The 108,302-nt window shown below is 66.4% G+C and carries 118 protein-coding genes, 1 other RNA gene, 1 pseudogene and 2 riboswitches (2 of these 122 cut by a window edge); of the genes and pseudogenes, 53 read left to right on the top strand and 67 right to left on the bottom strand.

Annotation, left to right across the window (positions count from 1 at the left end):
- From AC0WR5_RS17805 to ectA, 4 genes are all read right to left on the bottom strand, one after another.
- Nucleotides 1-797, bottom strand: partial view of an aspartate kinase gene (locus tag AC0WR5_RS17805; protein ID WP_475865150.1) — the 5' portion only. It extends 664 nt beyond the left edge of the window; only the first 797 of its 1,461 coding nucleotides appear in the window; the start codon lies at nt 795-797; its stop codon lies off the left edge, out of view.
- Between the two features lie 107 nt (nt 798-904).
- On the bottom strand, nt 905-1,303 hold the full coding sequence (locus tag AC0WR5_RS17800; RefSeq protein ID WP_475865149.1) for an ectoine synthase: 399 nt from the start codon (nt 1,301-1,303) through the stop codon (nt 905-907).
- A gap of 6 nt (nt 1,304-1,309) precedes the next feature.
- Nucleotides 1,310-2,587: a diaminobutyrate--2-oxoglutarate transaminase gene (ectB, locus tag AC0WR5_RS17795; protein WP_475865148.1), complete on the bottom strand. Its 1,278-nt coding sequence runs from the start codon at nt 2,585-2,587 to the stop codon at nt 1,310-1,312.
- A gap of 66 nt (nt 2,588-2,653) precedes the next feature.
- Complete coding sequence (gene ectA, locus AC0WR5_RS17790) at nt 2,654-3,187, bottom strand: diaminobutyrate acetyltransferase (RefSeq protein ID WP_475865147.1); 534 nt, start codon at nt 3,185-3,187, stop codon at nt 2,654-2,656.
- Nucleotides 3,188-3,427: 240 nt separating this feature from the next.
- Here ectA and AC0WR5_RS17785 point away from each other — a divergent pair, with 240 nt between their 5' ends.
- Nucleotides 3,428-3,910: a MarR family winged helix-turn-helix transcriptional regulator gene (locus AC0WR5_RS17785; RefSeq protein WP_475865146.1), complete on the top strand. Its 483-nt coding sequence runs from the start codon at nt 3,428-3,430 to the stop codon at nt 3,908-3,910.
- A gap of 73 nt (nt 3,911-3,983) precedes the next feature.
- On the opposite strand, the gene AC0WR5_RS17780 is transcribed toward AC0WR5_RS17785, so the two are convergent.
- The 14 genes and pseudogenes from AC0WR5_RS17780 to ffh form a co-directional block, all read right to left on the bottom strand.
- Complete coding sequence (locus tag AC0WR5_RS17780; protein WP_475865145.1) at nt 3,984-4,496, bottom strand: acyloxyacyl hydrolase; 513 nt, start codon at nt 4,494-4,496, stop codon at nt 3,984-3,986.
- Between the two features lie 205 nt (nt 4,497-4,701).
- Nucleotides 4,702-4,923 carry a 50S ribosomal protein L31 gene (gene rpmE / locus AC0WR5_RS17775; RefSeq protein WP_475865144.1) on the bottom strand — a complete coding sequence of 74 codons (222 nt, stop codon included), beginning with the start codon at nt 4,921-4,923 and terminating at the stop codon, nt 4,702-4,704.
- 11 nt (nt 4,924-4,934) lie between these two features.
- Nucleotides 4,935-5,312: a 50S ribosomal protein L19 gene (gene rplS / locus AC0WR5_RS17770; protein ID WP_475865143.1), complete on the bottom strand. Its 378-nt coding sequence runs from the start codon at nt 5,310-5,312 to the stop codon at nt 4,935-4,937.
- A gap of 594 nt (nt 5,313-5,906) precedes the next feature.
- Nucleotides 5,907-6,683: pseudogene (gene trmD / locus AC0WR5_RS17765) on the bottom strand (tRNA (guanosine(37)-N1)-methyltransferase TrmD); the annotation flags it as partial.
- Nucleotides 6,684-6,715: 32 nt separating this feature from the next.
- Nucleotides 6,716-7,537: a hypothetical protein gene (locus AC0WR5_RS17760; protein WP_475865142.1), complete on the bottom strand. Its 822-nt coding sequence runs from the start codon at nt 7,535-7,537 to the stop codon at nt 6,716-6,718.
- 17 nt (nt 7,538-7,554) lie between these two features.
- Nucleotides 7,555-8,058 carry a ribosome maturation factor RimM gene (gene rimM, locus AC0WR5_RS17755; protein WP_475869059.1) on the bottom strand — a complete coding sequence of 168 codons (504 nt, stop codon included), beginning with the start codon at nt 8,056-8,058 and terminating at the stop codon, nt 7,555-7,557.
- 138 nt (nt 8,059-8,196) lie between these two features.
- Nucleotides 8,197-8,334 carry a hypothetical protein gene (locus AC0WR5_RS17750; RefSeq protein WP_475865141.1) on the bottom strand — a complete coding sequence of 46 codons (138 nt, stop codon included), beginning with the start codon at nt 8,332-8,334 and terminating at the stop codon, nt 8,197-8,199.
- 74 nt (nt 8,335-8,408) lie between these two features.
- On the bottom strand, nt 8,409-8,774 hold the full coding sequence (rpsP, locus tag AC0WR5_RS17745; RefSeq protein WP_475865140.1) for a 30S ribosomal protein S16: 366 nt from the start codon (nt 8,772-8,774) through the stop codon (nt 8,409-8,411).
- Nucleotides 8,775-8,858: 84 nt separating this feature from the next.
- The gene (locus AC0WR5_RS17740; RefSeq protein ID WP_475869058.1) at nt 8,859-9,158 is read right to left on the bottom strand and encodes a chorismate mutase; all 300 of its coding nucleotides are present in this window, start codon (nt 9,156-9,158) and stop codon (nt 8,859-8,861) included.
- 4 nt (nt 9,159-9,162) lie between these two features.
- Nucleotides 9,163-9,768, bottom strand: a complete 606-nt coding sequence (locus AC0WR5_RS17735) for a GNAT family N-acetyltransferase (protein WP_475869057.1) — start codon at nt 9,766-9,768, stop codon at nt 9,163-9,165.
- An 8-nt stretch (nt 9,769-9,776) separates the two neighbouring features.
- The gene (locus AC0WR5_RS17730) at nt 9,777-10,325 is read right to left on the bottom strand and encodes a GNAT family N-acetyltransferase (protein WP_475865139.1); all 549 of its coding nucleotides are present in this window, start codon (nt 10,323-10,325) and stop codon (nt 9,777-9,779) included.
- Nucleotides 10,322-10,873 carry a GNAT family N-acetyltransferase gene (locus AC0WR5_RS17725; RefSeq protein WP_475865138.1) on the bottom strand — a complete coding sequence of 184 codons (552 nt, stop codon included), beginning with the start codon at nt 10,871-10,873 and terminating at the stop codon, nt 10,322-10,324. The genes AC0WR5_RS17730 and AC0WR5_RS17725 overlap by 4 nt, the downstream gene beginning before the upstream one ends.
- Entirely contained in the window at nt 10,870-11,424 is a 555-nt protein-coding gene (locus tag AC0WR5_RS17720) for a GNAT family N-acetyltransferase (RefSeq protein WP_475865137.1), read from the bottom strand. The genes AC0WR5_RS17725 and AC0WR5_RS17720 overlap by 4 nt, the downstream gene beginning before the upstream one ends.
- Before the next feature lie 126 nt (nt 11,425-11,550).
- Entirely contained in the window at nt 11,551-13,059 is a 1,509-nt protein-coding gene (gene ffh, locus AC0WR5_RS17715) for a signal recognition particle protein (RefSeq protein WP_475865136.1), read from the bottom strand.
- A gap of 415 nt (nt 13,060-13,474) precedes the next feature.
- Here ffh and AC0WR5_RS17710 point away from each other — a divergent pair, with 415 nt between their 5' ends.
- Together AC0WR5_RS17710 and AC0WR5_RS17705 are read left to right on the top strand one after the other, a co-directional pair.
- Nucleotides 13,475-14,362: a LysR family transcriptional regulator gene (locus AC0WR5_RS17710; RefSeq protein ID WP_475865135.1), complete on the top strand. Its 888-nt coding sequence runs from the start codon at nt 13,475-13,477 to the stop codon at nt 14,360-14,362.
- Between the two features lie 62 nt (nt 14,363-14,424).
- On the top strand, nt 14,425-15,273 hold the full coding sequence (locus AC0WR5_RS17705; RefSeq protein WP_475869055.1) for a DMT family transporter: 849 nt from the start codon (nt 14,425-14,427) through the stop codon (nt 15,271-15,273).
- Here AC0WR5_RS17705 and AC0WR5_RS17700 read toward each other — a convergent pair.
- The gene (locus AC0WR5_RS17700; protein WP_475865134.1) at nt 15,270-15,626 is read right to left on the bottom strand and encodes an ArsR/SmtB family transcription factor; all 357 of its coding nucleotides are present in this window, start codon (nt 15,624-15,626) and stop codon (nt 15,270-15,272) included. The two genes, AC0WR5_RS17705 and AC0WR5_RS17700, sit on opposite strands and share 4 nt — an antisense overlap.
- A gap of 307 nt (nt 15,627-15,933) precedes the next feature.
- Between AC0WR5_RS17700 and AC0WR5_RS17695 the strand changes: the two genes are divergently transcribed.
- The 5 genes from AC0WR5_RS17695 (at nt 15,934) to AC0WR5_RS17675 (ending at nt 18,644) form a co-directional block, all read left to right on the top strand.
- Entirely contained in the window at nt 15,934-16,269 is a 336-nt protein-coding gene (locus tag AC0WR5_RS17695; protein WP_475865133.1) for an AtpZ/AtpI family protein, read from the top strand.
- A 109-nt stretch (nt 16,270-16,378) separates the two neighbouring features.
- On the top strand, nt 16,379-17,101 hold the full coding sequence (locus tag AC0WR5_RS17690; RefSeq protein WP_475869054.1) for a F0F1 ATP synthase subunit A: 723 nt from the start codon (nt 16,379-16,381) through the stop codon (nt 17,099-17,101).
- Between the two features lie 85 nt (nt 17,102-17,186).
- Nucleotides 17,187-17,423 (top strand): F0F1 ATP synthase subunit C, encoded by a 237-nt coding sequence (locus AC0WR5_RS17685; RefSeq protein ID WP_475865132.1) that lies wholly within the window; start codon nt 17,187-17,189, stop codon nt 17,421-17,423.
- A 91-nt stretch (nt 17,424-17,514) separates the two neighbouring features.
- A complete protein-coding gene (locus tag AC0WR5_RS17680) occupies nt 17,515-18,066 on the top strand; it encodes a F0F1 ATP synthase subunit B' (RefSeq protein WP_475865131.1) in 552 nt (183 codons plus the stop codon).
- A gap of 5 nt (nt 18,067-18,071) precedes the next feature.
- Nucleotides 18,072-18,644 carry a F0F1 ATP synthase subunit B gene (locus tag AC0WR5_RS17675; RefSeq protein ID WP_475865130.1) on the top strand — a complete coding sequence of 191 codons (573 nt, stop codon included), beginning with the start codon at nt 18,072-18,074 and terminating at the stop codon, nt 18,642-18,644.
- Between the two features lie 76 nt (nt 18,645-18,720).
- Here the strand turns inward: AC0WR5_RS17675 and AC0WR5_RS17670 are convergent, their stop codons facing one another.
- The 9 genes from AC0WR5_RS17670 to AC0WR5_RS17630 form a co-directional block, all read right to left on the bottom strand.
- Entirely contained in the window at nt 18,721-19,491 is a 771-nt protein-coding gene (locus AC0WR5_RS17670; protein ID WP_475865129.1) for a FadR/GntR family transcriptional regulator, read from the bottom strand.
- 76 nt (nt 19,492-19,567) lie between these two features.
- Entirely contained in the window at nt 19,568-20,176 is a 609-nt protein-coding gene (gene cobO, locus AC0WR5_RS17665; protein ID WP_475865128.1) for a cob(I)yrinic acid a,c-diamide adenosyltransferase, read from the bottom strand.
- A 17-nt stretch (nt 20,177-20,193) separates the two neighbouring features.
- Nucleotides 20,194-20,907 carry an LrgB family protein gene (locus AC0WR5_RS17660; RefSeq protein WP_475865127.1) on the bottom strand — a complete coding sequence of 238 codons (714 nt, stop codon included), beginning with the start codon at nt 20,905-20,907 and terminating at the stop codon, nt 20,194-20,196.
- Nucleotides 20,904-21,263, bottom strand: coding sequence for a CidA/LrgA family protein (locus AC0WR5_RS17655; RefSeq protein ID WP_475865126.1), 360 nt, complete (start codon nt 21,261-21,263; stop codon nt 20,904-20,906). Before AC0WR5_RS17655 ends, AC0WR5_RS17660 begins: the two co-directional genes overlap by 4 nt.
- Before the next feature lie 234 nt (nt 21,264-21,497).
- A complete protein-coding gene (locus AC0WR5_RS17650) occupies nt 21,498-21,959 on the bottom strand; it encodes a GNAT family N-acetyltransferase (RefSeq protein ID WP_475865125.1) in 462 nt (153 codons plus the stop codon).
- The gene (gene cobN / locus AC0WR5_RS17645; RefSeq protein ID WP_475865124.1) at nt 21,956-25,693 is read right to left on the bottom strand and encodes a cobaltochelatase subunit CobN; all 3,738 of its coding nucleotides are present in this window, start codon (nt 25,691-25,693) and stop codon (nt 21,956-21,958) included. The genes AC0WR5_RS17650 and cobN overlap by 4 nt, the downstream gene beginning before the upstream one ends.
- 109 nt (nt 25,694-25,802) lie before the next feature.
- Entirely contained in the window at nt 25,803-26,261 is a 459-nt protein-coding gene (locus tag AC0WR5_RS17640) for a GNAT family N-acetyltransferase (protein WP_475865123.1), read from the bottom strand.
- On the bottom strand, nt 26,258-27,331 hold the full coding sequence (gene cobW / locus AC0WR5_RS17635; RefSeq protein WP_475865122.1) for a cobalamin biosynthesis protein CobW: 1,074 nt from the start codon (nt 27,329-27,331) through the stop codon (nt 26,258-26,260). Before cobW ends, AC0WR5_RS17640 begins: the two co-directional genes overlap by 4 nt.
- An 86-nt stretch (nt 27,332-27,417) precedes the next feature.
- The gene (locus AC0WR5_RS17630; RefSeq protein WP_475865121.1) at nt 27,418-28,095 is read right to left on the bottom strand and encodes an energy-coupling factor ABC transporter permease; all 678 of its coding nucleotides are present in this window, start codon (nt 28,093-28,095) and stop codon (nt 27,418-27,420) included.
- A 38-nt stretch (nt 28,096-28,133) separates the two neighbouring features.
- Nucleotides 28,134-28,352, bottom strand: a riboswitch (cobalamin riboswitch).
- Between the two features lie 207 nt (nt 28,353-28,559).
- Here AC0WR5_RS17630 and AC0WR5_RS17625 point away from each other — a divergent pair.
- Nucleotides 28,560-32,015 carry a chromosome segregation SMC family protein gene (locus tag AC0WR5_RS17625; protein ID WP_475865120.1) on the top strand — a complete coding sequence of 1,152 codons (3,456 nt, stop codon included), beginning with the start codon at nt 28,560-28,562 and terminating at the stop codon, nt 32,013-32,015.
- Between the two features lie 275 nt (nt 32,016-32,290).
- On the opposite strand, the gene AC0WR5_RS17620 is transcribed toward AC0WR5_RS17625, so the two are convergent.
- From AC0WR5_RS17620 to AC0WR5_RS17605, 4 genes are all read right to left on the bottom strand, one after another.
- Complete coding sequence (locus tag AC0WR5_RS17620; RefSeq protein WP_475865119.1) at nt 32,291-33,466, bottom strand: lytic murein transglycosylase; 1,176 nt, start codon at nt 33,464-33,466, stop codon at nt 32,291-32,293.
- A 71-nt stretch (nt 33,467-33,537) separates the two neighbouring features.
- A complete protein-coding gene (gene cbiB, locus AC0WR5_RS17615; protein ID WP_475865118.1) occupies nt 33,538-34,458 on the bottom strand; it encodes an adenosylcobinamide-phosphate synthase CbiB in 921 nt (306 codons plus the stop codon).
- Nucleotides 34,455-35,423, bottom strand: coding sequence for a threonine-phosphate decarboxylase (locus AC0WR5_RS17610; protein WP_475865117.1), 969 nt, complete (start codon nt 35,421-35,423; stop codon nt 34,455-34,457). The genes cbiB and AC0WR5_RS17610 overlap by 4 nt, the downstream gene beginning before the upstream one ends.
- Nucleotides 35,420-35,806 (bottom strand): DUF1636 family protein, encoded by a 387-nt coding sequence (locus AC0WR5_RS17605; RefSeq protein ID WP_475865116.1) that lies wholly within the window; start codon nt 35,804-35,806, stop codon nt 35,420-35,422. The genes AC0WR5_RS17610 and AC0WR5_RS17605 overlap by 4 nt, the downstream gene beginning before the upstream one ends.
- A 206-nt stretch (nt 35,807-36,012) precedes the next feature.
- Between AC0WR5_RS17605 and AC0WR5_RS17600 the strand changes: the two genes are divergently transcribed.
- The gene (locus tag AC0WR5_RS17600) at nt 36,013-36,489 is read left to right on the top strand and encodes a hypothetical protein (RefSeq protein ID WP_475865115.1); all 477 of its coding nucleotides are present in this window, start codon (nt 36,013-36,015) and stop codon (nt 36,487-36,489) included.
- An 83-nt stretch (nt 36,490-36,572) separates the two neighbouring features.
- On the opposite strand, the gene AC0WR5_RS17595 is transcribed toward AC0WR5_RS17600, so the two are convergent.
- Nucleotides 36,573-37,559, bottom strand: coding sequence for a glutathione S-transferase family protein (locus AC0WR5_RS17595; protein WP_475865114.1), 987 nt, complete (start codon nt 37,557-37,559; stop codon nt 36,573-36,575).
- A gap of 452 nt (nt 37,560-38,011) precedes the next feature.
- On the opposite strand from AC0WR5_RS17595, the gene AC0WR5_RS17590 reads away from it, so the two are divergent.
- The 15 genes from AC0WR5_RS17590 (at nt 38,012) to AC0WR5_RS17520 (ending at nt 51,774) form a co-directional block, all read left to right on the top strand.
- Nucleotides 38,012-38,320, top strand: coding sequence for a DUF6732 family protein (locus AC0WR5_RS17590; protein ID WP_475865112.1), 309 nt, complete (start codon nt 38,012-38,014; stop codon nt 38,318-38,320).
- Between the two features lie 5 nt (nt 38,321-38,325).
- A complete protein-coding gene (locus tag AC0WR5_RS17585; RefSeq protein ID WP_475865110.1) occupies nt 38,326-39,483 on the top strand; it encodes a sirohydrochlorin chelatase in 1,158 nt (385 codons plus the stop codon).
- 91 nt (nt 39,484-39,574) lie between these two features.
- A complete protein-coding gene (locus AC0WR5_RS17580; RefSeq protein ID WP_475865108.1) occupies nt 39,575-40,216 on the top strand; it encodes a precorrin-8X methylmutase in 642 nt (213 codons plus the stop codon).
- Nucleotides 40,213-41,415: a precorrin-6y C5,15-methyltransferase (decarboxylating) subunit CbiE gene (gene cbiE / locus AC0WR5_RS17575; RefSeq protein WP_475865106.1), complete on the top strand. Its 1,203-nt coding sequence runs from the start codon at nt 40,213-40,215 to the stop codon at nt 41,413-41,415. The genes AC0WR5_RS17580 and cbiE overlap by 4 nt, the downstream gene beginning before the upstream one ends.
- Nucleotides 41,416-41,479: 64 nt before the next feature.
- A complete protein-coding gene (cobI, locus tag AC0WR5_RS17570; protein WP_475865104.1) occupies nt 41,480-42,184 on the top strand; it encodes a precorrin-2 C(20)-methyltransferase in 705 nt (234 codons plus the stop codon).
- Nucleotides 42,181-43,986, top strand: a complete 1,806-nt coding sequence (gene cobJ, locus AC0WR5_RS17565; RefSeq protein ID WP_475869053.1) for a precorrin-3B C(17)-methyltransferase — start codon at nt 42,181-42,183, stop codon at nt 43,984-43,986. Before cobI ends, cobJ begins: the two co-directional genes overlap by 4 nt.
- A 104-nt stretch (nt 43,987-44,090) precedes the next feature.
- Nucleotides 44,091-44,861: a precorrin-4 C(11)-methyltransferase gene (cobM, locus tag AC0WR5_RS17560; RefSeq protein ID WP_475865102.1), complete on the top strand. Its 771-nt coding sequence runs from the start codon at nt 44,091-44,093 to the stop codon at nt 44,859-44,861.
- 145 nt (nt 44,862-45,006) lie between these two features.
- On the top strand, nt 45,007-45,360 hold the full coding sequence (locus AC0WR5_RS17555) for a hypothetical protein (RefSeq protein WP_475865100.1): 354 nt from the start codon (nt 45,007-45,009) through the stop codon (nt 45,358-45,360).
- Nucleotides 45,361-45,600: 240 nt separating this feature from the next.
- A complete protein-coding gene (locus tag AC0WR5_RS17550; RefSeq protein WP_475865098.1) occupies nt 45,601-46,284 on the top strand; it encodes an adenylate kinase in 684 nt (227 codons plus the stop codon).
- A gap of 276 nt (nt 46,285-46,560) precedes the next feature.
- Nucleotides 46,561-47,601 (top strand): TRAP transporter substrate-binding protein, encoded by a 1,041-nt coding sequence (locus tag AC0WR5_RS17545; RefSeq protein WP_475865096.1) that lies wholly within the window; start codon nt 46,561-46,563, stop codon nt 47,599-47,601.
- 63 nt (nt 47,602-47,664) lie between these two features.
- A complete protein-coding gene (locus tag AC0WR5_RS17540; protein ID WP_475865094.1) occupies nt 47,665-48,249 on the top strand; it encodes a TRAP transporter small permease in 585 nt (194 codons plus the stop codon).
- Nucleotides 48,246-49,568: a TRAP transporter large permease gene (locus AC0WR5_RS17535; protein WP_475865092.1), complete on the top strand. Its 1,323-nt coding sequence runs from the start codon at nt 48,246-48,248 to the stop codon at nt 49,566-49,568. The genes AC0WR5_RS17540 and AC0WR5_RS17535 overlap by 4 nt, the downstream gene beginning before the upstream one ends.
- A 7-nt stretch (nt 49,569-49,575) precedes the next feature.
- The gene (locus tag AC0WR5_RS17530) at nt 49,576-50,133 is read left to right on the top strand and encodes a MarR family winged helix-turn-helix transcriptional regulator (protein ID WP_475865090.1); all 558 of its coding nucleotides are present in this window, start codon (nt 49,576-49,578) and stop codon (nt 50,131-50,133) included.
- 121 nt (nt 50,134-50,254) lie between these two features.
- Complete coding sequence (locus tag AC0WR5_RS17525; protein WP_475865088.1) at nt 50,255-50,470, top strand: DUF6653 family protein; 216 nt, start codon at nt 50,255-50,257, stop codon at nt 50,468-50,470.
- A gap of 89 nt (nt 50,471-50,559) precedes the next feature.
- Entirely contained in the window at nt 50,560-51,774 is a 1,215-nt protein-coding gene (locus AC0WR5_RS17520; RefSeq protein ID WP_475865086.1) for a benzoate/H(+) symporter BenE family transporter, read from the top strand.
- A 7-nt stretch (nt 51,775-51,781) separates the two neighbouring features.
- On the opposite strand, the gene AC0WR5_RS17515 is transcribed toward AC0WR5_RS17520, so the two are convergent.
- On the bottom strand, nt 51,782-52,336 hold the full coding sequence (locus AC0WR5_RS17515) for a hypothetical protein (protein WP_475865084.1): 555 nt from the start codon (nt 52,334-52,336) through the stop codon (nt 51,782-51,784).
- A gap of 147 nt (nt 52,337-52,483) precedes the next feature.
- Nucleotides 52,484-53,320 (bottom strand): 3-oxoadipate:acetyl-CoA acetyltransferase, encoded by an 837-nt coding sequence (locus tag AC0WR5_RS17510; RefSeq protein WP_475865082.1) that lies wholly within the window; start codon nt 53,318-53,320, stop codon nt 52,484-52,486.
- 95 nt (nt 53,321-53,415) lie between these two features.
- Between AC0WR5_RS17510 and AC0WR5_RS17505 the strand changes: the two genes are divergently transcribed.
- On the top strand, nt 53,416-53,916 hold the full coding sequence (locus AC0WR5_RS17505) for a GNAT family N-acetyltransferase (RefSeq protein WP_475865081.1): 501 nt from the start codon (nt 53,416-53,418) through the stop codon (nt 53,914-53,916).
- Between the two features lie 114 nt (nt 53,917-54,030).
- Nucleotides 54,031-54,609: a fasciclin domain-containing protein gene (locus AC0WR5_RS17500; RefSeq protein ID WP_475865079.1), complete on the top strand. Its 579-nt coding sequence runs from the start codon at nt 54,031-54,033 to the stop codon at nt 54,607-54,609.
- A gap of 118 nt (nt 54,610-54,727) precedes the next feature.
- Here AC0WR5_RS17500 and AC0WR5_RS17495 read toward each other — a convergent pair whose 3' ends face one another.
- From AC0WR5_RS17495 to AC0WR5_RS17480, 4 genes are all read right to left on the bottom strand, one after another.
- Complete coding sequence (locus tag AC0WR5_RS17495) at nt 54,728-55,138, bottom strand: SH3 domain-containing protein (protein WP_475865077.1); 411 nt, start codon at nt 55,136-55,138, stop codon at nt 54,728-54,730.
- Between the two features lie 126 nt (nt 55,139-55,264).
- Nucleotides 55,265-55,678, bottom strand: a complete 414-nt coding sequence (locus tag AC0WR5_RS17490; protein WP_475865075.1) for an SH3 domain-containing protein — start codon at nt 55,676-55,678, stop codon at nt 55,265-55,267.
- Between the two features lie 139 nt (nt 55,679-55,817).
- Nucleotides 55,818-56,909 (bottom strand): Hint domain-containing protein, encoded by a 1,092-nt coding sequence (locus AC0WR5_RS17485; RefSeq protein ID WP_475865073.1) that lies wholly within the window; start codon nt 56,907-56,909, stop codon nt 55,818-55,820.
- 238 nt (nt 56,910-57,147) lie between these two features.
- Nucleotides 57,148-58,836, bottom strand: coding sequence for an acyl-CoA dehydrogenase family protein (locus AC0WR5_RS17480; protein WP_475865072.1), 1,689 nt, complete (start codon nt 58,834-58,836; stop codon nt 57,148-57,150).
- Between the two features lie 148 nt (nt 58,837-58,984).
- On the opposite strand from AC0WR5_RS17480, the gene AC0WR5_RS17475 reads away from it, so the two are divergent.
- Both AC0WR5_RS17475 and AC0WR5_RS17470 read left to right on the top strand, forming a co-directional pair.
- Nucleotides 58,985-59,755 carry a sulfite exporter TauE/SafE family protein gene (locus tag AC0WR5_RS17475; protein WP_475865070.1) on the top strand — a complete coding sequence of 257 codons (771 nt, stop codon included), beginning with the start codon at nt 58,985-58,987 and terminating at the stop codon, nt 59,753-59,755.
- A gap of 78 nt (nt 59,756-59,833) precedes the next feature.
- The gene (locus tag AC0WR5_RS17470; protein WP_475865068.1) at nt 59,834-60,862 is read left to right on the top strand and encodes an LLM class flavin-dependent oxidoreductase; all 1,029 of its coding nucleotides are present in this window, start codon (nt 59,834-59,836) and stop codon (nt 60,860-60,862) included.
- 504 nt (nt 60,863-61,366) lie between these two features.
- On the opposite strand, the gene AC0WR5_RS17465 is transcribed toward AC0WR5_RS17470, so the two are convergent.
- Both AC0WR5_RS17465 and AC0WR5_RS17460 read right to left on the bottom strand, forming a co-directional pair.
- A complete protein-coding gene (locus tag AC0WR5_RS17465) occupies nt 61,367-61,999 on the bottom strand; it encodes a DUF3859 domain-containing protein (RefSeq protein WP_475865066.1) in 633 nt (210 codons plus the stop codon).
- Nucleotides 62,000-62,214: 215 nt separating this feature from the next.
- On the bottom strand, nt 62,215-63,813 hold the full coding sequence (locus AC0WR5_RS17460) for a phosphoenolpyruvate carboxykinase (protein WP_475865065.1): 1,599 nt from the start codon (nt 63,811-63,813) through the stop codon (nt 62,215-62,217).
- Nucleotides 63,814-64,165: 352 nt separating this feature from the next.
- Between AC0WR5_RS17460 and AC0WR5_RS17455 the strand changes: the two genes are divergently transcribed.
- From AC0WR5_RS17455 to AC0WR5_RS17425, 7 genes are all read left to right on the top strand, one after another.
- Nucleotides 64,166-64,870 (top strand): response regulator transcription factor, encoded by a 705-nt coding sequence (locus tag AC0WR5_RS17455; RefSeq protein ID WP_475865063.1) that lies wholly within the window; start codon nt 64,166-64,168, stop codon nt 64,868-64,870.
- A gap of 75 nt (nt 64,871-64,945) precedes the next feature.
- Nucleotides 64,946-66,541, top strand: a complete 1,596-nt coding sequence (locus AC0WR5_RS17450) for an ATP-binding protein (RefSeq protein ID WP_475865061.1) — start codon at nt 64,946-64,948, stop codon at nt 66,539-66,541.
- 12 nt (nt 66,542-66,553) lie between these two features.
- Entirely contained in the window at nt 66,554-66,982 is a 429-nt protein-coding gene (locus AC0WR5_RS17445; RefSeq protein WP_475865059.1) for an HPr kinase/phosphorylase, read from the top strand.
- Between the two features lie 42 nt (nt 66,983-67,024).
- A complete protein-coding gene (rapZ, locus tag AC0WR5_RS17440; RefSeq protein ID WP_475865058.1) occupies nt 67,025-67,927 on the top strand; it encodes an RNase adapter RapZ in 903 nt (300 codons plus the stop codon).
- Nucleotides 67,928-67,959: 32 nt separating this feature from the next.
- Entirely contained in the window at nt 67,960-68,352 is a 393-nt protein-coding gene (locus AC0WR5_RS17435; protein WP_475865056.1) for a PTS sugar transporter subunit IIA, read from the top strand.
- Between the two features lie 6 nt (nt 68,353-68,358).
- Nucleotides 68,359-68,637 carry an HPr family phosphocarrier protein gene (locus AC0WR5_RS17430; protein ID WP_475865054.1) on the top strand — a complete coding sequence of 93 codons (279 nt, stop codon included), beginning with the start codon at nt 68,359-68,361 and terminating at the stop codon, nt 68,635-68,637.
- Nucleotides 68,638-68,760: 123 nt separating this feature from the next.
- Nucleotides 68,761-69,585: a lysophospholipid acyltransferase family protein gene (locus AC0WR5_RS17425; RefSeq protein WP_475865052.1), complete on the top strand. Its 825-nt coding sequence runs from the start codon at nt 68,761-68,763 to the stop codon at nt 69,583-69,585.
- A 190-nt stretch (nt 69,586-69,775) separates the two neighbouring features.
- On the opposite strand, the gene AC0WR5_RS17420 is transcribed toward AC0WR5_RS17425, so the two are convergent.
- The 11 genes from AC0WR5_RS17420 to AC0WR5_RS17370 form a co-directional block, all read right to left on the bottom strand.
- Complete coding sequence (locus tag AC0WR5_RS17420) at nt 69,776-70,609, bottom strand: TIGR02186 family protein (RefSeq protein ID WP_475865050.1); 834 nt, start codon at nt 70,607-70,609, stop codon at nt 69,776-69,778.
- Complete coding sequence (locus AC0WR5_RS17415) at nt 70,606-71,526, bottom strand: sulfite exporter TauE/SafE family protein (protein ID WP_475865048.1); 921 nt, start codon at nt 71,524-71,526, stop codon at nt 70,606-70,608. The genes AC0WR5_RS17420 and AC0WR5_RS17415 overlap by 4 nt, the downstream gene beginning before the upstream one ends.
- 151 nt (nt 71,527-71,677) lie before the next feature.
- Nucleotides 71,678-72,640 (bottom strand): ABC transporter permease, encoded by a 963-nt coding sequence (locus tag AC0WR5_RS17410; protein ID WP_475865046.1) that lies wholly within the window; start codon nt 72,638-72,640, stop codon nt 71,678-71,680.
- Between the two features lies 1 nt (nt 72,641).
- Nucleotides 72,642-73,739, bottom strand: coding sequence for an ABC transporter permease (locus tag AC0WR5_RS17405; protein WP_475865044.1), 1,098 nt, complete (start codon nt 73,737-73,739; stop codon nt 72,642-72,644).
- The gene (locus AC0WR5_RS17400; protein WP_475865042.1) at nt 73,732-75,366 is read right to left on the bottom strand and encodes an ABC transporter ATP-binding protein; all 1,635 of its coding nucleotides are present in this window, start codon (nt 75,364-75,366) and stop codon (nt 73,732-73,734) included. The genes AC0WR5_RS17405 and AC0WR5_RS17400 overlap by 8 nt, the downstream gene beginning before the upstream one ends.
- A 95-nt stretch (nt 75,367-75,461) precedes the next feature.
- Nucleotides 75,462-76,469: a BMP family lipoprotein gene (locus AC0WR5_RS17395; RefSeq protein ID WP_475865040.1), complete on the bottom strand. Its 1,008-nt coding sequence runs from the start codon at nt 76,467-76,469 to the stop codon at nt 75,462-75,464.
- 157 nt (nt 76,470-76,626) lie between these two features.
- Nucleotides 76,627-77,052, bottom strand: coding sequence for a ribosomal protein S18-alanine N-acetyltransferase (gene rimI, locus AC0WR5_RS17390; RefSeq protein WP_475865038.1), 426 nt, complete (start codon nt 77,050-77,052; stop codon nt 76,627-76,629).
- Complete coding sequence (tsaB, locus tag AC0WR5_RS17385; protein ID WP_475865036.1) at nt 77,049-77,657, bottom strand: tRNA (adenosine(37)-N6)-threonylcarbamoyltransferase complex dimerization subunit type 1 TsaB; 609 nt, start codon at nt 77,655-77,657, stop codon at nt 77,049-77,051. Before tsaB ends, rimI begins: the two co-directional genes overlap by 4 nt.
- Nucleotides 77,650-78,117 (bottom strand): GFA family protein, encoded by a 468-nt coding sequence (locus AC0WR5_RS17380; protein WP_475865034.1) that lies wholly within the window; start codon nt 78,115-78,117, stop codon nt 77,650-77,652. The genes tsaB and AC0WR5_RS17380 overlap by 8 nt, the downstream gene beginning before the upstream one ends.
- Complete coding sequence (locus AC0WR5_RS17375; protein ID WP_475865032.1) at nt 78,107-78,670, bottom strand: NifU family protein; 564 nt, start codon at nt 78,668-78,670, stop codon at nt 78,107-78,109. The genes AC0WR5_RS17380 and AC0WR5_RS17375 overlap by 11 nt, the downstream gene beginning before the upstream one ends.
- 241 nt (nt 78,671-78,911) lie before the next feature.
- Nucleotides 78,912-79,367 carry a universal stress protein gene (locus AC0WR5_RS17370; protein WP_475865030.1) on the bottom strand — a complete coding sequence of 152 codons (456 nt, stop codon included), beginning with the start codon at nt 79,365-79,367 and terminating at the stop codon, nt 78,912-78,914.
- Between the two features lie 132 nt (nt 79,368-79,499).
- Here AC0WR5_RS17370 and rnpB point away from each other — a divergent pair.
- Nucleotides 79,500-79,932, top strand: an RNA gene (gene rnpB, locus AC0WR5_RS17365) — RNase P RNA component class A.
- A 27-nt stretch (nt 79,933-79,959) separates the two neighbouring features.
- On the opposite strand, the gene AC0WR5_RS17360 is transcribed toward rnpB, so the two are convergent.
- From AC0WR5_RS17360 to AC0WR5_RS17335, 6 genes are all read right to left on the bottom strand, one after another.
- A complete protein-coding gene (locus tag AC0WR5_RS17360) occupies nt 79,960-80,376 on the bottom strand; it encodes an SH3 domain-containing protein (RefSeq protein WP_475865028.1) in 417 nt (138 codons plus the stop codon).
- Nucleotides 80,377-80,454: 78 nt separating this feature from the next.
- Nucleotides 80,455-81,384 carry an alpha/beta fold hydrolase gene (locus AC0WR5_RS17355; RefSeq protein WP_475865027.1) on the bottom strand — a complete coding sequence of 310 codons (930 nt, stop codon included), beginning with the start codon at nt 81,382-81,384 and terminating at the stop codon, nt 80,455-80,457.
- A gap of 117 nt (nt 81,385-81,501) precedes the next feature.
- A complete protein-coding gene (locus AC0WR5_RS17350; RefSeq protein WP_475865025.1) occupies nt 81,502-82,968 on the bottom strand; it encodes an aldehyde dehydrogenase in 1,467 nt (488 codons plus the stop codon).
- A 9-nt stretch (nt 82,969-82,977) separates the two neighbouring features.
- On the bottom strand, nt 82,978-84,039 hold the full coding sequence (locus tag AC0WR5_RS17345) for an LLM class flavin-dependent oxidoreductase (RefSeq protein WP_475865023.1): 1,062 nt from the start codon (nt 84,037-84,039) through the stop codon (nt 82,978-82,980).
- 47 nt (nt 84,040-84,086) lie between these two features.
- Nucleotides 84,087-84,908 carry an alpha/beta fold hydrolase gene (locus AC0WR5_RS17340; RefSeq protein WP_475865021.1) on the bottom strand — a complete coding sequence of 274 codons (822 nt, stop codon included), beginning with the start codon at nt 84,906-84,908 and terminating at the stop codon, nt 84,087-84,089.
- The gene (locus tag AC0WR5_RS17335) at nt 84,880-85,482 is read right to left on the bottom strand and encodes an amino acid synthesis family protein (protein WP_475865020.1); all 603 of its coding nucleotides are present in this window, start codon (nt 85,480-85,482) and stop codon (nt 84,880-84,882) included. The genes AC0WR5_RS17340 and AC0WR5_RS17335 overlap by 29 nt, the downstream gene beginning before the upstream one ends.
- Nucleotides 85,483-85,580: 98 nt before the next feature.
- Between AC0WR5_RS17335 and AC0WR5_RS17330 the strand changes: the two genes are divergently transcribed.
- From AC0WR5_RS17330 to AC0WR5_RS17310, 5 genes are all read left to right on the top strand, one after another.
- Entirely contained in the window at nt 85,581-86,264 is a 684-nt protein-coding gene (locus AC0WR5_RS17330; protein WP_475865018.1) for a GntR family transcriptional regulator, read from the top strand.
- A complete protein-coding gene (locus AC0WR5_RS17325) occupies nt 86,261-86,554 on the top strand; it encodes a DUF1330 domain-containing protein (protein WP_475865016.1) in 294 nt (97 codons plus the stop codon). The genes AC0WR5_RS17330 and AC0WR5_RS17325 overlap by 4 nt, the downstream gene beginning before the upstream one ends.
- A 238-nt stretch (nt 86,555-86,792) precedes the next feature.
- On the top strand, nt 86,793-87,476 hold the full coding sequence (locus AC0WR5_RS17320; protein WP_475865014.1) for a PRC-barrel domain-containing protein: 684 nt from the start codon (nt 86,793-86,795) through the stop codon (nt 87,474-87,476).
- 180 nt (nt 87,477-87,656) lie between these two features.
- Nucleotides 87,657-87,824, top strand: a complete 168-nt coding sequence (rpmG, locus tag AC0WR5_RS17315) for a 50S ribosomal protein L33 (protein ID WP_007799108.1) — start codon at nt 87,657-87,659, stop codon at nt 87,822-87,824.
- 123 nt (nt 87,825-87,947) lie between these two features.
- Nucleotides 87,948-88,559, top strand: coding sequence for a GNAT family N-acetyltransferase (locus AC0WR5_RS17310; protein WP_475865011.1), 612 nt, complete (start codon nt 87,948-87,950; stop codon nt 88,557-88,559).
- 100 nt (nt 88,560-88,659) lie between these two features.
- On the opposite strand, the gene AC0WR5_RS17305 is transcribed toward AC0WR5_RS17310, so the two are convergent.
- Both AC0WR5_RS17305 and AC0WR5_RS17300 read right to left on the bottom strand, forming a co-directional pair.
- Nucleotides 88,660-89,400, bottom strand: coding sequence for a Bax inhibitor-1/YccA family protein (locus AC0WR5_RS17305; RefSeq protein ID WP_475865009.1), 741 nt, complete (start codon nt 89,398-89,400; stop codon nt 88,660-88,662).
- Nucleotides 89,401-89,800: 400 nt separating this feature from the next.
- Nucleotides 89,801-90,022: a DUF1127 domain-containing protein gene (locus tag AC0WR5_RS17300; RefSeq protein WP_475865007.1), complete on the bottom strand. Its 222-nt coding sequence runs from the start codon at nt 90,020-90,022 to the stop codon at nt 89,801-89,803.
- A 126-nt stretch (nt 90,023-90,148) separates the two neighbouring features.
- Here AC0WR5_RS17300 and AC0WR5_RS17295 point away from each other — a divergent pair, with 126 nt between their 5' ends.
- Entirely contained in the window at nt 90,149-91,042 is an 894-nt protein-coding gene (locus AC0WR5_RS17295; RefSeq protein ID WP_475865005.1) for a LysR family transcriptional regulator, read from the top strand.
- Between the two features lie 52 nt (nt 91,043-91,094).
- On the opposite strand, the gene AC0WR5_RS17290 is transcribed toward AC0WR5_RS17295, so the two are convergent.
- Entirely contained in the window at nt 91,095-92,051 is a 957-nt protein-coding gene (locus AC0WR5_RS17290; RefSeq protein ID WP_475865003.1) for an NADPH:quinone oxidoreductase family protein, read from the bottom strand.
- 348 nt (nt 92,052-92,399) lie between these two features.
- On the opposite strand from AC0WR5_RS17290, the gene AC0WR5_RS17285 reads away from it, so the two are divergent.
- The 4 genes from AC0WR5_RS17285 to AC0WR5_RS17270 all read left to right on the top strand — a co-directional run bounded on the left by AC0WR5_RS17285 (nt 92,400) and on the right by AC0WR5_RS17270 (nt 95,642).
- On the top strand, nt 92,400-92,768 hold the full coding sequence (locus AC0WR5_RS17285) for a helix-turn-helix domain-containing protein (protein WP_475865001.1): 369 nt from the start codon (nt 92,400-92,402) through the stop codon (nt 92,766-92,768).
- A 162-nt stretch (nt 92,769-92,930) separates the two neighbouring features.
- Entirely contained in the window at nt 92,931-93,728 is a 798-nt protein-coding gene (gene hisN / locus AC0WR5_RS17280; RefSeq protein WP_475865000.1) for a histidinol-phosphatase, read from the top strand.
- A gap of 7 nt (nt 93,729-93,735) precedes the next feature.
- Nucleotides 93,736-95,076: an 8-oxoguanine deaminase gene (locus AC0WR5_RS17275; protein WP_475864998.1), complete on the top strand. Its 1,341-nt coding sequence runs from the start codon at nt 93,736-93,738 to the stop codon at nt 95,074-95,076.
- 113 nt (nt 95,077-95,189) lie between these two features.
- A complete protein-coding gene (locus AC0WR5_RS17270) occupies nt 95,190-95,642 on the top strand; it encodes a CAP domain-containing protein (RefSeq protein ID WP_475864997.1) in 453 nt (150 codons plus the stop codon).
- A 6-nt stretch (nt 95,643-95,648) separates the two neighbouring features.
- Here AC0WR5_RS17270 and AC0WR5_RS17265 read toward each other — a convergent pair whose 3' ends face one another.
- Entirely contained in the window at nt 95,649-96,080 is a 432-nt protein-coding gene (locus tag AC0WR5_RS17265) for an ion channel (RefSeq protein WP_475864995.1), read from the bottom strand.
- 96 nt (nt 96,081-96,176) lie between these two features.
- On the bottom strand, nt 96,177-97,469 hold the full coding sequence (gene guaD, locus AC0WR5_RS17260; RefSeq protein WP_475864993.1) for a guanine deaminase: 1,293 nt from the start codon (nt 97,467-97,469) through the stop codon (nt 96,177-96,179).
- Nucleotides 97,470-97,601: 132 nt separating this feature from the next.
- On the opposite strand from guaD, the gene mgtE reads away from it, so the two are divergent.
- From mgtE to AC0WR5_RS17235, 5 genes are all read left to right on the top strand, one after another.
- On the top strand, nt 97,602-99,011 hold the full coding sequence (gene mgtE / locus AC0WR5_RS17255; protein WP_475864991.1) for a magnesium transporter: 1,410 nt from the start codon (nt 97,602-97,604) through the stop codon (nt 99,009-99,011).
- Nucleotides 99,008-99,580 carry a 5-formyltetrahydrofolate cyclo-ligase gene (locus AC0WR5_RS17250; RefSeq protein ID WP_475864989.1) on the top strand — a complete coding sequence of 191 codons (573 nt, stop codon included), beginning with the start codon at nt 99,008-99,010 and terminating at the stop codon, nt 99,578-99,580. Before mgtE ends, AC0WR5_RS17250 begins: the two co-directional genes overlap by 4 nt.
- Before the next feature lie 235 nt (nt 99,581-99,815).
- A complete protein-coding gene (gene gltX, locus AC0WR5_RS17245; RefSeq protein WP_475864987.1) occupies nt 99,816-101,141 on the top strand; it encodes a glutamate--tRNA ligase in 1,326 nt (441 codons plus the stop codon).
- 196 nt (nt 101,142-101,337) lie between these two features.
- On the top strand, nt 101,338-101,547 hold the full coding sequence (locus AC0WR5_RS17240; RefSeq protein WP_475864985.1) for a hypothetical protein: 210 nt from the start codon (nt 101,338-101,340) through the stop codon (nt 101,545-101,547).
- A 20-nt stretch (nt 101,548-101,567) separates the two neighbouring features.
- Nucleotides 101,568-102,575, top strand: coding sequence for a DUF6976 family protein (locus tag AC0WR5_RS17235; protein ID WP_475864983.1), 1,008 nt, complete (start codon nt 101,568-101,570; stop codon nt 102,573-102,575).
- 282 nt (nt 102,576-102,857) lie between these two features.
- Here the strand turns inward: AC0WR5_RS17235 and gcvP are convergent, their stop codons facing one another.
- From gcvP to AC0WR5_RS17215, 4 genes are all read right to left on the bottom strand, one after another.
- Nucleotides 102,858-105,707 carry an aminomethyl-transferring glycine dehydrogenase gene (gene gcvP, locus AC0WR5_RS17230; protein WP_475864981.1) on the bottom strand — a complete coding sequence of 950 codons (2,850 nt, stop codon included), beginning with the start codon at nt 105,705-105,707 and terminating at the stop codon, nt 102,858-102,860.
- 119 nt (nt 105,708-105,826) lie between these two features.
- Nucleotides 105,827-106,186, bottom strand: coding sequence for a glycine cleavage system protein GcvH (gcvH, locus tag AC0WR5_RS17225; protein ID WP_475864980.1), 360 nt, complete (start codon nt 106,184-106,186; stop codon nt 105,827-105,829).
- Between the two features lie 20 nt (nt 106,187-106,206).
- Nucleotides 106,207-107,337 (bottom strand): glycine cleavage system aminomethyltransferase GcvT, encoded by a 1,131-nt coding sequence (gene gcvT / locus AC0WR5_RS17220; protein WP_475864978.1) that lies wholly within the window; start codon nt 107,335-107,337, stop codon nt 106,207-106,209.
- Between the two features lie 146 nt (nt 107,338-107,483).
- Nucleotides 107,484-107,587, bottom strand: a riboswitch (glycine riboswitch).
- A gap of 59 nt (nt 107,588-107,646) precedes the next feature.
- A complete protein-coding gene (locus tag AC0WR5_RS17215) occupies nt 107,647-108,093 on the bottom strand; it encodes an RrF2 family transcriptional regulator (RefSeq protein ID WP_475864976.1) in 447 nt (148 codons plus the stop codon).
- 151 nt (nt 108,094-108,244) lie between these two features.
- Here AC0WR5_RS17215 and AC0WR5_RS17210 point away from each other — a divergent pair, with 151 nt between their 5' ends.
- Nucleotides 108,245-108,302 carry the 5' portion of a gamma-glutamylcyclotransferase family protein gene (locus tag AC0WR5_RS17210; protein WP_475864975.1) on the top strand. Its footprint extends 512 nt past the window's final position, so 58 of the gene's 570 nt are visible here — the first part of the coding sequence; its start codon is at nt 108,245-108,247; its stop codon lies beyond the right edge, outside the window.

Raw genomic sequence — 108,302 nt, 5'->3', positions numbered from 1 at the left:
GTGTGGCCCAGCTTGCGCACCGCATCCTCGCCCACCAGGTTCGGATCGGCGGAGGAGAGGTGGAACTCCTTGTGGATGATCGCCTCTGCGGCGCCGGTATAGGCCGCGATATTGGAGAAGGTGACCTCGGAATAGCCGCGGTCGAATTCCCGCATCAGACCCTCGGTGCATTGCGCATAGCCGGTGACGATGGGCAGCTCGGTCTCGAAATCGACCTGTTTCAGGCCGGCGGCGATACGCGCCTGCAGGTCCAGTTCGCTCTCGTCGCGCCAGCCGCTGAGATCGACGTAGCGGGCGTTGACGCCCGAACGCTGCAGCATCAGCGTGGTGACAAAGGCCGAATGGCTCTCGCCCAGGCCCGAGAGCAGCTCGCGGATGTCCATCATGTGATCCGAGAGGCGGAAGTGCCCGTAGGAGCAGAGCCGCTGGAGGTCGAAGAGGCAGGACCGCGCACCCTCGATCCGCTCGCGCACGAATTCATCGGCGGCAACGATATCGGCGGGGTGGTCCAGAACGGCACCATGGGCATCGCGCATGGCATCGGCCACCTGCGTCAGCGCATCGAGCCAGCCATGGGCGTTGTCATCGTTGGAAAACAGGCCATAGACACCCGGAGTGCCGGATTTCTTGTGTTCGAGCAGCAGGTTGGTGATGCCACCGAAGGCCGAGACGACGAAGACGCGGCCATAGAGATCGGCACCGGTGCGGTCGCCGATCAGCAGCTCGTCGCGCAGCTCGTGCACCTTGGACATCGAGGTGCCGCCGATCTTTTCAACGGTATGGTTCGGAAAGGTCACTGTCTGGTCTCCCGGCGCCTCTCTGGGTTTTACCGGGCTCCTCTGTTTGGTCGGGGGCGGGGGTATCCCGCGGGCGAAGGGCCGGCCTTTCGGCCGGCCGCAATGCCTCAGGCCAGTTCTTTGGCCGGCGCGTAGGAGCCGTCTTCGCGGTGCACCTCGGTGCCGGTGACGGGCGGGTTGAAGCAGCAGGCCATGACGAGTTCCTCGTCGGCGACCAGCGTGTGCTTGTCATGCTCGTTCAGCGCATACATGACGCCGGGCTTGATCTCGTGCGTCTCGCCGGTGGCAAGGTCGGTGATCCGGCCCTTGCCCTGCATGCAATAGACGCTCTCGAAGTGGTTCTTGTAGTGGAACGTGTGCTCCGAACCGGCCTCGAGGAAGGTGATGTGGAAGGAAAAGCCCATGCCGTCGTTGGCCAGCAGCATCCGGACCGAGGTCCACTTGGCATCCGAGGTCACACGGTCTTTTTCGTTTTTCACGATCTCGTTGAAATCACGTACAATCATTGTCTGTTACTCCGCAGCAATCTTCTGGGTTTCGGTCTGGGCGGCGACGGCATTGGCAAGGATCTGCAGACCCTTGCGGAAGGTCGCGGTGGGCGTCGTCAGCGGCGCCAGCACCTTGACCACCTCGTCGTCGGCACCCGATGTCTCGATGATCAGGCCGTTCTCGAAGGCCTCGTGGCAGATGGCGGAAGCCAGCTCTCCCGAGCCGACGTCGACGCCCTGCATCATGCCGCGGCCCTTGAGGCGGGCACCCGGCACCATCTTGGCGATCTCTTCCAGAGCCTCGGTCAGCAGCGCCGATTTCGTGGCGATCTCCTGCTGGAAGCTGTCGTCGCTCCAGAATTTCTCGATCGCGACGCGGGCCGTGACGAAGGCGTGGGTGTTGCCCCGGAAGGTGCCGTTGTGCTCGGCCGGCTTCCAGATGTCGTGCTCCGGCTTTACCAGCAGCGCCGCAAAGGGCAGACCCATGCCGGAGAGGCTCTTGGCCATCGGCACGAGGTCGGGCTGCACGTCCATCTCCTCGAAGGAGAAGAAGGTGCCGGTGCGGCCGATGCCGGCCTGGATGTCGTCGAGGATCAGCAGCGCGCCGTGTTTCTTGGCGAGCCTGGCGATGCCCTCGATCCATTCCTTCGAGGCGGCATTCAGGCCGCCTTCGCCCTGCACGGGTTCCAGCAGGAAGGCTGCCGGCGCGTCGATGCCGGAGCTGGGGTTTCCCAGCATCTGCTCGATGATGGCGAGCGTGTCGACACCTTCGCCGAAGGCACCTTCGTAGGGCATGCGCGTCACGCCATGCAGGTCCATGCCGCCGCCGGCGCGCTTGCCGGCATTGCCGGTCGCGGCCAGGGCACCCATGGTCATGCCGTGGAAGCCGTTGGTGAAGGCGATCACGTTGGTGCGGCCGGTGACCTTGCGGGCCAGTTTCAGCGCCGCCTCGACGGCATTGGTGCCGGTGGGGCCGACCATCATCACCTTGTGATCCATACCGCGCGGCTTGAGGATGTTGTCCTCGAAGCTCTTCAGGAAGGCAGCCTTGGTCTCGGTGTACATGTCGAGGCCATGGGCGATGCCATCGGCGCTGATATGCTCGATCAGCGCGGTCTTCATGTCGGGGTCATTGTGACCGTAGTTCAGCGAGGAGCACCCCGCCAGAAAGTCGATGTAGGTCCGGCCCTCGGCGTCGGTCATTTCCGAGCCGGAGGCGGAGGTGAAGACGGTGTCGAAGCTGCGGCAGTAGCTGCGCGCCTCGGATTCGCGTCGGTCGAATACGGTTTTGTCGGCTGACATGTCAGTCGTCATAACAGGGGTTTCCTTGGGTTTTTTCAGGGGGGGGAGGCGATCAGCGAAGGGCGATCAGGCGGCTTTGCGCACGCCCTCGCGCAGCTGGATCGTGACCATGTGCTCGGTCGCGTGGCGACCGCCGAAATGGTCGGACCGCGTGAAGTGCGGTTCGTGGCTCAGCGCGCCACCAAGGCGCCTGGCGAAGCGGCGGAAGAGCGCCCAGGAGGCCTCGTTGTCCGCCGTGATGGTGGTCTGCATGCGCGTGACCTCTTCCAGGCCGGAGCGATTGACCAGATGCGAGAGCATCTTGCCGCCCAGGCCCATGCCGCGCGCACGCGGAGAGACAGCCACCTGCCAGACGAAGATCGTGGAGGGATCGTCTGGCACCTGGTGCCCCGAGACCCAGCCGATCACGCCCTGCTCGTCATCCTCGGCCACCACGCAGGTGTCCTTGAAATGATCGCATTGCACGAGGTTGCAATACATCGAGTTCTCGTCGAGCGGTTTGCATTCGCGCACGAGCTGCCAGATGGCCTCGCCGTCTTCCGCCACGGGTTTGCGCAGCGTCAGGGTGTTCGGTTTCAATGTTCCACTTCCGTCAAGCATGGGTGTCCTGCACTCTGTTTGCTTCGTCTAACAAAGTAACTGCCAAAGTATTTATTTCAACCCATCAAAGCATAATTTGGCAAAAATTCAGGTTAGGAAGTATAATTCCCCTTGAAAATAAGAAATATAGCCCCTCATATTTAACCTATGCGAAGAGAAAACACTACAAGTAGGCAAACAATTGCCTTTCGCTCTCTGCAATGCGACGATACCGCCGGTTTTGACATGGGACGGATGGGAATGAACCGGACGGATGTGAGTCTGATTGCGCTGCGCAGGATCCTGCGGGCAACCGAGCTGTTCGGAAAGGAGCTGGCGCAGGCCGCGGGCCTGTCGCCGGTGCAGTTCCGCGTGATGCAGCTGGTGGCCGAGAAGGGGATGTCGACACCCAAGGCGATCTCTGTCCAGATGGGCGTGACCCAGGCGACGGTCACCGCGCTGCTGGACAAGCTGGAGCGCCAGGGCATGTTGACGCGCGAGCGCAGCCAGGTGGACCGCCGGCAGATGATCATCGCCGTGACGGACAAGGGCCGGCAGACCCTCGCGGATGCGCCCGACCCTCTGCAGCAGCGCTATGTCCGCAAGTTCGAGGCCCTGCCGGACTGGGAGCAGGCCCAGCTGATCGCCTCGCTCGAGCGCGTCGCGGCGATGCTCGACGCGGATGAGCTGGATGCCTCGCCGGTGCTCGACGTGGGCGATTTCAAGGATCGCCGTCCGGTCTGAGCTGGCCTCGATGTGACCAAACGCCAACGGGCGCCCGGAGAGGCGCCCGTTTTCATGTCTGCCCGGCCGAGGGTCAGTCGATCGGGAAGGAAATCTTGAACTGGATCGTCTCCAGCCCCGGGTTGGTGGAGGAGAGATCGGCGTTCGAGCGGTGGTCGTAGGTGACCCCGTAGCGGATGCCGTTGCGGGCCTCCCAGCCGATCTCGATGCCGGATCGGAACTCCAGCAGGGTGCCGATGTCCGGCCCGTCGCCCTGGGCGTAGAGGCCGGGCATCAGGTAGAGCTGCATGTAGGCCTGGTTGTAATGCCCCGTCCAGGCGGCGCCGGCACCGGCCCAGACGTCGCCGTCAGTGGTGGCGGAAAGACCCATGGTGGGCTGGAAGGGGCCGTACTTGAAGGGGACGTCATATCGGAAGAAGGCCTCCTCCGAGATATGCTCTTCCTGGAACATCACGTTGCCGTAGCTGAGGCCGACACGCGGCTCCATGCGCCGTTCGGCGAGGCAGCCCTCTTCGGGGCAATAGTTCAGGCCCATGTCCGAAAGGCCCGCGACGAGGAAGAGTACTGCTAGGGTGCCGTCCATCATTCTGCTCCTGTTTTTTCGCCTTCCTACAGGAGTTATCCGCGTCTGTCATGGCTCTCTGTACCGCCCGGTGCAGTCTGCCGGGGCTGTGGCCCCACGGACGCCACGGCGATGTGAACGCAAGCCCGGCAAGAGAGGCCCGCGAACGAAAAACGCCGCCCCCGAGGGAGCGGCGCTTCTTTCCGTCCGGAAAGGGCTGATCGGCAGATCAGAAGCCCAGGCCGGCGTACTTGTTCTTGAACTTGGAGACGCGACCGCCGGCATCCATCAGGCGCGACGAACCACCAGTCCATGCGGGGTGCACGGTCGGGTCGATGTCGAGCGACATGGTGTCGCCTTCCTTGCCCCAGGTCGAGCGCATCTTGAGGATCGTGCCATCGGTCATCTTGACGTCGATGAAGTGATAATCGGGGTGGGTATCCGCTTTCATGACGACGCTCCTTACGCTTGCGCTTTGGGTTTGTAGTTGCTGACTTCGGCGATACGTGCGGATTTGCCGCGACGCGAACGCAGGTAGTACAGCTTGGCGCGACGGACACGGCCGCGGCGCACGACTTCGATGGACTCGATGTTGGTCGAGTAGAGCGGGAACACACGTTCCACGCCTTCACCGAAGGAAATCTTGCGAACGGTGAACGAACCGGCAATGCCTGCGCCGTTCTTGCGGCTGATGCAAACGCCTTCGTACATCTGCACACGGGTGCGCGTGCCTTCGGTCACCTTGTAGCCGACGCGAACGGTGTCGCCGGCCTTGAAATCGGGGATGGTTTTCCCCAGCGAAGCGATTTGTTCCGCTTCCAGCTGTGCGATCAGATCCATCGCAATTCTCCATTTTGCCCGCGGTTGCCCCGCGAAGTTGGTTTCCGCCTCAGAACTCCGCGTCTTCATCGGGTCCCGCCCGTGCATCTCGTGGTGCACCGCAGCCCGCCGGAGGATCAGGTCGTCATTCGCTTGCAGGTTTTTCCGCCCGACCCTTGCCGAAGAAGGCGAGGCATGGACAAGAAAAACAAGTCCGGCTGGCCGATTCCGGCCCCGGACGCGCCGCAGATAGCCCATTTCGCCGCGTCGCACAACACCCATTTCCCTTTTACACAAGGGTTTCTGCGGGTCGCAGGGGGCACCGCCGTCCGGCTCTCTCATCTGGCCGGAAATATCCTCGGGGGTGAACGGGCCGCAGGCCCGGAGGGGGCAGATGGCCCCCTTGGCGTGCGCCGGTCGGGCTCAGCTCTCGCCGGCGAGCTGGAAGAGCCGGGCGGCGGCCTGCCAGGGATTGTCGGGCAGGCCGATCTCGGCACCGCGGCCCTCCAGCAGCTCGATCAGCGCCGGTGCGGCCCCCTCGGCCCCCTGCCTGCGCAGGAAGGCGGCAAGGGTGGCGGCGTCGCGCACCTCGGCCACGGCATCGTCGAGCAGGCCGGCGCGGTAGGCGGCCCAGAGATCCGGGCGGCGGGCGCGGGTGATCGCCTCGGACATGGCCCGGCGCCACCTGGCGATATTGCCGTGATGCCCGGACATCAGGATCTCCGGGATCTCGCGGCCCTGCCATTCGGCCGGGCGGGTGTACTGCGGATGCTCCAGCATGCCTTCCGAGAAGCTCTCCTCCTCGATGCTCTCGGCATTGCCGAGAACCCCGGGCAGCAGGCGCACGGTGGCGTCCAGCATGGCCTGGGCCGCGATCTCTCCGCCGGTCATGACGAAATCGCCGAGCGAGACTTCCTGCACGCCGTAATGTTCCAGGACCCGCTCGTCGAGACCTTCGAACCGGCCGCAGATCAGCGTGACACCGTCGGCGCGGGCCAGGTTGCGGGCCATCTGCTGGTCGAAACGGCGGCCGCGCGGCGAGAGGTAGATCAGCGGGGCATTGCCCCGGCTGTCGGTCAGCGCCTGGTCGATCGCCGCGCCCATCACGTCGGGGCGCAGCACCATGCCGGCGCCGCCACCGGCGGGGGTGTCATCGACGTTGCGGTGCCTGCCGATGCCATGTTCGCGCAGGTCGATGGTGGAGAGCTGCCAGAGCCCGTCCTTCAGCGCCTTGCCGGTCAGGCTCTCGCCCAGGATGCCGGGAAAGGCTTGGGGCAGGAGGGTGATCACCTGGGCCGCCCAGACCCCGGCCAGCCGTTCCGGCCCGTCCATCAGCGAGCGCGGTTTCGCGCTCAGCGTGATGCTCTTGCGTCCGTGTGATTTCAAAGCCATCGCATGTCCTTCCTGCGTCCTGGAACCGACGCTCAGGCGTCGCCGGGACCGGCGGCGGTTTTGCCCTGTCGCGCGGCGCTGATCAACGCCTGTTTGCGCTCGGTCAGCTCTTCCGGGGCCAGATCGGAGCGATTGAGCGCCAGGAGCCGGGCCTGGACGTCCTCCGGCAGGGAGCGGTTGGCCCGGGGCACGGGGCCGACCTTGCGGCGCAAGGTCCAGGGCACAGCCGCGAACCGCAGCAGCGGCGACAACGGGCCGTGGGCCATGATCGTGGTGCGCTCCAACGGGCGGACATGGACGCGGGCTCCGGGCACCGCCGGAGCCACGCGGCCGGCAATGGCGGCAAGGTTGGCGTGGGGCGCCTGCCAGACGCGGTAGCTCTCGTAATCCTCGGTGATGCGGGTGACGCGCAGGTGCTGGTTGTAGCAGCTGCGCATCCAGGGCTTGGCCGCGCGGGTGGAGAAATAGAGCACCGTGTCGATCGGCCGGTCCCAGGCCTCGCGGGCGGTGTCGACCATGGCGCGCATGAGCGCGCCCACGGCGGGATAGCCGAGGCGCTGATGCCGGCCGGGGATCAGCCCGGCGAGATCCTCGCAGGAGACCAAAAGCGGGCGCGGATCTGCGGGATCGAGGCTCTCGAAGAGGCGCGCCACCTCGTAGGCGAAGAGCGTCAGCTCGAGCGCGCCGGGAGCAAAGGCATAGTCGCGCGCGGTGCGGCAGACATCGGGCATGTCGTCCTTGATCAGAACCCGCAGGGCCGGCGCGAGGGCCTCGCGGCCCTGGTCCAGCATCTTCTGCACCGAGGAAGTGCCGGTCTTGTGGAAGCCCGCGTGGATGATCAGCCGCGGCGCCATGTCAGCGGCGCGTCATCTCAGAACAGGCCTTCGGGCGGATCGGCGACGATGCGCCCGGCTTCGATGTCGACGGTGGGCACGGCCTCGCGGGTGAAGGGCAGCAGCACCGTGGCCGACCCGCCGGGCACAATGATTTCCAGCAGGTCGCCGGCGCCGTGGTCCATCACCGCCTTGACGCGGCCGAGCTCGGTGCCGCCGGTATCGACCACGGTCAGGCCGATCAGGTCGGCATGGTAGAACTCGTCGTCGGGAAGGGCAGGCAGGCGGTCGCGCGGCGCATAGAGGCGCAGGCCCTTGATGGCGTCGGCCTCCTCCTTGGTCTCGATCCCGCCGAGGCGGGCGGCGAAGCCGTTCTTGATGGCCCGGGTCAGGGTGATGGAAAAGCTCCGCGTGCCGCTCTCGTCGGTCAGCGGGGAATAATCGGCAATCGCCTCGGGATCGGCGCAGAAGCTCTTGAGTCGCACCTCGCCACGCACGCCGAAGGCGCCGGCCACGGCACCCACACAGACATTTTCCGTCACTCTGGCTTTGTCGTTCACCTGGGTCACTTCCCTCGAAAAGGGCCTGAAAGAAGGCCTGGATTGCGGGCCGTGCCTGTGGCTTGGCCCCGTTGCGAAACGGCCCCCCGCACCGGATATGGTGCGGGGGGCCAGATCATCTTACTCGTCGCAGAGCACATCGGCCAGCAGCGCGGCCTGCCCGATGCATTCCTGCCGTTGCCGTTCATGCTGATAGGCCATGCCCGCGATGAAGGCTACGGCCAGCAGCAGGATCAGCCGGAACGGACGAAAGAGCATTCGGCGCGACCTTTCCGATCAGCCGGGCCCGCGCCACCAGCCCGCGAGCGGTGGCGCGGGGCACCGGGAGACGATTACTCGGCGGAAGCTTCTTCCGCAGCTTCGGCGGCTTTTGCTGCCTTGGCTTCAGCACGTTCCTGAGCGGCCTTGCCCGGGGTGCCCTTCTTGGGGTTGGCGCGCTCTTTCTTGTCGATCACGCCGGCGGTTTCGAGGAAGCGCGACACGCGGTCGGTCGGCTGGGCGCCCTTCTCGATCCAGTACTTCACGCGCTCGATGTCGATCTTCACGCGCTCTTCGCTGTCCTTGGGCAGGAGGGGGTTGTAGGTGCCCAGCTTCTCGATGAAGCGGCCGTCGCGGGGCATGCGCGAGTCAGCGGCGACGATACGGTAGAAGGGGCGCTTCTTGGAACCACCACGGGCGAGACGGATTTTCATGGCCATTGTTGAGATCTCCTTTGAATGGCGTTGGTTCGGCGGCTTTGCCGCCAGGCAGTCGAGGTGAGGGGGGCGGTGGCCGCTGGCCCCTCAGGATTGGTGTTGCCGGTGATGCCGGATCACCTCCTGAATGATGAAATTCAGGAATTTCTTGGCGAAAGCGGGGTCGAGGTCGGCCTCTTTCGCAAGCTCTTCGAGGCGCGCGATCTGCATCTCTTCACGCGCGGGATCGGACGGGGGCAGGTCGTGTTCGGCCTTCAGCTTGCCCACGGCCTGAGTATGTTTGAAACGCTCGCCCAGGGTGTAGACGAGGATGGCATCGAGGCGGTCGATGCTCTGGCGGTGCTCTTTCAGCACCTCTGCTGCGCGCGCGACGGCGTCTTTGGTCACGTGGTCAGTCAAGGGCGTATCCTTTCGGGCGGAACAGCGGATCCTGATAGGAGCGGATCTCCATTTCGATACCGTCGGCAATCTGGCCGCCCTTGAGGACGGCAGGCGAGGGATGGCGATAGCAGACGTCGTTGCCATCGACAGACTTGGCCTCGGGGTCCTTCACCGCGCCGAGGCGCTCGGCCAGGCGGATCGAGTCCAGGTTCTTGGGGTCGACATAGGAGACAGCGCCCTCCCAGCCGAGTTCGTCGTAGAAATAGGCCCGCGCGGCATGGGTCGCCTCGAGCGCATAGCCGCGTCCGGCGGTCTCGGGCCAGATGATCCAGGCGAGCTCGGCCTCGGGCCATTGCGCGGGTTTCCAGCCGCCGGCCATGCCGAGGGGCTTGTCGGTTTCCTTGTCGTGCATCATCCACATGCCGTAGCCGCGGATCTGCCAGTGACCGATCTCTGCCGCGTAGAGCATCCAGGTCTCGTAGGGCGAGAGCGGGCCGCCCATGAAGCGGGAGCGGTAGGAGCTGAAGGTGGCGCGGAAATCCGGGTAATCCTGCGGCTCCGGGCCACGCAGGACAAGACGGTCGGTTTCCAGCACGGGGATATCGCCGGGTTGCATCATCGCCATCACGCGACCTCCCTCACGGAAGGATGCCGGTAGACCAGGCAGGGCTTGCCCAGCAGTTCGCCTTCACGCTCGACCACGGCGCCGAGCCGTTCGGCCAGGGCGCGCGAGCGGGTGTTGTCGGCGTCGATCAGGCTGATCAGGCGATCGAGGTCGAAGGTGTCGGCTGCATAGGCACGGATCACCGTGGCGGCCTCCTGGGCAAAGCCCTTGCCCTCGGCGCCGGCAAAGAGATGCCAGCCGAGTTCCGGCTCGGGCCATTCGACGTGATTGATCACGCCGATGCGGCCAACCGGCTGACCCGAGGCCTTTTCCTCAAGCGTCCAGAAGCCGTAGCCATGCCAGACCCAGTGACCGATCATCGAGGTGAGACTGCGCCAGATATCAAAATCGCGGTCTGCGGGGCCGCCGATGAAACGGGTGCGCTCGGGATCCATGGAGAAGGCGCGCAGGGCGTCCCAGTCGCTGGCCAGCGGGCCGCGCAGCACTAGCCGCTCTGTTTCCAGGCGGGGCACGGGGATCGAGAAATGGGACGCGGCGGGCTGCTTCATGCGTAGGCCTCCGCACCGCCGTTGATCAGCGCGTCGGGGCCGGGATGGCGGTAGACATGCAGCAGGCCGAAGCGCGGATGCTGGTAGTCGCTGTCGTGGTGGGCACCAAGGCGGGTGGCAACCTGGGCCGAGCCGGTGTTTTCCGGCGCGACGAGACTGATCGCGGTGCTCCAGCCCAGCACATCGTAGGCATAGGCGCGGGCGGTCGCGGCGGCCTCGGTGGCGTAGCCGCGGCCCTCGAAGCCGTTCATCAGGTCCCAGCCGATTTCCGGCTCGGGCCAGCCTTCGGGGTTCCAGAGGCCGACCATGCCGGCAGTGTCGCCGGTTTCGGTGACGTCGACCATCCAGCGGCCATAGCCGCAGAGCGCCCAGTGGCCGATCTCGGTGGCCAGCTGGCGCCAGGATTGCTCGCGCGTCATCGGGCCGCCGACGAATTTCGACCGGTCCGAGGCATAGAAGGCGGCAAGCGCATCGACATCCCGGGCGCCGGGGGCGCGCAGGGTGAGGCGCTCGCTGGTGAGGGTGGGGATGGAGAAGGACGTGGTCATTCGATCCCCTCCAGCAGCTTGCGGCCCTGGGCGGTACGGGGCACGTGGCGCCAGATCCGCAGATCGCCGGTCATGTGGTGATAGAACATGCCCTCGGCACGCGCGCCGAGACGCTCGACCATGGCGATGGAGCGGTCGTTGCCGGGATCGACGAGGCTGATGCAGGAGGCCCAGCCCTTTTCCTGGAAGAGCCAGTCGAGCACGCAGCGCGCGGCCTCGGTGGCCACGCCCTTGCCCTCGGCGCCGTCGAGCAGCTGCCAGGAGAGCTCGGGCTCGGGCCAGCCCTTGGGGAACCATGGGCCGACGAGACCGCAGTTCAGGCCGGTTTCCTTCTCGATTACGGCGAAATGGCCATAGCCGCGCAGGTGCCAGTGGCCGATGATCGTGGCGATCGACCACCATGCGGCTTCCTCGTCGGGGTGCTGATCCACGAAGGGACGGGCGCCCGGCATCAGGTAGGCGGCCACGGCGTCGAATTCCGGCGCGGCAGGGCAGATCAGTTTCAGGCGCGCGGTTTCCAGCACCGGGTAGATGGGGGAGGAGGGCATCATGCGCCTGCCTCCTGCCCGGCGGTGGCATGACGGGGCCATGCCGCAGCCGCTCCGGCGCGGAGCGCCGGCTGCAGCCCGGAGGCGGGCTGATGCGGGATATGCGACATGGTGAAGGTCATCCTGAGGTTACTTCTTCTTGCCGAAGCCGGAGAGGCCGGGGGGCAGGGCGCCGCCGCCAAGACCCGGAAGGCCGGGCATGCCGCCCTTGCCGCCCATGGCCTTTGCGGCCTCTTCGAGGGCTTTCGGATCCATCTGCGAGGGGTCCATGCCGCCGGGCATGCCGCCCTTGCCGAACATGCCCTTCATGGCCTGTTTCATCATGCCGCCTTTGCCCATCTTGCCCATCTTCTTCATCATGTCGGACATCTGACGGTGCATCTTCAGCAGCTTGTTGAGGTCGGAGACCTCCATGCCGGCACCGGCGGCGATGCGCTTCTTGCGCGAGGCCTGCAGCAGCTGGGGATTGGCGCGCTCGCGCTTGGTCATCGACTGGATCAGGGCGATCTGGCGGGCGATGATCTTGTCGTCAAAGCCCGCGTCCTGCACCTGCTTGGCCATCTTGCCCATGCCGGGCATCATGCCCATGACGCTTTCCATGCCGCCCATCTTCTGCATCTGCTCGAGCTGCATCTTGAGGTCGTTCATGTTGAACTGACCCTTCTGGAAGCGCTTCATCATGCGCTCGGCCTGTTCGGCCTCGAGCGTCTGTTGCGCCTTTTCGACCAGGGCCACGATGTCGCCCATGCCGAGGATCCGGCCGGCGATCCGCTCGGGCTCGAAGGTCTCGATGGCGTCCATCTTCTCGCCGAGGCCGACGAAGCGGATCGGCTTGCCGGTGACGGCACGCATCGAGAGCGCGGCACCACCACGGCCGTCGCCGTCCATCCGGGTGAGGACCACGCCGGAGACGCCGATCTTGTCGTCGAACTCGGTGGCGACGTTGACGGCGTCCTGGCCGGTCAGCCCGTCGACCACGAGCAGCGTTTCGCGCGGGTTGACCACGTCGCGGACATCGGCGGCCTGCTGGATCAGTTCCTGATCGATGTGCAGGCGGCCGGCGGTATCGAGCATGTAGACGTCGTAGCCGCCGAGGCTGGCCTGGGTCTTGGCGCGCCTGGCGATCGAGACGGGATCCTCGCCCTTGACGATGGGCAGGGTATCGACGCCGATCTGGGTGCCGAGGATCGCGAGCTGTTCCATGGCGGCGGGGCGGTTGACGTCGAGCGAGGCCATCAGGACCTTCTTGCCGTCACGTTCCTTCATCCGCTTGGCAAGCTTTGCGGTGGTGGTGGTCTTGCCCGAGCCCTGCAGGCCGACCATCAGGATCGGCGCGGGCGGGTTGTCGATCTTGAGCTTGCCCGGGTCCTCGGAGCCGGTCAGCACGCCGATGAGCTCGTCATGGACGATCTTGACGACCTGCTGGCCCGGGGTGACCGACTTGGTGACCGCGGCGCCTGTGGCCTTGCTTGTGACCGCCGTGATGAAGTCGCGGGCCACGGGCAGCGAGACGTCGGCCTCGAGCAGGGCCACGCGCACTTCGCGGAGGGCGGTTTTCACGTCCTCTTCGGTAAGCGACCCCTGCTTGGTCAGGCGGTCGAAGACGCCGGAGAGGCGTTCGGATAGATTTTCAAACATGCCCCGGCCCTCCTTCAGGCCTCTGACTGACTGCGTTAACCCCCATTTGGGCGAGGGCGGTTCAAAGCTCAACCTCTGATCCGGGGAAAGGGACAAAGCCCAAGCGCACCAGTGGGCGCAACGCGCTGACTGGTGGCGATCCCCGCAAAGGCGATGGGACCGGAATCATGGCAGACTCCGGGAATTGACTTGGCGTTTAGGCGCATGGGCGTGGAGAGTCAAGCATTGCAGGGCTTTCTTTGCCTTTCCGGACCGCGGGGATACGGCCCGGAGCGCCCTGTGGCATTGGGCGAACCGGCGCCGACGGGGTCTTCCGCGGGGATGAACATAACAGCTATGTCCGCCATCCCTATTGCATCTGCGCACGAGAAGGGCATTGATGGCGGCAACAATGACTTGAATGCACAGGTTCGCCATGGACAATTGGGATGAGATCCGCACCGCCTACCAGGTAGCCCGTCTGGGCACCGTCTCTGGTGCGGCGGATGTTCTGGGCGTGCACCATGCGACGGTGATCCGTCACATCGATGCCCTGGAAAAGCGGCTGGGCGTGAAACTGTTCCAGCGTCACACCCGCGGCTATACCGCCACGGAGGCGGGGCAGGACCTGCTTCGGGTGGCGCAGGCCACCGACGACCAGTTCAGCCAGCTGTCGGCGCGTATCAAGGGGCGCGGCAACGAGGTTTCGGGCGAGCTCGTGGTGACCACGATCGGCGGGTTGAGCCAGCTGCTCGTGCCGCTGCTGGCCCAGTTCCAGGAAGCCTACCCGGATGTCATCCTGCGCTATCTGACCTCGGCGCGGCTGTTCCGGCTGGAATACGGCGAGGCGCATGTGGCAATCCGCGCCGGCAGCCCGCCGCAGCAGCCCGACAACGTCGTTCAGCCCTTCCTGCGCCTGAAGAGCGCGATCTATGGCAGCAAGGACTACATCGAGCGCCACGGCATGCCGAAGATCCCGGGCCGCATGGCCGGGCATCGCTTCGTGGGTGTGGATGACCCTGCAAGCCGGGCGCCCTTTGCCCAGTGGATGCGCGAGAACATTCCCGCGCACCAGGTGGTGTTCAAGTCCGGCGATCCGCGCGCCGTGCGTCAGGCCGTGCTGTCCGGCGTGGGCCTGGGCTTCCTCGGGACCTACGAGACCGAGGCGCATGACAACCTCGTCGAGGTGCATGAGCCGCTGGAAGACTGGGAGAGCCGGCTCTGGCTGGTCACGCACATGGACCTGCACCGGACGACCAAGGTGCAGGCCTTCCTGAACTTCCTGAAGGACAACACCGTGCACCTGCGAGACGAGACGATTTGAGCGGCTCGGACCAGGGGCGCCAGACATCCGGATTGGGCCTTGCGGGGCAGGGGCACCTGGCGATGCTGGTGTTTTCCTGCATCGTCGCGGGGTCCTTTCCGCTTGGGGCGATGGCGGTACGCCATGTGGACGCCGGTGCCCTGATCGCGGTGCGCTTCGTGCTGGCCGCGATCTGCGTGGGCGTGGCGGCGCAGGTCGGCGGCGGCGGGCTGAAGCGCGCGCATTTCCGGGCACCCTGGCGTTACCTGCTGCTGGGCGGCACCTTTGCCGTCTACTTCGTGACCATGTTCGAAGGTCTGCGCACGGCGTCTCCGGTGACTTCGGCCTCGATGTTCACGCTGGTGCCGGTGATGGCGGCGGGCTTTGGCTGGCTTCTGCTGCGCCAGCACACCAGCCGGCGCATGGCGCTTGCGCTGGCCATCGGCGCCTGCGGTGCGATCTGGGTCATCTTCGACGGGCGCCTCTCGGCGCTGCTGGGGTTTCACCTCGGGCCGGGCGAGAAGATCTACTTCGTGGGCTGCGTGGCCCATGCGATCTATGCCCCGCTGGTTCCCAAGCTGAACCGGGGCGAGCCGACGGTGGCCTTTACCTTCGGCACCCTGGTGGCCGGTGCGATCCTGCTGTGGATCTGGGCCTGGCCCGAGATCATCGCGACGGACTGGCTTGCCGTGCCGCCGGTGGTCTGGGTGACGCTGGTCTATACCGCGCTGGGTGCCACGGCCATCACCGGGGTGCTGCTGCAGTACGCCTCGTTCCGCCTGCCGGCGGCCAAGGTGATGGCCTATACCTATCTGACGCCGAGCTGGGTGATCCTGTGGACAGTGGCGCTGGGCGGGCCGATGCCCGCGCCGATGGTCCTGGTCGGCGTGGCCATGACAATCGTGGCGCTGCTGCTGCTTCTGAAGGACTAGACGTCCTCTTCCGCGATGCCGGCGTTCAGCTCGCTTTCGAGGAAGCGCTCGAAGGCATCCAGGTTGACGGCCTCGAACTGACCGAAGCCCTGCATCCAGATCGAGGCTTCGCGCAGGGCGTCGGGTTCCAGCTTGCACCATTTGACCCGGCCACGCTTTTCCTGCGTGATCAGCCCGGCGTTTGCCAGGATCACGAGATGTTTGGAAATCGCAGCCAGGGACATGTCGAAGGGCTCGGCGACGTCGGAAACCGCCATGTCATCCTCTAGCAGCATCGCCAGGATCGCGCGTCGCGTGGGGTCGCTGAGCGCGGCAAAGACCATGTCGAGAGGGGAGTGGGCGGGCGATGTCATGGCTGCCAGATAGGGCGCGGCCGGCCGAAACGTCAATAACAACGCTTAACCACGCGGTTGAACCTGAGCGGCAAGCAAGGGCTGTCAGGGGCGCGGAAATGGTTACTCAACCGGATGGTTGAGAATGCCTTTTGCCCGCAAACGACCGGATGCAGGCGCCGGATGGATGAATTTACAGCGAATTCCAAGGCAGATTTTCATGCGATTACAGTTAGTTGGTGTACGCCTCACGCGTCGGTGATCCAACTTGACTCATGTGGCCCTCGTGCTTAGCAAGGCATCAACCAAAGTGGGGACGTCTTCTTTCATGAGTGAACCCGACCACCGGGAAAAAATGGCCGATCTCGAGGCCAGGATTGCCGCGGTCAAGGGTGCGCCGAAGGAAGAGAAATCCCACGGACAGGATCATTATTCGGCGGCCCAGGTGGGTTGGCGCATGGTGACGGAACTCGTTGCCGGTCTTCTGATCGGTTTCGGCATCGGATTTGGGCTCGACTGGCTTGTCGGTACGGCGCCCCTGATGATGATCGTGTTCACCATACTTGGCTTCGTGGCCGGGATCAAAACCATGATCCGGTCCGCCCAGGAGCTGCAGACGGACAATACCGGCGAAAAATCTGCCGGGGATGAAACGAGGGATTGAAATGGCGAACGACGTTCAGACCAGTGGCGGTGGTGCACGGAAGATCATCTTCCTCGCGGTCGTGATTGTGCTCCTCGGGCTTGGTTTCTTCGTGGAACAGACCGCCGAGATGACGTTCCACCCGATGCAGCAGTTCGAGGTTCGTCCGCTCTTCGGTCACGGTGACGTTCACTGGTACACGATCACCAACGCCACGCTCTGGATGGCCGTCTGTGTTGTCGTGATCATGGCGCTGATGGTTCTGGGGACCTCTGGCCGAAAGACGATCCCGTCGCGGATCCAGTCGGTGGCCGAAATGGCCTATGGCTTTGTCTACAAGATGGTCGAGGACGTGGCCGGCAAGGAAGCCATCCGTTACTTCCCCTACATCTTCACGCTCTTCATGTTCATCGTGATGGCCAACGTTCTGGGCCTGGTGCCGATGGCCTTCACGCCGACGTCGCACTTTGCCGTGACGATCGTACTGGCGCTGGCGGTCTTCCTGACCGTGACGATCCTGGGCTTCGTGCTGCACGGCACGCACTTCCTCGGCCTCTTCTGGGTTTCCTCGGCGCCGCTCGCCGTGCGCCCGCTGCTGGCCCTGATCGAGGTGATTTCCTACTTCGTGCGCCCCGTCAGCCACTCCATTCGTCTTGCGGGCAACATGATGGCCGGCCACGCCGTGATCAAGGTGTTCGCAGGCTTTGCCGCACTGGCTGCCGTCAGCCCCGTGTCGATCATCGCGATCACCGGCATGTACGGCCTGGAGCTGCTCGTTGCCTTCATCCAGGCCTATGTCTTCACGATCCTGACCTGCGTGTACCTGAAAGACGCGCTGCATCCGGCTCACTGAGAATTACGAACGTGCAGGGTGCGTGATCCTCACGCCCCTCCCGAACCAAACCTATCCAGCCAATTCCAACGTAAGGAGAATACACATGGAAGGCGATATCGCAGAAATGGGCAAGTACATCGGTGTCGGTCTGACTGCCATCGGTATGGGCGGCGCCGCCATGGGTGTGGGCACCGTTGCAGGCAACTTCCTGTCGGGCGCCCTGCGCAACCCGTCGGCAGCTGCATCGCAAACCGCCACGCTCTTCATCGGCATGGCCTTTGCAGAAGCACTGGGGATCTTCTCGTTCCTCGTCGCTCTGCTGCTGATGTTCGCCGTCTAAGGCTTTCGGAACAGATCCTTACGCGCGGGTGGGTCCAAGTGGCCCACCCGTGGTAAATTGACTAAAAGATCCAGTTCCCGGGAGACGCAAGATGGCGACCGAAACGCATGAAGCCGCAGGTCATGCTGCTGACGCCGCAGGGCACGCAGCGTCCGGTGGCATGCCGCAGCTCGATTTCACGACCTGGGGCAACCAGATTTTCTGGCTTATCGTCACGCTGGTCGTGATCTACCTGATCCTGTCCAAGATCGCGCTGCCCCGTGTGGGCTCCGTTCTGGCAGACCGGGCGGGAACGATCGCAAACGACATCGCCATGGCGGAAGAGCTGAAGCAGAAGGCCAAGGACGCGGAAGCGGCCTATGAAAAGGCTCTCGCCGATGCACGCGCCGAGGCACAGAACATTATCGCCGCCACCAAGGCCGAAAACCAGGCCAAGCTGGCAAAGGCGATAGCTCTGGCAGATGAGACCATCGCGGAGAAAGCGGCAGAGGGCGAAAAAGCCATTGCCGAGATCCGTGCAGGTGCCGCCGAAGCCGCGGAGATCGTGGCCAAGGACACGGCAGTGGAACTGATCGCTGCCCTGGGCTTCACCGCTCCGACCGAAGCGGTCGACAGCGCCGTCAGTGCACGGCTGAAAGGATGATCCAGATGCGCAAGATTGCCGCCCTGATCCCCGCCTTTGCCCTGACCGCAAGCCCGGCGTTCGCGGCCACCGTCGAGAACCCCAAGTTCTTCTCGCTGGCCAACTCGAACTTCATCGTCCTGATGGCCTTCCTGCTCTTCGTGGCAGTGATCGTCTATTTCCGGGTGCCCGCCATTCTGGCCGGCATGCTCGACAAGCGGGCCGCTGGTATCAAGTCCGAGCTGGACGAGGCCCGCGCCCTGCACGAGGACGCCAAGAGCCTTCTGGCAAGCTACGAGCGCAAGCAGAAGGAAGTGCAAGCGCAGGCTGACCGGATCGTCGAGACCGCCAAGGCCGAGGCCGCCGCAGCTGCCGAGCAGGCCGAAGCCGACCTCGCGACCTCGATTGAGCGCCGCGTGAAGCAGGCCGAAGAGCAGATCGCTACCGCCGAGAAGAACGCGGTGAAGGAAGTGCGTGATCGGGCGGCCTCCGTGGCCGTGGCCGCCGCGCGCGAAGTGATCGCCAAGCAAATGACCCCCGAGCAGGCCAACAGCCTGATCGATAGCTCCATCGACGACGTCAAGGCACGTCTGAACTGAGGCTGAACGGTCTTGAAGATAGAAAGGCCCGGTCGGAAACGGCCGGGCTTTCTCGTGTCCGGATGCCGCAACAGGCTCAGTCGCGCTGGCGTTCCTGGTCGAGACGCATCTGTGCGACCTCGTTGCGGCGCTCGGCGGCGCGCTGTGCCTGGTAGGCCGACAGCACGAAGTCCAGGTGATCCTCGACGGCGCGGCGGGCGCCGGTCGGATCGCGCCGCTGCAGGGCATCGTTGATCGCCGCATGCTGATCCAGAAGCATGTCCCGGGTGCCGGCGCGAATGAAAAGCATGTCGCGATTGTAGAACACGCCCTGCCGGAGAAGCTCGAACATCGAGCGGGTCATGTGGAGCAGCACGGTGTTGTGACTGGCCTCGAGAATGGCCATGTGAAACTCCGCATCGAGGCGGGCCTCGGTGGCGGTGTCGTTTGCCTCGTGGGCTCGGCGCATCTTGTCCATGACCGTGTCCACCAGAGCGATATCGGCATCCAGACCATCCCGGGCGGCGCGTTCGGCAGCCTGCCCTTCGAGGTCGCGGCGGAAGGAGAGGTAGTCGGTGACGGCTTCTTCGTGACGCTGGAACAGATCTACAAGAGCCGGCGAAAATGCCGAGCCGAGCACGTCTGCCACGTAGACGCCCGATCCCGCGCGGCTTTCCAGAAGGCCACGCTCCTGCAGGGTAGCGAGCGCTTCGCGCAGAGACGGGCGCGACACCGCCATCCGGTCTGCAAGCTCGCGTTCCGCGGGCAGGCGTTCTCCGGGGCGGAGGATGCCGCGCAGGATCAGAAGCTCTATCTGGCGGATAACCGCGTCGGCACGTTTTTCAGGCTGGATCGGATGAAAGGGCATGGTGGGATCGCTGCTCCGTCTGTGGTCAGAATTTATGACCACAGCGTGCCCGGAGCAAGCGCAGTGCACCGACAGGTCAGAATTCCACGCCGATCTGCGCCTTGATGCCCGACCGGAAGGGATGCTTGATCAGCTCCATCTCGGTGACCAGGTCTGCCACGTCGATCAGCGGCTCCTTGGCATTGCGGCCGGTGAGCACGACATGGGTCATCGGCGGCTTTTCTTCGGCGAGGAAAGTGATCACCTCGTCCAGGTCGATGTAGTCGTAACGCAGGGCGATGTTGATTTCGTCAAGCAGGACCATGCAGTTTGCGGGATCGCGGATCAGCTCCTTTGCCTTTTCCCAGGCGGCCTGGGCCATCTCCATGTCGCGCTCGCGGTCCTGGGTCTCCCAGGTGAAGCCCTCGCCCATGGTGTGGAAGGCACATTTATCGGAGAAATGTTCAAGGATCAGGTCACGCTCGCCAGTCGACATGCCGCCCTTGATGAACTGCACGACGGCACAGGGCATGTCGTGGGCGATGCAGCGGAAGATCATTCCGAAGGCCGCAGAGCTCTTGCCCTTGCCCTTGCCGGTATGGACGATGATCAGGCCCTTCTCATCGGTCTTCGTGGCCATGATCTTGTCGCGGGCGGCCTTTTTCTTGGCCATCTTGGCGGCGTGGCGGGCGCTGTCTTCGGTCATCAGGCTCTCTTCTCTCCCTAGTGGATCAGGGAGACAACATAGGGTGCAAGGATGGAGGTCAGCAAGGCATTCAGCGCCATGCCGATCCCCGCAAAGGCGCCGGCTGTGTTGTGCACCTGAAAGGCGCGGGCGGTACCGAGGCCGTGTGCGGCTACCCCGGCGGCGAAACCGCGTGCGCGCCAGTCCCAGACGCGGCAGCGGTTCAGCACGAAGGGGGCGATGATCGCACCGATGATCCCGGTGAGCAGCACCAGCGACGCGGTGAGCGTGGGCAGGCCTCCGATGGCCTCGGAGATGCCGATGGCGACAGGCGCGGTCACCGATTTCGGTGCGATGGAAATCAGCGTCTGACCGGTCATTCCGAAGGCCTTGGCCAGTAGCAGTGCGGAGACCATGGCGACGATGGAGCCAACGACGAGGGAGACGACCATCGGCAGCGCGCTGCGCTTGACCAGGTCGATGTTGGCATAGAGCGGCACGGCCAGACAGACGGTTGCAGGCCCCAGCAGGAAGTGCACGAACTGCGCGCCGTCGAAATAGGTCTGATAGTCGGTGCCGGTGGCGAGCAGGGCCAGGACCAGGAAGACAACGGCCAGCAGGAGCGGGTTGCAGAGCGGAAAACGGTGGGTCTTGAGGTAGATCCAGTCACCGAGGATGTAGGCGCCAAGGGTCAGCGTGAGCCAGATCAGCGGTTGCTGCTCGAGATAGCTCCAGATGTCGGTGAAGTTCATTGCACCGGCTCCTTGTCGCCGGTCCATTTCAGCATGAACTTGAAGGCAAGTGCGCTGGCGGCGATGGCGAGGCCCGTCGAGATCAGGAGGGTGATGAAGAGCTGCACGCCGGAGGTGCGCAGCAGGTCGAGGTACTGGATGATGCCTACCCCTGCAGGGACGAAGAGGAAGGACAGGTGCATCAGAAGGCCGTTCACGGTGCCCTGGATGGCCGCAAAGAGCGGCGGATAGAGCATCATCGAAACGGCCAGGAGCGCCATGCCCAGAACCGGGCCCGGCAGAGGCAGGCCAAAGGCGCGGGACGCGACCTCGCCCACGAGCTGATAGACGAGAATGATGAAAAGGTGGCGGATCATCTGAAACTCCTGGCTGGCAGGCCCTTGGGCTAACGCTGGGTCAGGAGAAAGAAAAGTGGCCGCCACCGGGATGCCGCCATGCAGAAAGCGAAAGCCGGCCGGGAAAAAGGGCCATGGCGCGGCAAGGTCCGTCCGCAGGCAACCGCCCTGCCGGCTTTTCCGCCCCTGCTGCCTATTCCGCGGGCAGGGGGGGGGGTGGCACGCAGGCTGCCCCGTGGCTGCCTCGCGGCTGCATCAGGCCGGGACGTCCCTTGCGAAGGTCAGCGAGGTGGGGCGCGAAAAGCCCGGATGGGCCGTGCGAGCCACCTCGCGAAAGCCGAGCGCGCGGAACGTTGCATGGTTTTCCTGAAGCTCGACCCGCGTCTGCAGGCGGATCTGTGGCAGGCCAAGCGCCCGGGCGCGGCCCTCCGCATGGGTCACCATGAGGCGCGCCAGGCCGCACCCCCGCTGCACACGGGCGGTCGCAAGTTTGCCGAGATAGAGGTGATCCGCGCGCGGCGTGAGTATCATGCAGGCAGCCGGGCCCGGCAGCACCCAGAGCTCGTTCTGTGCTGCCTCTTCCTTCAACGAGGCCGGCGTCATGCGGCCAAGGGACGACGGGGGATCAATCCGCCTTTCCATGTAGGCGAAACTCTCTGTCAGCAGGCGCAGGACGGGGCGCATGTCGTCTGCGGCAGAGAGGCGGATGGGTGTCATGGGGCCGGACTCGCCCGCAGCGCGGCGAGCCGGGCGGCCGCCGAGTTCGACTTTGGCTGCCACATTCCGCGGTCGATCGCTTCCTGCAGGCGGTCTGCAATCTCCTGCAGGGCCGGGGCGTTGTGACCGGCGATGAAGTCCCGGGTTTCGTCGTCTTCCAGGAAGGCATCGTAGCAGAGATCGAAATGATGCGGTTTCACGGCGCCAGTCGTGGCCGAGAAGGCAAATAGATAATCCACCGTCGCGGCGATCTCGAAGGCGCCCTTGTAGCCGTGCCTCTTGACGCCGTCGATCCACTTGGGGTTCACGACGCGCGAGCGCATGACGCGGCTGATCTCCTCTTCGAGGGTGCGGATGACCGGGCGCTCGGGGCGGGAATGGTCGTTGTGATAGAGCGGTACGTCGGCGCCGCGCAGGCTGGCCACCGCGGCGGCGGCCCCTCCCTCGAACTGGTAGTAGTCGTCGCTGTCGAGAATGTCGTGTTCGCGGTTGTCCTGATTCTGGACGATGGCCTCTGTCTGGGCCAGGCGCGCGCGCATGCCTTCGGTGTCACGGGTGCCCTCGTCCCGGGCGCCATAGCTGTAGCTGCCCCATTGCAGGTAGGCCTCGGCAAGATCGGCGCGGTCGTTCCAGAGGCGTTCGTCAATCATCGCCTGAAGGCCGGCGCCATAGGCGCCCGGCTTCGAGCCATAGACACGGGCCTGGGCCTCTCCGGCGCGCATGCGGGCCGCGGCGGGGTTCATCTCTGCGGGTTCGTCGAGCGCCTGGACCGCACGTGCCGCGCTGTCGAAAAGGTCGATCAGTTGCGGGAAGGCATCGCGGAAAAAGCCGGAGATCCGCAGGGTCACGTCGACACGGGGGCGGTCGAGGGTGGACAGCGGCAGGATCTCGAAGCCGGTGACACGGCGATTGGCGTTGTCCCATTGCGGTTTCACGCCCATGAGGGCCAGCGCCTGGGCGATGTCGTCGCCGCCGGTGCGCATGTTTGCGGTGCCCCAGGCCGTCAGCAGCATCGTGCGGGGCCAGTCGCCCTGATCCTGCAGGTGACGCTCGATCAGCAGGTTCGCGCTTTTCCAGCCAAGCGCCCAGGCGGTCGGTGTCGGCACAGCGCGACTGTCGACGCTGTAGAAGTTGCGGCCGGTGGGCAGGGTGTCGAGGCGTCCGCGGGTGGGCGCACCGGACGGTGCCGGCGCGAGGAAACGCCCGGAGAGCGCGGTGAGCAGCCCCGCCTCCTCGTCCGGCCCGCAGGCGGCCAGCGTCGGCGCGATATCGGTGGCGATGCGATCCAGGACTGCGGTGCTCGCCGGGCCGGGCGCCTTGGCGCCGGACGGTGCGAGACTGGCCTCGATGAGGGTTGCGGCAAGCAGCTCCAGCCGCTCGACAGTGTCGCCGTTGCTGCGCCAGCGGGCATCGGTGACGGCACCGAGGGGCGCAGGACGGGGGCCAGTCCAGGGGGCGGCCATGTCGCAGTCGAGCGGGTCGAAGCCGAGTTCGAAATCTGCCGCAAGGGCGCGGGGCAGGGAGGCGTCGCCGCCTTGGCCTTTGCCGCGCGGAATGCGGGTCAGCGCCTGAAGGAGGTCGCGAAAGAGCCTGCCCTCGGGGGTTTGGCCGAAGATGTGCAATCCATCGCGGATCTGCGCCTCCTTCAGGTCGCAGAGCCAGGCATCGAGCTTGGCCAGGTCGGTCTCTTCCTCGCCGGTAAAGCCCGCGTCCTTGTCGACGCCGGTGACGGAGGTCAGCGAGAGGATCTCCCGGCGCAGGTAGTCGATCCGCCGGGGGTCGACACCGGCCGCTTCGTAATACTCGTCCACGAGCGCTTCGAGATCCCGCAGCGGGCCATAGCTCTCGGCGCGGGTAAGGGGCGGCGTCAGATGATCGACGATGACCGCCTGGGCCCGGCGCTTGGCCTGGGTGCCCTCTCCGGGGTCGTTGACGATGAACGGATAGACATGGGGCATCGGGCCCATGACCGCCTCGGGGAAACACTCCTGAGACAGGGCAATGGCCTTGCCGGGCAGCCATTCGAGGTTGCCGTGCTTGCCCATGTGCACGAGTGCCTGGGCGCCGAATTCCTCTCGCAGCCAGATGTAGAAGGCCAGGTAATTGTGCGGCGGTGGCAGATCCGGTGCGTGGTAGGTCTCGGTCGGGTCGATGTTGTAGCCGCGGGCGGGCTGGATGCCGACGACGACATTCCCGTGGCGCAGCACGGACAGCTTGAAGCCCGTTTCGTCGGTACCCTGAGGCGGGAGCGCTGCGGAAAGGATGAAGGGATCGGCCTCGGGCGGCCCCCAGCGGTCAATGACCTTCTGGCGGGTGGCTTCGGGCAGACGGTCGAAATGCCTGCGGTAGGTCGAAAGGGGCAGGGTGACGCCGCCATCCTTTGCCGCGCGATCGGTCAGCCAGTTGGTGGGGCCGGCGAGTATTGCCTGCATCAGGGTGTCGCTGTCGGCAGGCACTGCCTCCACGCTGTAACCTGCCCCCTGCAGCAGGTTGAGGGCATGAACCGTGGCAGCCGGAGTGTCGAGCCCCACGCCATTGGCCAGGCGGCCGTCCTTGTTCGGGTAATTGGCCAGGATCAGGGCAACCTTGCGATCCGCAGCAGCGGTGGCCCGCAACCGGCACCAGTTTGCGGCGAGGCTTGCCACGAAGCGGATGCGGTCGGCGCGCGGCCGGTAAGTCGCGATGGCGCATTGCGTGGCGCTGTCGAAATGGCTCTCGCCCTTGAAGCTGACGGCGCGCGTCAGGATGCGTCCATCGACCTCCGGCAGGGCCACGTTCATCGCGATGTCGCGACCGGAGAGGCCGGTGAGCCCGTCCGACCAGGCCTCCTGCGAGGAGGAGGCAAGGACAACCTGGAAGACCGGCGCCTGGTTTGCGGAGGGCTGGGTAAAGGGGTTCTGGTCGCCGCTGTCGCCATGGGGCGAGCCGGTGGCAAAGGCGGTGCAGTTCAGGATCGCCTGCGGGGCGGTTTCGGCGAAGAGCCCGTCGAGCGTAGCGGCGGAAACCGGATCCTTGAGCGAGGCTACGAAAACCGGCAGCGGGTTCAGGCCCCGCCCGCGCAGGGCGTGGACCAGCCCGTCGATGGGGGCAAGGCCTGCGCCCTGAACCAGAGCGCGGTAGAAGACCAGCGGAACCGTCGGCGCCTCTGCCTGCCAATGGGCGCGGAGCGTATCGAGGCTCGGGGCCGTTTCTCCGGGCCAGTAGAGGCCGGCGCGCAGGAGCGGCGCCGCCGGGGCGGGCTTTTCCGCTTCGTCCAGCAGGGCGCGGCAATAGGTGAGAAAACCAGCGGCATTGGCGGGGCCGCCCTCGACGAGATAGGCCCATAGCGCGTCGTAATCGGCGTCGGGCAGGGTCGAGAGGCTGCGCAGCTCGGGATCGGGTTTGTCGTCGCCGGGCAGGGCGGCAAAGGGGACGCCGGCCTCGTGCAGCCGGGCCGAGAATTGTTCCATGCCATAGCGCCAGTAGCCGGTTCCGCCGAGTACCCGCACAACCACCAGTTTCGATGCTGTGGCGCATTGATCGAGGTAGAGGTCGACCGACATCGGGTGCGTCAGGTCTGTCAGCCGGGCCAGGCGCAGGGATGGCGCGTCGGAAAGGGCCGCACGCGCCTGCGACAGGGCCGCCAGCTCGGTATCGGCGGCAGATATCACCACCAGGTCGGCAGGGGTCTGCTGCAGGTCGACGGCCTCGTTGCCATCATCGATGCGGCCGGGGGTGGCGGCGAGAAGGTGCATGGGACCTCTGAAGTGTCGAGCCACCGGAGGTGGACCACGGCGGGAGCCTCCGGCGGCAGTATTGGGGGCCAGATGACGGGGAGGCCGAAGAGCGCCGGCCCCTGCAGTGCTATCCGGCGGAAAGTGCCTTGGTCATGAAGACCGAGACGCCGTTGTCCTCGTAGTTGCCGAAGACGCCACAGCGGCTGAAGCCGTGGCGTTCGTAGAGCCGGCAGGCGGCAGCCAGGGCATCGCCAGTTTCGAGCTTGAGCTCGGAGAGACCTTCCTCGATGGCCTGGTCCTCGATCCGGCGGAGGAGGGCGGCGCCGATGCCGCGGCCGCGGGCGACTTCGTCGGTGAAGAAGCTCTTTACTTCGCCGTAGCCGTCCTTGACCTGAAGCGCGCCACAGCCCAGCACATCGCGGCCGATGCGCGCCGTGAAGAAGCGGATGTCGTCACGGGCCAGTTCGTCATGGCTGAGGAAATTGTTTTCCTCTGGCTTGTAGAGCGCACGCATCAACGCCTGTGACGCGTCGAGGAGCCTGACCGCGTCGGGCGCGGTCGGTGTCGTGCTCTCGACGATGATCATGCGGCGAGTGCCTTTTCGATGGCGGCACGATCAAGACCGGCCTGGCCGATGACGACAAGGCGGGTTTCACGGGTACCGCTGCCGAAGGGCTGATCGAAGTAGCTGTCGATGCGGGGGCCCACAGCCTGGATCGTCAGGCGCATGGGCTTGCCGGTGACCGCTGCAAACCCCTTGAGACGCAGGATGTCATGGGCGCGGATCACCTCGGTGACCTTTGCCGAGAAGGCCTTTGGATCGGTGATCTCGGGCAGGGTCACGACGAAGCTCTCGAAATCATCGTGGTCGTGGTGATGATGGTCGTGATCGTCGTCCTCATCGTGATCGTCGTCGTGATCGTGGTGGTGATGATGGTGCACCTCGTGGCGGCCTTCCATGTCACCCTCGGCGCCGATCCCCATGCCGAGCAGCACATCGACGGGCAGGGCGCCCATGGAGGAGGAGACCAGTTGCACGGAGGGGCGTGCGCCGGATTTCAGCGCGTCCATGGTGGAGGCGAGTTCGGCCGAGGAAAGCAGGTCAGACTTGTTCACCACGATCATGTCGGCACAGGCCAGCTGATCCTCGAAGAGTTCGGCGAGCGGCGTTTCGTGGTCGATGCTGTCATCTGCGGCTCGCGCGCGGGCCACGGCGGCCTCGTCGGCTGCAAACCGGCCCTCGGTCACGGCCTTGCCGTCCACCACGGTAACGACACCGTCCACGGTGACCTTGGTCGAGATGCCCGGCCAGTTGAACGCGCGGATAAGGGGCTGGGGCAGGGCAAGCCCGGAGGTCTCGATGACGATGTGATCGGGCTTGTCCGGGCGGGCCAGCAACGCCTCCATCGTCGGCACGAAGTCTTCGGCCACGGTGCAGCAGATGCAGCCGTTCGAAAGCTCCACGATGTCCTCTTCCTTGCAGGCCGCGTCGCCGCAGCCGCGCAGGATGTCACCATCCACGCCAAGGTCGCCGAATTCGTTGATGATCAACGCGATGCGCTTGCCCTCGGCGTTGGACAGCATGTGGCGGATCAGGGTTGTCTTGCCGGCGCCGAGGAAGCCGGTGATGACGGTCGCGGGGATCTTAGCGGGCATGGGAAGCTCCGGGAAACGTGTACGAAAATGCAAAGCGGCGCCGGAGGGCTGGCCCCCGGCGCGCGCAGGTTCGGATCAGGCGGAGCTTATGCGCCGTTGAAGAGCCGCGGCGTGGTCAGGCCGGATTTCGACAGCCCGTTCAGCGACTTGGCGCCGGCAAGTACGGCGAGGTCGATCAGCGGCTCGATCAGGACGACGGCCATGTAGGCGGCACCGAAGGTGGCAACAGAAGCCACGTTTGCAGCGCCGAAGCCCTGGCCGTAGAGTGCCCAGAAGGCCACCCATGCGACGACGCCACCCTGATAGGTGACCGAGAGGGCCAGCGCATCGCGGTACCGGATGTCGACATAGGGGGTGTCGGGCTTGATCATGCGGTTGGCCACGGCCTGAAGCGCGAAGAGCGGCACCAAGAGCGTGGTCACGTTCGCGGCGTATTGCGGCAGGTCGAAGGGAGCGAAGAAGAGCCCCTGGATCAGCAGGCCGAGTGCGAGGCCGAAGGCAGCCGGCGCGGCGCCGAAGAGCAGGAAGAGGGTCGAGCCGAGGATCAGGTGCACTTCGGATACGCCAACGGGCTGGTGCGGCAGGATCTGGAAGAAGCTGAAGACGGCAGCCGTGGACATCGCGGTGCGCGCGGCCAGGGAGGCAAGTCCCTTTTCACGGGCGGCATCCAGGGCCAGCTTGACGGTATAGGCGCCTGCGCCTGCCGCGGTGGCATAGGCGAAAAGCATCTTGGCGGGGCTCACGAGCCCGGGTTCGATATGCATGTTCTGTACTCCGTAGCCGTCAACCCCGACGGCATGCATGGGTTTCTCGATGCAGGGCCGGTCTCCTGGCTGGCGGCTCTGGCGCAGGTGCGGCCTTCCCGGGGATCCCAGTGGCATCGAAGCACCTGCTTGCCGCGTCACAGTCGCGGGGGCGGCTGCGGCTGACGGGCCCCTGATTGGGTCACCCGGTCCGCATTCCCGTTTCACCCCCGGGCGCTTTGCGCCCATGCGGGGGAACCTTGCATCCTCTATCACTGCCGTTGCCGCGGGGGCGGCGTCAAGCCGTTTTCGGCAAGAAGGGCGGCGGCATGGCATTTCCAGACCGGCGAAAAGACGCGGGTTTGCGCAATATCTTGGGGATAACTTTCGGTCTTGCCCCAGATGCAGTTGAGACTTCGTTGACTCGCAGCTCTTCGCTCCTCACTCTGTCCCGACAGGCTGAATCACGCGAAGGCGAGCGAAACGTGCATTTTTCCAGGCTCAGACTGACCGGCTTCAAGAGTTTCGTCGACCCGACGGACCTGATCATCAATGCCGGGCTGACCGGCGTTGTCGGGCCGAACGGCTGTGGCAAGTCGAACCTGCTGGAAGCGCTGCGCTGGGTCATGGGCGAAAACCGCCCGACGGCCATGCGCGGCGGCGGCATGGAGGACGTGATCTTTGCCGGGGCGTCGTCGCGCCCGGCCCGGAATTTCGCCGAGGTCAGCCTGCATATCGACAACAGCGATCGCGTGGCGCCCGCAGGATTCAACGACGAGGACCAGATCGAGATCGTGCGCCGCATCACCCGCGACGTCGGCAGTGCCTACAAGGCAAATGCCAAGGACGTGCGGGCCCGCGACGTTCAGATGCTCTTTGCCGATGCCTCGACCGGGGCGCATTCTCCGGCCTTGGTCCGGCAGGGGCAGATCAGCGAGCTGATCAACGCCAAGCCCAAGAATCGACGCCGGATCCTGGAAGAAGCTGCAGGTATTTCGGGACTTTACCAGAGGCGCCACGAGGCCGAGCTGAAGCTGAAGGGTGCCGAGCAGAACCTGACCCGGGTCGATGACGTGGTCGAGCAGCTGGCCCAGCAGCTGGCCACGCTGGACCGTCAGGCGCGGCAGGCCGCCCGGTACCGCGCGATCGGCACGGAGCTTCGGCAGGCCGAGGGGCTCTTGCTCTATCGGCGCTGGCGCGAGGCGGACGAGGCACGGAATGCCGCGCTGGCGCAGTTGCGCGAACGATCGACGGCGGCCTCGCAGGCCGAGCGCACGGCACGGGACGCCGAGGCGCTGAGGGCCAGGCTGGAAGAGGAACTGCCGCCGAAACGCGAGGAAGAGGCGATTGCCGCGGCGGTTTTGCAGCGTCTGGTCGTGCAGCGCGATGCCATGGCAGATGAACAGGAACGCGCGAAGCAGGCGATCCTGACCCTGCAGGGTCGGATCGAGCAGCTGGTGCGTGACCGCGAGCGTGAGGCCGGGTTGAACCGGGATGCCGAGGAGACCATCGAGCGCCTGGAATGGGAGGCACGCGAGATCGCCAAGGCCCATGAGGGACATGCCGATAGGCTGACGGAGGCGGCAGAGCTGGCCACCGAGGCGGCCTCGGTGCTGAGTGATCGCGAATCGGATCTTTCTCAACTGACGGAAGACGTTGCGCGGCTGGCGGCGCGTCACCAGTCGGCCCATCGCTTCCTGGATGACAGTCGCAAGACCCTGTCGCGGAGCGAAGGCGAAGCCGAGAAGGCCCGCGAGGCCGTCCGTGCAGCGCGCGAGGCGACGGAGCGGGCGGAGGAAGATTTCGAAGCCGCCGTGGAGGCCGAGGAAATGGCCCGCGGATCGGTGGAAGCTGCGGAAGAGGCCCTGGCGGAGGCCGAAACGGCGCGCGCCGAGACACAGGGCGAAGAGGCTGATGCACGCGCGGCCCGGTCCGAGGCCGAGGGCGAGGTCAGCGCCCTGCGGGCTGAGGTCAACGCGCTGACGAAACTGGTGCAGCGTGACTCCACCGAGGGTGGTCAGCTCCTGGATGACCTGAAGGTGGATCCGGGGTTCGAAAAGGCTCTGGGCGCGGCGCTCGCCGATGATCTGCGGGCGCCGGTGGTGGCCGGTGACGGGCCCTCGGGCTGGGTCGAACTGCCGGGTTATGGGGCCGAACAGGCATTGCCCGCCGGTGTGACGCCGCTCTCGGATCACGTCACGGTGCCCGGGGTGCTGGGGCGCCGGATCTCTCAGATCGGCCTCGTGTCCGCGGGCGAGGGGGCTGGGCTGCAGGAAAAACTGAAGCCGGGGCAACGGCTTGTGACAGTCGAGGGCGATCTCTGGCGGTGGGATGGCTATCGCGCCTGGGCCGAGGATGCGCCCTCTGCGGCGGCCCTGCGACTGCAGCAGCTGAACCGCCTCAAGGAATTGCAGGCTGAACTGGACGAGGCCGCGGCGCGGGCCGAGGAGGCCCGGTCGGCGCATGCCGCTCTGGTCGATCTGCTGGCCGCGCAGACCGCCGCGGACAAGGCAGCGCGGGCCGCACGGAGCGAGGCGGATCGCATGCTGACCGAAGCCGCGCGCCGCATGTCGCGGGCCGAGGCCGAGCGCAACCTCTCGGCCAGCAAGCTGGAATCGCTGGGCCTTGCGGTGACGCGGCACGAGGAAGAGTCGCTGGCCAACCGCAAGCAGGTGAAGGAAGCCGAGGCTGCGGTGGAGAACCTGGAGGATCTTGACGATGCCCGTGCCGGGATCGAACAGATCCGCATGGCGGTGGAGGCGGCGCGGATGGCCATGATGTCGCGTCGTGCGGCACATGACGAGCTGCGTCGCGAAGGCGACAACCGTATTCGTCGCAGCCAGGAAATTACCAAGGAAACAAGCGGTTGGAAGCACCGATTGGAGAGTGCGGACCGTCGCATCGCCGAGCTGGACGAGCGCCGCGCCGAGAGCGAGGAGGCGCTCGAGGATGCCATGGCGGTGCCGGAGGAGCTCGCCGCAAAGCGCGAGGAACTGGCCGAGGCGATCGAGGAGGCCGAGGCGCGGCGTGCCACGGCGGCCGACATCCTGGCCGAGGCGGAGAGCAGGCTGCGCGAGGCGGTGGCCAGCGAGCGCGACAGCGAGCGCACCGCATCCGAGGCCCGCGAGGCCCGCGCCCGCGCCGAGGCCCGTGCCGATGCCGCCGCCGAGGCTGTCTCTGCCGCGGCCGAGCGTATCGCAGAAGCACTTGAAACCACGCCGAAAAAACTGCTCGAAACACTGGACACAGACCCCGAGAAAATGCCCCCCTCGGACGAGATCGAGGCTGACGTGAACCGCCTGAAACGGCAGCGGGACAGCCTCGGGGCGGTGAACCTGAGGGCGGAGGAGGACGCCAGGGAGATCCGCGAGGAGCATGGCACCCTGGTGACCGAGAAGGCCGACCTGGAAGAGGCGATCCGGGCGCTGCGCAACGGCATCGCCGGGCTGAACCGCGAGGGGCGCGAACGCCTGCTGACGGCTTTCGAACAGGTCAACAGCAACTTTGCCCTGCTGTTCAGGCACCTGTTCAACGGCGGCGAGGCCAACCTGGTGCTGGTGGAGAGCGAAGACCCCCTCGATGCGGGCCTCGAGATCATGTGCCAGCCGCCGGGCAAGAAGCTCTCGACCCTCTCGCTGCTCTCGGGCGGCGAACAGACACTCACTGCCATGGCCTTGATTTTCGCGGTCTTTCTGGCGAACCCGGCGCCGATCTGCGTGCTGGACGAGGTCGATGCGCCGCTCGATGACGCCAATGTCACGCGCTTCTGCGACCTGCTGGACGAGATGTGCCGGCGCACCGAAACCCGCTTCCTGATCATCACCCACCACGCCGTGACCATGGCCCGGATGGACCGTCTCTTCGGCGTGACGATGCAGGAACAGGGGGTCAGCCAGCTTGTCTCGGTCGACCTGAAAAAGGCCGAGGCGATGGTGGCCTGATCCACGTCGGCATGCCGAAAATGGAATATGTGTTAACCCTCTGAAATCGCCGGATTCCAACGTCGGTATTACGTCGGTATCTTGTCGGTATCGCGTCGGTGCGAAAGCGCCGGAGCGAAAGGTTAACACGGAGGGTGATCCGGCTGTCGCCGGAGCCTCCGGCGGGGATATTTCCGGCCAGATGAAGGAGCGCCGCGGCTCCCCTGTCATCTGGCCCGAAATATCCCGGGGTGGGAGGGCCGCAGGTCCGGGAGGGGCAGCGCCCCTCCGCCTGATCAGAGCCGGTTCAGGAGCTGTTGGGTGGGCCAGGCATCCGCCGGCAGGCCGAGCTGCTCCTGGACGCTCTGCACCGCCTCGCGGCTCTTCTCGCCGAGGATCCCGTCGACCCCGCCGACGTCATAGCCCATGGCCTGCAGCTTTTGCTGCAGCTGCTTGATCTGCGGCCCCGAGAGGCCGGGATCGGGGTTGCCCGGATCGAAGACCGGGGCGCCGGAGAGACGGGTGGCGAAATAGGCGGCCGTCAGCACGTAGGTGAAGCTCTGGTTCCATTCGAAGAGCGTCGAGAAGTTCGGGTAGGCGAGGAAGGCCGGGCCGTTCCGCCCCTGGGGCAGGATGATCGAGGCGGGCAGGTTGCTGCTCTGCCACTGGCCGGAGCGCGGGCGCACGCCGAGCTGTTGCCACTGGGTGGGTGTCATCGTGGTGGTGAGCCCGGTTTTCGACCAGTCGAGATTGGCGGGCACCGTGATCTCCTGCAGCCAGGGCTGGTTCGGGGCCCAGCCGAGCGAGCGCAGCATCCGTGCCCCCGAGAGCAGGGCGTCGGGCGCCGAGGTCTTCAGCCGGACGTGGCCGTCGCCATCGCCGTCGACGCCGTTTTCGATGATGTCGCCGGGCAGCATCTGCACCATGCCGATCTCGCCGGCCCAGGCGCCGGTGGTGCCGGTGGGAGAGAAATCGCCGTGTTCGTAGAGTTCCAGCGCCGAGAAGACCTGGGGCCGGAAGAGCGAGGGGCGGCGGCAGTCATGGGCCAGGGTCACCAGCGCGTTCAGCGTGTTGAAATCGCCCTGGTAGCCGCCGTAATCCGTCTCGAAGGCCCAGAAGGCCAGCAGGATGCCGCGGGGCACGCCGTATTGCCGTTCCATCGTGTCGAAGACGGCGGCGTATTTCCTGGCATTGGAGGCGCCGGCCTGGATGCGGTTCTGCGAGATCAGGCGGCGGGCGAAATCGGTGAAGTTGAGCTGGAACACCCCCTGCTTGCGGTCGGCGGCGATCACCTTGGGGTCCTGGCGCACGGTGGCGAAGAAACTGTCGACCGTGGCCGGCGCGTGGCCGCGGCTGATCGCCTCCTGCTTCAGCCCCTGCACGAAGCTGTTGAAATTGCCGCCGCAGGTCTGGGCTGTGGCGGCCAGCGGGGAGAGCGTGAGCGTCAGGGCGAGCAGGGCCTTGTTCAGCATGATGGGCGTTCCTCGTTAACGTTTCGCCCTAACCTAGCAGCGGAATGGGACAGGGCAATTTCAATCCTGCGTCAGAGCAGGGCACCGGCGACGGCAATCAGCAGGGCCGCGCCGAGCAGGCAGGCCCAGAGCTGCCAGAGGCGGGTGCAGCAGGCCTCGATCTCGGAGGGGCCGGGAAAGCGGCGCCCGGCGGGATGGACGAAGGGAAAGTCCTGCATCTGCCCGTCATAGGAGCGCGGGCCGGAGAGCGCCACGCCGAGGGCGCGGGCCATGGCGGCCTCGGGCCAGCCGGCATTGGGCGAGCGGTGGCGGCGGGCCTCGGCCGTGATGGCGCGCCAGTCGGGCAGGTGGCCGGAGAGGGCGGCGAGCGCCAGCGCCGAGAGGCGCGCCGGGATCAGGTTGAGCAGGTCATCGAGGCGGGCGGCGGCCCAGCCGAACTGAAGATGCCGCGGCGTGCGATAGCCGATCATGCTGTCGGCGGTATTGACGAGCTTGTAGATCATCAGCCCCGGCAGGCCCAGCAGCAGGAACCAGAAGGCGGGCGCCACCACCCCGTCGGAGGCGTTCTCGGCGCCGCTCTCGATGGCGGAGCGGGCCACGGCGGCCTGATCCATGGCGGCGGTATCGCGCGAGACGATCATCGCCACCGCCGCGCGGCCCTGCGGCAGGCCGGCGCGCAGGCCGGTGGCCACGGCACGGACATGATCGACCAGCGAGCGCTGGGCCAGCAGGATCGCGGCCACGAGGAGCTGAGGCAGCCAGCCGAAGGCGGCGATCACGCTGCCGAGGGCCCAGCCGAGGAGCACGAGGGCGAGGGCGAGCAGGGCGCCCTTTGCGCGGCGGGCGGCGCCGCGGTTGAAGCGGGCGTCGGCGGCGCCGATCAGCCGGCCCATGAGCACCGCCGGATGCGGCAGACGGCGCCAGAGCCAGGCGGGCTCTCCCAGCCAGGCATCGAGAAGCAGGGCCAGGGCGAGCAGGGCGGCCTGGCTCATCCCATGGCCCCGTCGAGGGCGCGTTCCAGCTGGTCCCAGCGGTCGGGCGCGGGCAGGCCCAGGCGGATCCAGCGCGGATCATAGGGGAAGCTGCGGCTCCAGACGTGATGCGCGGCGAGGCGGGATTGCAGGGCTGCGGCATCGGGCACCTCGTAGAGGCGGAAGAGCGTCGTGCCGCCCAGGGTGCGGGCGGCGGCGCCCTGCATCAGCGCGTCGAGGCGGGCGGCATCGCGGGCGAGGCGGGTGCGGGTTGCCTCGGCCCAGGCCTGATCGGAGAGCGCGGCAGTGCCGATCGCAAGCGCGGGGCCGGAGACGGGCCAGGGCCCGAGCATGTCCGACAGGGCGGTGACCAGGGGCGCGGGGCCGATGACGAAGCCGAGCCGCAGGCCGGCGAGGCCCCAGAACTTGCCGAAGCTCTTGAGGATGAGCGTATCGCCGCGGGCGGCGAGATCGACCCAGGAGCGTTCGGGCGCCACGTCGCAGAAGCTCTCGTCGATGACGGTGAGGGGGCCGGTGAGGGGGCCGGTGAGGGGGGCGGCGTGGAAGGCGCCGGTGGGGTTGTTCGGGTGCACGAGCACGCGGGCGGCGGGGGAGCCGGGGGCATCGGGCGTGACATGCCAGCCGTGCAGGCGGAAGGCGGCGGCGTGTTCGTTGTAGGTGGGCGCGGGGATATGGACGGTGCCGGGGGCGGCGAGGCGCGGGACATGGGCGATGGCGGCGGAGGCGCCGGGCACGGCGAGGATCGCGGCGTCATCGGGAACCTGCCAGAAGGCGCGCGCGGCCTGCAGCAGCGCGGCCCGGGCGCCGGCATCGGGCAGGGCGGTCCAGGCCATGTCGGGCAGCGCGGGGAGGGGGTAGGGCACCGGGTTGATGCCGGTGGAGAGATCGGCCCAGTCGGCACGGGTGCCGCCATGGCTGCGGATCGCGGCATCGAGGTTGCCGCCGTGATCGCGCGGGCCGGTCATTCGGCAGCCCCGGTATCCGGCTCGGGGGGCAGCGGCGGGTGGCGGGTGATGAAATGCCCCTTCACCCCCTGGGGCCAGGTACGGTAGGGCACCTGGCCGGAGGCGCTGTCGCCATGCAGCACGGCATAGTCGACGATGGCCTCGGCGGCTTCGACGCTGGGCTCGAACCGGCCGAGGGTATAGCAGAGCTTGCCCTGCGCCTGGATCGCGATGTTGCAGCCATGGGCGCAGCCCATCAGGCAGGAGACCCGGCGGGTCGGCACGCCGCGCTCGGCGGCCAGCGCCTCGACCAGCTCGGCCAGGGCCTCGCCGTCGGTGGTGCCGCTGGTGGCGTCCCAGTCGTCGCGCTTGCAGGTGTCGCAGAGGGTGATCCAGGTGGCCATGACGTCTCCGGTACCGCTGTGGCCCGCCGCAGATTCGGCAGGCCTGCACAGCCGTGTGTCGCAGGACGAGCCAAAAATCAAATCGTTAACAGGTCAATAGCACCGGCCGGATCCGTTAAGACTTTGTTAGGTATTCGCGGGGCACATTGCTTGGAACTGAGTGCGGCGGCCGGACACTACGCATCCGGACATTCGGAAAGGACCATATGTTGGACGAGTTCCTCGACAGGACCAGGCGGATGGCAGCCCGGGCCGGCAACGGCGCGGCGGAGGACCGGACGCGCGTGCTGATCGTCGAGAGCGAGCCGAACCTGGGCTGGGTCTGGAAACGGCACCTGGAGCGGCAGGCCTGCGACGTGCGCCTTGTGCACGGGCAGGAGGCCGCCATCGAATGCCTGCGCCGGGAGACGTTCCACGTGCTGGTGCTCGACCTGGTGGTGGCCAATGGCTCGGCCCTGGCGATCGCCGATTACGCCAATTACCGCCAGCCGGATGCCAAGGTGATCTTTGTCACCAACACGCGGGTCTTCTCGGACGGGTCTATCTTTCAGCATGCCACCAATGCCTGCGCGCTGCTGAACTCGGAGGCGCCGCCGTCGGACCTGGCGGCGATGGTGGAACATTACGGCCCTTTTCCGGACGGGCCCCGGGAGCCCGAGATCCTGGCGATGATGACGACGTGACGGGCTGACGGGCTGAAGGGCAGGATGGCCGGATGCGGAAACGGCGCCCGAGGGGCGCCGTTCGCATGTGCAGCGGTCGTGGATCAGAGCACGTCGCGGCCGTGCGGTTCGGCCAGTGCGGCGGTCAGATCCGGGGTGATCGGCACGATTCGGTAGGGATTGATCGTGTCGTGGCTGTAGTAGTAGTGCCGCGTGATGTGGTCGAAGTTGACCGTTTCGGCGACGCCGGGCCACTGGTAGAGTTCGCGCACATAGCCCCAGATGTTGGGGTAATCCACGATCCGGTTCAGGTTGCACTTGAAGTGCGTGTGATAGACCTTGTCGAAGCGGATCAGCGTCGTGAACAGGCGCCAGTCGGCCTCGGTGATGCGGTCGCCGGCAAGGTAGCGGTTCTCCGAGAGCATGCCCTCGATCCAGTCGAGACTGTCGAAGAGCGGGCGCACGGCCTCGTCGTAGGCCTCCTGCGAGGTGGCGAAACCGGCCTTGTAGACGCCGTTGTTGACGGTGTCGTAGATCCGGTCGTTCAGCGTCTCGATATCGTCGCGAAGCTCTTCGGGCCAGTAGTCATCGGTATTGCCGGTGATGCCGTCGAAGGCCGAGTTGAGCATCCGGATGATCTCGGAGCTCTCGTTCGAGACGATGGTCTCGCGCTGCTTGTCCCAGAGCACCGGCACGGTGACCCGGGTGGTGATCTCGGGATCAACGCGGGTGTAGACGTCGCGCAGGAAGGGCAGGCCCATCAGCGTGTCGCCGGTGGCGCCGGGGAAATCATCGGCAAAGGTCCAGCCTTCCGAGAGCATCTCGGGGTGGACGACGGAGACGGTGATGTGATCCTGCAGGCCCTTCAGCGCGCGGAAGATCAGCGCCCGGTGCGCCCAGGGGCAGGCATAGGAGACATAGAGGTGATAGCGGCCCGATTCGGCCGGAAAGCCGCCCTCGCCCGAGGGGCCGGCGCTGCCGTCGGCGGTGATCCAGTTGCGGAATTGCGCCACGCTGCGCACGAACTTGCCGCCGGATTTGCTGGTGTCGTACCACTTGTCCTGCCATTTGCCATCTACGAGCAGTCCCATGGTGACCTCCTTTCCAAAGCAATCTGCATGTGTGTCTGCGGGCCAAGGGGAGCGGCCCTGTTGACTCTGAGCTAGGCCATCCGGGCCCGGCGACAAAGCCCGACAGGCGCGCAGAATGCGTGCATGGGTGCACAAGAGGGGCGGAAATGCCGGTGGTTCTGTGCAGGTAACCTGCCGAAGTCGCGCGCTGCGGAGGGGCCGGATGTGGCCCCGGATGTGGCAGAGAGACGCGCCCGGCAGGGCCAAACCCTTGCGCCGCCACAGGATGATTGCGCCCGTCGGGGCGTCATGCCTATACAGGGGGCAAGACGAGCCTGACACGGGCCGGAAAGGAGTGCGCGGCGGGCCGACCCAGACAGGGGGCCGGTGGCGCATCGTCGGATCGGGTCGCGCAGCGCCGCGGCCGTCCTTTTCGCGCGTGCCGGGCCAGCCCGACAGGAAAGGACCCAGCCATGCCCCGTCTTTCAAAGCGTCTCTCCCTCGCAGGCAGCACTGCCACGATCGCCGCCCTTGCGGCGCTGGCCCCGCTTCCGGCCGCAGCCCACCCGGGCCACCTGGCCGAGGCCGCGGGCCACAATCACTGGCTGGGGGCCGCGGCGCTGGGCGCGGCGCTGGCCATCGCCGCCTGGCAGCTGATCCGCGGCGTGAAGGCCAAGGTGGAAGAGGATGCCAAGGCCAAGGCCAAGGCCGAAGAGGACGGGGCCGAAGAGGCCGCCACGGACGAGGCCGAAGAGGCCGACGCCGAGCTGCAAGAGGCCTGATCGAGATGAAAACCGGTGTGATGATTTGCGGCCATGGCTCGCGCAGCCAGGCCGCCGTGGACGAGTTTGCCGTGCTGGCGCGGAAACTGCCGCCGTTGCTGCCCCCCGACTGGGAGGTCGACTACGGCTACCTGGAGTTCGCCAACCCGGTGATCCGCGACGGGCTCGACCGGCTGCGCGAGGCGGGCTGCGAGCGCATCCTGGCGGTGCCGGGAATGCTGTTTGCGGCGATGCACGCCAAGAACGACATCCCGACGGTGCTGAACACCTATGCCGCAAAGCACGGGATCGACATCACCTATGGCCGCGAGCTGGGCGTGGATCCCAAGATGGTCGCCGCCGCCGGTGCGCGCGTGCGCGAGGCCATGGAGGCCGCCGATGCCAGGGGCGAGACGGTGCCCTACGAGGAGACCTGCCTGGTGGTGATCGGGCGCGGCGCCTCGGACCCGGACGCCAATGCCAACGTGTCGAAGGTGGCGCGGATGCTGCAGGAGGGCCTGGGCTTCGGCTGGCTCGAGGTGGGCTATTCCGGGGTGACCTTCCCGCTGGTCGAGCCCTGCCTGAACCACGTGGTCAGGCTGGGCTACAGGCGGGTCATCGTGTTTCCCTATTTCCTCTTCACCGGCATCCTGATCGACCGGATCTACGGCTTCACCGACAAGGTGGCGGCAGAGAATCCGGGCATCGATTTCGTCAAGGCGGGATATCTGAACGACCACCCCAAGGTGCTGGAGACCTTCGCCGAACGGGTGACGGAACAGGTGGGCGAAGTGCCGCCGCCGAACTGCGCCACCTGCAAGTACCGCGTGCAGGTGCTGGGCTTCGAGGCCGAGGTGGGCGCGGTGCAGGAGAGCCACCATCACCACGTCGAGGGCCAGGGCGCCAGCGCGCCGGGCTCCAACGTGGAGGATTGCGCGCTCTGCGACACCTTCTGCACCGGGGAGTGCCGCCTCGACATGGATCATCACCATGATCATCACCATGACCACGGGCATGATCACGAGCATGGGCATGGGCATCACCACCACGGTCACGATCACGAGCATGATCACGACCATTCCCACGGTCATCCCCATGATCACGGGCATGACCATGTGCACCCGGAATACCCCCATGCAAGGCACCCGCATGGGCCCGAAAGTGCCCGCAAGACCCGCGACTGACCTCTGAAACCGGGGAACTCCCCCCGTTTCCCTGTTGCCAAATATCCCCGCCGGAGGCTGCCGCCCCGGCGGCATCCCGCGAGGCCCGATCATGCGCCCCTACCTGAAGGACCCGTCGGCGATCTATGCCGAGAGCTTTGCCACCGTGCGGCGCGAGGCCCGGCTGGAGCGTTTCCCGCCGGGGCTGGACCGCATGGCGGTGCGGCTGATCCATTCCTGCGGCATGGTCGAGATCGCCGACCGGCTGGCCTTCACCCCCGGGGCCCATGCGGCGGGCCATGCGGCGCTGCGCGACGGTGCCCCGGTGCTCTGCGATTGCGAGATGGCCGGCGCCGGGGTGATCCGGCGCTATCTGCCGCGTGACAACGAGGTGATCGTCACCCTGAACGATCCCGCCGTGCCGGGGATGGCGCGGGATCTGGGCACCACGCGCTCGGCCGCGGCGGTGGAACTGTGGCGTGACCGGCTGGAGGGCGCGGTGGTGGCCATCGGCAATGCGCCCACCGCGCTGTTCCACCTGCTGGAGATACTGGACGCCGGCGCACCGAAACCGGCGGTGATCCTGGGGTTCCCGGTGGGCTTTGTCGGCGCGGCAGAGAGCAAGGCCGAGCTGGCCCGCGACCCGCGCGGCTGTGATTTCGTGGCGCTCAGGGGCCGCAAGGGCGGATCGGCCATGGCCTCGGCGGCGGTGAACGCCCTGGCCGCGGGCCTGCCGGAGGAGGACCGGACATGAGCGAGAGCTGGCTGCACGTCGTCGGCATCGGCGAGGACGGAATGGAGGGGCTGCTGCCCGCCACCCGGGCCGTGGTCGAGGCCGCAGAGGTGATCATCGGCGGGGACCGCCACCATGAGCTGTCGGGCGCGGTGAGCGCCGAGCGTCTGGCCTGGCCCTCGCCCTTCGATGCGCTGATCGGCCAGCTGAAGGCCCTGAGGGGGCGCCGGGTGGTGGTGCTCGCGACGGGGGATCCGCTCTGGTACTCGGTCGGCGCGCGGATCGGGCGCGAGATCCCGGCAGGGGAGATCACCTATCACCCGCAGCTCTCGGCCTTCCAGCTGGCGAGCGTGCGCATGGGCTGGTCGATGGCGGATCTGGAGACGCTGACGGTACATGGCCGCCCGGTGGAGCAGATGATCGCCTTCATCCAGCCCGATGCGCGGCTGCTGATCCTGACCACCGGGGCCGAGACCCCGGGGCAGATCGCGCGGTTCCTGTCCGAGCGCGGTTTCGGCCGCTCGAAGATGACGGTGCTGGCCAACATGGGCGGCGCGGGCGAGGCCCGTTTCGACGGGCTGGCCGAGAGCTGGGACCACGAGGTGCCGGCCTTCAACACCCTGGCCGTGGAATGCATCGCGGCGCCGGATGCGGCGCTCTTGCCGCGGGTGCCGGGGCTGCCGGACGAGCTGTTCCAGCACGATGGCACGATGACCAAGCGCGAGGTGCGGGCGGCGACGCTGGCCAAGCTGATGCCGATGCGCGGGGCGCTGCTCTGGGATATCGGCACCGGCTGCGGCTCGGTTGCCGTGGAATGGATGCGGGCGGCGCGCTATGCCCGCGCCGTGGGAATCGAGCCGCGCGCCGACCGCCGGGCGCTGGCCGCGGCCAATGCGCTGGCGCTGGGGGTGCCGCGGCTGAAGCTGATCGAGGGACATGTGCCCGAGGCGCTCGAGGGGCTGGAACGGCCCGATGCGGTGTTCATCGGCGGTGGGCTGAGCGAGGCGACCTTCGAGGCGGCCTGGGCGGCGCTGAAGCCGCTGGGGCGGCTGGTGGCCAATTGCGTGACGCTGGAGAGCGAGGCGGTGCTGGTGGCACTGCACAAGGCCCATGGCGGCGAGCTGGTGAAGCTCTCGGTGAACCGCGCGTCGCCGGTGGGCACGCGCACCGGCTGGCGGCCGCTGATGCCGGTGACGCAATGGAGCCTGGTGAAGAGATGACAGCGCAGTTTGCGGGGGCGGGAGCCTCCGGCGGGGATATTTCCGGCCAGATGAGGGAGCGGGCATGAGCAAGGGGCGGCTGTATGGCGTGGGCCTCGGGCCCGGGGATCCGGAGCTGATCACGCTCAAGGCGGCGCGGCTGATCGCGGGCGCGGAGGTCGTGGCCTATCCGGCGCTGGCCGGAGGCGCGAGCTTTGCCCGGTCGATCGCGGCGGATCTGATCACGGCCGGAGCCGAGGAAATCGTGATGGACGTGCCGATGACCGTGGAGCGCGGCCCGGCGCAGGCGGCCTATGACAGCGGCGCGGCGCGGATCGAGGAGGCGCTTGTCGAAGGGCGCGACGTGGTCTGCCTCTGCGAGGGGGATCCGTTCTTCTATGGCAGCTTCATGTATCTCTTTGCCCGGTTGTCCGGGCGGTTCGAGGTGGAGGTGGTGCCGGGGGTGAATTCCGTCAATGCCGCCGCCGCGCGGGCCGGGCGGCCGCTGGTGGCGCGCAACGAGCAGCTGGTGGTGCTGCCGGGGCCGCTGGAGGCGGAGGCGCTGAAGGCGAAGATCGCGGGCGCCGAGAGCGTGGCGATCATGAAGGTGGGACGGCACCTGGCGAAGATCCGCGGCGTGATCGCCGGGCTGGGCCTCGAGGCGCAGGCCGTCTACGTGGAGCGCGCGACACTGGCCGAGGAGGTGGTGCTGCCGCTCGCCGAGGCGCCGGAGACGGCGCCCTATTTCTCGATGATTCTGGTGACGAAGGGAGCCGATCCTTGGCTATGAAACCTGAGGCTTTGCCCACCGTGGTGATGTGCATTTCCGGCGCGGGGGCCCCCGTGGCCCGCCGCGTGGCCGATGCGCTGGGCGTGCCGCTGCACGGCCGCGCGGGGCGTGTGGAAGGGGCGGACGAGACATTCGCGAATGCGCTCGATTTCGCGCGGGAGATGTTTGCCGCCGGCCGCCCCGTGGTGGGGATCTGTGCCAGCGGCATCCTGATCCGGGCGGTGGCGCCGCTGCTTGCCGACAAGACGGGCGAGCCGCCGGTGATCTCGGTCAGCGATGACGGGGCCGTGGTGGTGCCGCTGCTTGGCGGGCATCGCGGGGCGAACCGTTTGGCGCGGGAGATTTCCGAGGTGCTGGAGGCGGTTGCGGCGGTGACGACGGCGGGCGAGGTGACCCTGGGCCTGGCGCTGGACGAGCCGCCAGCGGGCTGGCGGCTGGGCACGCCGGAGCTGGCCAAGGAGGCCATGGCGCGGCTGCTTGCGGGCGAGGGCGCGCGCGTGGAAGGCGAGGCGGCATGGCTCTCTGGCCTGCCCTCAGGCGATATGCCGATCGTGGCCGGGGTGGCGCCGGCGGAGGCGGGTGTGCTGACTTTCCACCCGATGGAATATGCCCTTGGCGTCGGCTGTTCGCGGAACTGCCCGGCGGAGGAGCTGGAGGCGCTGGCCACCGGCATGCTGGACGAGGCCGGGGTGGCGCCGGGGGCGCTGGCGGGGCTGTTCACGCTGGACGTCAAGGCCGACGAGCCGGCGGTGCTGGCGCTGGCGGCGAAATGGGACCTGCCGTTGCGGGTCTTCACGGCGGAGGAGCTGGAGGCCGAGGCCGGGGGCCTGGCGACGCCCTCCGAGGTGGTCTTTGCCGAGGTCGGCTGTCATGGCGTGAGCGAGGGCGCGGCGCTGGCCGGGGCCGGGGGCGTGCTGGTCAGCCCCAAGCGCAAGAGCGCCATGGCGACCTGTGCGCTGGCCCGGGCCGAGGCGCCGATCACGGTGCTGAAGGGGCGGCCGCGCGGGCGGCTCTCGGTCGTCGGCATCGGGCCGGGGCAGGCGAGCTGGCGCACGCCGGAGGTGTCGCGGCTGGTCAGCGAGGCCGATGAGCTGGTGGGCTATGGCCTTTACATCGACCTGCTGGGGCCGCTGGCCACCGGCAAGCAGCGCAGCGATTTTCCGCTGGGCGGCGAGGAGGCGCGGTGCCGTTACGCGCTGGAGCGCGCCGGCGAGGGGCGCAACGTGGCGCTGGTCTGTTCGGGAGATGCCGGGATCTACGCCATGGGGGCGCTGGTCTTCGAGCTGCTGGACCGGGGCGAGGAAGAGAAGGGGGTCTCTGCGGCCGCGCGGCGGGTCGAGGTGATCTGTTCGCCCGGCGTCTCGGCGCTTCAGGGGGCGGCGGCGCGGGCCGGCGCACCGCTGGGCCATGATTTCTGCGCGATCTCGCTCTCGGACCTGCTGACCCCGCGGGAGGATATCCTGCGGCGGCTGAAGGCCGCGGCGGAGGGGGATTTCGTGATCGCCTTCTACAATCCCGTCTCGAAGACGCGGCGGACGCTGCTGGCCGAGGCGCGGGAGATCCTGCTGAAGCATCGCCCCGCCGATACGCCGGTGATGCTGGCCAGCAACCTGGGCCGCATCGAGGAGAGGATCGTCTATCGCCGGCTGGACGAGCTGCAGGTGGACGAGGTGGACATGCTGACGGTGGTGCTTGTGGGCTCGTCGAATTCCCGCCTGGCGCAGCTGGGCGAGGGGCCGCGGATGTTCACGCCGCGGGGCTATGCGCGGCGGATCGACGGGGATCTGGCCGGGCAGGGATGAAGCGAAACGGGGAGGGGGCGCTGCCCCCGGCGCGCGATGCGCGCCTCCCCCGGGATATTTTCAAACAGGGAAACAGGCAGGATGGCCTGCCGGGACGGGATGTGATGAAGGTCTATTTTATCGGGGCGGGGCCCGGCGATCCGGAACTGCTGACGCTGAAGGCGCAGCGGGTGATCGGGGAATGCCCGGTGTGCCTCTATGCCGGAAGCCTGGTGCCGGCGGAGGTGGTGGCCTGTGCGCCGGAGGGGGCGCGGGTGATGGATACGGCGCCGATGACGCTGGACGATACCCATGCCGAGATCCTGGCGGCGCGCGAGCGCGGCGAGGACGTGGCGCGGGTGCATTCGGGGGACCCCTCGCTTTACGGCGCCATTGCCGAGCAGGTGCGGCGGCTGCGCGCGGACGGGATCGACTACGAGATCATCCCGGGCGTGCCGGCCTATGCGGCGGCGGCGGCGGCGCTGGGGCAGGAGCTGACGGTGCCGGAGGTGGCGCAGTCGATCGTGCTGACGCGGATCAGCATGAAGAGCACCTCGATGCCGGAGCACGAGACGCTGGAGAATTTCGCCCGCAGCCGGGCGACCCTGGCCATTCACCTGGGCGTTCGGAACCTGCGCGAGATCGAGCGGCAGCTGAGCCCCCATTACGGCGCCGATTGCCCGGTGGTGGTGGCCTATCGGGTGGGCTGGCCGGACCAGATGTTCATCCGCGGCACGCTGTCGGACATCCAGGGGAAGGTGCGGGCCGAGAAGATCACCCGCACGGCGCTGATCCTGGTGGGGCCGGTGCTGGGCGAGGTGCGGGATTTCCGCGATTCGGCGCTCTATGACGCGGCGATTCCCCATGTGCTGAGGCCGAAGGTGGCGAAGGGCTGAGGCGCCCCCCGCACCGGAGTGCGTGGCGCGCGTGGCGGAATTGCAACGTCATCCGATGTTAACTTGACGTAAAAGACACAGGCCCCATCCTTGGAGATGGCGGCAGGTTCTGCTGCCCGAAGAGAATCGGACCGGGAGCGGATCAATGTCGACCTATCTGCCGAAAGACCTTGCCGAGGGCCTGGCCCAGGCGCGCCGCATGTCGGAGCGCAATGCCTCCCGTCTGCGCGTCGAGGTGGGGGGCATGAGCTATCCCGTGCTGCGTCGCTGGCCGGCCGGTTTCGCGGTGGAGGCCGAGACCGTGCCGCCGCTGCGCGGCTATGTCGATCTCTTTGAGGGGACACGGTTTTTGTCCAGCTGCCTGATCATCGCCTCGGCCGCAGAGAACGGCGAGATGCAATACGAGTTCAAGCGCAGCACCGCCGTGCGGGACAAGGCGCCGGTGGATTTCCAGATCGATGAAGGCGCCCCGGTGGCGCTGCTCGGCCCGGCAGCCTGAGGCCTGCGGGCCGGGGGCTTCGGGGCCTTTTTCGAGGGATGATTCTCTGTGTACGTATGGCTTTCGTGCAGGGGGTTTTCCGATTTCGGGCAGGGCCTGAAAATTGCTTTACAAGATTTCCACTGGAAATCACGAAGTTGTACGCAAATTTTCCCAAAATGATATCTTTCATTTGCCGTTCATTATGTGCAGCCTGCGTTCGGAGCGAGACGCGAGGCTATTTGCGGTGAGGGAGGAAACATGGATGGAATTCGGATGGACGCGCCTGTTGTCGTGATCCTGCTGGGCCCGCCGGGGGCGGGCAAGGGAACGCAGGCACGCCGGCTGGAAGCGGGTTATGGCCTGGTGCAACTGTCGACCGGAGACCTGCTGCGGGATGCCGTGGCGCGGGGGACCGAGGCCGGCAAGGCCGCCAAGGCGGTGATGGAGGCCGGGGGGCTGGTGAGCGACGAGATCGTCATCGCCATCCTGAAGGACAAGCTGAAGCAGCAGGACGGCGGCAACGGGGTGATCCTCGACGGCTTTCCACGCACCGCGGGTCAGGCCCGGGCGCTGGACGAACTGCTGGAAGAGGCCGGCCAGAGCGTGAACGCGGCGATCTGCCTGGAGGTGGACGACGCGGCGATGGTCGAGCGGGTTTCGGGCCGGTATACCTGTGCGGGCTGCGGCGAGGGCTATCACGATACCTTCAAGGCGCCGAAGGTGGCCGGAGTCTGTGACCATTGCGGCGGCACCGAGATGAAGCGCCGGTCGGATGACCGCGCCGAACTGGTGGGCGCGCGGCTGAAGGCCTATCACGCGGATACGGCGCCGCTGATCGCCTATTACGACGCGCGCGGCTGCCTGCAACGGGTGGACGCCATGGCCGAGATCGACCAGGTGACCGGCGAACTGAGCCGGATCGCGGAACAGATCCTGGCCTGAGGCAGAGATTTTCCGGGGGGCGTGCGGCGGAGAGGCCGGGCGCCCCTTGGTGCCTGCGGGCGAGCGGCCGCAGGGGACAGCCATGCTACGGGCTGCGAAGATCGCTATGCCACATAACAATATTTGACAGGAACATCCCTGCGTTGCATCGTCGCCATTGTGATGCAGCCCATGGGTGTGCTCCCGCCTTCGTCCTTGGGAGAGGAGACGCAGGCCGCCGGGAAAGCCGGCACGGGGCGCGCGCCCGGGGGCTGCACGCTTCATGGGAGGACCAAGATGACCAAGTTGAAGATGATCGCGCGCGGCCTGGCCGCGTCGACGGCGCTTGCCGGGCTGACGCTGGCGGCCCAGGCGCAGGACGTGACGCTGAAGATGCATTACTTCCTGCCCGAACAGGCCATCGTGCCGTCGATGGCGCTGAGGGTCTGGAGCGACAAGATCGAGGCCGAGAGTGACGGGCGGATCGAGATCCAGCATTTCCCCTCGATGCAGCTGGGCGGGCGGCCGCCCGAGCTGGCCGACCAGGTGGTGGATGGCGTGGCCGACATCATCTGGACCCTGCCGGGGTACACGCCGGGGCGCTTCCCCTCGACCGAGGTGTTCGAGCTGCCCTTCATCGCCACGGACCCGGTGGCGACCAGCAAGGCCTTCTGGGAGTTCGAGGAAAGCCGCATGGACAGCGGCGAGTTCGACGGCATGAAGATGCTGGGCATGTGGGTGCACGGGCCCGGCGTGATCCATTCCAAGAAGCCGATCACAAGCGTCGCCGACCTGAACGGCGTCAAGCTGAGGGCGCCGACGCGGGTGACAAACCAGTATTTCGGCGAGGTGGGCGCGACGCCCGTCGGCATGCCGGTGCCGGCGGTGCCGGAATCGCTGTCGAAGGGGGTGATCGATGCCACGGTGCTGCCCTGGGAGGTGACGACCAGCCTGAAGATCGCGGAGCTGGTGGACAATCACACCGAGTTCCCTGAGGGCGAGGCGATCTATGTGGCGACGATGTTCCTGGCGATGAACCAGGACGTCTATGACGGGCTGCCCGATGACCTGAAGAAGGTGATCGACGACAATTCCGGCCTGGCGCTCTCGGCCATGGCGGGCGAGGTCATGGCCAAGGGCGACGCCATCGGCCGCCAGATGGCCGTGGACAACGGCAATACCTTCATCGAGATCACCGGCGACGACCTGGCGGCCTGGAAAGAGGCCGGGCAGACGGTGGAAGCTGCCTGGATCGAGGAGATGGACGGCAAGGGCATGGACGGCGCCGGCATGGTGGCCGAGGCCCGCGCGCTGATCGCGAAGAACGCGGGCCAGTAGGCCCTGCAGCGGGGCGGCAAGGTTGCCCCGCATCATTTCCCCCCGTCTCCTGGGAGTGCCCCCTTGCGCATTCATCGCTTTTTCCTGTTCCTTTCCAAGGGGATGGCCATTCTGGGCGGCGTCGTTCTGACGGTGCTGGTGCTGCTGACGGTGGTCTCGATCACCGGGCGCACGCTGAACTCGATCCTGCACTGGGGCTGGCTCGGGGAGAGCGGGATCAGCCAGCGGCTGATCCAGATGGGCGTGGGGCCGGTAACCGGGGATTTCGAGCTGGTAGAATCGGGTATCGCCTTCACCATCTTTGCCTTTCTGCCGATCACCCAGATCACGGGCGCCCATGCGGTGGTCGATGTCTTCACCGCCGTGTTGCCGCCCCGGGCGAACCGGGCGTTGATCGCGCTCTGGGAGTTGATCTTTGCCCTGGCCATGGTGGTGATCGCCTGGCGCCTCTACGAGGGGATGCTGGGCAAGATGAAGTACAACGAGACGACCTTCCTGCTGCAGTTCCCGGTCTGGTGGGCCTATGCGGCCTCGCTTGCGGCGGCCTGCGTGGCCTCTCTGGTGACGATCTACTGCGCACTGGCGCGGCTGGGAGAGCTGATCACCGGCCGGGCCATCCTGCCCGCCGAGGGGGAGGCGGTGCATTGAGCGACTTCATGATCGGGATGCTGTCCTTTCCGGTGCTGCTGGGGCTGATCTTCCTGCGGATGCCCATCGGGCTGGCCATGCTGGTGGTGGGATTTGCCGGGCTGAGCCATGTCACCGGCGGCACGACCGTGGCGCTCTCCAAGCTGAAATCGGAAGCCTACGTCACCTTCTCGAGCTACTCGCTGTCGATCGTGCCGATGTTCCTGCTGATGGGGCATTTCGCGACGCTGGGCGGCATGAGCACGGCGCTGTTCAAATCCGCCGAGAGCTTCCTCGGCCATCGCAAGGGCGGCGTGGCCATGGCGGCGGTGGGGGCCTGCGCGGGCTTTGGCGCGATCTGCGGCAGCTCGCTGGCCACGGCGGCCACCATGAGCAAGGTCGCCCTGCCGGAACTGCGTCGCCATGGCTATTCCGGCGGGTTTTCCACCGCGACACTGGCGGCGGGCGGCACGCTGGGCATCCTGATCCCGCCCTCGGTGATCCTCGTCTTCTACGCCACGCTGACGGAACAGAACATCGCCAAGCTCTTCATGGCGGCCTTCGTGCCTGGGGTGCTGGCGGCGCTGGGCTACATGATCACCATCGCGATCTACGTGCGACGGCACCCCGGATCGGCAGGCACCCGCGAGCCGGTGCCCATGGGGGAACGGATGCGGACGCTGGTGGATGTCTGGCCAGTGCTGCTGGTCTTCCTGCTGGTGATCGGGGGGATCTACTCGGGCATCTTCACCCCCACGGAGGCCGCGGCGGTGGGTGCCTTCGGCACCGGGCTGATCGCCTGGATCGACGGCGGGCTGCGCGGGCGGGCCTGGTTCGACAGTTTCTATGCCACCGGAAAATCGACAGGAATGATCTTCTTCATCGTGCTGGGGGCGGCCTTCTACAACGGCTTCCTGGGCACCACGCGGATGCCGCAGGACCTGGCCGACTGGGTGGGTGCACAGGGCTTCAGCCCCTGGACGGTGCTGGTGCTGATCCTGGTGCTCTACCTTCTGCTGGGCTGCCTGATGGATTCGCTCTCGATGATCCTGCTGACGGTGCCGATCTTCTTCCCTATGATCTCGAGCCTCGATTTCGGGCTGGGGGCAGAAGACCTGGCGATCTGGTTCGGGATCATCGTGCTGATCGTGGTGGAGGTGGGGCTGATCACGCCCCCGGTGGGCATGAACCTGTTCGTCATCAACTCGATGGACCGCGAGACGCCGATCGCCAGCACCTATCGCGCTGTGACCTGGTTCGTCGCCTCGGACATCATCCGCGTGGCGCTGCTGGTGCTTTTCCCGGGCATCACCCTCTTCATGCTGCGCCTGTTCAGCTGAGGCGACGATGCCGGGGAAGACAGATAAACCCCTCCCGGATCAGGGGGATGAGCCGGGGGGCGATGCGCGGCTGCGTGGCTTTGTCGGCTATGGGATGAAGCGGGCCTATGCCCGGATGCAGCAGGATGCAGCCCGGGTGCTCGAGCCGCTGGGGCTGCGGCTCTCGACCTTCTCGGCGCTGGTGGTGATCCGGGAGAACCCCGGGATACGGCCGAGCGAACTGGCCGCGCTCCTGCAGATCGAGCGGTCGAACACGGTTGCAGTGGTCGAGGCTCTCGAGGCGGGCGGGCTGGTGGAGCGGGCACGGATGGCGCGGGACAGACGGTCCTTTGCCCTCAGAGTGACGACGCGGGGCGAGGGGCTCTGTCACCGGGCACTGGCCGCGGTGGAGGCCCATGAAGCTGCCCTGCTGGAAGGATTGAGCGGCGCCGAAAGGGCAATGCTGAGGACGCTTCTGGCACGGGTCGAAGCAGGCCAGGCTGGACACTTTCGGGCCGCGCCGGGCGCGCGCCCCGAAGCCTCCGGCGGGGATATTTCGACACAGGGAAACGGGGAAAGCTCCTGAAGTTTCCCTGTTCCCAAATATCCCGGGGGAGGCTCCCGCAGGGAGACGGGGGCAGAGCCCCCCGGGGCGGATCGCCGAAGCGGGGAGGGGTGCGATACGGGCTGGCCGAGAGGGCAGGCCTTTGGAGGGTAAGACATCGGCGCACCATACCAATTCCCGGAGTGGTCGGAGCCGGATGACCAGCCTGCCGCAGATGGTGCTGGCACTCTGGATCTGGCTGAACCCGCGGCTGTTCCCGGCGCCGCGCTCGATCGGAAACTGGATGTCGGCGGGCCTTCTGGGCGAGCGGCTCCGGGTGACGGGCGAGGTCAAGGCGCGGGAAACCGCTACGGGCTGAGACTTTCGAACGATCGGGCATGGCGGTGCCTTGCCAATCGTGGGCGGCCTGCATAGCGTTCGCGGCGACCTGACCCGAGGAGCCCGCGCGTGCACCAGAGTGATCCGAGCCAGAAACCGCCCGCCATGATGACCGGGGGCGGCCCGTCCGGGCAGAACGTGATCACCGGGCTCGTCGTGGCGATCGTGGGCTTTTTCAGCTCTTTCCCGATCGTGCTGCAGGGGCTGCGCGGCGTGGGCGCCGATGACCTCGAGGCGGGATCGGGGCTGATGGCGGCGGCGGTGGCCATGGGCCTTGCCGGCATCGGGCTGAGCCTCTGGCGCCGGCAGCCGATCAGCGTGGCCTGGTCGACGCCGGGCGTGGCGCTGCTGGCGGCGAGCCATCCGGTGGCGGACGGATTTTCCGGGGCGGTCGCGGCCTTCATCTTTGCCGGGGCGCTGGTGTTGCTCTCGGGGCTGTTCCGGCCGCTGGCGCGGCTGGCCATGGCGGTGCCGACGGCGCTGGCCCAGGCGATGCTGGCCGGCGTGCTGATCCACCTTTGCACCGCGCCCTTCCTGGCGCTGGCCGAGGCGCCGAAGGTGGCCCTGCCCATCGTGCTGACCTGGTTCATCGCCGGGCGGATCAACAAGCTGGCGGCAGTGCCGGCGGCAGTGCTGGCGACGCTGGCGGTGACGCTGGTGGCCGCGGGCGGGATGCCCGAGCTGCCCGGGCCGCTGATCACCCCGCCTCATTTCACCATGCCGGAGTTCTCGGTGGCGGCGGTGCTGTCGCTGGGCCTGCCGCTGTTCATCGTGACCATGGCCACGCAGAACATCCCCGCCATCGCGGTGCTGCGCAGCTTCGGCTACGAGCCGGCGCCGGGGCCGATGCTGTCGGGCGTGGGGGCGATGAGCATGGCCTCGGGGGCCTTCGGCGCACCGGCGACCTGCCTGGCGGCGATCACGGCGGCCATGTGCTCGGGCGACGACAGCCACCCGGATCCGGCGCGGCGCTACTGGTCGGCGGTGATGGCAGGGCTGTTCTACTGCCTCTTCGGGCTGTTCGCGGTGGTGATCACCGGGCTGGCCGCGGCCGCGCCGGACTATGCGGTGGCGACGCTGGCCGGGCTGGCGCTACTGAATGTCTTTGCCAATTCCACCGCGGCGGCGCTGGCCGATGCGGAGTTCCGCGATGCGGCGGTGGTCTGTTTCCTTACCACGGCCTCGGGCATGGCGGTGCTGGGCCTGAGCGCGGCGGTCTGGGGCCTGGTGCTGGGCGGGGTGGTCTGGTCGATCACCGCCTGGCAGAAGACGCGGCGGGGCTGAGCGGCACTCAGCTCTCGGGCAGGTTCATCGGGTCGAAGGCACAGGCCTCGGCGGCGTCGATGAGCGCCTCGCGGAAACCGTCGACCGAGAAGATGCCATAGACCCAGGTTTCGCCGCCATAGGCCGCGCGGGAAACGGCGAAATCGACGCTGTCGCGGGCCATCAGCAGGGATTGCACCATCTCACCCACGAAGCCGGAGGTCATGTCGCCGGTGCCGCCGTTGTGCCAGCCGACAAGGAACATCTCGTCGCTCAGCCGGTGCTCGGCGTTGTCGATGAAGATCTGCGCGCTGTCCTGATCGGAGTCCCAGGGTTCGCCGTTGTCGTTGGGCCAGGGGGAGTAGTGATAGGTGAAACCGGCATTGAAGCCGCCGACGTCGAAGGCGAATTCGAGGGTGCCGGAGGTGTCTGCCGCGGCAATGGTGGTAAAGACATGGCAGCGCTCGCCGATGCGGGCCATGGCCCAGTCGCCGTGATCGCTATGGGCCAAGGCGGGGGCGACGAGGGAGGCGAAGAGCGGGATGAATAGCGGGACGGTGAGGCGGAAAGCCCTGCAGTGCATGCGAAATCTCCGGTCTGACGTGCCGGGAGTGTCGCGGCGGGGGCTGAACAGGGGCTTAAGGCACGGCGGCCGGACGCGGAAAATCCCGCACGGTTTGCGCGGGATTTTCGGAAGTTTGGACAGGCCGTGAGGGAGAGCCCCTGCGGCTCAGCCTGCGAGAGGCAGGTCGAGCAGCGCGCGCGCCTGCTGCCAGGTGGCGACGGGGCGTTCGTATTTCTCGCAGAGGTTGGTGACCCGCATCACCAGCGCCGCGTTCGAGGGCGCGAGGGTGTTCCTGTCGAGGCGGATGTTGTCTTCCAGCCCGCAGCGGGCATGGCCGCCGCATTCCACCGACCATTCGTTGACGGTGAGCTGACCGGCACCGATGCCGGCGGCGCACCATTCACTGTCGGGCAGCAGGCGGGCCATGGTGGCGCGGTAATAGTCGAAGACGTCACGGTCCACCGGCATGGCGTTCTTGACCCCCATGACGAACTGCACGTAGGGCGATTTTTCGAGCTTGCCGGCGCGGTACATCGCGGCGGCCTGGTGGATGTGCGAGAGGTCGAAGGCCTCGATCTCGGGGCGGATGCCGAAGGTCTTCATGGTGTGGGCGAGCCAGTCGACCAGGTCCGGCGGGTTCTCGTAGACGCGGGTGGGAAAGTTGTTCGACCCCACGGAGAGCGAGGCCATGTCGGGGCGCAGTGGCAGCATGCCGCCGCGGGTCTTGCCGGCCCCGGAGCGCCCGCCGGTGGAGAACTGGATGATCATGCCGGGGCAGTGCTTTTCCAGCCCCTCCTTCAGGGCGGCAAAGCGGTCGGGATCGGAGGAGGGGGTCTCGTCGTCGTTGCGTACATGGGCATGGACGATGGAGGCGCCGGCCTCGAAGGCCTCCTGCGTCGATTCGATTTGTTCCGAAACGGTGATGGGCACCGCCGGATTGTCGGATTTGCGGGGCAGCGAGCCGGTGATGGCCACGCAGATGATGCAGGGTTTCTGAGCCATGGCCAGAGGTTAGCCGAGGCCGGTGCGCTGTCAACGAGGAAGGCATACGGAGCAGCCAAAAGCCGGTAGAATTGGCAGGACGAAGGGAGAGGCGGATGATCACCATCGAGAAGGTCCGGGATGCGGACCAGGGCGCGGCGGTGCGGGACCTGGCCTATCAGTTCATCGACTGGCTGGCGGAACGCTATCCCGAGATGGAGGTCGAGATTGCCGCCTACATGGAGGCGCAGCACTTTCACGAACAGATCCGCGACGTGGTGCGCTACTACGGGCCGCCGAAGGGGGAATGCCTGCTGGCGCGGCTCGACGGGGTGCCGGCGGGGATCCTGATGATGAAGGACAAGGGCGGCGGCATCTGCGAGATGAACCGGATGTACGTGAGCGATGCGGCCCGCGGCCACGGCGTGGCGCGGGCGCTGATCCGCGCGCTGGTCGAGGAGGCGCGGGCGCTGGGCCAGCGGCGGATGATCCTCGCGGCGCTGCCACGGCACGACGAGGCGCTGGCGCTCTATGCCAGCGAGGGGTTCCTGCCCGATGACCGGCCGCTCGATCCGGGCGGACCGGAGAACAGCGTGCAGCTGGGGCGCGACCTGTAGCGGATCCGGGCGCGGCGGGGATTTTTTCGGGGGCGGGCGCAACTCTGCCCCACGGAGCTTCGTGATTGAGGGGGAGCGCGGGCAGAAAGCCCCGCCTGATCAACACCGGAGGATATGATGATCAAACGTAAAGCCATTGCCGCGGCGATGACCGCCATCACTGCAACTGCCGTCACTGCCACGGCTGTCCTGGCCGCCCAGAACCCCACCGTGGGCGGAGCGGCCATGTATGCCGACAAGACCGTCGCCGAAAACGCCAGCGCGGCGCCGAACCTGACCACTCTGGTCGCGGCGGTCAAGCAGGCGGGCCTGGTGGATACGCTGGCCGGCGAGGGGCCATTTACCGTCTTTGCGCCCACCAACAGCGCCTTTGGCCGGATCGACGAGGCCTCTCTGAACAAGCTGATGATGGAGGACAACAAGGCGCAGCTGCAGCAGATCCTGACCTGCCACGTCGTCGCCGCAGAGGCCTTCTCCAGCGACATCGCGGGGATGATCATGGATGACGGCGGGATGCACGCGGTGCCGACGGTTGGCGGCTGCATGCTCGAAGCTTACATGGAGGACGGTGCCCTGAAGCTGAAGGACGAGAACGGCCGGGTCGCGACTGTGACCACCGCCGACGTCGATCAGTCGAATGGCGTCGTGCATGTGATCGATCGTGTATTGCTTCCGGCCGGCCAGGCGGGTTGAACAAGCGCTTGAGTGCGGCCTGACGCACCTGGGATTTTAACGAGTGTTCAGGGTAGGAACGGGGTCGGGCCGTCCGAAAGGGCGGCCCGGTTTCCGTTTCACGCACAGGCGGCATGGATCAGGGGGAATAGAAGGGCGCATGGGTCAGCCAGGCGGTGCGCACCCAGCCCTGATGCGGATCGCTGACAAAGCGCGTGGTTGTGGTGCCGCAGAGCCGGTCGCGGCGATCCCAGACGATGCCCGCCCAGTCGCCGCTGTAGTCGAAGACGAGCACCTGCCGCCCGGTCTTGAGCCGTTGCACCAGGCGATGCTCGTCCGAGGGGCCGGCGTGGACGGGAAAGATTCCGTCGCCATCGGGACCGTCGCCAGTGATCACCCCGCGCGAGCAGGAGGGGTGCTGGCCGGTGGTGGCATATTCATGGATTGGCACGTCGTTCCGGCGCACGACCTTGTCCATCATCATGCGCAGCGGGAAGGACCCGAGCGCGGCGACCAGGATGGTGACGAAGACGATGATGACGATGCGCATGACCCGGGTCTCCTTTGACGCGGAGCCTGCGCGAGAAAGGTTTACGGAACATGCAGGTATGGCAAGGCCCCTAGAATGCAACGGAAATTGCCGCCCGCCCGGCCAGGGCCCAGGACAGGCAGGCCCCTAGAAGGAGGACTGGAACGGTGCGCGGATCAACCATTCGCTGCGGACCCAGCCCTGATGCGAACCGGTGACGAAACGCGCCGTGGCGGTGCCGCAGAGCCTGTCGCGACGATCCCAGACGATGCCGGACCAACCGGCGCGTTCCTCGAAGACGAGCACCTGCCGCCCGGTGTCGAGCTGCTGGACGAGGCGGTACCCCTCGGCCGGGCCGATGCGGATGGGCAGGCGGCCGTCGCCCGTCGGGCCGCTGCCCGTCAGCACGCCGCGCGTGCAGCTGGGCGAGAGGCCGGTCGAGGCGCGTTCGCGGATCGGGACGTGAGCAGGGCCGGACATTTCCGACACGATGGCAACCATCGGCACGGATCCGACCACCGCCGACACCCCGAGACAGAGGGCGGCGATTGCAAGGCGCATGGGTCAGACTCCTTTGCCAATACAATGACAGGCAAAGGTTAACCGCTTCGGAATTCCGAGCCGATTCAGGGGATTGTGAAAGTGATTGCCCGCAGGAGTGCAGCCTGAGGCCCGGCTGGGCGTTCCATACGGCGCCCAGTCAGGCGGTCTGGCGAGTCTCGCCCGCGGTCTCTTCGGCGTCGAAATCCTCGCAGAGCGGGCGGCCGTTTTCGGCGTGCCGGTCGAGCAGGCGTTCGAGCCGCCGCCCGAGGGGAATTGGGCGCGCGGGATCTGCGTGCAGGACGGTGCCGGGGGTCAGCAGGAAGAGCGCCTCGATCTCGCGGCGGTCGGTCTCGGTCAGCGAGCGCAGGGCCTCGGGACCGGTCAGCAGGGTTTCCACCGGCGCGCCATTGGCGATCACGACCTCGTGGCGGTCGAAGAGCAGGTGGATATAGAGTACATCCTCTTCGGCGGGCGCCTCCTCGGGAGCGCTGATGCCGGGAAAGCCCGCGAGCTTCTTGGCGGCGACCAGAACGCTGCCGGTCTCCGGGTACATGCGGCGCACCACCGGCGAACAGAGCATGACGCGGTGCTGTGGAGAAAGGGCGAGGTCGCGCCGGGGCAGGCCGGGCGCCAGGGCGCCGGCGGCAATCTGAACCGGGCGCAGCCAGGGCCGGCGGCGCAGCATCGCGGCCGGGGCGCGGCGCGCGGCGACCCAACGCAGTGGCTGTGGGCCGTGATCGAGGGTCGTGACCAGTTCGCCGGGGCGCAGGTCTTCGACAGGGCGCTCGCCGAAGGGGGTGCGGATCAGCGTGCCGCGGGTAAAGCAGACGGGGTTCGGCGCCACGGGACTGTGGCCCGGCGGGGCGGTCGGATCGATCGCGGTCAGGTCGGCCGGATCAAGGGGATCGAAGTGCTTGTCGAGTTCGTCGGTATAGGGGGTCAGGTCGGTGCCATCGGCCACCGCGGCCGGGCTGTAGAGCGTACCCGTCCAGCTGGTGAGCGGCGGTGTGCCATCGAAGAGCATGACTTCGGAGCCGGCGTTCAGGCCATGCCCGCTCTCTGTCGCCTTGGAGAATTCCTTTTCGCTGATCAGCCCGTCGCCATCGGAATCGATGATGCGCACCACGGCACCGTCATCCGGGTCGATGGCCTCGCCCTCGGCATAGAGCGCCATGGTGACAAGCTGGGAATCACCGGTGGCGATGCCCTCGACGAGGGTCGTGCTGAAGGTCTGGAACAGCAGTGCCATCTTCGAAATCCCCTTTACCCGGATCGGGACAGGCAAGCATCCCGGTACACATGCAACACAACCTGCACGTGTTTGAGGGCCTGTGCAAGCTGTCCTTCCCCAGCGGAGCCTGCTCCGCATCGTGGATTACGCAGCGTTAACTGATTCGGGCGAAATCACGCCATTCTTTCGCGAAAAGCGGCCCAAATGGCAGATTTCGTGACCTTTGGGCGACAGGCAATCTGCCGCCCGGCCCGGGTCAGGCCAGCAGGCGGCGGGCGATGACCTGGGCCTGGATCTCTGCCGCACCCTCGAAGATGTTGAGGATGCGGGCATCGCAGAGCAGGCGGGAGGCGACATATTCCAGCGCGAAGCCGTTGCCGCCGTGGATCTGAAGCGTGTTGTCGGCGCAGGCCCAGGCGACGCGGGCGCCAAGGAGCTTGGCCATGCCGGCCTCGAGGTCGCAGCGGCGGTCGTGGTCCTTCTCGTAGGCGGCGAAATAGGTCAGCTGACGCGCCACCATGATCTCGACCGCCATCATGGCGAGCTTGCCCGAGACGCGGGGAAACTGCACCAGCGGGCCACCGAAGGCCTTGCGGTCCAGCGCATATTGCAACCCGGTGTCGAGCGCCGCCTGGGCCACGCCGATGGCGCGGGCGGCGGTCTGGATGCGGGCGCTCTCGAAGGTCTGCATGAGCTGCTTGAAGCCCTTGCCCTCTTCGCCGCCGAGCAGGTTCTCGCCCTTCACGGGGAAGCCGTCGAAGCCGAGTTCGTATTCTTTCATGCCGCGATAGCCCAGCACCTCGATCTCGCCGCCGGTGATGCCGGCATCGGGGAAGGGCTCCGCATCGGTGCCCGGCGTCTTCTCGGCCAGGAACATCGACAGGCCCTTGTGATCGGTGGTGGCGGGATCGGTGCGCGCCAGCACGGTCATCACATGGGTGCGGGCGGCATGGGTGATCCAGGTCTTGTTGCCGGTGATCGCGTAATCGCCATCCGGGCCCTTTACCGCGCGGGTGCGCAGGGCGGCGAGGTCGGAGCCGGTGTTGGGCTCGGTGAAGACGGCGGTGGGCAGGATCTCTCCGGAGGCGAGCCTGGGCAGCCAGTGGTCCTTTTGCGCGTCGGTGCCGCCACAGAGGATCAGCTCGGCCGCGATCTCGGAGCGGGTGCCGAGAGAGCCGACGCCGATGTAGCCGCGCGAGAGCTCCTCCGACACCACGACCATGGAGGCCTTGGTGAGGCCGAGGCCGCCGAATTCCTCGGGGATGGTCAGGCCGAAGACGCCCATTTCGGCCAGTTCCTCGATGATCTCCATCGGGATCAGCTGATCCTTGAGGTGCCACTCATGGGCCTCGGGCAGCACGCGATCGACGGCATAGCGGCGGAACTGGTCGCGGATCATCTCGAGCTCTTCCTCGAGGCCGGTGGCGCCATAGGTGACGTTGCCCTGCTGTTCGACGATCAGCTCGGCGAGGCGCGTGCGCGCGGCCTGGGTATTGCCGTGCTGCATGAGCGCCTGCACCTGCGGGGTGAGCAGGGCGGAGAGATCGGCGGGGGCAAGGCCCATGTCCTGCGGACGGACGATCTCGGATTGCGACATCTGGATGCCGCCGGCGATCTGCGAGAGGTATTCACCAAAGGCGATCTGATGCAGCAGCTGCTCGATTTCGGAGAAGCGGCCATCGGCCTGCAGGGCCTCGGCCCATTTCTGCATCTGGCGCAGGGCCTCGACATAGGTGGCGAGCCAGGCGAGGCCATGGGTGGCCGTCTGATGCGCCTCGACGGCGCGGGAGGAGACACGGCCCTCGACCTCGACCATGGCACGGACGGCGGTCTTCGCCGCCTGAAGCAGGGCCTCGGCGGGCGCCACGGCGGCGCCGGTCGTGGGCAGAAGCTCGGGCAGAAGAATACTGTCGCTCATCGTCAGGTCCTGTCCGTCATGTGCCATTGAATCACTCCTCCGTTTTGCAAGTGTAGCATGTAGCGCCTTCGCAGTCGCAGCGCAATATGTTTGCGTATGAAGCGTTTATGGTGATCTAAAATTACGTGACGGATTTCGTGGTGTGGGGCGCCGGGCGGGGTGATATGCAGCAGGCATGGAGTTTCTGCCCGATTTCATTTCCGGAGCCGCCCTTGCCGCCTGCCTGGCCGTCGCGTTGATTGCGGGGCTGGTGAAGGGGCTGACGGGCTTTGCCATGCCGATGATCATGATCTCTGGCATGGGCAGCATCGTGGGGCCGGAATGGGCGCTGGCGGGGCTGTTGCTGCCGACGCTGGCAACCAACGTCTGGCAGGCCTTCCGGCAGGGGCCACGGGCGGCCTGGGCGGCGGTGAAGGCACACCGGATCTACCTGGGCGCGTTGCTGGTGATGCTGCTGATCTCGGCGCAGTTCGTGCGGGTGATCCCGGAGCGCGTGGTGCTGATCGTGATCGGCGGGCCGATCATCCTGTTCGCGCTGAGCCAGCTGATGGGCCGCGAGCTGAGGCTGAGCCACCCGGTGTCGAGGGGCGTGCAGGCCGCGATCGGCGGCTTTGCAGGGGCGATCGGGGGATTTTCCGGCGTCTGGGGGCCGCCCACGGTGGCCTATTTGACGGCGCTGGACACGCCCAAGACGGAACACGTGCGGGTGCAGGGCGTGATCTATGGCTGCGGCGCGGTGATGCTGGTCTCGGCGCATACGGCCTCGGGCGTGTTGCGGGCCGAGACGCTGCCGTTTTCGCTTATCCTGCTGCCGATGGCGCTGCTCGGCATGTTCGCGGGCTTTCGCGTGCAGGACAGGATCGACCAGAAGGCGTTTCGCAAGGCGATCCTCGTGGTGCTGCTGGTGGCGGGGGGCAATCTGCTGCGCCAGGGGATCATGGGATAGTGCACAGGCCCTGTGCGGGGGCCGGGGGTTTGCGGGCGCGGGAGAGTGGACTAGCTCTGGTGCAAACAGGAGGATCCCATGGAAGTCGGACTCTATACATTCGGTGACGTCGGCCGGAACCCGGTGACGGGTGAAACGATCAGCCATGCCCAGCGGCTGCAGAACCTGATCGAGGAGATCGAGCTGGCCGACCAGGTGGGCCTCGACATCTTTGGCCTGGGCGAACACCACCGCCCGAATTACGCCGTTTCCTCGCCGGCCGTGGCCCTGGCGGCGGCGGCGCGGACCACGAAGACCATTCGCCTGAGTTCCGCCGTGACGGTGCTGAGCTCGGATGATCCGGTACGGGTCTACCAGCAGTTCGCCACGCTCGACGGGCTGAGCCAGGGCCGCGCCGAGATCATGGTGGGCCGGGGCAGTTTCATCGAGAGCTTCCCGCTCTTCGGCTACGAGCTGGGCGATTACGATGCGCTCTTCGAGGAGAAGCTGGCCATGCTGATGGCCATCAACGAGGGCGAGAAGCTGAACTGGGATGGCACCAGGTTCACCCAGAAGGTGGAGCGGCTGGGTGTCTATCCGCGCCCCGTCGAGGACCGGCTGCCGATCTGGATCGCCGCCGGGGGCACGCCCCAGAGCATGGTGCGCGCCGGTGCCTATGGCGCGCCGCTGGCGCTGGCCATCATCGGCGGCCGCCCGCGGCAGTTCGCACCGCTGGCGGACCTCTATCGCAAGGCCGCCACGCAGGCGGGGCATCCGGAAAAGGCGCGTGTGTCGCTGAACGTGCACGGCTACGTGGCCGAGAACAGCCAGCATGCCGCCGACACGTTCTTTCCGGCGCAGAAGGCCGTGATGGACCAGATCGGCCGCGAGCGCGGCTGGCCGCCGCAGAGCCGGGCGCAGTTCGATGCCTCGATCACGCCGGAGGGGGCGAATTTCGTCGGCTCGCCGCAGCAGGTGATCGACAAGGTGCTGAGCCTGAAGGAAGACCTGGGCTTTGACCGGGTCAGCATCCAGATGGCGATCGGGGTGATCGAGCACAAGGAAATGCTGAAGGCGATCGAGGTGCTGGGCACCAAGGTGGCGCCGGAGCTGCGCAAGGCCGGCTGAGCCCCCGCGGGGCTGTCGCAAAGATGAAAGAAGAGGCGCCGCCGCGGCGCGGCGTTACCGCCAACGGAAACACCGTTGAAGGGCAAGGAAAAAGCGCCCCCGTCCATGAGGACGAGGGCGCCGAAAATCCGTATTTGGTAATGAAACTGTTTGTTTGTAATAAGTTGCGAACGCGTTGGAGCGTCTTGGGAACATTCTCACGTTAGCGCGAGCACGACAAGTGCTGCAGTGCCGCATCGGAGCTTCGGTAAAATGTTGCCGGTCGTGGGGAACGTCATGCGCGGGCAAATGCCGGTCTGCCGCGTTTAGGCAATTGTACGTACTGGACGATACGGACCGATCATGGCCTTATGAAAGGTCATGTCGTGACGTTACGTTGTTTCCGCCCGATATTGCGTGAAACTTGCCGTAAATTGCCGAAATCATTCGGAAAAGTCAATATGTACAGGGGAGTTCATTTCCTGTGATCCGGCCTGTTTCCGCCGGTCGTCGGCGTGCCGTTCTTCAGGAGATGAAGGTGTTGCCGAAGCAGAGGTCGATGGCCTCGGGCGCCTGCATCGGGGGTACCACCTGGAAGGTCTGGTGCATCAGCACCTCGTCGCCACGGTGCACCTCGAAGCTCCAGGTGCCGGGCTGAAGTTCCCGATCATATTCGAACTGGAAACTGCGTACGCCCCAATCGGAGGAGAGGTTGGGGTTCCAGCTCTCGGTGGTGACGTTGCGCGGGCCGAAGGGCGGATGGTGCACGACCATCATGTAGTCGCCGGGCGCGGCATCGGGCGCCAACCGGATGTTGACGCCGAAGGAGATGCCCAGGGTGGCGGGCACCACGCGTGAATGCAGCGCGACCTTGGCATCGCCGGCCATCAGCAGGATGTAGCCGCTCTCGGTGCCAGGGGCCGGGGCGGTGCCGACATTGTCCACCGGGCAAAAGATGCCCGCCTCGGAGAGCTCGACCGGGGCGAGGGTGAAATCGCCGCTGACGGGGCTGGCCGGGCTCTGGGTGCCGGCAGGGATCTGCGGTTCGGCGGTGGCCGCGCGCGCGGCAGAGGGGAGCAGCGATGCGGATACCATGCCAGAGACCAGCAGCGCACCGAGGCTGGCGCGAAGGGGGGCGGCTGTACGGAGCCGGGTCATCGTCTGTCTCCTCCGGATCTGAGCCTGGTCGGCGCAGGGCACTCGTCAATTCGGCAATCATAGCGTGTAGGACCGGATCGGTCCTTGTCGGTCATGCGGGTTTCGGAGCCGCACGTCAAGTAACGGTTCCTTAAATATGTTTGCGCCCCGCCGGTCAGGGCAGGGCGCAGGCAGTATCGTCATGCGGGTGGGCGGCATTGCCGCCGGCGACAGCCTCAGCCGATGGCGGCGGCTTTCACGTCCTCGTCGATGTAGGGCAGGTACTGCTCGAAGTTCTCGGAGAACATGCCGACCAGCTTGGCGGCCTGGGCGTCGTAGGCGGTCTCGTCTTCCCAGGTCTTGCGCGGGTTCAGAAGCACGTCGGCCACGCCGGGCACGGACACGGGAACCTCGAAGCCGAAGTTCGGATCCTTGCGGAACTCGGCCTCGTTCAGCGAGCCGTCGAGGGCTGCGGTGAGCAGGGCGCGGGTGGCGCGGATCGGCATGCGCGAGCCGGTGCCGAAGGCGCCGCCGGTCCAGCCGGTGTTCACCAGCCAGCAGGTTGCACCGTGCTTGGCGATCTTTTCCTGCAGCAGCTTGCCGTATTCCTCGGGGCGACGGGGCATGAAGGGCGCGCCGAAGCAGGTCGAGAAGGTGGGCAGGGGCTCGAGCACGCCACGTTCGGTGCCCGGGGTCTTCGAGGTGAAGCCGGACAGGAAGTGGTACATTGCCTGCGCCGGCGTCAGCCGTGCGATCGGCGGCAGCACGCCATAGGCGTCGCAGGTCAGCAGGATGATGTTCTTGGGATGGCCGCCGAGCGCGGTGTCCGACGCGTTGGAGATGTACTCCAGCGGGTAGGCGCAGCGCATGTTCTGCGTCAGGCTCGAATCCTCGAAGTCGAGTTCGAAGGTCTCCTCGTCGTAGACCATGTTCTCGATCACGGTGCCGAACTTGTGCGTGGTGGCATAGATCTCGGGCTCCGCCTCGGGTGAGAGCGAGATCGTCTTGGCATAGCAGCCGCCTTCGAAGTTGAAGGTGCCGCGGTCCGACCAGCCGTGTTCGTCATCGCCGATCAGCGTGCGCGAGGGATCGGCGGAGAGCGTGGTCTTGCCGGTGCCCGACAGGCCGAAGAAGATCGCGGTGTCGACCGGATTGCCCTTGGCGTGGTTGGCCGAGCAGTGCATCGGCATCACGCCCTTCTCGGGCAGCATGTAGTTGAGCAGCGTGAAGACCGACTTCTTGTTTTCGCCGGCATATTCGGTGCCGCCGATCAGGATCAGCTTCTTGGCGAAGTTCAGGGCGATGACGGTATCGGACCGGCAGTCGTGCTTCTCGGGATCCGCCTTGAAGCTGGGGCAGTTGATGATGGTGAAATCCGACACGTAGTCGTTCAGCGCCTCGCGGTCGGGGCGGCGCAGCAGGTGACGGATGAAGAGGTTGTGCCAGGCCAGCTCGGACACGACGCGGACATTGATCGCATAGGCCGGGTCGGCTCCGCCGACGAGATCCTGCACGAAGTAATCCTTGCCCTTCATGTGGGCCAGCATGTCGGCGTAGAGTCGGTCGAAGCCCTCGGGCGACATCTCGGCGTTGTTTTCCCACCAGATGTTGTCGGCCACGTCGGGGGTCTTCACGACGTGCTTGTCCTTGGGCGAACGGCCCGTGTACTTGCCTGTCGTCACCAGGAAGGTGCCACCCTGGCCGAGCGTGCCCTCGTCGCGTTTCAGAGCGGCTTCGATCAGTGCGGGCTCCATAAGGTTGTAATAGACATCGCCCAGACCCTCGATGCCTTGATCCTCGAGCCGGAAATGCGGGTTCACCCGTCCAAATGCCATTGTCAAACTCCTGTAGCCGCTCCATGCGGCGGGTATCTTATCCGGGCTGCACGCCGGCGGACCGGAACCGGCACGGAGACGCACCAGTGAAGTGGTCCATAGCACGGCGGTTCGATTTGTGAACAGGCCGCTACCGAAGGTTAGCGCAACCAAATGCGGGTTAGCGCAACCACTTGTGGAATGTTGCTCACGCATGGGCAACCGCTGGTCCATTGTCGCATGGAACGGACATTTTCGCCACATTTTCGCCACATCTTGAGGGCGATTCGGGGAAAGCGTTTGCCTGTGCAGCCTGAACCGAACAGTATGGTGGGAAAAAATCGAACCATAAGAGCAGCATAGGAAGGCCATGATGTCGAAGATCGCCCTTGTGGACGACGACAGGAACATCCTGACCTCCGTGGCCATCACCCTGGAGGCGGAGGGATTCGAAGTGGCGACCTACAGCGACGGGCAAGCCGCGCTGGAGGCCTTCGAGGTCGCGCTGCCCGACATGGCCGTTCTGGACATCAAGATGCCCCGCATGGATGGCATGGACCTGCTCCAGCGGCTGCGCCAGAAGAGCGCCAGCCTGCCGGTCATCTTTCTCACCTCGAAGGACGACGAGATCGACGAGGTGCTGGGCCTGCGGCTGGGGGCCGACGATTACGTAAAGAAGCCCTTCAGCCAGCGGCTGCTGGTGGCCCGTATCCGGGCGCTGCTGAGGCGGCAGCAGGCGGCGGAGGGCGAGACCTTTCCGGTGACCGAGGAGACCGCGGTGATGGACCGCGGCCACCTGCGGATGGACCCGCTGCGCCACGCGGTGACCTGGAAGGGACGCGACGTGACGCTGACGGTGACCGAGTTCCTGCTGCTGCAGGCGCTGGCGCAGCGCCCCGGGTTCGTCAAGAGCCGCGATGCGCTGATGGATGTGGCCTATGACGATCAGGTCTATGTCGATGACCGCACCATCGACAGCCACATCAAGCGGCTGAGGAAGAAGATGCGCGGGGCGGATCCGGATTTCTCGGCAATCGAGACGCTCTATGGCATCGGCTATCGATACAACGAAGAATAGCATGGAGCGCAGCGCCCCAGCCCGCGCCGTTTCGGCGCCCGGGTCCGGACCGGGCCATCGGGGGAGGGCCGTGGCGTGCGCCTGAAGCTGTCGCCCCTGACGCGCAAGATCGTGCTGTTCAACCTGGTGGCGCTGAACGTGCTTGTGGCGGGGATCCTGCTGATGGACGGCTCACGCCAGAGCCTGCTGGAACAGCGCCAGGCCTCGCTGATGACCGAAGCTAGGCTGATGGCGGAGATCTTCACGGGCGAGCGGCCCGCCGGAACGGAGGCCCAGGACTCTCCTTTCGGCCTGCTCTCGGGCAACCGCGGCGGGGCCTGGGCAACGCTCTCTGCGCTTGAATTGCGGGGCGGGCGCACGCTGGTGCTGCTGGATGCCGATGGCACGGTGCTGGGAGAGCTGAGCGGCGATACCACCGAGGTGCCGGTGGCGGGCATCGACCAGCCGACCCACATCATGGATACGCTGAACATGGTCTGGGAGGGGCTGATCCGGCTGCTGGGGGGCGAGGACCGCGAGACGGGCAACCTGTCCGCCCTGGAAGAGGCGCGCCAGATGGTTCGGGCCGGCCTGACGCCGGGCGTGACTGAGGTGAGCGTGACCCAGAGCGAGGAAGGCCGGCATTACACCGCGGTCAGCCCGGTGACAGACAGCACCGGGCACGTGGTGGGGGCGGTTGCGCTATCGAGCCCGGTGGGCGGCATCGACACCATGGCCAGGATCGAGCGCGAGCGGGTGCTGCAGATGTTCATCATCGCCACCCTGGTCTCGATCGGGCTGAGCCTGATCCTTGCCTCGATGATCTCGAAGCCGCTGTCGCGGCTGGCAGATGCGGTGGAGCTTGACGCGAGCGGCGACCGGCGCCGGGTGCACGCCGGACGGGTGCGTATCCCGGACCTGAGCGAGCGGCGCGACGAGATCGGCCGGCTGTCGAAGGCGCTGCGCGGGATGGTCGATGCGCTCTATGACCGGATCGATTCCAACGAGCAGTTCGCGGCCGACGTGGCCCACGAGATCAAGAACCCGCTGGCCAGCCTGCGCAGCGCGGTGGGGACGCTGCGGGTGGCCCGGCGCGATGACCAGCGCGAGCAGATGCTGAGCGTGATCGAGCATGACGTGCGGCGGCTTGACCGTCTGGTCACCGACATATCGCGTGCCTCGCGGCTCGACAGCGAGCTGGTGACCGAGGAGGAGGAGGAGTTCGATCTGATGCGCCTGCTGCGCCGGCTGACCGAGCACATGGGCGAACTGGCGGTCCAAAAGGACATCGACTTCATCACCGACCTGCCACAGGACAGCCTGCGAATGCGGGGCCTGGAGCCGCGCCTGGCGCAGGTCTTCGTGAACCTGATCGACAACGCGATCTCGTTTTGCGAGGCGGGCGACGCGATCCGGGTCTGGGCACGGCGCCGCGGCAACCGGGTGCTGGTGGTGGTCGAGGACACCGGTCCGGGCATCCCCGAAGGTGCCTTGCAGAAGATATTCACCCGGTTCTACTCGCACCGGCCGGATGCCGATTTCGGCAACAACTCGGGCCTTGGCCTAGCGATCAGCAAGCAGATCGTGGAGGCCCATGGCGGGGTGATCTGGGCCGAGAACATCGCGCCCACGGAGGCAGACCCGCTGTCGGACCCGCTCGGCGCGCGGTTCGTCGTGGGCCTGCCGATCTGAGGGACGCCGGCGATGGAAGATCCGCAACACGACAATCTGCACGCGAGCTGCGTGGCCCTTGAGGGGCGGGCAGTACTGATCCTGGGGCCCTCCGGCGCGGGCAAATCCGGCCTGGCGCTGGAGCTGATGGCCCGCGGTGCTGCATTGGTCTCGGATGACCGGACGGAGATCCGGCGCGAGGGCAGCCAGGTGATCGCGGGTGCGCCGGCCGCGCTCTCGGGGCTGATCGAGGCGCGGGGGGTCGGGATCCTGAAGGCTGCGCCCGCCGGCGAGACGCCGCTGGCCCTTGTGGTGGATCTGGGGGTGACCGAGACGGAGCGGCTTCCGCCGCAGCGCAGCAAGATTTTGCTGGGGGTTTCTTTACCACTATTACACAATACTGGCACCGCGGCTTTCCCCGCGGCGATTCTGCAATACATGCGGGAAGGCCGCAGCGCGTAGACTAACCTATGCGTGCACGGCCCTGCACCACAAGAGGGCCCCATGCCCAACGGACACGACATGCCCAGCCTGACGCCACGGCTCGTTCTCGTAACGGGGCCGTCGGGGGCGGGCCGTTCCACGGCGATCCGCGCGCTGGAGGACATGGGTTTCGAGGCGATCGACAACCTTCCGTTGAGCCTGCTGCCGCGCCTGATGGACGGGCCGCCGCTGCGCCGGCCGCTGGTCCTCGGGGTGGATGCCCGCAACCGCGATTTCTCGACCACCGGCCTGATCGAGCTGCTCGACCGGCTGAGCGGGATCCAGGGCATGAGCCTGGAGCTGCTCTATCTCGATTGCCGGCCCGACGTCCTGTCGCGGCGCTTCAGCGAAACCCGGCGGCGCCACCCGCTGGCCCCTGCCGAGACGCCGGAGGATGGCATCGCGCGGGAGTTCGACCTGCTTGGCCCGATCCGGGAACGTGCCGACGTGCTGGTGGAAACCTCGGAGATGACGGTGCATGACCTGCGTGCCGAAATCGACCGGCTGTTTGCCCCCGAGGGCGGGCAGGGCCTGGCGCTGTCGATCCAGTCCTTCAGCTACAAGCGGGGACTGCCGCGGGGCATCGACATGGTTTTCGATGTGCGCTTCCTGAGGAACCCCTACTGGAGCCCGGAATTGCGCGGCCTGACGGGCATGGATGCCGCCGTGCAGGCCTACGTTGCAGAGGACCCGCGGTTCACACCTTTTCTCGAAAAGGTGAGCGACCTCACGGAGATGCTGCTGCCTGCCTATATCGAGGAGGGAAAGGCTCATCTCTCGATCGGCTTCGGCTGTACCGGTGGCCAGCATCGTTCCGTCACTTTGGCGGAAAGGCTGGGCCGGACCCTTGCGGAAGCCGGCTGGCAGGTGTCAATAAGGCACCGTGAACAGGAACGGCGCAAGGCCGGCGGCGGCGGGGGATGACCGTGGCCAGGCAAGCGGAAGGAAACCCGGCATTGATCGGCATAGTGATCGTGGCACATGGAGGCCTCGCACGCGAGTACAAGGCCGCCGTCGAGCATGTCGTCGGCGTGCAACCGGGCATTCAGGCCATTGCCATCGAGGCCAACAGCGACCGGGGCGACAAGCAGCGCGAGATCTGCGATGCCGCCGACGATGTGGATCAGGGCCAGGGCGTGGTCGTGGTGACCGACATGTTCGGCGGATCGCCCAGCAACCTCAGCCTGCTGGCCTGCCGCCCCGACGATCGGCGAATTCTCTACGGGGTCAATCTTCCGGCCTTGATCAAGCTGGCAAAGTCGCGCCATAAGTCCCTGCCCGAGGCTGTGCGCGACGCCACCGAGGCGGGGCGCAAGTATATCGACAGCCGCAACCTGAGCGGAGGCTGAGTGCCAATGAGCGACGCTGTGACGAGGACGTTGACCATCGTCAACGAAAAGGGGCTGCATGCCCGGGCCTCGGCCAAGTTCGTGGAAGTCGTGGAAGGGTTCGACGCCCGCGCCGAGGTATCGCGCGACGGCATGTCGACCGGCGGCGACAGCATCATGGGGCTTTTGATGTTGGCAGCCAGCAAGGGCTGCACTATTGATGTCGAGACTTCCGGCCCGGATGCGGCCGCCCTTGCAGATGCGCTGCAGACCCTTGTCGCGAACCGGTTCGGCGAGGACATGTAGAAACCGCGGCGGAACGGCTTGGGTCCTGCGTATCATGCGAGTGACGCGGACGTGATGACGGTGAAGGCATTGGTTGACAGCACGCATACCCCACGACAGAGCAGCCCGGCTGCGACGGATACGGTGGCGTACACGAAGTATGACCGGCGCTCTCTGACCTATTCCAACACCTTCGACAACGGTTTTCAGCGCAATGTCATCCGGACCATGGAGTGGATGACCGGCAAGCTGACGATCCTGCGGCTGATCCGGAAATTCGAGAAGCAGGGCGCTCCCCAGGGCCAGGCCTTCTGGAAGGCCTGCCTGGACGTGATGGGCATTCCGGTGACCACGCCGCAGGCGCAGCTGGAGCGGATCCCCGAGACCGGACCGGTGGTGGTGGTGGCGAACCACCCCCACGGCATGGTCGACGGCATGATCCTTGCCGAGCTGATCGGACGGCGGCGTCTGGATTACAAGATCCTGACGCGCTCGGTGCTGACGGGGATCGACGAGGTGGCCTCGTCCTACATGATCCCGGTGCCCTTTCCCCATGACCCAGAAGCGCAGAAGAAGATGATCGAGATGCGCGCGGAGGCGATGGCGCACCTGAGGGAGGGCGGCATCGTGGCACTTTTCCCCTCGGGCGTCGTGGCCTCGTCGGAGACGATGTTCGGCCCCGCCGTCGAGGCGGAGTGGAACGTGTTCACGGCGCAGATGATCCGCCGGTCGGGGGCGCAGGTGGTGCCGATCCATTTCACCGGGCACAATTCGCGCTGGTACCAGATGGCGAACCGGGTGTCGGCCACCCTGCGGCAGGGGCTGTTGCTGCACGAGATCGTCCATTCCCTGAACGCACCCCAGGCGCCCATCGTCGGTGACGTCGTGGCGCCGGAGGACATGGAGCGGCTGAAGAGCGATCCGCGGGGCTTCATGGCCTGGCTGCGGGAGCGCACGCTGAACCTGTGAGAGGGGCCGCCGCGAGGCGGTCTTTTCCCTTGGGAGCCGGCATGGGGGAGGGGGCTCTGCCCCACTTGCCAATGAAAAGGAGAGGGGCTCTGCCCCCTCGGGCCTGCGGCCCTCACCCCCGGGATATTTATGGCCAGATGACGGGGTAGCCCGGCGCCTTGGCCGGGCGGAGGTCTGACGGACCGATGCCCTACTGGTTGCGCAGCAGGCGGAAGACCTCGGAGGCGGCCCAGCCGGAGAAGACGGCGATGAAGATTGCCAGCAGCGCATAGGCCACGGCGTGGTTGCGGGACAGGTTGTAGAGCCATTGCTCCATCCCGACCTTGGACACCCGCAGGCCGGTCTCGTAGGTGGAGACGACCTTGCCCTCGCGGGTCAGGTAGACCTTGATGCCGTAGATCCCCTCGGTGAGGTTCGAGGGCAGAGTGATGTCGGTGGAAAAGAGCGTCTCGTCCTCGAAGCTGACGGCGCCGGGCTGGACGATGTAGTTGCCGGCCTTCTCCTGGATCCGGATCAGCGCATCGACGAAGTTGTTCTCGTCGAGCACGCTGTCGTCGGAGATGATCGAGCGCAGCACATGGGGGATCGAGACGCGGTAGCGCAGGTCCTCGGTGGCGGTCATGATCTCGTCGAGCGGAGCGGAAGTGGCAACGGCATAGTAGCTGGGCGCCGAGCTGATCAGAACCTGATCGGTATTGACCCAGATGCCGCCGACGCGCCCCTTGCGCATGACGTTGACGGATTCCGAGGGGCCCTTGACCGTTATCACCACCTGCAGCGGCGGCTCCGGCGGCGGCGTGTCGCGCTTGACGGCGCCGAAGATCAGGATCTCGGTGCCGTCGAAGCTGGCGTTGATCGAGACCCGGTTCTGGCTGAGGCCGAGGAGGATCTGTTCCTCCTGGGCGTCGGTGACGAAGGGCAGCACCGCGAAGAGCCCCGCCACCAGCAGCGCCGGCACTGCCGCCACCGGGCGCAGCATGGCGCGCAGGCGCGGGGCGAGGGAGAGGCGCACGCGCGTCGTCATGGCCGCGCCTCCGAGATCGTGTAGAGCTCTGTCGGGGTGACGAAGAGATCGAGCGCCAGTTTCCCGCAGACCAGCAACACCAGGAGGGCCAGCAGGATGCGGAGCTGTTCGGCCTTGAGCCGCGCGCCGAGGCGGGTGCCGAACTGGGCCCCCACGACGCCGCCGATCAGCAGGAAGAGCGCAAGGACGATGTCGACCGTGTGGTTGGTGACCGCGTGCAGGAAGGTGGTGAAGGCCGCGACGAAGATGATCTGAAACAGCGAGGTGCCGATCACCACCTTGGTGGGCATGCCCAGCAGGTAGATCATCGCCGGCACCATGATGAAGCCGCCGCCGACGCCCATGATGGCCGAGAGGATGCCCACGGCAAAGCCCACGAGGATGGGCGGGATAACCGAGATGTAGAGGCCCGAGGTGCGGAAGCGCATCTTCAGTGGCCAGGTGTGCACCCAGTTGCGCTGGCGGCGCCTGGGGGTGGGCGGCACCTTGCCGCCGCGGGTCTTGCTGATGGCCTTGAGGCTCTCGACGAACATCAGCGCGCCGATGGCGCCGAGAAAGACGACGTAGCAGAGGTTGACCAGCAGGTCGACCTGACCCAGTTGCCGCAGCAGGTTGAAGATGTAGACCCCTACTGCGGCACCGACGAGGCCGCCGGCCTGCAGGACGCCCCCCATCTTCAGGTCCACCGTCTTGCGCTTCAGGTGCGCGAAGAGGCCGGAGACCGAGGAGGCGACGATCTGGTTGGCGGAGGTGGCCACGGCCACGGGCGGCGGAATGCCGATGAAGAAGAGCAGCGGCGTGATCAGGAAACCGCCCCCCACGCCGAACATGCCCGAGAGGACCCCGACGAGGCCCCCGAGTCCCAGCAGCAGGAAGATGTTCACCGATACCTCGGCGATGGGGAGGTAGATCTGCATGGCTTTTCCTAGCCGGTTCCTCGCGTCAACTCAACGATGCTGCGCTGCGGCACCGGCAAAAGATGCGAAGCTGTTGCAACGACTTGAAAACGAAAACGGCCCGCGCGGCAAGACCGGCGGGCCGTGATGGGAAACAAATCCGGAAACCCGGTCAGCGTTCCTTGACGTAGGGTTCGCCACTCGCCTTTGGCGGCACGGCGGCCCCCACGAAGCCCGCCAGGATGACGATCGTCAGGATGTAGGGCAGCGCATCCATGAACTGCACCGGGATGACGATGCCGCCGAGATCGATGTTCTGGTAGCGCAGGGCTATGGCCTGCAGGAAGCCGAAGAGCATCGTCGAGACAAGGCAGTACCAGGGCCGCCACTTGGCGAAGATCAGCGCCGCCAGGGCGATGTAGCCGCGGCCTGCCGTCATCTCGCGCACGAAGCCGGCCTGCAGGCCAGTGGAGAGATAGCTGCCTGCCAGACCGCAGAGCAGGCCGGCGATGACGATGGAGGCGAAGCGGATCTTGACCACCGAGATGCCGGCGGTGTCGACGGCGGCGGGGTTTTCGCCGGTGGCGCGCAGGCGCAGGCCGAAGCGGGTGGAATAGAGCACCCAGGCGGTGACCGGCACGGCCAGGAAGGCCACGTAGACCATGATCGAATGGCCCGAGATGAGCTCGTAGTAGATCGGCCCGATCACCGGCACCTCGCGCAGCTGGTCGGCGAAGGGCAGGGTGATCGGCTTGTAGCGCACGTCGCCCAGCGAAGGTGTGCGGCCGCCCTGCTTGAACCAGGTCTGGGCAATCAGCACGGTCATGCCGGAGGCGAGGAAGTTGAGCGCCACGCCGGAGATCAGCTGGTTGCCACGGAAGGTGATCGAGGCAAGCCCATGGATCGCCGAGAACATCATCGAGGCGATGATCGCGGCCATCAGCCCCATGAAGACGCTGCCGGTGTAATAGGCGAAGGCGGCGGAGGCGAAGGAGGCGGCGAGCGCCTTGCCCTCGAGGCCGATGTCGACGATGCCGGCGCGCTCGGAGTAGAGGCCGGCCAGGCACATCAGCAGCAGCGGCGTGCCGAGACGGACCGTGGAGTCGAGGATCTGCAGTACTGTCATCAGGTCCATGTCAGCTCTCCTTCCTGTTGCCGAAGGTGGCAAAGAGGCTCTCCAGCGGCCAGCGCACCATGTTGTCGAGCGCCCCGGTGAAGAGGATCACCAGCGCCTGGATGACGACGATCAGCTCGCGCGGGATCGACGTCCAGAGGGCAAGCTCTGCGCCGCCCTGGTAGAGGAAGCCGAAGAGCAGCGAGGCCAGCAGCACGCCGAAGGGGTGGTTGCGCCCCATCAGGGCCACGGCGATGCCGATGAAGCCGGCACCCTCGGCCGAGTTCAGGATCAGGCGCTCGGCCTGGCCCTGGGTGGTGTTGATGCCCATCAGGCCGGCCAGCGCGCCCGAGATCAGCATGGCGATCATGATGATGCGCATGGGCGAGATGCCGGCGTATTTCGCACCGCTTTCGGAGTGGCCCTGCGAGCGGATCTCGTAGCCGAGCTTGCTGCGCCAGATCAGCAGCCAGACGAAGACGCAGGCGATCAGGGCGATGAAGAAGGAGATATTCGCCGGAGAGCCGCGGAACATCACGTTGTCGGCGGTGGAGAACATGTCCTGGAAGGACGGCAGATGCGTGGCCTCGGGGAAGGTGGCAGAGGCGGGCTCCATGGTGCCCACCGGCTTCAGCACGTTCACGAGGACATAGTTCAGCAGCGCCGCGGCGATGAAGTTGAACATGATCGTGGTGATCACGATGTGGCTGCCGCGGGCGGCCTGCAGGTAGGCCGGGATCAGCGCCCAGAGCGCGCCGAAGAGGCCCCCGGCGATCATGCAGCCGATCAGCGCCGTGTACCAGTTGGGCCAGGGGATGAAGAGACAGCAGAGCGCCACGCCGAGCGAGCCGATCACCGCCTGGCCTTCGCCGCCGATGTTGAAGAGCTTGGCGTGGAAGGCCACCGAGACGGCGAGGCCGGTGAAGATGAAGTTGGTGGCGTAATAGAGCGTGTAGCCCCAGCCGGAGGACTGCATCAGCGCGCCCTCGACCATCAGCGTGAAGGCCGCGATCGGGTCCTCACCGATGGCCAGGATGGCGATGGACGACAGGATTGCCGCCAGCACCAGCGAAATCAGGGGAATCAGGACCACGTCGGCCCATGCGGGCATCCTATCCATGCTCGGGGGCCTCTTTCTGTTCTGTCACTTCCTGTTCGGCGGCGGCCATGTTCTCTTCGACCGCCTTCCAGTCCGGCTTGTCCGGCTCGCCGGCGATGCCGGCCATCAGCAGGCCCAGCTCGCGTTCGTCGGTATCGTTCGGGTCGCGGAAGCCCATGATCTTGCCGTCGAACATCACCGCGATACGGTCCGACAGGCTCATGATCTCGTCCAGCTCGACCGAGACCAGCAGGATCGCCTTGCCCTGGTCGCGCAGGCGGACGATTTCCTGGTGGATGAATTCGATGGCTCCGATGTCGACGCCGCGCGTCGGCTGGCCCACCAGCAGCAGATCCGGGTTGCGCTCGATCTCGCGCGCCAGGACGATCTTCTGCTGGTTGCCGCCGGAAAAGCTCTTGGCCTTGAGGTTGGGATCCGGCGGGCGCACGTCATAGCGCTCCATGGCGCCGGCGGCCTCCTTCTGGATCAGCTTGTTGTTCATCAGCGGGCCGGATTGCCACTGCGGGTCGCGGTGATAGCCGAAGATCGTGTTCTCCCAGGCGGAGAATTCCATGATCAGGCCCTCGCGCTGACGGTCCTCGGGCACATGGGCGATGCCGGCGGCGCGCCGGGCGCGCCCGTCGGAGCCGCGCCCCGACAGCGGGATCGGCGTGCCGTTCATGGTGATCGTGCCCTCGCCGTCCATGATGCCGCCGAGCACGTTCATCAGCTCGGACTGGCCATTGCCGGCCACCCCGGCAAAGCCGAGGATCTCGCCGGCACGGATCTCGAAGGAGACATCCTTGACCCGGGCCACGCCCTGCTCGTCGGTGACGGTCAGGTTCTGCACCGAGAGCACGGTCTTGCCGGGGGTCGCGGGCGCCTTGTCGACGCGCAGCAGTACCTTGCGGCCAACCATCAGCTCGGCCAGCTGTTCGGGGTTGGTCTCGGCGGTCTTGACGGTGGCGGTCATCTCGCCGCGCCGCATGACCGAAACGGTGTCGGTAATTTCCATGATCTCGCGCAGCTTGTGCGTGATCAGGATGATCGTCTTGCCCTCGCGGCGCAGGTTGTCGAGGATCCGGAACAGGTGGTCGGCCTCTGCCGGCGTCAGCACGCCTGTGGGCTCGTCCAGGATCAGGATGTTGGCCTCGCGGTAGAGCGCCTTGAGGATCTCGACCCGCTGCTGGTGCCCGACCGAGAGGTTCTCGATCAGCGCATCGGGGTCGACGTGCATTTCATATTCTTCGGCCAGCTTCTTCAGGCTCTTGCGGGCCTTGGAGACCGACGGGCGCAGCATGGCGCCGTCCTCGGCGCCCATGATCACGTTCTCGACGACCGAGAAGTTCTCGACCAGCTTGAAGTGCTGGAAGACCATGCCGATGCCGGCCGCGATGGCGTCCTGGCTGTCGTTGATGCTCTTCTTCTCGCCGTTGATCCAGATCTCGCCCTTGTCGGCCTTGTAGAAGCCGTAAAGGATCGACATCAGCGTGGACTTGCCCGCGCCGTTCTCGCCGATGATGCCGTGGATCGTGCCCGGCATGACGCGGATCGAGATGTCCTTGTTCGCCTGGACCGGGCCGAAGGCCTTTGAGATGCCCTTGAGCTCGATCGCGGGCGGTCTGTTTGCGGGGGCGGTGTCTGTCATGAGCGGCGTCCCGAAGTCACGAAAGGAAACAGGGACCGCGGGCTGCGCGGCCCCTGCAAAAGGGGAGCAGGGTCAGGTGACCCTGCCATGCCGGATCAGAAGGAGAGAGCCGGGCAGGTGTCGTCGGTGGTGTAGTCGTGCACCTCGATCTCGCCGGAGATGATGCCGGCCTTGGCCTTTTCGACCGCGTCCTTCATTTCCGGGGTGATCAGCTCGGCGTTGTAGTCGTCCAGGGCGTAGCCCACGCCGTCGTCCGACAGGGCCATCAGGCGCACGCCGGTTTCCAGGTTGTCGCCGGCTTCCATGGCGTCGGCCACGGCCACGTCGACGCGCTTCAGCATCGAGGTCAGCATGTTGCCGGGGTGCAGGTAGTTCTGGTTGCTGTCGACGCCGATGCCCAGCTTGCCGTCATCGGCCGCGGTCTGCAGCACGCCGAGGCCCGAGGCGCCGGCTGCGGCAAAGATCACGTCGGAGCCCTGCGAGATCTGGGCGGAGGCCAGCTCGGAGCCCTTCACGCTGTCGTTCCACGCGGTCGGGTCGGTGCCGATCATGTTGGAGATGACGGTGATGTCGGGGTTCACGGCCTTGGCGCCCTCGGCATAGCCGCAGGCGAACTTGCGGATCAGCGGGATGTCCATGCCGCCCACGAAGGAGACGGTGCCGGTTTCGGAGGCCATGGCCGCCAGCATGCCGACGAGGTAGGAGCCTTCCTGCTCGGCAAACAGCACGGAGAGGACGTTCGGGTGTTCGCCCGGGTCGACGAAACCGTCGATGGTGACGAACTTGGTGTCGGGGTAGTCGGCCGCGATGTTCGCGATCGGGGTCGAGAACGAGAAGCCGGTGGTGATCACGGGCGAGAAGCCCTTCTCGGCAAAGCTGCGCAGCGCCATTTCACGCTGGGCTTCCGAGGTGATCTCGATGTCCTTGAAGGAGCCGCCGGTTTCCTCGGCCCATGCGGTGGCACCGTTGAAGGCCGCCTCGTTGAAGGATTTGTCGAACTTGCCGCCCAGGTCGTAGATCAGGGCGGGGTCGGCCACGGCAGTGGTCGCGGCCAGCGCCAGGCCGGTTGCGGCGGCGCAGGTCAGTTTGGTCATGAGGGTCATGCGGTGTCTCCCAGTTGCTTGGCCGTCTTTGCAGGCGTCACGCGGCCATTTGCCTTGCTGATCGGAATGATCAGGCCGAATTTAGGACCGAGGGCGCGAACGCGGTCAATAGCAATGTCTGACCATCTGGTAGAAAACGCTAAGGTTGCCCCTTAAGTCACCCTAGTTGTTTGCCCATGATTTCAGCGTCTTTCAAGCTGCCATCTGGTGCCCGGTAATACCGCGGACGTCGCCCCAATACGGAAAATCCGCATCCGCGGTAGAGTGCGATGGCGGCGACGTTGTCCGCGGCGACCTCGAGGAAGGCCGAAAGGGCCTGTCTTTCAAGGGCTTCGCGAAGGAATTCCGTGACCAGAATACGACCGGTCCCGGCCCGACGGGCAGCGGGCTCGACGGCGATCGTCAGGATTTCGGCCTCGTCCGCGACGACGCGTCCCAAGAGGAAGCCGGCGGGGCGGCTGATCAGAAAACAGGCAGAATCACCCAGTAGGCGGGCCAGTTCGGCCTCGGTCCAGGGGCGTGGGGTGGTGAAACTCGCCGCATGGATACGGGCCAGTTCTGCCGGCGACAGGGGCGCGGTCACGAGATGATCCGGGGCGGCGCATCGCGCGGCGGGGCGGCATCGGCGGGCCGCAGGTAAAAGGGTGCGGGCGGCGGTGCCGGCCGGTCTAGGCGGGCGGCGGCTACGCGGGCCAATCCGGGCGCAAGCGACATCTCGGCCGTCAGCGACAGCGTGGCCGGGGCCGCAAGCGCCGCGGGGATCTCGCCCTCTGGGAACATCTGCGGCGCGGATGCGCTGCCGTCGGCCTCGAGGCGCTGGCCATAGAGCTGGGCGCGCGGGGCGGGCAGCAGGGCAAGCACCGGGCGCGGCGCGCCATGGGCGAGGGCCTCGAAGCTGGTGACGCCGATGGCGGGCACGCCGAGGGCCAGGGCCAGCCCGCGCGAGAGCGCGACCGAGATGCGCAGACCGGTGAAATTCCCGGGCCCGGTGCCCACGGCGAGGGCCGTCAGGTCGGGCCAGTCGAAGCCGGCCTCGTCGAGCAATTCCTGCAGCAGCGGCACCAGGCGTTCAGCCTGGCCGCGGGCCATGGGCTCGAAGCGCTCGGCCATCAGGGTGTCGCCCCGCAGCAGGGCCGCGGCGCAGGCCGGTCCGGAGGTGTCGAAGGCGAGGATCAGCGGATCAGGCATGGCTGTCGTCCATGGCAAGGGCCATCAATTCGTGGCCGGCCCCCTCGAGGCGGGGCAGGTCGTCGCCCAGCAGCAGCCAGGGCAGTCGGTGCTCGGCATGGACATGGATCTGCGGGGCAAAGAGCGTGGCATCGGAGAGCAGGCCCAGCGGCACGTGAAGTTGCCCCGGCAGGGCGTCGTGGCGCAGGGCCAGCGGCGCGCCGCACCCCGGACAGGACCAGTAGGTTGCGCTTCGGCCGGAAAAGCCCGCCTCGGGCAGGCCCTGCACGTCGCTGTCGGAGAAGATCCCCATGGCCGCAACCGGTGCGCCGGTCCAGCGGCGGCAGGCGGGATCGTGGCTGAGATAGCTGAGCCAGGGCGGGCGCTGCAGCGAAAGACGGGTGGTCCCACATGCACACCGGCCCGAAAACGGGCCGGCGGGATAACATGCGTCGATGTCGCGGGGCGCGTCAGACGGCAACGGGCCGGACCTCGGTCACTTCCGGAATGTAGTGACGCAGCAGGTTCTCGATGCCCATCTTCAGGGTCAGCGTCGAGGAGGGGCAGCCGGCACAGGCGCCCTGCATGTGCAGGTAGACGACACCGCGGTCGAAGCCGTGGAAGGTGATGTCGCCGCCATCCTGTGCCACGGCGGGACGCACGCGGGTGTCCAGCAGCTCCTTGATCTGACCGACGATTTCGCCATCCTCACCGCTGTGATCGGCGTGGCCACCGGCGGGGGCGGCCTCGCCGGCCATGACCGGCTGACCCGATTGGAAATGCTCCATGATCGCGCCCAGCAGGGCGGGCTTCAGGTGATCCCATTCAAGGCCGTCGGCCTTGGTCACGGTCACGAAGTCGGTGCCGAAGAAGATGCCCGTAACGCCGTCGACCGCAAAGAGCCGCTGCGCCAGAGGCGATTTCCCGGCGCTGGCGGCCGAGGGGAAATCCGCGGTGCCGGCGTCCAGCACGGTCTGGCCGGGCAGGAACTTGAGCGTTGCGGGATTGGGCGTGGATTCGGTCTGGATGAACATGGGCATGCCCCCTTTTGCTGACCCCCGATATGCGCCTTTGGCCCGGGCAAGTCAAGTTTTGGAACGATTCTAAAATACATCTTTGAACGGCAGCAAATCGACGTCTGTATCGCGTCTGTATCCTGTCGGTATCACGTCGGTGCCGGAAGAGGTGCCTGTTGGGGTGTCCCGGCGCTGGCCGATTGCTGCCGCGGGGCACGCCCTTGATGGGGCGGGGGCTGCCCGGACGGGCGGGGCTCCCTCAGGTAATGGCTTCGAGCCGGTCCTTGGAGAGATCCTCGGGCACGATGGTCACGGGCACCGGCAGCGAACCCGCGTTGCGGCTCATCTGGCTGACCAGCGGCCCGGGGCCACCTTTGCCGGCAGAGGCGCCGAGGACCAGAACGCCGATTTCCGGATCTTCCCTGATCTGCGCCAGGATCTGCTCATAGGCCTCGCCCTCGCGCACGATCAGCTCGGGGTCGATCTTCTGACGGTCGCGCATCCATTTCGCGAAGACCTCGAAATGGGCCTCGATCCGCTCGCGGGCCTCGGCGCGCATCAGGTCACCCACGCCGATCCAGTGATTGAACTCGTCCGGGGCGATGACGGAGAGGATGGCCACGCCACCGCCGGAGTTTGCCGCCCGCATCGCGGCAAAGCGCATTGCGTTCAGGCATTCGCGGCTGTCGTCCAGAACGACGAGAAACTTGCGCATGATCTTCCCTTTCCGAGCCCGGATGATGACGCAAAGCGGCGGTGCGGGCAACGGGAAAGGACAGCCGGGTGCCGCGGCACTGTATCGGGGTGATTGACCCCGTGCCCCGCGCCGGGCTAAGGGGCCGCATGCGCGGAGGGCCGGATGGCCGCGGGTGCAGCGATGCACGCGAGGAAAGTCCGGACTCCACAAGGCAACGGTGCCGGGTAACGCCCGGCGGGGGCAACCCCAGGGAAAGCGCCACAGAGAACAGACCGCCCTGATCGCCCCTTTGGGGCAGGTTCGCGAGAATGGTCAGGGTAAGGGTGAAACGGTGCGGTAAGAGCGCACCGCGGGACTGGCAACAGGACCGGCACGGCAAGCCCCACCGGGAGCAATGCCGAATAGGGATCTCGCGCGGGTCAGTGTCGTCTTCGGACGAAACCGCCGCAGGGCCGCCTTGGCCCGGAGATCCGGGTTGGCAGCTAGAGGCACGGGGGTAACCCCGCGCCTAGATGAATGGTCATCGAACCGGTTCCGGAGACGGGCCGGGGAACAGAATCCGGCTTACAGGCCCTCCGCGCATAAATCTTTCGACAGGATCGCAAGCCGCTCAGCCGTTCGTGCGGAAGACCGGGTAGCTGAGCACCGCGGTATAGACCCAGATGGTCACCGCGAAGGCGAGGGTGAGAAAGATCACGAAACAGGCGGCTGCCACGGCGGGGACACGACCGCGATCCCAGGCGCCGGGCCTGAGCGACAGCAGGAGCGGGCCGGCAACCCAGGCCGCCAGGGCCGCGATGCCGATGGTGGTGGCCAGCACGCCGAAGGCCATGGCGGCGTTTTCTCCCGTGCGCGCCCATGCCGCAAGCGCCAGGAGGCCGAGGCCGAACCAGCGCCAGACCTTCCACAGGTTGTCGGAAAAGCGCCACACCAACTGAAAGAAGTCGTTGAGGCCGTCGCGAAAGGGCAGGCCCGCGGGCGGGCAGGGCACTTCGGGCTTCTTTTCGGGGGCGTCGGTGCTGCGCATGAGAGCAGCCTAGGCGCCCCGGTCCGACACGCAAGTCGCGGGCCGGGGCATGGACGGATTCCCGCCGATCCGCGCAGATCACTGCTCCTGCGCGGCGACCTTCTGCAGGAAGGTATCGAGGATGCCGTTGAAGCGGTCGGCATATTCGTAGTGCATCGCGTGCTTGCCGAAGGAGGCGAAATCGGCGCCGGGCAGATGCGCCTCGGTCCAGGCCTGCGCGGTATCGGCCCATTCGGCATTGGCAAAGACCTGCATCGGCACCCGGGCGGCCACGGCCTCGGCGGTTTCGGTATAATCGACATAGGCGCCGATCTCGTTGGTCACCGCGGCGATCACCGGCGTGGTCTGCTCCATCATTCCCTTGAAGAAGGCGATGTCTTCCTCGGTGGGATTGTCCATGCCGCCGCCGGCGCTGTCGTCGATATAGGCCTGAACATCATTGATCGGGCCCATGGTGTACCATTCGCGCCAGCCGTTGGCATCGTCGGTATCGTACCAGCCCCAGGCGCCCTCCTTCTCGGCGCCCAGCGGCTTGACCGGTCCATCGAGGATCAGCGCGCCCTTCACGCGGTCCTCCTGACCGTGCTCCGAGAGCCAGGCCATGGCCTCGAGCGAGCCCCAGGACCAGCCGCCGATCACCACCTTGTCGTTGCCGACGGCCTCGATCACGGCCTCGATGTCCTCGGCCTTGGAATGCATGTCGTAGCCGTCCATCGGCGTGTCGCTGCGGCCCTGGCCGCGGGTGTCGAAGGAGACGAAGGTGATGTCGTCGCTGTCGGCGAAATGGGCGAACTGCTTCTTGTATGCATCGGCCGTGGCCATCCAGCCGGTGGCCAGCAGCAGCGTGGTGTCGCCATGGCCCGCGGTCTCGTACCATAGCGTCGTGCCGTCGGGCGCGGTGGTGGTTTCGGCCATCGCGGGCAGGGCCAGCGCCGGCAGGGTGACTGCCGAGAGGGCAAGGGTCATCAGCGCCGCCGGGAGCGGGCGGCGGGAGAGTTCGGATGTCATGGGGTATTCTCCTGTCGGATTGCGCACCCCGGCCGCCCGTCTGGACACGGGCAGGGCAGCTTCATGATTTTCGGGGTGCCCGGGCCGGGAGAGGGGAGCGCGGCCCGGGCCCGCGCGTTACCGCATGACGAAGGGATCCGGGATCGGGTCGTCGGAGGTGCGCAGCCAGACGGTCTTGATCTTGGTGTATTCCAGTGCCGGGGCCAGGCCGCCCTCGCGGCCGTGACCGGAGAGGCCCGAGCCGCCGAAGGGCGCGATGGGCGATACGGCGCGATAGGTGTTCACCCAGACCACGCCGGCATCGAGATCGCGGATCATCCGGTGGGCACGGGTGAGCGTGCGGGTAAAGACGCCGGCGGCAAAGGCGTATTCGGTGCCGTTGGCCAGCTCCAACGCCTCGGCCTCGCTGGCAAAGCTCTGCACCGTCAGGATCGGGCCGAAGAGCTCGGTCTCGATGGCGGGGGCGGCGGGGGCCTTGCGGCAATCGAGGATCGTGGGCGGATAGTAGAGGCCGGGCCCCTGCGGGATGCGCCCGCCGGTGACCAGCCGCGCGCCGGCGCCGAGCGAGGCCGAGACGACCTCCTGGATCCGGTCGCGCTGGCGCGTGGTGCAGAGCGGACCGACCTCGGTTTCCATCTCGCCCGGGGGGCCGATGACGATGGCCTCGGCCTTGGCCTTCAGCCGGGCGATGAGGGACTCGGCCACGTCCTCGTGCACCAGCAGGCGCGAGCCGGCGGTGCAGCTCTGGCCGGTGGCGGCAAAGATGCCGGCAACCTGGGCATTGGCGGCACTGTCGAGGTCGGCATCCTCGAAGACGATGAAGGGAGACTTGCCGCCCAGTTCCAGCGAGGTCGCGGCCAGGTTCTCGGCCGAGTTGCGCAGGATGTGCCGGGCGGTTTCCGGCCCGCCGGTAAAGGCGATGCGCGCCACGTCACGGTGCCGGGTCAGCACCTCGCCGCACTCCGGGCCGAACCCGGTGATCACGTTGACCACGCCGGGCGGAAAGCCCGCCTCGTCCACCAGCCGGGCAAAGGCCAGAAGCGGCGCCGGCCCGTCCTCGGAGGCCTTCAGCACCACGGTGCAGCCGGCGGCCAGCGCCGGGCCCACCTTGACCGCCGAGAGGAACAGCTGGCTGTTCCAGGGCACCACGGCGGCCACCACGCCCACCGGCTCGCGCTGGGACCAGGCCACCATGTCGGGCTTGTCGATGGGCAGATGCGCACCCTCGATCTTGTCGGCGAGGCCGGCATAGTAACGGTAATATTCCGCCACATAGGCGATCTGCGAGGAGGTCTCTCGGATGATCTTGCCGGTGTCGCGGGTCTCGTATTCGGCCAGCATCCGGGCATCGCGCTCGACCAGATCCGCGAGGCGCCGCAGCAGGGCACCCCGCGCGCTGGCCGTCAGCCCCCGCCAGGCGGGGGCCTGAAGAGCCGCCTTGGCCGCTCCGACCGCGCGGTCGACCTCCTCCCTGCGGGCCTCGGGCATCTCGGCCCAGGGCTGTCCGGTGGCGGGGTCGCGGCTGGTGAAACGGGCCGCGCCGTCGCAGAAGGCGCCGTCGATATAGAGCTGAAAGCGGTCCATGGTCTCTCCTCAGGCTTCTGCCGGTTCCGGCGTCTCGGCAAAGGCCGGCATGACCTCCTCGATGAAGCGGGTCAGCGAGGCCTTCTTGCGCTCGAAGCTCATGCCGGTGTCGATCCAGAAGGAGAATTCGTCGTAGCCGAGCGCCTCGTAGGCGCGGAGACGCTCGATCACGGCTGGGGGCTCGTCGCAGATGCAGTTCTCGCGCATGGCCCGGGGCGAATAGATCGGGTGGTTGGCGATGTCTTCCTCGCTCAGCGCCTCGATCAGCCCCTGGCGGACCGGCCGCTTGTTCATGAACCAGGCGCCGAAGTAATTGTAGAAGATGTTCATCTCCTCGGCGCCGCGCCGGGCGTCCTCCTCGCTGTCGGCGACATAGGTGTGGCGCAGCAGCATGATCTTCGGGCGGGGCACCTCGGGATGGTTGGCACAGGCGGCCTCGAAGCGGGCCATCAGCGCCTCGACCTCGCTGTCGGGACTGGCCAGCGGCGTGACCTGCACATTGCAGCCCTGCGACACGGCAAAATCATGGCTGTCCGCCTCCCGCGCGGCCACCCACATCGGTGGATGCGGCTGTTGCAGCGGCTTGGGCGAGGAGGTGGTGGAGGGAAACTGCCAGGTCTCGCCGTCGTGGGCGTAATCCCCCTCCCAGAGCTTCTTCACGGCGGGCACCATCTCGCGCAGGCGCCGGCCCGCGCTCGCGGCGTCCAGGCCGGGCACCATGCGTTCGTATTCATAGGCATAGGCGCCGCGCGCGATGCCCAGCTCGAGCCGCCCGTCGGTGACGATATCCGTCATCGCCGCCTCGCCGGCCAGGCGGATCGGGTGCCAGAAGGGCGCCACCACCGTGCCGGTGCCAAGGCGCACGTTCCGCGTCCGCCGGGCCAGGTCTGTCAGCATGATGAAGGGGTTGGGCGAGATGGTGAAATTCATGCCGTGATGCTCGCCGGTCCAGATGGCGTGCATGCCCCCCTTGTCGGCGATTTCGCAAAGCTGCAGGAATTCCTCGTAGAGCTGGCGCTGATCCTCTTCGGCCGTCAGCCGCTCCAGGTGAATGAAAAGAGAGAACTTCATCTGTCTGTTCCCGTTTCGATGTGGCGGTCTTGGCCGCCGGTGTTGGCTCAGGTCAGGGCAAGCCAGGCGCGCATCGTCTCCGTCACGATATCCGGCGCGGTCAGGTTGACCATGTGGCGATGCCCTTCGACGATCTTCAGCATGGCATTCGGGGCCATCTCCGCCATCTTCCGCGCCATGGCGGGAGAGGAATTCGCGTCGCCGTCGCCGGTGAGAACCAGCAGTGGGCAGTCGATCTCGCCGATCCTGTCGGCATAGGTCGCATCACCCGTGGCAAAGGCGCGATAGGCGGTGGCATAGGCCTCCGGATCCACATCGTTCAGCCACGTTCGGGTGGCCGATCTCGTGGCGCTCTCGTCGTCGCAGAACCAGCGCAGCAGCGGGCCCTCGATGTCGATCTGGCCCCTTGCGATACCGTCGGCGCGGGCGATCACCGCGTCGCGGGCCGCGGCATCACGCCGGTACACCCCGTTCAGCAGCGCCGCGCGCCGGATCAGGCCGGGGTGCGCGATGGCCAGCCCGCCGGTGATCAGCGCACCCATGGAATGGCCAGCCACGTTGACGGCGCCGAGGCCCAGGGCGCGGATCACCTCCGCGGCCCAGCCTACGAAATCGGGCAGCAGGGCGCCCGCGGGCAGCGGATCCGACAGCCCGTGCCCCGGCATGTCCACCGCGATCACGCGATGGCTGGCCGAGAGCGCGGCGATCTGCGGGCCCCAGGCGGCGGCCTGCAGCCCCACGCCGTGGATCAGCAGCAGCGGCTCGCCCGCCCCGGCGGTCAGCGCATGGGCGGTCCCGCCGCCGGGCAGCGACAGGCGCAGGTCGTCCCCGGCCACCCGCTCACACACCGGCAGGATTGTCGACGTCATGACCCATCTCCCTGAGATCCTGGTAGCGGTCGCCGATGCGGTGATGCGGCCGTCCGCCGATCGAGGCGCCGAGGGCGATCACGATCTCGTCCGCCGCCGGCGCATCGGGCACCGAGAGCTGGATCGTCAGGTAATGCGAGCGGCGCCCGGCATCGTTCTTGTCCATCAGCGGGATCATCACGGTGGCATCCGGCCCGCCGCGCGTGTTGGTGAAGGACAGGTAGCTCTTGGCGCCCACCGCCTCGCGGTAATGGTTGCCGAACCGCAGGGTGTGGATCAGCGCCGAGGCATGTTCCACCTCGCCGCCGGTACCCACCACGGCGGCCTTGCCATAGCCCTCGACCGCCGCGCCCGAGCTGGCCTCGCGGATGATCATGGCGGTCAGCATCTCGCCCAGGCCGGGGGCCACGTCGGCGATCACCGGGCTCAGGTCATCCACGAAGCCCAGCCCGTACCAGGGGTTCTTGATCACGGCGAGGGCGGTGATCAGCTCGAGCGGCACCTCGGCGGGCTTGCCGCCTTCGATGAGGGTGGTCTCTTTCTGGATCAGGGTCTTGCGGATGATGGCAGGCATGTCTCTTTCCCATCTGCGAGTCGTATGGTATTTTGGTATGCCATAAGACCACTGTGTCAATCGTTGTGCGTATTACCCCCCGTGATAAGGTGCCCTTCATGAACCAGACCCCCGCCATCAGCCTGAAAATCGATCAGCCGCCGCAGACCCTGCGGTCGATGGTGCTGGACCGGATGCGAGAGGCGATTCTTTCCGGCTACTTCAAGTCGGGTCAGCGCCTGGTCGAGCGACCGCTCTGCGACGAGCTGGGCGTCAGCCGCACCGTGGTGCGCGAAACCATCCGCTATCTCGAGGCCGAGGGTCTGGTGGAGACGCTGCCGGGCAAGGGGCCGATCGTGGCGCGGCTCGACTGGGACCAGGCGCAGCAGATCTATGACATCCGTCGCCTGCTCGAGGGCGATGCCGCCCGGGCCTGCGCCCTGCGCGCGGATGGTGCCGTCAAGGCGCGGCTGAAGGCGGCGCTGGAGGCGCTGGGCGCGGCCTACAGCGGCGGCGATACCGGTGTGCTGATCGCCGCCTCGACCGAATTCTATCACCGGATCTTCGAGGCCCCCGGCCATGACATCGCCTGGGACGTGGTGCGCCGCCTGAACGGCCGCATCAGCCGGCTGCGGATGATGACGCTCTCGACCAAGGACCGGCACGTTTCCGGCTTTGCCCGGATGACGCAGATCTACGAGGCCATCGCCGCAGGTGACCCCGACGCCGCGCAGCAGGCGATCGTTGCCCACCTGGCCGAGGCCGCCGAGATTGCCCACCGGCAGCTGGAGCAGGAGCAATGAGCGCTTACTGGATCGCCCATGTCACGATCACCGACCCCGAGGCCTACAAGGGCTACATGGGGCTGGCCCCGGCGGCCTTCGCGAAATATGGCGCCACCTTCCTGGCCCGCGGCGGAGAGAGCGAGACCTTCGAGGGCGAGAGCTATCATCGGCAGGTGGTGATCCGCTTCCCGGACATGGAGACGGCCCGCGCCTGCTATCACTCGCCCGAATATGCCGCTGCCCGCGCCGAACGCGAGGGCGCCTGCCGGGCGCATGTGGCAATCGTCGAGGGGATCGAGCCGGTCTGACCTGCCGGAAACCTCCTCCGGGCGAGTGAAACGGGTCATTTTCCCGCCCTTAGGAGGGAACCCGCCGATCCTCTGCGCTGCAGCAGGCGCAAGCCCGCGCATCGCCGCCGGGCGCGGCGCGGGGCGCCGGAACCACTCTTCCTGCCGTTGGTTGGGTTGCCAGACGCAAACCACGGGTCCCATCCCAAATGCCGCAATCATCCGGCCCCTCGGACCCGCACCCAGGAGGAGTAAACCCATGACCAGCAAGCTCATGACCACCAGCCGCGCCGCCGTGATCGCCCTGATCGCCGCTGCTCCCGTTGCCGCCCCCGTCGCCGCCTTTGCCCAGGCCGACAGCAGCACTGCGCCGGTGACCGCCGACGACAACAGCGGCATGGCCGCCCAGTCTGACAGCATGTCGGACGGCACCACCACCGCTCCGGCCGGCGACGGCACCGACATGATGGCTGAGGACGGCGCCACCACGGGCACCGGCACCATGGCCGATCCGATGGCCGACGACAGTACCGACATGGCCGCGGCGGAAGAGCCGGCCAAGCCGGTCGAGGGCCAGATCACCATGCAGAGCGAGGACACGATCCTGGCCGATGACCTGATCGGTGCCACCGTGTTCAACGATGCGGACGAAACGGTCGGCAATATCGACGACCTGATCATCGCCATGGACGGCGGCGTGCAGGGTGTCGTGATCGGCGTCGGCGGTTTCCTCGGCATGGGCGAGAAGCATGTCGCCGTGGAGATGGCCAGCCTCGACGTGATCAACGACGATGCCGGCAACCCGCGCCTGGTGACCTCGGCCACCAAGACCGACCTGGAGGCCGCGCCGGAGTTCGTTTCGGCGGCTGACCAGAAGCAGGAGGCGGACAATGCCGCCATCCAGTCGGGCGCCGGTGGCACCGAAACCGTGCCGGTTCAGTAAGCCGATTCTGCCCCAGGGCGGGAAAACATCGGAAGGGGCGGCGTCTGCCGCCCCTTTTTCACGTTTTCTGCAAAGAATCTGAAGAAGAGGTGGTTGACTCGGATCAACTTCCGGGTAAAAGGCGGGCTTCATGAGATTTCGCGGGAAGCCCCACGTGCGGCCCGCTGTAGGAGAAGCAAAATGGCGAAGCCGACGACCATCAAGATCCGTCTGAACTCGACCGCGGGCACGGGCCATTTCTACGTGACCAAAAAGAACGCGCGGACCATGACCGAAAAGATGACCGTACGAAAGTACGATCCCGTGGTGCGGAAGCATGTCGAGTACAAGGAAGGCAAGATCAAGTAAGATCTTAAAATCCTGGAAGACCATGCAAAAGCCGCGCCGCAGAGCGCGGCTTTTTCATTTGGGCCACGCTCTGCGGAAAACAGTTAACCAACACTGAAATCCGACAGAAACGAGGACCCTCACATGTCACTTCTTCAAGATCCCGATTTTTCGCCCGAAAACTTTTCCGCCTCCGGTCTGGCTGGCGGGATGACCGCAGCTGTCCGGGGGCGCAAACACACCCATTACCTCAAGGACATTGTAATTCGTCCGGCGATGCCGGCGGATACCGAATCCATTGCCCGCATGCTGGCGCGGTCCTATCGCGCGCTGCTGGCCCCCGATTACGAACCCTCTCTTCTGCGCGAAGCGCTGCCGTTGCTGGCCCAGGCCCAGCCCCGGCTGCTGACCTGTGGCACCTATTTCATTGCCGAACAGGACGATCGCGTGCTGGCCGCCGGCGGCTGGACGGACTTCTCGCCGCACGGCGGGGCCGGGCGCACCGGCGAAGGCCACATCCGCCACGTTGCCACCGACCCCGACGTTGCCCGGCAGGGGCTGGGGCGCTCGGTCCTCGAGCGGGTCATCCGCTCGGCCACGGCGGCGGGAATCAACGTGCTGCACTGTCAGTCGACCCTGACCGCGGTGCCCTTCTACGAGGCGCTCGGCTTTCGTCAGAAGGGCCGGATCGAGGTGCGGCTGCCCACCGGCGTGCTCTTCCCCGCGGTCCAGCTGCGGCGGGAACAGGTGGGCTAGGCGCTGCGCCGTCCCGGCGCCGGGGCGGCGACCTGTCCCGCGCCCAAAGAAAAAGGCCGGTCCCGAGGGGCCGGCCTTTCGCATTTCGCTGTTGCCGCGATCAGTCGCGGGTTGCGCCCAGGAACTGCAGCAGGAACATGAACAGGTTGATGAAGTCCAGGTAGAGCGTCAGCGCGCCGACGATGGCGGACTTGCCCAGCCATTCCTGGTCGCCCGCGTGGGCGTACTGCAGGTACATGTTCTTGATGTTCTGGGTGTCATAGGCGGTGAGGCCCGCAAAGATCAGTACGCCGATGGCGCTGATGGCAAAGCTGAGGGCTGCCGAGGCCAGGAACATGTTGACGATCATGGCGACGAGCAGGCCGATGACGCCCATGATCAGGAAGGTGCCCATCGGCGACAGGTCACGCTTGGTGGTGTAGCCGATGAACGACAGACCGGCGAAGGAGATCGCGGTAATCAGGAAGACCTGAGCGATCGAGACGCCGGTGAAGGCCACGAAGATCCAGCTGAGCGACAGGCCCATCACTGCCGCGAAGGCATAGAAGAACAGCTGTGCGCCGGCAGCGGACATGCGTTTCAGGGCCGCGCCAAAGGCGAAGGCCATGATCAGAGGCGCGAACATCACCACCCAGCCGAGCAGGTTGGGTTGCAGGGTCTGCGGGTTGCGGAAGATGCTGAGAATGGATTCGTTCGTCCCGACGGCCCAGGCCACCAGGAAGGTCAGCAGCATGCCCACGGACATGGTGCCATACACCTTGTTCATGTAGGCGCGCAGCCCTTCGTCAATCGCCGCGCTGCGCGTGCCCGCAGACGTGCGCACCGTGTTCAGATCAGCCATTTAAGCCTCCGATAAATAAAGCCTCTCCCCGTTGATGGGGTAATCCCCCTCAATATCGGTGACGGGCGCCTGCATTTCAAGATTGTACGGCCGTGATCACATCATTTTGGAAGCCTGTGTCGGCAGGGGAGCAGTCGGGGCGCACATGCGGGGCCAATATGGGGCCGGAATCACGCCTCGGGACGGGCTAAGTCCTACGTCTGCCCATGAAAAAAGCCCCGCCGGGCCGATGGCGCGGGCGGGGTCAGTGGGGGTCTTGTGGTCGGGGCCGATGGGGGGCAGGCGGGGGCAGGGCCCGGTGCGGGCGGGGCGATGGCGTGCCTTGGGGGGATCCGTCGCCACAACCCGTCACCGGGCCCATCCGGCCGCCCCTGGCAGGGAGGCCGGAAAAGGGTGTGGATCACATGGTGATCCGGTGTGCGGGCACGTCCCATGCTGCACGGCGCGCTTCCTTGCGGGCCTGGTCGCGGGTGATGCCGATGTCCTCGAGCAGCGCCGCGTCGAGTTGGTCCAGAGAGCGGCGCTCCCGGTGGATACCGAGCATCATGACCAGGCGGGCGGCCAGAGAGCGTTTCGGCGCGGCGACGCCGGCGTGTGCGGTGAGAAGCGATTGAGAGCTCATCGGTCTTTCCTTTCCTGTTCGTGATGTGAGTCGTTCAAGTGATGATTTCCGTTGATGTATATGGGAGGTTGTGCTCAACATTGGAAATGAATGTTTCTGAGATGTTCCATCAAGGGTTGTGATGTAATGAGAAACCTCGACATGACGTCGCTGCGCAGTTTCGTGGCCGTTGCCGACCATGGCGGTGTGACCAAGGCCGCCGGCATGCTGAACTTCACTCAGTCGGCTGTATCCATGCAGTTGAAAAGGCTGGAGGAAATGCTGGGCATCGCGTTGATGGACCGGTCCAGCCGGCGCATCGCCCTGACGCCTGCGGGCGAGCAGTTGCTGGGCTATGCCCGCCGTATCATCGAAATGAATGATGAAGCGATGGTGCGGCTGACCAGCAAGAGCTACGAGGGGGAAATCATCCTCGGGGTGCCGCATGACATCGTCTACCCGGTGGTGCCCGAGGTGCTTCAGAGATTCTCGGCCGAGTTTCCGCGCATGAAGGTCACCCTGGTTTCGGCCTATACCTACACGCTGAAGGAGCAGTTCGACCGCGGCGAGATCGACATCATCCTGACCACCGAGGCCGAGCCCGACTCGCGTGGAGAGGTGCTCGACGAGCGGCCGCTGTGCTGGATCGGGGCGCCCGGCGGGCAGGCCTGGCGGCACCGGCCGCTGCGCTATGCCTCGAGCCGCAACTGCCTGTTCCGCCCGCTGACCATCCGCGCCATGGAGAGTGCCGGCATCGACTGGGAGAACGCCGTCGATACCGCCTCCGACCGCACGGTCGAGGCCACGGTCTCGGCCGACCTGGCGCTGACCGCGATGATCGAGGGCACCGAGCCTTCGCAGCTGGCCCCGGTGGAGCATTGCGAAGAGCTGCCAGCCCTCGGGATGCAGAAGATCTGCATGTACCGCCAGGACCGAAGCTCGCCCGAGGTGGCGCGCCGCGTGGCGGAAATGCTGCGGCAGGGATACTCCGGGGTTCGCCAGGTGCCCCAGGCGCGCCCGATGCTGCGCGAGCAGGCCTGATCCTCAGCCGAAGGGGGAGGCGCGCTGGCTCGGCCCCGCGCGCCGCGGGCCCTCAGATCTCGATCACCACCTTGCCGGCGGCCTCGCGCCGCCGCAGCACCTCCAGCCCCTCTGCCGCGCGTTCGAGCGGGAAGCGGTGGCTGATGTGCGGATGGATCCGCCCCTCGGCATGCCAGCGCATCAGCTGCGCCAGCGACTCGGTCACCACCTCGGGGCGGAAGCTGAAATAGCTGCCCCAGTAGAAGCCGATCACGTCGATGTTCTTGACCAGCATGTGGTTCAGCCGGGGCCTGGGCACCTCGCCGCTGGCAAAGCCGATGGCCAGGATCCGCGCCTCGGGGTTGCAGGCGCGAAAGGCCGCATCGAAGAGCGCGCCGCCCACCGGGTCATAGACCACGTCGGCCCCGCCGAGGGCCTTGACCGCCTCGCGGATGTCGGTGCTCTCGCTGTCGAGGAAATGATCCGCCCCGGCGGCCAGCGCCACGGCGCCCTTTTCGGCGCCGCGCGCCACGGCGATCACCTTGGCGCCCATCAGCTTTCCCAGCTCCACCGCCGTCAGCCCGACACCGCCCGTGGCCCCCAGCACCAGCAGCGTCTCGCCGGGCTGCAGCCGCGCGCGGTGCGCCAGGGCCACGTGGCTGGTGCCATAGGCGATCAGCATCGCGGCCGCCTCGTCCTGCGGCATGGCCTCCGGCAACACCACGCATCGTTCAGCAGGAAAGACGCCGCGTTCGGCCAGGCCGCCCGATCCGGCAAAGGCCGCGACCCGGGTGCCCGGGGTAAGCCGCACGTCCGGTCCCACCTCCGAGATGATTCCCGCAATCTCCATCCCGAGGGTGAACGGCGGCTCGGGTGTGTCCTGGTACGTACCTTTCACCATAAGCAGATCGGCGAAATTCAGCGCGCAGAACCCTATGTCGACCAGCACTTCACCCGCTTTTGGGGTGGGTGCGTCAATCTGTTCCACCCCCGGCGGCCGGTCCGGCCCGTGACACCTGAAAGCCCGCATTTTTTACCTCCCATTTGCGAATAATTTCCGTTGGATACATGAGTTTTCAGCGAAACGTGAACAAATCTTCCTTGAGTTGAAAGCCGCTGCAATGCAGAAATATATGCGGCAGTCATGCATCATCAATGCATTCTGTATACTTGCAGCTCAGCCACCAATTGAGTTAACCTCGCCGACAGTCAGCTCTTTCGGGAGTGATCACCTTGCGTAATAGTGGAAAGCTGCTACGTTTTCATACACGCTGTAGGGATGTGCAGCGTGTCAATTGCAACCATGACCCAAGATGTCCTGCGACGGCTCCCCCCTACCGGATGCAGGATGTTGAATGGGTATTTCTAGGAGCCGCGAATGACTCATCCGGTTGATGTTCACGTGGGTAAACGTATTCGTCACAGGCGCTGGCTGGTCGGCATGACTCAGCAGCAACTGGCCGAGCGTGTTGGTATCAAGTTCCAGCAAATTCAAAAGTATGAAACCGGCGCAAACCGCGTCAGCGCCTCCCGTCTCTGGGATATCGCGGATGCACTCGACGTGCCGGTCAGCTTCTTCTTCGAGGGTCTCGAAGCGGAACATGCCGGTGCAGAGGGAGCCTCCGTGCCCGCCGACGTCATGGGCGACAAGGAAGCACTCGACCTGATCCGGTCGTATTATGCCATTCCTGAAAACCAGCGCCGCCGCCTGTTCGAACTGGCGCGCGTCCTGAGCGACGTCGCCTGAACCAGGTGACCTGTCAGTTTGGATCCGGCGTCATGCTCTCCTCCTCGGGCGGGCGCCGGGTCTTTCTCTCCGAGAGCGCTCCCGGGGGCTGAAAACCTCGCTGCTTGAGTTGCCCCGCCCACCGCTGTAGCCAGTGCGCATTCACTCATAGGGATGCATCACATGGACGACACCGGCAGGCAGATACTCGAGACGGCACATGAGATGGCCGACGCCGCCGGCGCGGTCATTTTGCCTTTCTTCCGCTCTGCCACCCTCGCCGAGGAGAGCAAGCTGAAGGACGGCTATGATCCCGTCACCGAAGCCGACCGCGCCGCCGAGGCCGCCATGCGCGCCGTGCTGGCCCGCCGCCGCCCGCAGGACGGCATCCTGGGCGAGGAACTCGGCACCACCGAGGGCGAGAGCGGCCTGACCTGGGTGCTGGATCCCATCGACGGCACCCGCGGCTTCGTCTCCGGCACCCCCACCTGGGGTGTGCTGATCGGCCTGTCCGACGACAGTGGCGTACGCTTCGGCATGGTGGATCAGCCCTACACCGGCGAACGGGTATGGGGCGGTTTCGGCACCGCGGAATTCCGCGGCCCGCGCGGGCAGGGGCCCCTGCGCACCCGCGACACCTCCGAGCTGTCGGAGGCCATCCTCTTCTCGACCTTCCCCGAGGTCGGCACCGAGCAGGAGCGCCGCGCCTTCGAGGCCGTGCGCGACCGCGTCAAGCTCACCCGCTACGGCATGGATTGCTATGCCTATGCGCTGATCGCCATGGGTCAGATCGACCTGGTGATCGAGGCCGGCCTGCATCCCTACGACGTGCAGGGCCCCATCGGGGTGATCCAGGCCGCCGGCGGCGTGGTCACCGACTGGCAGGGCGGTCCGGCCCACATGGGCGGACGTATCGTCGCGGCGGCCAACCCCGCCATACACGGCGTCGCGCTGGACATTCTGCGCGAAATGGCAAAATAGTTGCGCCATGGATAATCCAATACTGATCCGCAACGCGGACCATATCCTGACGATGGACGATCAGCGTACCGAGCTTTTCGGGGCAGACGTCCTCATCACTGGCGGAACCATCAGAACCATCGGTCCCCGGCTCTCCATGCCGGATGCCGAGGTGATCGATGCGACCGGCTGCGTGGTGACGCCAGGCCTGGTCAATACGCATCACCACCTCTACCAGACACTGACGCGCGCAGTGCCCGGTGGCCAGGATGCCCTTCTCTTCGGCTGGCTGAAGACGCTCTATCCGATCTGGGCCAGGTTCGGCCCCGAAGAGGTTCATGTCTCCGCCGTCATCGGCCTGGCCGAACTGGCGCTCTCGGGCTGCACGCTCAGCTCCGATCACCTCTACATGTACCCCAACGGGGCGCGGCTCGAGGATACGATCGAGGCCGCCGCCCGCGTCGGCCTGCGCTTCCATCCCACCCGGGGCGCCATGTCCATCGGCGAGAGCAAGGGCGGCCTGCCGCCCGATGCGCTGGTCGAGGACGAGCACGCGATCCTGGAGGATTGCATCCGGGTGATCGACGCCTTCCACGATGCCTCCGAGGGCTCGATGGTGCGCGTCGGCGTGGCGCCGTGCTCGCCCTTCTCCGTCAGCCGCGAGCTGATGCGCGATGCCGCCCTGCTGGCGCGGGACAAGCGCGTCATGCTGCACACCCACCTGGCCGAGAACGACGAGGACATCGCCTATTCGCTGGAAACCTTCGGCGTGCGGCCCGGCCAATATGCCGAGGATCTCGGCTGGACCGGCGATGACGTCTGGCATGCCCATTGCGTCAAGCTCGACGAGCAGGAGATCAACCTCTTTGCCCGTACCGGCACCGGCGTGGCCCATTGCCCCTGTTCCAACTGCCGCCTCGGCTCGGGCATCGCGCCCGTGCGTCAGATGCGCGATGCGGGCGTGCACGTGGGCCTGGGTGTCGACGGCTCGGCCTCCAACGATGCCGGCAACCTGATCAACGAGGCCCGCCAGGCCATGTTGCTGCAACGGGTCAGCCGCGGCGCCGATGCCATGTCCGCCCGCGAGGCGCTCGAGATCGCCACCCGTGGCGGTGCCGACGTGCTGGGCCGCCCCGATTGCGGCCGCCTCTCGCCGGGCAAGCGCGCCGACGTGGCGATCTGGGATGTCTCCGGCATCGAGAGTGCCGGCAGCTGGGATCCCGCCGCGCTGCTGCTGGCCGGCCCGATGAAGGTGAAACATCTGCTCGTCGAGGGCCGCCAGGTCGTCCGCGACGGCCAGATGGCCACTCTCGACATCGGCGCCGTGATCCGCCGTCAGAACGAACTGGTCCAGCGCCTGATGGCCTGAGCCCCGCCGCGCCCTGGTCCCCCGGGGCGCGGTTGACCTTCCGGTTACCATTGCAGGGCAGACTGCGCCCGCCGGCTCTCCGGCGCCGCAATTGCCTGCAACCCCGGTGACCGATGACACAGCCCTTCCAACGGACCGTCCCCCTTATGCTTGCCGCGCTGCTGGCGGCCTGTTCGCCGCCGCCCCCGGAGGAGCCGCGCCTCGTCGACGAGGTCAACGATCTGCGCGCCCGCGCCGGGCTGAACCCGCTGACCGAGGTCGCGGCGCTCGACCGCGCGGCCCTGCGCCATGCCGGCGACATGGCGGCGGGCCGCTTCCTGGCGCATCAGGGCAGCGACGGCAGCACCCTCGTCGACCGGGTCGAGGCCGAGGGCTATGACTGGTGCTATCTGGGAGAGAACATCGGCCATGGCTATGCCGATGCGCCGGCCATGGCGCAGGGCTGGTCCGACTCGCCCGATCACCGGCCAAACCTGCTCTCGGGCGTGGCCCGTCAGACCGGCACCGCCAGGGTGGGGGGCTACTGGGTTCAGATCTATGCCACGCAGGAGCACGGCCCCTGCTGATCCGCCCTAGCGCTGGCCCAGCTGGTTGTGCCGGACCTGCCGGATGGTTTCCAGGATCACCGCCGAGACCATACCGATGGAGAGAAAGCCGTTGGCCGCCGTCATGCCAGACAGGATCCGCCATTCGCGTGGCAGGATGATGTCGCCAAAGCCCAGCGTGGTAAAGGACACCAGCGAGAAATAGACCGCTTCCTCCAGCGAGCGGAAGATCCCCAGCCCGCGGTAGGCCAGCGCCCAGACCCAGACGTTCGCCGTGATCATCGCCAGTGCCGTCAGCAGCGTGCCCGTCAGCACCAGCACCAGTTTCGGCCGGTGCGGCGGCTTCACCAGCCAGCCCTCGTAGCGCGCCATTGTCGCTTCCAGCGCCAGGAAGATCAGCGCCGAGATCCCGACGGAGATGATCACCAGCGCCGAGCCGATGAGAAGTTGGTCCATCATGGCGTGCTCTTCCTGTCCTGTCCCTGCCCATCCTGCCGGATCTCCCCGGCACTGGCCAGTGCGCAACCGTCCCCAGACGGGGCGCGGCGCATGGCCTCAGATCACCTCGCGCCCGCCGATCCACAGGCCCTGCACCGCGCGGTCGTCGCCCATCATGATGGTGGGGAACACCGCCTCCCAGAGGTCCTCGGCCTCGCCGTAGCGCTGCGCAATGGCAGGGGTGGAGGCAAGATCCAGCACCACGATGTCGGCCTCGCTGCCGGGCGCCAGGGTGCCGATCCGGTCGGTCATGCCCACCGCGCCGGCGCTGCCCGCCGTGGCCAGCCACAGCAGCTGCGCCGGATGCAGCGGCACGCCCTTCAGCTGGCCGATCTCATAGGCCGCGGCCATGGTCCGCAGCATCGAGAAACTCGATCCGCCCCCGGTATCCGTGGCAAGCCCCACCCGGATTCCCGCCTGCTTCAGCCCCGCCATGTCGAACAGGCCCGAGCCGATGAAGGTGTTCGAGGTCGGGCAATGCACCACCGCCGCGCCCACTTCGCGCAGCCGCGCGATCTCGCGCTCTTCCAGGTGGATCGCGTGCCCGTAAAGGCCGTTCGCACCCAGCAGCCCGTGCGCCTCGTAGGTGTCGAGGTAGTCGCGCGCCTGCGGATAGAGCGATTTCACCCAGTCGATCTCGTCGGTCTGCTCGCTCAGGTGGGTCTGCATCAGGCAATCGGGGTGTTCGGCCCAGAGCGCGCCCATGGCGCTCATCTGCTCCGGCGTCGAGGTGGGCGAGAAGCGCGGTGTGATCGCATAGCTGATCCGCCCCTGGCCGTGCCATTTCTGCAGCAGCGCCTTGCTGTCGTCATAGGCGCTCTGCGCCGTGTCCTGCAGCCCCCCGGGCGCGTTGCGGTCCATGCAGGTCTTGCCCGCGATCACCCGCTGGCCGCGCTTCGCCGCCTCGCCGAACAGCGCCTCGACGCTCTCGGTATGGATGGTGCAGAAGCTGACCATGCTGGTCGTGCCATGGGCCGCCGTCAGGTCGAGGTAGCGCGCCGCGATCTCCTCGGCATAGGCCATGTCGGCAAAGCGCATCTCCTCCGGGAAGGTATAGGAATTCAGCCAGTCGATCAGGCGCTTGCCCCAGCTCGCGATCATCGCCGTCTGGGGAAAATGCGCATGGGCATCGATGAAGCCGGGCAGGATCAGCCCCTTGCCATAGGCCACCTCGCGCGCCTGCGGGTGGGCCTGCCGCAGGGCATCGGCCGTGCCGCGCGCCACGATCGCGCCATCCCGGATCAGCAGGCCGCCGGCCTCCTCGATCACGCAGGCCTCCTCGAAGGGCAGGGCAAAGGGATCGCCGATGAAATCCAGCAGCCGTCCCGTCAGCAGTGTCTCGTCGCTCATCCGTCATCCCCGCGTATTTGCCTGACCGGACGCCAGAGTATCCCTCCCTGCCGCTCAGGTAAATTGCGCGGATGCCATTGTCGGCCTCCCCCGGCGTCCTCTATTGTCCCCGAGACAAAGCGAGGGCCGCCCATGACCGAACCCCAGACCGACACCGAGGACCAGACCCAGGCAGAGGAACAGGAGGCCCAGGAAGACAGCGCCTATTCCCTCGACCGAAAGACCGTCTCGGCCATCCTCTATGCGGTCGATACCGGGGACAGGGAACAGCTTGTCGAGCTGATGGAACCGCTGCACGCGGCCGACATCGCCGACGTGCTGGAACAGATCAACACCTATGACCGCCGCCGCCTGGTCGAGCTCTACGACAAGGAATTCGACGGCGAGATCCTCTCCGAACTCGACGAATCGATTCGCGAGGAGGTCATCGGCCTGCTGACGCCGGACGTGCTGCAGGAAGCCGTCCGCGAGATGGACAGCGATGACGTCGTCGACCTGATCGAATACCTCGAGGAGCCGCAGCAGCAGGAGATCCTCGAGGCGCTCGAGATCGCCGACCGGGTTGCCGTCGAACAGGCGCTGACCTACCCCGAGGAATCCGCCGGCCGCCTGATGCAGCGCGAGGTCGTGGCGGTGCCCGAGTTCTGGACCGTGGGCCAGGCCATCGACATGATGCGCGAGCGCGAGGACCTGCCGGAGCAGTTCTACCACGTCATCCTGGTGGATCCGAAGATGCGCCCGGTGGCCCATGTCACCCTGGGCAAGCTCATGGCCTCGCCCCGGCGCACGCCGCTGCACGAGATCACCGAGCCGGGCTTCCGCACCATTCCCGCCCTGCAGGACGAGGGCGACGTGGCCTATGCCTTCAACCAGTATCACATCATCTCGGCCCCGGTCGTGGACGATGACGAGCGGCTGGTGGGCGTGATCACCATCGACGACGCGATGATCGTGCTCGACGAGGAACACGAGGAAGACATCCTGCGCCTCGCCGGTGTCGGCGAAGGCAGCCTGAACGACCGTTTCCTCGCCACCGTGAAACAGCGCCTCCCCTGGCTCGCCGTGAACCTCTGCACCGCGATGATCTCTGCCTCGGTGATCTCGATCTTCGAGGGGGCGATCGCCGAATATGTCGCGCTCGCCGTGCTGATGCCCATCGTGGCCTCCATGGGCGGCAATGCCGGCACCCAGGGGCTGACCGTGGCCGTGCGCGCCATCGCCACCCGCGACCTCACCGATTCCAACGTCGTGCGGGTGCTGCGACGAGAGGCCATGGTCGGCGTGGTCAACGGGGTCACCTTCGCCGCCGTCATGGGGGTGATCGCCACGCTCTGGTTCGGTGACCATGTGCTCGGTCTCGTCATCGCCGGCGCCATGATCGTGAACCTCTTCGTGGCGGCCATAGCCGGCACGGTCGTCCCCTACCTCCTTGAAAAGCTGAAGGTCGACCCGGCCCTGGCCTCGGGCACCTTCGTCACCACGGTCACCGACGTGGTGGGCTTCTTCTCCTTCCTCGGCCTGGCCGCGATCATCCTGCTATGACCCTCACCTCCTCTCCCGCCGACAAGTCCGAAACCCGCGCCGCCGCCCTGCTGCGCCGCGATGCCGCCCATGCGGTGGCGGGCCCCGGCCGCGCCGGGCTGCTGTCCTCGGTGCTCGCGGGTTACCGTGGCGTCCCGGTCTCGGGCTACATCCCCATCCGCAGCGAGATCACCCCGCTGCCCGCCATGGCCGAGGCCGCGGCCCATGGGCCCGTCTGCGTCCCGGTGATCGAGGCTCGCGGCAAGCCGCTCCTCTTCTCCCGCTGGGAGCCCGACGCGCCCATGCGTGAAGGCATGTTCGGCGCTGCCATCCCGGCGGTGGACGACTGGATCACCCCCGAGATCGTCATCGTCCCCCTCGTGGCCTTCGACCGCCGCGGCGCCCGCATGGGCTACGGCGGCGGTTTCTACGACCGCACGCTCGAGCTGCTGCGCGCCGCCCGGCCCACCCTGGCCATCGGCTATGCCTATGCCGCCCAGGAACTCCCCGAGGTCCCGATCGAGGCCACCGATCAGCCCCTCGACCTGATCGTCACGGAAGCCGAGGTCATCACCCCCACGGGTTTCTGATCAGGCTTCAGCTCCGGCCGCGCGGATTTCGGCCCGCACCCACCCCTTCATCTTTCCCCAAATACTCACCGGCACCGCGCCCGCCCCGGGCGCGCCCTCCGGCCCCTCGCGCCGCCCCTGCCTTCCCGTTTTCCGCAAATACGGTCTTCCCGCCCTCTCCACCGGCGCTTTGTCCAGCCATTTCTGGACAATTCCCCCCTGCCATGCTTAGACGCGCGCAACAGGAGTACCCTCGATGACCGTCACCCGTTTCGCCCCGTCGCCCACCGGCTATATCCACGTCGGCAACCTGCGCACCGCGCTCTTCAACTACCTGATCGCCCGCAAGGCCGGCGGCCAGTTCATCCTGCGTATCGACGATACCGACCAGGAGCGTTCGAAGCAGGAATACATCGACGGCATCCTCCAGGACCTGGAGTGGCTCGGCCTCGACTACGACCGCATCGAGTACCAGTCGAAACGCCTCGACCGCTACCATGACGCCGCCGACAAGCTGCGCGACATGGGCCGTTTCTACGAGGCCTTCGAAACCCCGGTCGAGCTCGACCTGAAGCGCAAGAAGCAGCTCAACATGGGCAAGCCGCCGGTCTATGACCGTGCCGCCCTGGCGCTCTCCGACGAGGAGAAGGCGAAGCTGCGCGAAGAGCGCGGCCCCGGCGTCTGGCGCTTCAAGCTCGACCAGGAGCGCATCGAATGGCCCGACGGCATCCTCGGCGACATCTCCATCGATGCCGCCTCGGTCTCCGACCCGGTGCTGATCCGCGCCGACGGCCAGATCCTCTATACCCTGGCCTCCGTCGTCGATGACACCGAGATGGGCGTCACCCACGTGGTGCGCGGTTCGGACCACGTCACCAATACCGCGACCCAGATCCAGATCATCACCGCCCTCGGCGGCGCGGTGCCCACCTTTGCGCACCACTCGCTGCTGACCGGCCCGGGCGGCGAGGGCCTGTCGAAACGCCTCGGCGCGCTTTCCATCCGCGACCTGCGCGCCCAGGGTGTCGAACCCATGGCGCTGCTGTCGCTGATGGCGCGCCTCGGCTCCTCGCAGCCCGTCGAGCTGCGCGAGAGTATCGAGGAAATCGCCGAGGGCTTCGAGCTGTCGCAGTTCGGCGCCGCCCCCACCAAGTTCGACGAGCAGGACCTCTTCCCGCTCACCGCCCATATCCTGCAGCACAAGCCGCTTTCGGCCGTGAAGGACCGCGTGCTTGCCGCCGGCGTTCCCGAGGACAAGGCCGAGGCCTTCTGGATGGTCGTGCGCGACAACATCACCGTGCTGAACGATGTCGACGCCTGGTGGAAGCTCTTCTCCGAGGGCGCCGAGCCCGAGATCGCCGAAGAGGACCGTGAGTTCATCGCCGAGGCGATGAAGCTGCTGCCCGAGGGCCCCTATGACAGCGAGAGCTGGGGCAAGTGGACGGCCGAGGTGAAGGCCGCCACCGGCCGCAAGGGCAAGGGTCTCTTCATGCCGCTGCGCAAGGCCGTCACCGGCATGGGCCACGGCCCCGACATGAGCCAGGTGCTGCCGCTGATGCAGGTCATCCGCGCGCGCGGCTGACTTGGGGCTGACAGGGGGCTGACTTGGGGCATGGCCCACCGTGGCATGCCTCGCGGCGACAATCGCGGAAAGATCAAGGGGGCGGAGGTGCGCAGGCATCTCCGCCCCTTTGCATTCGCACGGCTATTCCGTGACCGTTAAAGGCGTGGGTAACCCTTTCGTTCAATAGATTTCGCAGTTGAGGAAAGGGAGTTACATGATTCCGGAGTCCAATGATCCCAGGTGGCAGCGTATCCTGACCCAGGCAACGACGCCGGGCGGTCTCAGCCTTGCAACGCGGATGCTGCTGGCACGTCTGCGCACGCGGGTCTCGCAGGAGCCCGCGGCTCTGTCGGCCGCCATTGGCGAGCTGCGCGACTATTACGCCGGCAACCACAATGCCCTGGGCGAAATCTCGACCTTCTGATCGCGAAAGAGAGACCTCTCATGAAGAACCAACTGCTCAGCCCCGCCGTCACCGCCGACCTGATCCGCGGCGGCGCCATCCTCGTCGCGGCCGGATCCGAAGAGGCCCTGCGCCAACTGCCGCCCGGCAACTGGATCGGCGGTACCTCGCATTACTTCCTCACGCCCGATGGCGGGCGCTGCGACAGCGAGAACCTGATGGTCACCGTGATCGAGGGCGCGACCGACTGCGTGATCCGCCATGTCGACACGCCGCATCTTCAGACCCTGGCGCAGGGCCGGTTCGACAACGGGTTCTCTATGATCCTGATCCCCGCCTTCTCGGATGCGCATCAGCGCTTCGCGATCGAGGGCACCGGCTTTCCCGAGGTCTTCGATCAGCCGCTGATGGGCTGGATCACCGGCACCCGGCTCGAAGACATCGGCAAGGTGACCCCAAAGGTGGTCGACGGTGCCACCGGCGAGGTCAGCGAGGATGGCGCGCTGATGATGTACGTCGAGCTGGCCACCGATCAGATGGCCGAGATCGACATCCTGAACCTCTTCGAACAGAGCAGGGACCCCGCGCGCAGCTTCGTCTTCGAAGAGACGGGCTTTTCCGCCCGCACCGTCAAGGTCAACGGCAAGACCGTCCACCTGGCGGAATATCTCCGCGAAGAGGGCATCGACACCCAGCTGCCGCTGGTGGCCGATTACGCCGGCGCCATGGTCAATGTCTCCTTCCGCGACGTGGATGGCAGCACCGGCGTGGTGCACTTCTATGCTCCCGTCGTCGCCGGGGTGGAATATCGCCTGGCCGAGCCGCTGTCCGGTGACTACACCGATGCCTTCACGGCCCAGGCCACGGGCGACGGTTCCCGGCAGCTCTCCTGCAACTGCATCCTGAACTATCTCTACGGCGGCCTCGAAGGGCGCACCACGGGCAGCTACTCCGGCCCCGCCACCTTCGGAGAGATCGCCTACATGCTCCTGAACCAGACCATGGTCCGGATCGAGCTGAAGGCCGCGCGGGCACAATCGGTGGCCTGACCGGCGCCGGGGTATCGCGACATTCGACAGGCAAAAGGGGCGCGGCCGGTTCGGCTGCGCCCCTTCTTGTTTCAAGCTCCTCCGCAAGCCGGAGGCGGCCTCTTTCATCTGGCCCGAAATATCCCCGCCGGAGGCTTCGGAGCCCCGGCAGGGCTCCGAAATCGGCGGGTTTCGGCACCGTCGCGATACCGACGCGATACCGACGTAATACCGACGTTGGAATCCGGCCTTTTCAGGGGTTTGGAGACATTCCAATTCCGCTATGAGAGGCCGGTTTTTCCCCTATTCCGCGGCCTCCGCATAGTCGCTCATCGGCGGGCAGGTGCAGGTCAGGTTCCGGTCGCCCCAGGCGTTGTCGACCCGGTTCACCGAGGGCCAGTACTTGTCTACCCGGAAGGCTCCCGGCGGGAAGCACCCCTGTTCGCGGGCATAGGCCCGGTCCCAGTCCTCGGCCACCAGGTCCTCGACGGTATGGGGCGCGAATTTCAGCGGGCTGGCCTCGGGTGCCATGCGGCCTTCCTCGATGTCGCGGATCTCCTGCCGGATCGCCAGCATCGCATCGCAGAACCGGTCCAGCTCGGCCTTGGTCTCGCTTTCGGTGGGCTCCACCATCAGCGTTCCCGGGATCGGAAAGGACATGGTCGGCGCATGAAAGCCACAGTCGATCAAGCGCTTGGCGATATCGTCCACGGTCACGCCGGCGCTCTTTTCGAAGGGGCGGGTGTCCAGGATGCACTCATGCGCCACCCGGCCCGTGGGCCCCTTGTAGAGAACGTCATAGGCCCCCTTCAGCCGCGCCGCGATGTAGTTCGCGTTCAGGATCGCGACCCGGGTGGCCTGTGTGAGGCCGTCGCCGCCCATCAGCAGGCAATAGGCCCAGCTGATCGGCAGGATCGAGGGCGAGCCATAGGGCGCCGCCGAAACCGCGCCGCTGCCGCCGGTGTGGAAATGGCCGGGCAGGTGCTCGACCAGGTGTTCCTTGACCCCGATCGGGCCCATGCCGGGGCCGCCGCCGCCATGGGGAATGCAGAAAGTCTTGTGCAAATTCAGGTGACTGACGTCGCCGCCCAGGTCGCCGGGCCGCGAGATGCCGACCATGGCATTCATGTTGGCTCCGTCGATATAGACCTGTCCGCCATGATCATGGGTGATCTTGCAGACCTCGCGCACCGTCTCCTCGAACACCCCGTGGGTCGAGGGATAGGTGATCATGCAGGCGGCGAGATCGTCGGCATATTTCTGAGCCTTTTCAAGGAAATCGCCCAGGTCGATGTCGCCGTTGTCGCGGCTCTTCACCGGCACGACCTTCCAGCCGACCATCTGCGCCGAGGCCGGGTTTGTGCCATGGGCCGAGGTCGGGATCAGACAGATATTGCGGTGCCCCTGTCCTTGCGCCACGTGCCAGCGGCGGATCGTCAGCAGGCCGGCATACTCGCCCTGTGCGCCGGAATTCGGCTGCATCGAGAAGCCGGCATAGCCGGTGATGTCACAGAGCTTGGCCGACAGGTCATCGATCAGCTCGCCATAGCCCTGGGCCTGATCGGCCGGGGCGAAGGGGTGCAAGGCACTGAATTCAGGCCAGGAAATCGGCTCCATCTCGACGGCCGCGTTCAGCTTCATGGTGCAGGAGCCGAGCGGGATCATCGCCCGATCCAGCGCCAGGTCACGATCCGCAAGGCGCCGCATGTAGCGCATCATCTCGGTCTCGGCCCGGTTCATGTGGAAGATTTCATGCGTCAGATAGGTGGTTTCCCGCACGAAGGCATCGGGAATGCGGTATTCGTAGGGCTCCACCTCATCCGTGCGTTCGATCCCGAAGGCACGCCAGACCGCCTCGATCGTCGCGGGCCGGGTGCATTCATCGAGGGTGATCCCGACCTTGCTCTTGCCCACGGCGCGCAGGTTCAGCCCTTCGTCGAGCGCCGATTTCATCACTGCGGACTGCAGGGCACCAACCTCCACGTGAATGGTATCGAAATAAGCCTCGGGGCCCACGGAAAAGCCTGCGTCTTCAAAGCCCTTGGCCAGGCGCACCGTCTTTCGGTGAATGCGCTGCGCAATGCCCTTCAGGCCCTCCGGCCCGTGGAAAACGGCATACATGCTGGCCATGACGGCCAGCAGTGCCTGGGCCGTGCAGACATTCGAAGTGGCCTTCTCGCGACGGATGTGCTGCTCGCGGGTCTGCAGGGCCAGGCGATAGGCACGGTTGCCACGCGCATCGATCGAGACCCCCACGATCCGGCCGGGCATGGAGCGCTTGTAGGCGTCGCGGGTGGCCATGTAGGCGGCGTGCGGCCCGCCATAGCCCAGCGGCACGCCAAAGCGCTGGGTGCTGCCCACGGCGATATCCGCGCCCATGGCGCCCGGTTCCTTCAGCAGGCAGAGCGCCATGATGTCGGCGATCATGATGCCGATGGCCTTGGCTTCGTGCAGGGCCCTCATCTGGGGGCTGAAATCGGTCAGCTCGCCATGGGTGCCGGGGTACTGGAAGATGGCGCCGAACACCTTGTCGGCGTCGAGGTCCGCGGGCGCGCCGATGATCAGCTCGATGCCGAGCGGTTCGGCCCTCGTGCGGATCACGTCGATGTTCTGGGGGTGGCAGTTCTCGTCGACGAAGAAGGCCGTTGCCTTTGATTTCGCCACCCGCTGGGCCATGGTCATGGCTTCTGCGGCGGCGGTTGCCTCGTCGAGAAGCGAGGCATTGGCGATCTCGAGCCCTGTCAGGTCACAGACCATGGTCTGGTAGTTCAGCAGGGCCTCCAGCCGGCCCTGGGAAATCTCCGGCTGATAGGGGGTGTAGGCGGTGTACCAGGCCGGATTCTCGAGGATATTCCGCTTGATCGCCGGGGGCGTCATCGTGTCGTGATAGCCTTGGCCGATCAGGCTGGTCAGAACCTTGTTCTTCTTCGAGACTGCGCGCATCGCCTTGATCAGGTCGGCCTCGGAGAGGGCCGCGCCGAAATCGAGCGGGTCATCGAGACGGATGCCTTTCGGCACGGTTTCGTCGATCAGCGCATCCAGGCTCTCGGCGCCGGAGGCCTTCAACATCTCGGCCATTTCGGCGGGCGATGGGCCGATATGGCGGCGGTTGGCAAAATCGTAGGGGCGGTAATCGGTGGGCGTAAAGGGCATCTGGGCTCCTTTCGGGTGCAAACAGGCCGGATACAGAAAGACGGTCGCCGTGCCGCGGGGCACGTCGGGAGATCGCGAGGGCAGGGAGGGCGGGGCGACCACGGGGGCCGCCCGCACCGTCAGCTGATCAGGTCGTTGTATTCGGCCTCGTCCATGTAATCGTCCATCTGGGACAGGTCCGAGGGCTTGATCTTGAAGAACCAGGCATCGCCCATGGCGTCCTCGTTCACCTTGCCGGGGTTTTCCACCAGCATCTCGTTCACCTCGACGATCTCGCCGTCCAGCGGGGCCAGGATGTCGGAGGCAGCCTTGACGCTCTCGATCACCACGACCTCGTCATCCTTGCTCACCTCGGTGCCCACCTCGGGCAGCTCGACAAAGACGATGTCGCCCAGCTGCTCTGCGGCGTGTTCGGTGATGCCCACGACGATGATGTCGTCTTCGGGGCGGAGCCATTCGTGTTCTTCTGTGTACTTCATCTGTAGCGATTCCCTGGCTGTCAGCGTTTGAAGTTGGCGGGCAGGAAGGGCAGGCTGTCAACCTTCACGGGAGCCCTTTTCCCGCGAAGTTCGGCCTCGATCATCTTGCCGGGCACGGCAGATGCGGCAGGCACATAGCCCATGGAAACAGGGGCTTGCAGCGACGGGCCAAAGGCGCCCGAGGTGATGCGGCCGATGGAGCTTTCGCCCCCCTGCTCAAAGAGTTCGACGCCCTCGCGCATGGGCGCACGGCCCTCGGGGCGCAGGCCGACGCGCAGGCGCGCGGGGCCGTTTTCCAGTTCGTCCAGGATGCGCTCGGCCCCGGGGAAGCCCCCGGCGCGATCGCCACCGGTGCGGCGTACCTTCTGGATGGACCAGTTCAGCGCCGCCTCGGCGGGGCTGGTGGTGGTGTCGATATCATGGCCGTAAAGACAGAGGCCTGCCTCGAGCCGCAGGCTGTCTCGTGCGCCCAGGCCGATCGGCTGAACGCCTTCCTGCGCCAGCAGGGCACGTGCCAGTGCCTCGGCCTCGTAGGCCGAGACCGAAATCTCGAAGCCGTCCTCGCCGGTATAGCCCGAGCGCGAGATCCAGCATTCCGCGCCACCGATGCTGGCTGTCGCCACATCCATGAAGCGCATCTCGGCCACGGCGGGCGCCAGCGCGGCCAGCGCCGCCTCGGCGCCCGGTCCTTGCAGCGCAAGCAGGCAGCGGTCGGTCACTTCCTCAACCTCGATGCCCGGCAGGCCGGCCCGCATATGGGCAATGTCCGCGGCCTTGCAGGCGGCATTGACCACCACAAAGAGATGATCGCCGCGGTTGGCGAACATCAGGTCATCAAGGATCCCGCCCTCGGAGTTGGTCAGCAGGCCATATCGCTGCCGCCCCTGTTTCAGTCCAAGCACGGCGGCCGGGATCAGGCTCTCCAGGCCCAGGGCAAGGGTTTCGGGGTCTGCCCCCTTCAGGATCACCTGTCCCATGTGGCTCACGTCGAAGAGGCCCGCGGCCGCACGCGTGTGCAGGTGTTCCTTCATGACGCCGGCGCTGTATTGCACCGGCATTTCATAGCCCGCAAAGGGCACCATCTTTGCGCCGAGTTCCTCGTGCAAAGCATGCAATGTCAGGCGGGTGAGTGCTTCGGTATCGTCGCTCATCCGTATCTCCAGGCTACTGCCCAAACGGAAAGCGTCCGGGCATCGAAAGCGCGGTCGGCGACCACGCGGCGATGCCCCCTCTGTTCTTTTGCCTGAGATCGCTATCCCTTCGGCGGACCCGAACACGGGTCACTCTCCAGAGTCTGTCTATCGGACGGTCCCTTTGGCCTGAGAGTTTCCGGGGCGGTTGCTCCTTCGGCACCGGCCACTGCTCTCGCAGTTTGATGGCCGGTTCTCCCGTTCCGATACGGGATGCTTAGCGACTGCCTCGGCGCCGCGCAAGGGTTTGAATGCGTTGGGTCGCTCTTCTCAGGCCGTGCAGGCAACGGGGGTCATAAGTTCGGCAAGACCGTCGTTTTCGCACACGAGTTGATCCAGAGTCACATCGTCCAGCGCCGTATAGAATGCTTCCTGGGCGTTCTGGATTGCATCGCGCAACCGGCAGGCGTTCACCAGTGGGCAGGTGTTGTGCTCGTCGGCAAAACACTCCGCGATCGGCACCGTTGCCTCGACCGCGCGAAAGACTTCTCCCACGGAAATCCGGTTTGCCGGACGCCCAAGGGTCATGCCGCCGTTGCGTCCGCGCTGTGTCTGTAGAAAGCCTAGTTGGGCCAGGCGGTTGATCACCTGCGCAAGGTGGTTCTCCGAGATGTTGCAAACCTCTGCAATCTCGCTCTTGGTCACCAGGCGCTCCGTGTTCACGGCGCAATACATCAGGACCCGCATCGAGATGTTCGTTCTCTTGGTCAGTCGCATATGACTATGCCTCTCTATCCCGTGCTGTCGGCCTGCAAACCTTCTGGTCCGGCGGACAACACCGCCATGTCCTGTTGCGCGTGCCGTTGCATCGGGTATGCCCAAGGGCCTGCAAGATGTATTTGACCTGTATCAATGAGGCGTCGAAATAATGACCGACGATCCCTATTTCTTCGGATACGGCAGTCTGGTGAACCGTCAGACGCATA

This window comes from Pseudooceanicola sp. DL12, assembly GCF_056270665.1.
This window is presented reverse-complemented; position numbering and strand designations above follow the sequence as displayed.

Coding starts and splice junctions, on each gene's coding strand:
- AC0WR5_RS17235 (WP_475864983.1), top strand. CDS start 101,568: ATGAAGAACCAACTGCTCAGCCCCGCCGTCACCGCCGACCTGATCCGC.
- AC0WR5_RS17590 (WP_475865112.1), top strand. CDS start 38,012: ATGCCCCGTCTTTCAAAGCGTCTCTCCCTCGCAGGCAGCACTGCCACG.
- rplS (WP_475865143.1), bottom strand. CDS start 5,312: ATGGATCTGATCGCACAGCTGGAAGCGGAACAAATCGCTTCGCTGGGG.
- AC0WR5_RS17350 (WP_475865025.1), bottom strand. CDS start 82,968: ATGGACCGCTTTCAGCTCTATATCGACGGCGCCTTCTGCGACGGCGCG.
- cobO (WP_475865128.1), bottom strand. CDS start 20,176: ATGACCGAAGACAGCGCCCGCCACGCCGCCAAGATGGCCAAGAAAAAG.
- AC0WR5_RS17375 (WP_475865032.1), bottom strand. CDS start 78,670: ATGTTCATCCAGACCGAATCCACGCCCAATCCCGCAACGCTCAAGTTC.
- AC0WR5_RS17555 (WP_475865100.1), top strand. CDS start 45,007: ATGTCGACCTATCTGCCGAAAGACCTTGCCGAGGGCCTGGCCCAGGCG.
- AC0WR5_RS17515 (WP_475865084.1), bottom strand. CDS start 52,336: ATGCACTGCAGGGCTTTCCGCCTCACCGTCCCGCTATTCATCCCGCTC.
- AC0WR5_RS17295 (WP_475865005.1), top strand. CDS start 90,149: ATGAGAAACCTCGACATGACGTCGCTGCGCAGTTTCGTGGCCGTTGCC.
- gcvH (WP_475864980.1), bottom strand. CDS start 106,186: ATGAAGTACACAGAAGAACACGAATGGCTCCGCCCCGAAGACGACATC.
- AC0WR5_RS17455 (WP_475865063.1), top strand. CDS start 64,166: ATGTCGAAGATCGCCCTTGTGGACGACGACAGGAACATCCTGACCTCC.
- AC0WR5_RS17240 (WP_475864985.1), top strand. CDS start 101,338: ATGATTCCGGAGTCCAATGATCCCAGGTGGCAGCGTATCCTGACCCAG.
- AC0WR5_RS17640 (WP_475865123.1), bottom strand. CDS start 26,261: ATGATCATCGTCGAGAGCACGACACCGACCGCGCCCGACGCGGTCAGG.
- AC0WR5_RS17475 (WP_475865070.1), top strand. CDS start 58,985: ATGGAGTTTCTGCCCGATTTCATTTCCGGAGCCGCCCTTGCCGCCTGC.
- AC0WR5_RS17650 (WP_475865125.1), bottom strand. CDS start 21,959: ATGACACCCATCCGCCTCTCTGCCGCAGACGACATGCGCCCCGTCCTG.
- AC0WR5_RS17605 (WP_475865116.1), bottom strand. CDS start 35,806: ATGGCCACCTGGATCACCCTCTGCGACACCTGCAAGCGCGACGACTGG.
- AC0WR5_RS17485 (WP_475865073.1), bottom strand. CDS start 56,909: ATGGCACTGCTGTTCCAGACCTTCAGCACGACCCTCGTCGAGGGCATC.
- AC0WR5_RS17580 (WP_475865108.1), top strand. CDS start 39,575: ATGCGCCCCTACCTGAAGGACCCGTCGGCGATCTATGCCGAGAGCTTT.
- AC0WR5_RS17675 (WP_475865130.1), top strand. CDS start 18,072: ATGCGCAAGATTGCCGCCCTGATCCCCGCCTTTGCCCTGACCGCAAGC.
- cobN (WP_475865124.1), bottom strand. CDS start 25,693: ATGCACCTTCTCGCCGCCACCCCCGGCCGCATCGATGATGGCAACGAG.
- AC0WR5_RS17415 (WP_475865048.1), bottom strand. CDS start 71,526: ATGCAGATCTACCTCCCCATCGCCGAGGTATCGGTGAACATCTTCCTG.
- AC0WR5_RS17695 (WP_475865133.1), top strand. CDS start 15,934: ATGAGTGAACCCGACCACCGGGAAAAAATGGCCGATCTCGAGGCCAGG.
- AC0WR5_RS17495 (WP_475865077.1), bottom strand. CDS start 55,138: ATGCGCATCGTCATCATCGTCTTCGTCACCATCCTGGTCGCCGCGCTC.
- AC0WR5_RS17530 (WP_475865090.1), top strand. CDS start 49,576: ATGCCGGGGAAGACAGATAAACCCCTCCCGGATCAGGGGGATGAGCCG.
- AC0WR5_RS17290 (WP_475865003.1), bottom strand. CDS start 92,051: ATGCGGGCTTTCAGGTGTCACGGGCCGGACCGGCCGCCGGGGGTGGAA.
- tsaB (WP_475865036.1), bottom strand. CDS start 77,657: ATGCCTGATCCGCTGATCCTCGCCTTCGACACCTCCGGACCGGCCTGC.
- AC0WR5_RS17595 (WP_475865114.1), bottom strand. CDS start 37,559: ATGGGACTGCTCGTAGATGGCAAATGGCAGGACAAGTGGTACGACACC.
- cbiB (WP_475865118.1), bottom strand. CDS start 34,458: ATGAGCCAGGCCGCCCTGCTCGCCCTGGCCCTGCTTCTCGATGCCTGG.
- rpmG (WP_007799108.1), top strand. CDS start 87,657: ATGGCGAAGCCGACGACCATCAAGATCCGTCTGAACTCGACCGCGGGC.
- AC0WR5_RS17270 (WP_475864997.1), top strand. CDS start 95,190: ATGACACAGCCCTTCCAACGGACCGTCCCCCTTATGCTTGCCGCGCTG.
- AC0WR5_RS17585 (WP_475865110.1), top strand. CDS start 38,326: ATGAAAACCGGTGTGATGATTTGCGGCCATGGCTCGCGCAGCCAGGCC.
- ectB (WP_475865148.1), bottom strand. CDS start 2,587: ATGTCAGCCGACAAAACCGTATTCGACCGACGCGAATCCGAGGCGCGC.
- AC0WR5_RS17330 (WP_475865018.1), top strand. CDS start 85,581: ATGAACCAGACCCCCGCCATCAGCCTGAAAATCGATCAGCCGCCGCAG.
- AC0WR5_RS17785 (WP_475865146.1), top strand. CDS start 3,428: ATGAACCGGACGGATGTGAGTCTGATTGCGCTGCGCAGGATCCTGCGG.
- ectA (WP_475865147.1), bottom strand. CDS start 3,187: ATGCTTGACGGAAGTGGAACATTGAAACCGAACACCCTGACGCTGCGC.
- AC0WR5_RS17705 (WP_475869055.1), top strand. CDS start 14,425: ATGCTGGTGTTTTCCTGCATCGTCGCGGGGTCCTTTCCGCTTGGGGCG.
- AC0WR5_RS17730 (WP_475865139.1), bottom strand. CDS start 10,325: ATGAAGCAGCCCGCCGCGTCCCATTTCTCGATCCCCGTGCCCCGCCTG.
- guaD (WP_475864993.1), bottom strand. CDS start 97,469: ATGAGCGACGAGACACTGCTGACGGGACGGCTGCTGGATTTCATCGGC.
- AC0WR5_RS17470 (WP_475865068.1), top strand. CDS start 59,834: ATGGAAGTCGGACTCTATACATTCGGTGACGTCGGCCGGAACCCGGTG.
- gcvP (WP_475864981.1), bottom strand. CDS start 105,707: ATGCCCTTTACGCCCACCGATTACCGCCCCTACGATTTTGCCAACCGC.
- AC0WR5_RS17505 (WP_475865081.1), top strand. CDS start 53,416: ATGATCACCATCGAGAAGGTCCGGGATGCGGACCAGGGCGCGGCGGTG.
- AC0WR5_RS17340 (WP_475865021.1), bottom strand. CDS start 84,908: ATGACGTCGACAATCCTGCCGGTGTGTGAGCGGGTGGCCGGGGACGAC.
- AC0WR5_RS17510 (WP_475865082.1), bottom strand. CDS start 53,320: ATGGCTCAGAAACCCTGCATCATCTGCGTGGCCATCACCGGCTCGCTG.
- AC0WR5_RS17720 (WP_475865137.1), bottom strand. CDS start 11,424: ATGATGCCCTCCTCCCCCATCTACCCGGTGCTGGAAACCGCGCGCCTG.
- AC0WR5_RS17310 (WP_475865011.1), top strand. CDS start 87,948: ATGTCACTTCTTCAAGATCCCGATTTTTCGCCCGAAAACTTTTCCGCC.
- AC0WR5_RS17300 (WP_475865007.1), bottom strand. CDS start 90,022: ATGAGCTCTCAATCGCTTCTCACCGCACACGCCGGCGTCGCCGCGCCG.
- AC0WR5_RS17215 (WP_475864976.1), bottom strand. CDS start 108,093: ATGCGACTGACCAAGAGAACGAACATCTCGATGCGGGTCCTGATGTAT.
- AC0WR5_RS17405 (WP_475865044.1), bottom strand. CDS start 73,739: ATGGATAGGATGCCCGCATGGGCCGACGTGGTCCTGATTCCCCTGATT.
- AC0WR5_RS17400 (WP_475865042.1), bottom strand. CDS start 75,366: ATGACAGACACCGCCCCCGCAAACAGACCGCCCGCGATCGAGCTCAAG.
- cobI (WP_475865104.1), top strand. CDS start 41,480: ATGAGCAAGGGGCGGCTGTATGGCGTGGGCCTCGGGCCCGGGGATCCG.
- AC0WR5_RS17395 (WP_475865040.1), bottom strand. CDS start 76,469: ATGACCCTCATGACCAAACTGACCTGCGCCGCCGCAACCGGCCTGGCG.
- AC0WR5_RS17760 (WP_475865142.1), bottom strand. CDS start 7,537: ATGGCGCCGCGGCTGATCATCCACGCGGGCTTCCACAAGACCGGCACT.
- AC0WR5_RS17780 (WP_475865145.1), bottom strand. CDS start 4,496: ATGATGGACGGCACCCTAGCAGTACTCTTCCTCGTCGCGGGCCTTTCG.
- AC0WR5_RS17610 (WP_475865117.1), bottom strand. CDS start 35,423: ATGACCGGCCCGCGCGATCACGGCGGCAACCTCGATGCCGCGATCCGC.
- AC0WR5_RS17680 (WP_475865131.1), top strand. CDS start 17,515: ATGGCGACCGAAACGCATGAAGCCGCAGGTCATGCTGCTGACGCCGCA.
- AC0WR5_RS17275 (WP_475864998.1), top strand. CDS start 93,736: ATGGATAATCCAATACTGATCCGCAACGCGGACCATATCCTGACGATG.
- AC0WR5_RS17660 (WP_475865127.1), bottom strand. CDS start 20,907: ATGAACTTCACCGACATCTGGAGCTATCTCGAGCAGCAACCGCTGATC.
- cobW (WP_475865122.1), bottom strand. CDS start 27,331: ATGCCCGCTAAGATCCCCGCGACCGTCATCACCGGCTTCCTCGGCGCC.
- AC0WR5_RS17600 (WP_475865115.1), top strand. CDS start 36,013: ATGTTGGACGAGTTCCTCGACAGGACCAGGCGGATGGCAGCCCGGGCC.
- AC0WR5_RS17550 (WP_475865098.1), top strand. CDS start 45,601: ATGGATGGAATTCGGATGGACGCGCCTGTTGTCGTGATCCTGCTGGGC.
- AC0WR5_RS17430 (WP_475865054.1), top strand. CDS start 68,359: ATGAGCGACGCTGTGACGAGGACGTTGACCATCGTCAACGAAAAGGGG.
- AC0WR5_RS17710 (WP_475865135.1), top strand. CDS start 13,475: ATGGACAATTGGGATGAGATCCGCACCGCCTACCAGGTAGCCCGTCTG.
- rapZ (WP_475865058.1), top strand. CDS start 67,025: ATGCCCAACGGACACGACATGCCCAGCCTGACGCCACGGCTCGTTCTC.
- ffh (WP_475865136.1), bottom strand. CDS start 13,059: ATGTTTGAAAATCTATCCGAACGCCTCTCCGGCGTCTTCGACCGCCTG.
- rpsP (WP_475865140.1), bottom strand. CDS start 8,774: ATGGCCATGAAAATCCGTCTCGCCCGTGGTGGTTCCAAGAAGCGCCCC.
- AC0WR5_RS17690 (WP_475869054.1), top strand. CDS start 16,379: ATGACGTTCCACCCGATGCAGCAGTTCGAGGTTCGTCCGCTCTTCGGT.
- AC0WR5_RS17630 (WP_475865121.1), bottom strand. CDS start 28,095: ATGCATATCGAACCCGGGCTCGTGAGCCCCGCCAAGATGCTTTTCGCC.
- AC0WR5_RS17355 (WP_475865027.1), bottom strand. CDS start 81,384: ATGACATCCGAACTCTCCCGCCGCCCGCTCCCGGCGGCGCTGATGACC.
- AC0WR5_RS17750 (WP_475865141.1), bottom strand. CDS start 8,334: ATGCTCTTTCGTCCGTTCCGGCTGATCCTGCTGCTGGCCGTAGCCTTC.
- AC0WR5_RS17305 (WP_475865009.1), bottom strand. CDS start 89,400: ATGGCTGATCTGAACACGGTGCGCACGTCTGCGGGCACGCGCAGCGCG.
- AC0WR5_RS17685 (WP_475865132.1), top strand. CDS start 17,187: ATGGAAGGCGATATCGCAGAAATGGGCAAGTACATCGGTGTCGGTCTG.
- AC0WR5_RS17370 (WP_475865030.1), bottom strand. CDS start 79,367: ATGCGCAAGTTTCTCGTCGTTCTGGACGACAGCCGCGAATGCCTGAAC.
- AC0WR5_RS17500 (WP_475865079.1), top strand. CDS start 54,031: ATGATGATCAAACGTAAAGCCATTGCCGCGGCGATGACCGCCATCACT.
- AC0WR5_RS17410 (WP_475865046.1), bottom strand. CDS start 72,640: ATGGACCTGATGACAGTACTGCAGATCCTCGACTCCACGGTCCGTCTC.
- AC0WR5_RS17335 (WP_475865020.1), bottom strand. CDS start 85,482: ATGCCTGCCATCATCCGCAAGACCCTGATCCAGAAAGAGACCACCCTC.
- AC0WR5_RS17465 (WP_475865066.1), bottom strand. CDS start 61,999: ATGACCCGGCTCCGTACAGCCGCCCCCCTTCGCGCCAGCCTCGGTGCG.
- AC0WR5_RS17460 (WP_475865065.1), bottom strand. CDS start 63,813: ATGGCATTTGGACGGGTGAACCCGCATTTCCGGCTCGAGGATCAAGGC.
- AC0WR5_RS17445 (WP_475865059.1), top strand. CDS start 66,554: ATGGAAGATCCGCAACACGACAATCTGCACGCGAGCTGCGTGGCCCTT.
- AC0WR5_RS17325 (WP_475865016.1), top strand. CDS start 86,261: ATGAGCGCTTACTGGATCGCCCATGTCACGATCACCGACCCCGAGGCC.
- AC0WR5_RS17735 (WP_475869057.1), bottom strand. CDS start 9,768: ATGCAACCCGGCGATATCCCCGTGCTGGAAACCGACCGTCTTGTCCTG.
- cobJ (WP_475869053.1), top strand. CDS start 42,181: ATGAAACCTGAGGCTTTGCCCACCGTGGTGATGTGCATTTCCGGCGCG.
- AC0WR5_RS17345 (WP_475865023.1), bottom strand. CDS start 84,039: ATGAAGTTCTCTCTTTTCATTCACCTGGAGCGGCTGACGGCCGAAGAG.
- AC0WR5_RS17800 (WP_475865149.1), bottom strand. CDS start 1,303: ATGATTGTACGTGATTTCAACGAGATCGTGAAAAACGAAAAAGACCGT.
- AC0WR5_RS17420 (WP_475865050.1), bottom strand. CDS start 70,609: ATGACGACGCGCGTGCGCCTCTCCCTCGCCCCGCGCCTGCGCGCCATG.
- AC0WR5_RS17265 (WP_475864995.1), bottom strand. CDS start 96,080: ATGATGGACCAACTTCTCATCGGCTCGGCGCTGGTGATCATCTCCGTC.
- AC0WR5_RS17700 (WP_475865134.1), bottom strand. CDS start 15,626: ATGACATCGCCCGCCCACTCCCCTCTCGACATGGTCTTTGCCGCGCTC.
- AC0WR5_RS17320 (WP_475865014.1), top strand. CDS start 86,793: ATGACCAGCAAGCTCATGACCACCAGCCGCGCCGCCGTGATCGCCCTG.
- gltX (WP_475864987.1), top strand. CDS start 99,816: ATGACCGTCACCCGTTTCGCCCCGTCGCCCACCGGCTATATCCACGTC.
- rpmE (WP_475865144.1), bottom strand. CDS start 4,923: ATGAAAGCGGATACCCACCCCGATTATCACTTCATCGACGTCAAGATG.
- AC0WR5_RS17620 (WP_475865119.1), bottom strand. CDS start 33,466: ATGCTGAACAAGGCCCTGCTCGCCCTGACGCTCACGCTCTCCCCGCTG.
- mgtE (WP_475864991.1), top strand. CDS start 97,602: ATGACCGAACCCCAGACCGACACCGAGGACCAGACCCAGGCAGAGGAA.
- cobM (WP_475865102.1), top strand. CDS start 44,091: ATGAAGGTCTATTTTATCGGGGCGGGGCCCGGCGATCCGGAACTGCTG.
- AC0WR5_RS17490 (WP_475865075.1), bottom strand. CDS start 55,678: ATGCGCCTTGCAATCGCCGCCCTCTGTCTCGGGGTGTCGGCGGTGGTC.
- AC0WR5_RS17725 (WP_475865138.1), bottom strand. CDS start 10,873: ATGACCACGTCCTTCTCCATCCCCACCCTCACCAGCGAGCGCCTCACC.
- cbiE (WP_475865106.1), top strand. CDS start 40,213: ATGAGCGAGAGCTGGCTGCACGTCGTCGGCATCGGCGAGGACGGAATG.
- AC0WR5_RS17670 (WP_475865129.1), bottom strand. CDS start 19,491: ATGCCCTTTCATCCGATCCAGCCTGAAAAACGTGCCGACGCGGTTATC.
- AC0WR5_RS17250 (WP_475864989.1), top strand. CDS start 99,008: ATGACCCTCACCTCCTCTCCCGCCGACAAGTCCGAAACCCGCGCCGCC.
- AC0WR5_RS17360 (WP_475865028.1), bottom strand. CDS start 80,376: ATGCGCAGCACCGACGCCCCCGAAAAGAAGCCCGAAGTGCCCTGCCCG.
- gcvT (WP_475864978.1), bottom strand. CDS start 107,337: ATGAGCGACGATACCGAAGCACTCACCCGCCTGACATTGCATGCTTTG.
- AC0WR5_RS17285 (WP_475865001.1), top strand. CDS start 92,400: ATGACTCATCCGGTTGATGTTCACGTGGGTAAACGTATTCGTCACAGG.
- AC0WR5_RS17480 (WP_475865072.1), bottom strand. CDS start 58,836: ATGGCACATGACGGACAGGACCTGACGATGAGCGACAGTATTCTTCTG.
- hisN (WP_475865000.1), top strand. CDS start 92,931: ATGGACGACACCGGCAGGCAGATACTCGAGACGGCACATGAGATGGCC.
- AC0WR5_RS17655 (WP_475865126.1), bottom strand. CDS start 21,263: ATGATCCGCCACCTTTTCATCATTCTCGTCTATCAGCTCGTGGGCGAG.
- AC0WR5_RS17545 (WP_475865096.1), top strand. CDS start 46,561: ATGACCAAGTTGAAGATGATCGCGCGCGGCCTGGCCGCGTCGACGGCG.